Below are 114,656 nucleotides of genomic sequence, written 5' to 3'. Positions count from 1 at the left end.
AGGAACCGGGCATCTCCACGAACTCCAACGTCTACCTCGCCCGCATGGGCGCGAACCCGTGGACCATCACCGGCACGGTGACCAGGCTGGTGGTGCCGACACTCGCCTGGGAGACCCGCGGGTTCAAGGTGGCCGAAGGGCCGGCGGTCCTGCAGCGCAACGGAAGGGTCTTCCTGACGTACTCGGCCAGCGCCACCGACGCGAACTACTGCCTGGGCCTGCTGACCGCCTCGGCGACCGCGGACCTGCTCAACCCGGCGTCGTGGAGCAAGAGCGCCAACCCCGTCTTCGCCGCCAACGCCGCCACCGGCCAGTACGGCCCGGGCCACAACTCGTTCACCGCGTCCGAGGACGGCACCAGCGACGTCATGGTCTACCACGACCGCAACTACCGCGACATCAGCGGCGATCCGCTCAACGACCCGAACCGCCGCACACGCGTGCAGAAGGTCTACTTCAAGGCCGACGGCACACCGGACTTCGGCATCCCGGTCCCCGACGGCGCCACCCCGGTCCGGCTCCGGTCCTACGCCGCCACCGACCGCTTCGTCCGGCACTGGGAATACCGCGCGCGGATGGAGGCGAACGTGTCTCCGCTGGCCGACTCGCAGTTCAGGATCGTCACCGGGCTGGCGGGCTCCGGCGCCGTTTCGCTCGAGTCGACCAACTTCCCCGGCTACTACCTGCGGCACCGCAACAACGAGGTGTGGGTCGAGCGCAACGACGGCAGCACCCTGTTCCGCAACGACGCCAGCTTCATGCAGCGCGCGGGCCTCGCGGCGAGTTCGGCGGTGTCGTTCGAGTCGGTGAACTTCCCCGGCCGCCACCTCCGCGCCGGCAACGGACTGCTCGCCCTGCAGGCCGTGACCGACGCGCAAGGAAGGGCGGACGCGACGTTCGTCCTGGAGTGACAAGAGTTCCGCCGCCGCGACGACTCCGTCCAAGAGATCGAGGTGTCTCATGGCCGCTCCGAGGAAGACAGCACTGGGAAGAGCAGCACTGGCCGTGGCGGTGGTCCTGGCATCTGGTGCCGCCACGGCGCCACCCGCGTCTGGTGCCGCAACGGCACGGCTTGCGCCTGGCGTCGTGGCGGCACAGCCCGCGTCAGGCGTCGCAACGGCACAGCTTGCGTCAGGCGTCGCAACGGCACAGCCCGCGCCTGGCGTCGTGGCGGCACCACCCGCGATCGGCATCACGACACCACCACCTGCGTCCGGCATCACGACACCACCGTCCACCTACGCCTATCCCCTGCCGGGCCGAGTCACCGGTGACATCAGCGTGCACGACCCGAGCGCGGTCCGGCGCGCCGACGGAAGCTACCTCGTGGCGCACACCGGCAACGGCATCGCGCTCAAGACCTCCACCGACCGGATCACCTTCCGCAACGCGGGTGCGGCGTTCCCCGGCGGCGCGTCGTGGACCACCCCCTACACCGGCGGCAGCGCCAACCTCTGGGCTCCGGACCTGTCCTATCGCAACGGCCAGCACTGGCTCTACTACTCGGCTTCGACGTTCGGCTCGAACCGGTCGGCGATCTTCCTCGCCACGAGTCCCAGCGGCAACGCCGGCACGTGGACCCACCGCGGGCTGGTCGTCGAGTCGCGGACGTCGGACAACTACAACGCCATCGATCCGGATCTCGTCGTGGACGACCAGGGCCGCTGGTGGCTGAGCTTCGGCTCGTTCTGGTCCGGCATCAAGATGATCGCGCTCAACCCGTCGACCGGCCTGCGGTCCGACTCGACCCTCCGCTCCCTCGCGGGCCGGAACGGTGGTCCGATCGAAGCCCCGAACATCGTCAAACGCGGCGCCTACTACTACCTCTTCGTCTCGTTCGACTACTGCTGCCGGGGCGCGTCCAGCACGTACCGGGTGATGGTGGGCCGCTCCTCCAGCGTCACCGGCCCGTACGTCGACCGCAACGGCACCGCCCTGACGTCCGGCGGCGGCACGGAGATCCTCGCCGGTCAGGGCAGCGTGCACGGGCCCGGGCACCAGGACGTGCTCGCCGATGTCGACGGCGACGTCCTCGTCTACCACTACTACACCGACAGCGGCGCGTCGCGGCTCGGCATCAACCTGCTGGCCTACGACTCGGCCGGCTGGCCGGTCCTGCGCTGAGGAGAAGACCATGACCTCGATCGGCAAGCTGGCTGCCGCGGTCGTCCTGCTGTGCGGCTTGACCGTGCCGGCGGTGGCGTCCGCCGCCGTCGTGGACACCAGCGCGTCGTACGCGTTGGTCAACCGCCACAGCGGCAAGGCGTTGGACGTCTACGACCTGTCCACGGCGGACGGCGCCCGGATCTCGCAGTACGCGCGCAACGACGGCGCCTGGCAGCAGTGGCAGTTCGTCGACTCCGGCGGCGGCTTCCACCGGGTGAAGTCCCGGCACAGCGGCAAGGTCCTGGACTTCGCGTCGACCGCCGACCGGGCAGGGCTCGTGCAGACGACGGACGCCGGCCGCACCGGTCAGCAGTTCCGGCTGGCCGACTCACCGGACGGGCACGTCCGGCTGGTCAACCGGGCGAGCGGCAAGGCGGTCGACGTCCTCGACTTCTCCGCCGCCAACGGCGCTCAGGTGATCCAGTGGCCCGACACCGGCGCCGCGAACCAGCAGTGGCAGCTGGTGAAGATCGGCGCCGCCGGCAACGTCACCAACCCGATCAAGCGCAACGGCCCCGACCCGTGGCTGCAGTTCCACAACGGCTACTACTACCTGGCCACCACGACGTGGAACTCCACGATCACCCTGCGCCGGTCCCGCACGCTGGCGGGCCTGTCGAGCGCGGCGGACACCGTGGTGTTCAGCCTGTCCGGCCGCCCCAACGGGTGCTGCAACATGTGGGCACCGGAGTTCCACCTGCTCAACGGCCGCTGGTACCTCTACTACGTAGCCGGGCAGAACGTGCAGGACTACAACCCCACCCAGCGCCTGCACGTGCTGGAGAGCGCGGGCTCCGACCCGATGGGCCCGTACACGTTCAAGGCGGACCTGGGGAACACCTGGGAGCTCGACCCGAGCATCCTGCAGCACAACGGGAAGCTGTACCTGATGGGCAGCGCGATGGACGGCACGCAGAGCCTCACCATCACCCCGCTGTCCAACCCGTACACGATCAGCGGCGCACGACGCACCATCTCGCAGCCCACCCTGGCGTGGGAACGGCAGACCGCGCCGGTCAACGAGGGCGCGGAACCGTTGTACCGCAACGGTCGCACCATGATCGTGTACTCGGCCAGCGCCTGCTGGGGTCCCGACTACAAGCTCGGCCTGCTCACCCTCACCGGGTCCGACCCGCTCAACCGCGCGCACTGGACGAAGTCGCCCAGCCCGGTGTTCCAGCGCAACGACGAGCACGGGGTCTTCGGCCCTGCCCACAACGGGTTCTTCAAGTCGCCGGACGGCACCGAGGACTGGATCGTCTACCACGGCAACACCAGCGCCTCGGGCGGTTGCGGCATGGAACGGTCCACCCGCGCGCAGAAGTTCACCTGGAACGCCGACGGCACACCGAACTTCGGCACCCCGGTCCCGCTCGGCGTCCAGCTCCCCGCACCGTCGGGCGAGTGACGCGGTGGGTGGCCGTCGCGGACAGTCGTCCTCACGCTGATCGAAGGGAAGTCCATGCTCCTCAAGCGCACCCCCGTCGTCCTCGCCGCGGCCCTGTCCCTCCTGGCCACGGCGGGGCCCGTCGCGGCGGCGCCCCCGGTCACCGTCCACGTCGCAGGAGACTCCACGGCCTCCACCTACGCCTCGGCGCTGGCTCCGCGGGCCGGGTGGGGCCAGGCGCTACCGGTGTTCTTCACCGGCGGTGTGGTCACGGCGAACGAGGCGCTGTCCGGGGCCAGCTCGAAGAGCTTCGTCGACCTGGGCCGTCTCGACCGCATCCTGGCCAAGATCAAACGAGGCGACTACTTGCTCATCTCGTTCGGGCACAACGACCAGAAGAAGGAGGACCCGGCCCGCTACACCGAGCCGTCGACGACCTACAAGTCCTACCTCTCCCAGTACATCGACAAGAGCCGGGCCAAGGGAGCGAAGCCGGTGCTCGTCACGTCCGTCGAGCGGCGGCGCTTCACCAGCACCGGTGCCGCCGCACCCTCCCACGGCGCGTACCCGGCCGCGATGCGCGAACTGGCGGCCGCCAAGGGTGTGCCGCTGATCGACCTGACCGCGTCGAGTCTCGTGCTCTGGAACCGCGCGGGCGTCGAGGGGACGAAGAAGTACTTCCTGCACCTGCCGGCCGGGCCCTACCCCAACTACCCGGACGGGGTCGAGGACAACACGCACTTCCAGGCCGCCGGGGCGATCGAGGTGGCCCGGCTCGTCGCCACCGCGCTGCGAGACCAGCGCGTCCTGCCGCCCGGCTCGTTGCGGCGACTCACCGCACCGGTTCCGGCGAACGAGATCGTCTGGCCCTGAAACACCCTGGAGATCCCTGTGAAGAAGCACTTCCTGGCCCTGGCCGCACTCGTCGTGCTGCCGCTGCTCACCGCCACCGGCCCTGCGTCGGCCGGCGAACCCACGTGCGCCCCTGCCGACGCGGCGACGACCCAGGCCGCGGCCGTCAAGGTCTGGCTCGCCGGCGACTCGACGATGGCGGATCCGAGGACGGCCTGCCCGGTGGGCTGGGGCAACCGGTTCGGCCGGCTCTTCACCGGTGACGTCACCGTGGTGAACAGCGCGATGGCCGGGCGGAGCATCCAGACGTGGCTGTACGAGTCCAACGTGCAGAGCACCAAGGACGCGGCGGGCGAGTGCGTGGTCAGCCCGAGGACGTTCCACCAGCGCTGGCTCGCCATGCTGGATCCCGCGTCGGGGATGAAGGCCGGTGACTACCTGATGGTCCAGTTCGGCATCAACGACGGCAGCCGCGACTGCCCGCGTCACGTCGGCAGCGCGCGGTACCGGGAGCTTCTCGCGCTGATGGCCAAGGCGGCGAAGGACAGGGGCGTCACGCCGATCTTCCTGACCCCGGTCTCCGCGATCAGGTGCAGCGGCAGCACGGCCGTCGCCACCCGCGGTTTCCTCACCGAGACGTTCGACGCGGGCAGGACCGCCGGCGTGACGGTCATCGACCTGCACAAGCTGAGTTACGCGCTCTACAACACGCTCAAGCTCTGCCCCAACGACGGCGACTACACCAAGGGCCCGGTCGGCGCCTTCTTCTGCGACGACCACACGCACTTCGAGGCGTCCGGCGCCGGGCAGATCGCCGGGGTCGTGGCCAAGGCCCTGCGAGACCAGCGCATCCCGCTGTCGAACCACCTCAGGTGAGACGGCCCGCCGCCGCACACACCGAAGAGGAGATCTGGCATGTTCTCAACCAGGTGGCGCGTCGGCGCGGCCGTGACCGCGGCGGTCGTGCTCGGCGGTCTCACCCCCGCGACCGCGGCGCCACAGATACTGGCGTGCGGTGACCGGTCGTTCAACGCCGAAGCGGTGCTCAACGGCAGCACGTGGACGTCCCGCAACGGCAGCCGGACCGTCTACACGGGCACCGACATGCGGTCGGCCGTCCAGGCCGCCCTCGACAGCCTGACCGCGGGACGGACGTCGAAGCAGTGGGTCCTGGTGCGCGGCAGCGGGTCGGTGAGCGCGGGCTCCCGGATCTCGTTGCCCAGCTACACCGGCATCGACGTCTGCGGCACGATCAACGTCACCGGCACCGGTTCCGGCGACCAGGCCCCGATCTACTCCCGGGGCACTCGTGACGTCGAGGTGCGCTACCTCAGCGTCACGGGCCGCCCGTTGTACGGCATCTTCCTGCGCAACGTCGACAACGTCGTGCTCGGGCAGATCGACATGCGGCTGTCCGGTGGCCTGGGCGTGCGCATCGACAACCGCGGCAACACCAGCGTGCGCAGCCGGAACGTCAGGATCGACAACGCGTTCGTGTCCGGTGCGAGCAGTCACGCCGTCGAGACCTACGGCTTGGACGGCCTCACGATCGGCACGGTGACCGCGCGCAACGTCGGCGAGTCCGGGCTGCTGCTCAACGACACGATCAACGCCACCGTCGGCACGGTGGACGCGGAGAACGCGGGCGCGGGCACCGGATACGCGGCCTTCCGCACCGCCAACCGCAACGGGCGCATCGGCAGCGGTTATCCCACGAACGTCCGGGTCGGCACGGTGCGGGCGCGTGGCGGCGGCCGCGGTGTCTTCTGCGTGTCGGAGAGCGGCGGACTGAGCATCGACCGCCTCGACCTCGCGAACACCGGCAACAACGCGGTGCTCGTCGAGAACTGCGCCAACGTCACCCTCGCGACGCAGAGCGGCACGGTGACCGGTGGTGGTGAGATCCGGCTGGCCGCGCGCTCGGAGTTCCCGAACAACCGCGACATCATCGTCCAGAACCTGACGGTGACCAACTCGTCGGTGCGCGAGAACCCTTGTGGCACCAACACGACGTTCCGCAACCTCACCTTGAACAACAGTTCGTCGAACGTGTGTCCGTGAAGCCGATTGCGCGAGGGTGAATCATCCCTTGCCGAGAACGCACTTGTAGTCACGTCGAACCCTGCCTAGGTTCGAAAGGGAGCTCACGGCGATCGCCAATTCCGAACGGCGACAGTAAAGCGAGATTCCCTTGTACCACCACACATTCACGCGCAAGACCCTGCTCCCGTGGTGACGAACGGGGGCAGGGTGCGGGAACTGTTCGTCCATCCCGTGAAAGGGCTCAGCGCACAACCGCTGGACCAGGTGACACTCCGTCCGGGCGAAGGTCTTCCCCACGACCGGGTGCTCGCACTGGCCCGGCCGGACGGCCGATATCACCACGGCACGCGGGCAGGGCTTTCCAAACAGGAGTTCTTCGCGCTCGTCTCGGATCACCGCCTTTCCGGTGTGGACACCCATTTCGACGCTGAGACCGATGTCCTGGTCGCGAGAGTGGCCGGAAACGAAGTGCTGAAAGCCGATCTGAGCACGGACGAAGGTGTTGCCGCGACGATGCGGTTCTTCGCCCGCGTGCTCGACCTGCCGGCGGGGGTCGTTCCCCTGCTCGCGCGGGAACCGGGCAGGCGCTTCACCGACGCGACCGTCGCCGGGGACGGGCCGATGAACTGGGTCTCGGTGATCAACCTGGCCTCGGTCCGCGACCTGGAGTCGCGGACGGGCGCCACGGTCGACCCGGTGCGGTTCCGTGCCAACGTCCTGGTCGACGGCCTGCCCGCGTGGTCCGAAGTGGACCTGATCGGCACGGAGTTCGACCTCGACGGTGTGCGCGTCCGGGCCGTGCGCCAGACCAGGCGCTGCGCCGCGACCGAGGTCGGCCCTGGAACGGGCAGGCGCGACCTGCCGGTGGTGCGCCTGCTCCAGCAGGCCTACGGGCACCAGTTCATGGGGATCTACCTGGAGGTCCTGACCGCCGGAGTCGTGCGCAGGGGCGGTGAGGTCGTTGTCTGAGCTGCGCCTGCGGGTCAGTGAGACGACCGACCTCACGCCGACGGTCCGCCGTTTCGTCCTGCGCGACCCCTGGGGAGCCTCGCTGCCGGACCACGAACCCGGTGCGCACGTCGTGATCAGCACGCCCGCCGGGCACAAGCGCGCTTACAGCCTCGTCGATCCGGGCACGCGGGAGTACGTCGTGTGCGTGCGCCGCCACAGCGACGGCCGGGGTGGTTCCGCGAGCATGCACGACGACGTGACCGTGGGCACCGAACTGCTGGTGTCCCAGCCGGCCAACAGGTTTCCGCTGCACCCGTCGCCGAAGTACCTGTTCATCGCGGGCGGCATCGGCATCACACCGATCCGGGCCATGGTGCGCAAGTTGCGCGCCCAGGGCCACACCGGTGTGCGGCTGCTGTACCTGACGCAGTCCGCCGAGGAAACCCCGTTCCTGCAGGAGTTCCCCAGCTCAGCGCATCACAGCGACGAGCGCGGACTGCTCGACCTGTGGCCGTACCTGGCCGATCCGGACGACGACGTCCGGGTCTACTGCTGCGGTCCCGCTCCGCTCATGCACACCGTCCGCACACTCACCGCTCATTGGCGCGCGAGCCGGATCCACACGGAGCAGTTCGCGGCCGAACCCGGCGGCTTCTCGCCGTTCACGGCCGTCTGGGCTCCCACCGGCCTGCGGGTCGAGGTTCCCGCTCATCTCTCGCTGCTCGAGGCCCTGCGCCGCAACGGTGTTCCCGTCGAGTCGTCCTGCGAGGCCGGCGTCTGCGGTACCTGCCGTCTCGCGGTCCTCGACGGCGAGGCGGAGCACGACTCCGTGCTCGCCTGCGTGTCGCGCCCCGCGTCGCCCGAGATCGTCGTCGGGCCCCACGACCACTCCCGAAAGGACCCCTCGTGATCGACTGGCTGCGGCTCGCCGAATCGCTCATCTCCTCGCCCTGGCTCTACGCCGTGCTGATCGCGGTGTCCTTCCTGGACTCGTTCCTGCCCCTGATCCCGAGCGAACCCGTCGTGATCATCGCGGGCGTCTACGCCGCGACCGGGCAGACCGACATCGTGCTCGTCATCGCCGCCACCACGCTCGGCGCCTTCCTCGGCGACCTGGTCCCCTACACGGCAGGCAGGTTGTTCGACGCACGCCTGCTCAAACGGCTCCCGCCCGGCAGTAAACGCCGCGCGGCGCACGACTGGTTCGCCCGCGAGCTCGACGCCCGCGGCGGCTTCATCCTGGTGACGACGCGGTTCATCCCGGTCGGGCGGTACCTGGCCACCCTGTCCACCGGGCTCGTCGGCTTCCCCCTGCGCAAGTACGTGCTGTTCGTCGCGTTCGCCACCGCGTCCTGGAGCGCCTACACCGCGCTCACCGGCTATCTCGGAGGCGTGCTGTTCCAGGAGAACACCCTGCTCGCGATCGCCGTCGGCATCGGGCTCGCGCTCGTCGTGACGGGGTTCATCGAGTTCGTGCGCCGCTTGCGCCACCGCGGGAACGCCGTCACCGAGCAGCCGCGGCCATGATGTGACGGGCGCGCTCGCGCAGCAGCTGGTGCGTGCGGTCGTGGTGGTTGCGCGGATGCCACGCCATGCCGGCCGTCACGGACGGCAGCGCGACCGGGATCGGGAACGTGCGCAGCCCGAGCGTGTCCAGCATCCTCCGCGCCAGCCTGGCCGGGGCGACGCAGACGACGTCGGTCTCGGAGGCGATGAAGAGCGCGCTCGCGAACGTGGGCACCACGGCCGCGACCCGCCGGGTCAGGCCCAGCTCCGCCAGTTGCTCGTCGATCGGGCCCTCGGCCCGGCCGCGCCGGGACACGACGATGTGGTCGGCGTCAGCGAACCGTTGCGGTGTCACGACTTTGACCTTGGCGAGGGGGTGACTCCGCCGCACCGCGCCGATCAGCGTCTCGGTGACCAGCTCTTCCGAGTGGATCTCCGAGTCGCCGGGGCGGATGTTGCCGATCTCCAGGTCCACCAGGCCTTCCCGCAGCGCGGGGACGTCCTCCAGGGTTTCCGGCCGCAGGCGCAGCGAGATCCCTGGGGCCTGCTCCCTCAGATCGTCGATCAGCGACGGGATGAACGTCGTGGACAGCATGTCCGTGACCTGCAGGTCGAACACGCGCACCGCGGTCCGCGGATCGGCCGTCGTGGACGGCGCGAACAACGCCCGTGCCCGTGACGCGATCGCGTGCACCTCGCCGCGCAGTTCCAGAGCACGTGGGGTGGGCACGAGATCACGCCCTGCGCGCACGAGCAACGGGTCGTCGAAGGCCCGTCGCAGCCGGGCCAGCGCCCGGCTCATGGCGGGGGCCGAGGTGTGCAGCCGGGCCGCGGCCTTGGTGACGCTGTTCTCCGCGAGCAACGCGTCCAACGCCTCGATCAGGTTCAGATCGATGTAGTCCACTCGCGGATTATCACATCCGCAATCCTCAAGTACCAGAGTTGCACTGGAGTTAATCGACCCTCGCTCCTAGGGTCGAGGTCGAGAGAAGAAATCGTTGGAGGACAAGGACATGACTGTGACTCGGGCCGTGGTGATCGGCGCCGGAATCGTGGGGCTGACGACGGGACTCGCCCTGCGCCGGGCCGGGATCGACGTGGTGGTCTGCGAGCAGGCACCGGAGATCCGCGCCGCCGGAGCCGGGCTGGGGCTCTGGGCCAACGCGCTGGCGGTGTTCGACGACCTCGGCGTCGGCGAGCAGGTGCGCGCCATCGGCAAACCCAGCGAGATGTACTTCCACGACCCCGCCGGGACGTTGCTGAAGAGTCCCGAGTTCGGCGTCGAGGACCACCGGTATCTCCTGGTCCACCGCGCCAAACTGCTCGACCTGCTCGCCGACGCCGTGGGACGCGAGAACATCCGGCTCGACACCGGGTTCGGCGCGTACGAGGAACACGCGGACGGCGTCACCGTCCGGCTGAGCGACGGCAGCACCGAGAAGGCCGATCTGCTCGTCGGGGCGGACGGGGCGTACTCCGCCGTGCGCGCACAACTGGTGCCCGGCACGCCTGCACAGGAACACCCCGGCCACCACGTGTGGCGCGCGGTCGTCCCGGCCGACGGCATCGAGGTGCCCGGCAACCGCCTGATCCTGGGCACCAACGGGTGCCGGGGCGGGTACGTGCGCACCCACGACGGCAACGTCTACTGGCTGGTGAACCAGTTCAAGTCACCGCCGCTGACCGGCACCCGCAGGGACCAGTCGCTGGAACGCGCCCACCACCTCGAAGAGGGCGAGGGCGGAGTGCTGGCCCAGTTGATCGCGGCGACGCCGGAGGAACTGATCCTGCACAACCAGATCATGCTCGTGCCCCCGTTGCCGCACTGGGTCTCCGCCCGCGTCGCGCTGGCCGGGGACTCGGCGCACGCCATGTCGCCGCACATCACCGCGGGCGCGACGCTGGGCATCGAGGACGCCGCCCTGCTCGGCCACCTGATCGGCTCCGCGAGCGACGTGGCCGCCGCACTGGAGAACTACCAGGCCGACCGAATCCCGCGGTACACCCGCGTCGCGGAGCTGTCCGCGGCGGTCGAGCACTCTCCCACGCCGAAGGACTTCGCGCGGCACTACGCCGCGTTCAGCCACTGGATGCTCACGTCCCAGAACGACCAGGTGCGGGCATGAGTTTCATCGTGAACGTGGATGTCGCCGTGCCGATGCGCGACGGCATCTCCCTGGCCACCAACGTGTGGCGTCCCGATGGCCCCGGGCCGTTCCCGGCGCTGCTGCTCCGCACCCCGTACGGCAAGGACGACGCCGGCACGTTCGGCAACCCGAAGCTGCCGGACGTGTTCGCGTTCGTGGGGGCCGGTTATGCGGTCGTGGCCCAGGACGTGCGCGGCACCTCCCGATCACCCGGGACGTTCGTGCCGGGCACCCACGAGGGTCGTGACGGCGCGGACACCCTGACGTGGCTGAGTGAACAGCCCTGGTGCGACGGCAGAATCGGCATGTGGGGCGGGTCCTACATGGGCTTCACGCAATGGCTTGCGGCCGTGGACGCGCCACCGGCGTTGCGCGCGATCGCGCCCGCGATGAGCTCCGCCGACCTGTACCGCGCACCGTGGTACTCCCCCGGCGGCGCGCTTTCCGAGGACACGGTGCTCACGTGGAGCACGCTGTCGGCTCTGCGCAATCTGCGCAGGGCAGGCGGTAACGGCGACGCGGCGGCACTTCTGTCCACTTTGGAAGATCCCGGTCCACTGCTCACCGGGCGGGACGCCATCACACGCTCCCTGCCGTGGTTCGGCGACGTGCTCGGCCATCCCGAACGGGACGCGTTCTGGCAGGAGGTCGCCGCGATCGACCGCTGCGGCGACATCACGGTTCCAGCGCTCCAGATCGGTGGCTGGTACGACGTGTTCATCGGCGAGACCGTGCGGTCCTACCGGACCATGCGAGACCACGGCGGCAGCGAGGCGGCGAGGGACGGCCAGCGGCTCGTCATCGGTCCCTGGGCCCATCCCGACGGCATGGACCTCGGCACGTTCCCGGACCGGTCCTTCGGGCTCGGCGGCAGCATCAAGGCCGCCGACGTCACCGGGGAGCACCTGCGCTTCTTCGACCGCTGGGTGCACGGCCGGGCCGGCGACACCCACCGCGTGCGGATCTTCGTGATGGGCATCGACCGGTGGCGCGACGAGGAGGACTGGCCCTTGCCGGACACCAGCTACACCGACGTCTTCCTGGGCGGGGACGGCCGCGCCAACACGGTCGCGGGCGACGGGGTCCTGACGCGCGACGCCGTGCCGGCCGACGCCGCGGACACGTTCCTCTACGACCCCGACCGTCCGGTGCCGACCCTGGGCGGCACGGTGCTGACCGGCTACCCCGGTCCTGCCGACCAGGCGGCGGTCGAGACGCGGGACGACGTGCTGTGCTTCACCAGCGCCGTCCTCGACGCCCCGGTCGAGGTGACCGGTCACGTCACCCTCGTGCTGCACGCCTCGTCGTCCGCACCGGACACCGACTTCACCGGCAAGCTCGTCGACGTGCACCCCGACGGCAGGGCGATCCTGCTCTGCGAGGGCATCCAGCGCGCCCGCTACCGCGACTCGCTCACCGCCCCGGCGTTCCTCGAGCCCGGCACCGTGTACGAGCTGACCGTCGACATGGGCGTCACGTCGAACGTCTTCCTGCCGGGACACCGCATCCGGCTCGAGGTCTCCAGCAGCAACTTCCCCCGCTACGACCGCAACACCAACACCGGCGGAACGATCACCACCGACACCCCGGCCGTCGCGGTGAACCGGGTCCACCACGGGCCCGCACACCCGAGCCGGCTGGTGCTGCCGTTGATCGAACGCACGGAGGCGCACACGTGAGCACACTCCAGGAACTGACCGACCGGGCGGCCGTCACCGACGTCGTCACCGGCCTCGCCCACGCCCAGGACGACCGGGACTGGGACGCACTGCGGCTGCTGCTCGCCGACGAGGTGCTGCTGGACCTGTCGACCCACCACTTCGGCAGGCCACCGGCCACGATGGCGGCCGCCGACCTGACCGCTTTGGCGAGCAGCACACTCGACGGCTTCGACAGCACCCACCACTCGACCTCGAACCTGAAGTTGCGACTGTCGGGCGACGACGCCGAATGCCGTGCGCACGTGGTCGCCTACCACCACGTCCTCGCAGATCCCGGCGTCGTCGACCACTGCACGATGCGCGGGTACTGGCAGCTGAGGCTGAGCAGGACCGGCGGACGCTGGCTGATCACCCACTGGGCCGTGCAGCGCACCTGGCCGTGGGAAGGGTCTCCGGACGTCTACGCACTCGCCGCCGCACGCACGTCCTGACCGCCGAGGAGGAAACTCGATGTTCTACGAGATCCGCACCGAACACGCACGCACCGGCCTCGGCCCCGAACTGGCGCTCTACATGGACGAGACCGTGATCCCATTGCACCGGGAAGGGGGCATGACCGTGGTCGGTTCGTTCACCGTGCCCGGCCGCGACGACTTCGTCTGGATCCGGCGTTTCGAGGACGACGCCGACCGCGAACGGGTCCTGGAGGCCGTGCACGGCCATCCCCGGTGCGGGACCGTCGCCGACACCGTGGCGGCCATGGTGGACGGATCCGAGTCCACGATCCGGCTGGCACCCACGCCTCGATCCGGCCTTCGCTGACACGGCCGTGAACCCGATCGGGGCGTTCTGCGGAGAACAGGGCGAAGACCCTTCGCTCGAAAGGCCACCATGACAGCAACCGACGCGGAGCTCATCGAGGCGTCGTTGCACGTGCCGGAGAAGTTCGCCCTGATCTTCGACCGGCACGCGCCGCACATCCAGCGCTACCTCGCCCGGCGCCTCGGCCAGCAGGCCGCGGACGACCTCCTCGCCGAGGCGTTCCTCGTGGCGTTCTCGAAACGGGAGCGCTACGACCGGTCCCGGCCGGACGCCCGGCCGTGGCTGTACGGCATCGCCACCAACCTCGTCGGTCAGCACCGGCGGGAGGAGGTGCGCCGGCACCAGGTGCCCGCGGTCGTGCCCCACGTCGGTGATCACGCCGACCGGGTGGCGGCCGACGTCACCGCCCAGGCCATGCGGTCGGTGCTGCGCGGCTCGCTGGCGGTGTTGTCCGCCGAGGACCGCGACGTGCTGCTGCTGGTCGCGTGGGAGCAGCTCAGCTATCTCGAGGTCGCCGACGCACTGGCGATCCCGGTGGGAACCGTGCGTTCCCGGCTGAACCGCGCCCGCCGCAAGGTCCGGGAGGCGTTGGGAACCGGCAACCACACCGAGGTCGAGGAGCTGCTCAACAATGGATGACCTCCAGCTCGTCCGGGAACTGGACGACACTCCGCTCAAGTCCGCGGACCACCTGGCCGCCGCACGTGCCCAGCTCGTCGCGGGCATGAAACCGCCGAGGCGCAACCGCACCGGCGTGATCGCCGTCGCCACGCTCGCCGCGGCAGCGACGATCACCGCCGTGGTGATGGTCCTGCCGTCCGGCTCACCGGACGCGCCGAAGCACGACGCCGCACCCACCGGGTCCACGGCTCCGCAGGTGGACACCGCCGTGCAACTGCTGGCGCACGCTGCTGCGGCAGCCCGTTCGAAGCCCGACGAGGTGCCCAGGCCGGACCAGTTCTACTACGTGCGCAACGGTGGGTGGGAAGGCTGGTTCTCCGTCGACGGCACCCGTGACGGCCGGATCATCAGCGAGGCGGGCGGCGACCCGAGCACCACCGCCGGCTGCGTCAACGGCACCAGGAGGGTGTTCGACAAGTACGACAAGCCGACCGGCGCCACCGAGAAGTGCGTGCCGCTCCGCTCGTACCGGGACGACCTGCCCACCACGGCCGAAGACATGCTGCGGCTGCTCAAGGGCGAGGACAAGGACCGGCCGGTCAACTCGTACGGCAAGGACGTGCTGAGCATGGTCAACCACTCGTACCTGCCCGGACCGCAGCGGGCCGCGTTGTTCGAGGCGGCGATCCAGGTGCCGGGGCTGACGGTGGTGAAGGACGTCTCGTCCGGCCGTCCCGGCATCGGGATCAGCTGGCCGGTGCCGGAGGGTTCCGCGCCGTGGGCCGAGCCGGTGGTCATGGTGTTCGACAAGGACACCTACGAGTACCTCGGCACGAAGAACAACCCGCAGGACGCGGCCGGGTTCGTCGACCAGGTCGGGGACCAGCTCTGACCCGGCAGGGGCCCGGTTCCGCCTGGAACCGGGCCCCTGCTTTGTTACCCTGCCACTTTCCTCGACCTGGCGGGACGGACCGTGTTCGACGCTGACGACCTGCCGGACTTCGCGCCGCCGGAGTTCGAGCACCAGGACGGGGACGACGCGGAGCGGCCGCCGTTGCGCGGCACCACCGCACCGCCCGCCGGAGTGCACGACGTGGACTGGGCGGCCCTCGAAGACGCGTACGGCACCGCCGACGAGACACCGTGGTTCATCGAGGCGCTCACGAGCGACGACGACGGTGACAGGAACTTCGGTGTGTACGGCCTCTATTCGGCCACCACGCACCAGGGTTCGGTCTACTCGGCGTCCGAGGCCGCGATCCCGTTCCTGGCCGAACTGGTGCGGCGGGACAACACGCTGGCGTTGCTGTTCCTGGCCCGGATCGCGGTCGGCGAGACGCACTTCGTGGCGCGGCCCGACGACGTCCGCAAGGCCACGAGCGAGTACGCGGGAGCGGTCGCGGAGTTCGCCGCCGACGTCGAGGCGATGTGGACCCGCACCGGCGACGACGAGGCGTTGCGGTTGCTGGTGTTGCTGGGCCGGGAACCGAAGGCGCTGCCCGCCCTCACCCCGGACGCGACCGCCGGACTGTGCCTGGCCCACGGTTTCCTCGCCGCGCGCGACAACGGCGTCACTCCCGGCGGTGCGAAACGGGCCGGCGCGAGAGTGGAACACGGTGCCGCGGCGCGGGATCTGATGGCGAACAGCCCGTCGCTGCACGTGCGGGGCGCGGCCGCCGCGTGCCTGGTCTACTCCGGATTCGCCGACGACCACTCGCTGGCGTTGCTCCACCACCTCGCGCAGGGCGAGTACCCGGTGCACGACGTGTGGACGGGCGACCTCGCCGAACTGGCCGCCTCGGCGTGGACCTTCGGCACGGACGACGACGGACTGCTCACCGCGTCCGAGAAGCAGCCGCCCCTGCACACCCGCCTGCTCGAACGGATGGCGCGGCAGTTCCGCTCCAGCGGCGAGACCTACCGGCCGTTGGCACCGGAGGAACTGACGGAGGCCCAGCGCACGACCCTCGACGCCGCCCTGCGCGCCTCCCCCGAGACGATCACCGGCGCGGACGTCGACTACCTGTGGGTCGACGTCCCGGGAACGGTGGCGGCGGCGGAGCGGTTGCTCGGCACCTCGACCGGCGAACTGAGCCGGCGCACGTCCCGGGGCCTGCTGTGGTTCGTGCTGGAAGACGCTCTGCTCGCCCAGGACGACCGGGAATCCGCGCTCGCCGCGCTGGCCGAGGTGGACGCCTGGGCCGCGCTCGGTGAGGTGTTCGCCGCCCGGCGACCGAACGGCACGGAGGAGTCGATCACCTTGACCGTGCGGCACCTCGGCGGCGAGGACGCCGCGACGCTCACCCTGTGCTCGGCCTTCGCCGACGCGCTCGCCCCGTACCGCCGCCCAGTGGAGGCGTTCCTCGACAGGTGGCTGCCTGCGGTGTCCGAAGTGGACGGATACGACCTGGCGTTCGCGGTGCCCGCTCAGCGCATCGGCACGGCCCTGGCGGCACTGGCCCGGTCGGGCGGGCTGCCGGCGCGCTTCCACCCGATGGTCAAGCCGTACCACCGCTTCCCGGAGTACTCCAAGGTTCCACTGCCGCTGCTGCGCGAACTGGAGGACGCCCGCTGACGAGCGTCACGGGCGGTGGCGCATCGCCATCACCGCGATGTCGTCGGTCGCCTGCTGGTCGCCGACCATCGTCGCCATCACCAGCGCGCCCAGCGGCACCTCGAAACGGGTGACCCGGCGGCCGGTGCCGCGCCGGCCCAGGTCGTTCTGGGCCGAGTGCCCGGCACGATCACCGGTGAACCTCCGACGCGAAACGCGTTTCGACCGGCGCGTACGGGGTACTTCGCCCCAAACCGACAGGAGGAAATTCGCTTGGCCATCGGCGACGACCCTCCCGATCGAACGCGCGTGCTGGGCCTGGACCGCGACGTGGCCGACATCGCCGCGGTGCGGCACTGGGCGCGTTCCGCTCTGCCCGGCGTGGACGAAGACGATCTCGGTGACGTGCTCCTGGTCATCACCGAGCTGGTCTCGAACGTCCACGACCACGCGGCGTTCCCGGCCCAGGTGGAGCTGCGCTGGTCGCCTCGGCCCCGGCTGGTGCGGATCGCGGTCCAGGACGCCTCCCCGGCCCTGCCCCAGCTGCGGCGGTTCTCGGCCGACGCGGCGCGCGGGCGCGGTCTGATGCTCGTCGACCAGCTGAGCAAGCGGTGGGGCGTCACCGAGCTCGTGGACGGCAAGACCGTGTGGGCCGTTCTGCACTGCACCGAGACGCCCTGACGCCGCCTAGATCCTCACCCCGTCGACCACGGCATCCGGCACGTCCCGGTCCCCCGATCCCGTTCAGATGTCCGCGAGCGCACGACCTGAAACACTCGACGGCGTGGACCCCGACGCCGCCCGCTACCAGGCACTGCTCATCGGTGCGTCGCCGGGCGGCGCCGAGGCCTGGCAGGTACTGCTCTGGTCGAGGACGTGGCCACCCGTTTCCCCGGCCTCGTGTCCGGAAGGCGGGCGCAGCCACCGCACTCGGCGGTCGTCCTGCCCGTCACCCCGGTCCGCGACGGCGTGCCCGCGGCCCTGCTCGTGCTCGGCGTCAACTCCCCCGCTCGACGACGGTTACCGGCAGTTCTTCGACCTCATCGCCGAGCGGATGTCGGCCACCCCGACGAGGTCAAGATGACCGCGCTGAACCGGCGCGGGCGTGAGGTCGTCATCCGCGTGGTGTGCAGTTCGTTGCGCGGCAACGGCGGCGAACCCGGTGGGGCGGTCCTGGTCGTGGAGCGGCAGAACGACTGAGCCGTGTCACCGATGAGTTCTCGGCGTCTCGGCGGTCCACACCTCACCAACGGAAGGAATGCGCCATGCGGAAACTCGTCTACGGGATGAACCTGAGCCTCGACGGCTACATCGCCGCGCCGGACGGCGACATCAACTGGGGCGCGTCGAGTGACGAGCTGTTCCAGTGGTGGCTCGAACAGGAGCAGGCGATCGAGGTGTTCCTGTACGGGCGCGGGCTGTGGGAGACGATGAGCTCCCACTGGCCGACGGGTGACCAGCAGCCGGGTGCCACCGCGGCACACGTCGCGTTCGCGCGGAACTGGCGTGACACGCCGAAGGTGGTGTTCTCCTCCACGGCGATCGACGAGACCCGCTGGAACACCCGCGTGGTGACCGGGGACGCGATCGCCGAGATCACCCGGCTCAAGGCCGAGGACGGCGGACCGATGAGGGTCGGTGGTGCGGCATTGGCCGGCGCGGCGATGCGGGCCGGGCTGGTCGACGAGTACGAGGTCGTCACCCACCCCGTTCTGGTGGGCGGCGGCAAGCCGTTCTTCACCGCGCTCGACAGCGCGGTGGAGCTGACCCTGGTGGAGACGAGGGCGTTCCCCGGCGGGGCGGTCCTGGCCAGGTACGAGAGGCGTTGAGCACGGAACGGTCACGGTCGTCGTTTCGTCAGCTACAGTCGAGGTGAGCAGTTCAGCGTGCAGCTGCGTCCTCACATCCCATGCCGGATGGCGAGAGACGAGGAGTCTCCGCTGTGCTTGAAACCTTCCGCCTCGCTCTGCAGGTGCACCGCGAGGTCCATGCGCTCTCCGTGGTCGTGCGAGCTGTCGGCGAGATCGACCAGGACACCGTGGCCGCGCTCCGGCGCGAACTGCGCGTCGCCCTGGCGATCGCCACACCGCCGTTCCCCGTGGTCGTCGACCTCTCCGGGGTCACCTTCCTCGGATCCAGCGGCCTCAACGAGCTGCTGGCGCACCAGCGCCGAGCCCATGCCGCCCGGATCCCGTTGCGGGTCGTGGCCTCGCACAGGGCCGTGCTGCGCCCCATCACGGCGTCCGGGCTCGACCAGGTGTTGGAGGTGCTTCCGGACGTCGAACGCGCTCTGCGTGCGAACCAGGGCGGCAGAACGGCCGGCTGATCGAATTCGCCGGAAGTTTCGCCCCGATGTCGTGGGGTACGTTCACCACGACGAAGGGTGCACCATTTTGACGAACGGCGAAAAGCCTCCGGACATCTCCCGTGTCCTGGAACTCGACGGCGCTGTTCCCGACATCGCCGAAATTCGCCGATGGGTGATTTCGACCCTGTCCGCACTGCACGACGACGATGCCGGCGACGTGTTGCTGGTGATCACCGAACTGGTGACGAACGTCTACGACCACGGTCGTTTTCCCGCACAGCTCCACCTGCACGAGTGGTCGAAGCCGCGCGTCGTCGGGATCGAGGTCGACGACTCGTCGTCGAAGCGGCCGGTGCTCAAGGCCTGGTCGGCCGATTCGGTGCGGGGCCGCGGCCTGATCCTCGTCGACGGGCTCGCGCAGCGGTGGGGCGTCGTGCGGCGGGCCCTCGGGAAGTCCGTCTGGGCGCTGGTTCCCTGCCCCGGCACGCCCTGACTACGGCCTGCGCCTCCTGGCGGGCAGCGCGTGAAGTGCGAGGAGGGCGTCGGACCGGTTCGTGAACATCGCGAGCTGCCGGTCGACCATGGTCATCGCCAGCGGCCGCAGCACGGCGGACTGGTTCGCGACGACTCCGACGGGAATGCCGTCGATCTCGGCCCGTTCCTGCACGGTCAGCAGCAGGTTGATGCCGGAGGAACCGAAGAGGCTCACCGCGCGCAGGTCCACCGCGAGCCCGGCCGGAGCCTGGTCGAGGACCTCGAGCGTCCTGGTGAGCGGCTGTTCCGCGCTCAGCATGTCGATCTCGCCGGTCAGTTCGACCACCACGACACCGCCGAGGGTGACGATTCTGGTGTTGAGCACTTCCGGTGGCTCGTCGAAATGGTGATTCATCGTGACGCTCCCGTCGGCCCACCGCGAAAAGCGCCGACGCGAGCCGCTGCCCCACCCGGAAAACCCGTGATTTTACCTCGCCTGAATGATCGAAGTTTCCGAAATCCCCACCCACGCTATGCCCATTTGCCGTGAGGTACAACCGCAGCCACGTCACCAGGCAGGAGTTCACCCCAGCGTCACAAAACCCGAAGCGCGCTCACGTCCGCCGGGGGTCGACTTGTCTTTGCCTAGGTCTGCCGGCGCTCGATTCGGGGTACCCCACTTCCCATGGTCGACAACACCGCAGGCGAGTCCACCCCCGGCACGTCCGCCGGCGGCGACCTGGCCACTCAGCTGACCGACATCGCGCGCGCCCTCCAGCGGCAGCGAGGTGAGCAGCAGACGCTGGACGCGATCGTGCACGCGGCGGTCGGCACCATCCCGGGGGCCGGGCACGCCGGCATCATGACGGTGCGGGACAAGAAGGAGATCCTCACCGTGGCCACGACCGGAGCCCTGCCGTGCGACGTGGACCAGGCGCAGTACGACTCCAGCGAGGGCCCCTGCCTGACCGCCCTGTTCGACCAGGTGATCGTCTCCGTGCCCGACGTCGTCCACGACGACCGGTGGCCCGAGTTCGGGCGGCGCGTGGCGGAACTGGACGTCGGCAGCATGTTGTCGTTCCAGCTGTACGTGCAGAACGAGGACCTGGGCGCCCTCAACCTGTACTCGCACGAGACCGCGGGGTTCGACGAGGAGTCGCAACACGTCGGCAGCCTGTTCGCGGGCCACGCGGCGATCGCGCTGGCCGCCGCCCAGGAACGCGATCAGCTCGCGGCGGCGGTGCACACCCGCGACCTGATCGGTCAGGCCAAGGGAATCCTGATGGAGCGCCACAAGCTGAGCGCCGACCAGGCGTTCGCCGTGCTCACCCGCACGAGCCAGCACACCAACGTCAAGCTGCGCGACATCGCCGAGCAGCTCACGAGGACCGGCAAGCTGCCGAACCCAGGCCGCTGACACGGAATCCGTTGCCCGCCAAGGACACGGGCGCCGGGCAGGTCGCGCGTGTTGCGACTGCCGGCCGCCGCGCTCGAGACCCACCACGACTGGCAGGAGGAGTGGCGATGACCAAGCCGGAACCCGACCGCGTGACCGCCGAGAGCGAGCTGGAGGACGCCGACATCGGTGGTGAGCACACGCGCCCCACCGTGGCCGACGAGAACCCCGGTGGACCGCACCGGGGCCGCGACGAGGCCGAGCCCGAAGGCCGGGGTGGTGACGGCGGAATGGATCCCGCGTGACGACCGAGTCCGACACCGGGCCGCTGGCGGAAAGACCGGACCCCGCGTCACGACCAAGTCCGACACCGGGCCGCCGGCGGAAAGACCGGACCCCGCTTCACGACCAAGTCCGACACCGGGCCGCTGACCGAAGACGGACCCCGCGTCACGAACGAGTCCCACAACCGGGCTGACTGGACCTCGCACAGCAATCGGTTCTCCAACGTCGGGAGGCGAGCCTCAGCTCGCCCCCCGACGTCGTCTCAGGCGCCCGTCGCCTCGCCGGACACCCGCTGCCCGGACTCACGGGCATGTCCGCCGACGTCCCGCGCCGCGTCCTTCGCCTCTCCCGCGCTGGTCTGCGCGGCGTCCGCGGCGACCTGCTTCACCTCGCCCGCCGCCTCGGTCACGGAGGACTTCACGTCCTCCTGGAGGTGCCGCGCCGACTCCGTCAGGGCTTCCTTCGCGGGTTCCACCACGTCGCTGAAGCTGTCGGAGAGTTGGTGCACCGCCTGCTTCTCGGCGTCGGTGCGGGGCAGCACCGCCGCGAGCAGCAGACCGCTGCCGAACGCGATGAGCCCTGCGGCGAGCGGACTTCCCTGCGTCTGCCGGGCTACCTGGCGCGGTGCGTCCTGCACCGCCTGCACGGCCTGGTCCGCCCGTTCGGCGACGGCGTGCCCGGTGTCGTGTCCCTGCTCCCGCACCGTCGACGCGGCGTCCGAGGCAGTGCCCATCACTCGCTCCTTCATCGACACAAGTCCTTGCCGCACACCGCGGACGCGCCGCTGGGCGATGCTCTTGGGACTGGCGTGGTCGACGAGCCGGTTGGCGTCGGCCCGCAGCTCCGCGCGCGTCACCTCGATGTCACGCCTTATCTGGTCGGGTGTTTCGCCCATTCCGCGTCCTCCTTCAGCGTTTCGACGGTGCGTTCGGGTTTCGGGTTCACGGTGCGGAGCTTGGCGCGCCCGGTGGAGTAGAGGACTCCGCCGGCGATGCCCCAGATCGCCGCGACGATCATCGCGGCCCACCCGAGCGGTATGACCGCACCGAGCGCGAACACCAGCGCGAGGCTGACCAGCACGGTGGTCATGTAGCCGGCGAACCCCGCGGCCGCGAGCATCCCGGTCGCCTTGCCCGCCTTGGCGGCCTCCTGGCGCACCTCGGCCTTGGCGAGTTCCAGCTCCTGCCGCATCAGCTTGGACAGGTCACCGGTGAGCTCGCTGACGAGATCACCCAGCGACTCCCCCGCACCGTCCACTCGCGACGGTGGTGGCATCTCAGGGACCGACATGCGGCACCCCCGCCGGCGGGATCGCGGGCGCCGGAGGGATCGCAGGCGTCGTGGGTGCCGGACCCGCCGTCAGCGGTGCGCCGTAATCCCTTGCCGCGGCCGGGTTCTCCGCCGCGACGGGCACCACACCACCTTGGTTCTGCGGCTGCTGCCGCGGGCTGTCGTCACCGCCCCCGGTCGCACTCTTGGCCACCCGGCCGACCAGGAACCCGGCCACCACGGCTCCCAGCAGGAACGTGCCGGGCTTGCGCCGGGCGTAGTCCTTGGCCGAGTCGAGCAGGCCCTGCGCACCCCGTTCGTCGAGGAACCGCGCGGCCTGCCTGCTCGTGTCCGCGGCGCCCTGGATCGCACCGGCGGACATCGAGTCACCCGGCGCGTTGCCGGCCATCTCACCCAGCTCGTCCGCGATGCGGCCGAGCTGCTTCGAGACGCGGAGCGCCTGCTCCTCCGCTTCTGCCGCAACGCGTTCGCGCACGTCGCGGACGACGTGGCGCGCCTGGGCCGCAGTCTCCTGGGTCACGTGCGATGCCTGGTCACGGACAGTGCTTCCCACCTGTCCGGCGGCTTCCTTGGCGTGCTGCGCGACCTCGGAGCCCTCGTCCCGGGCCGCCGTGCGCACTCCACCCATCTGATTCTCAGTCACGGCTGACTCCTCAGCTCATCGTCGTGTCCTGGCTTACGAGCTACCCTGCGGATTCCGCCGCAAACGAGGTCAGTTCGAGAAAGTTCCCGCAGCGACGAATGCACGACGAGGGTGAAGACGTCCCACGTAGTACCTGGCGCGCAACGACTTCCGCGACGTGAGCGCGACTCAGTCCGCGGACTCCACCTTCACGACGAGCCCGCGCACCGCGAGCACCGTCGCTTCCGGGCTCTCCAGCAGCGCGAAGTCCGCGTCGACCGGCCCCGCACCCCACCGGATCGGCCTGTGCGCGGTCAGCCGCACCTCGCCGTCCGGCTGCGTCACGACGGCGCCGTCCTGCTCCAGCACGATGGTGCCGCCGTCCTCGGGTCCGCCGGAGTCGGGAAGCTCGGCGGTCAACCGGATCTCGGACAACGAGTCCCCGTCGCACTCACCCGTGAACTCCAGGAGCATCGTCTTGGAGCGCAGCGTCACCTCGGCGCGCTCGGCATGACAACGAGTTTTGGTCATGGGCCTGCGTACCCGTGTCGTGCCGTAAAAAACTTCACGTTTGGCGGGCTTGCTCGCGGCAACCCTTCGGACATCCAGACGAAGGCGGGGGAGGCACGCGGATGAACGCGTTGCGATCGTTGCGTTCCATCGCCCGTGAACACGCGGTGACGGCGAAGCTCGGGTTCCGGCTGCTCGCGGACCCGGTGTGGCGCGAGGCGGATCCTGACGAGGGCGGCGGGCTGGGAGTGCTGCTCGTCCCCGGTTTCGGCGCGGCCGACGTGTCGCTGAGCTTCGTCAGCACGTGGCTCGGCCACCGCGGCTACCGTCCCGGAGGCGCCCGCATCGGGTTCAACCTGGGCTGCACCACCGAGTTGGTCGACCGGATCGAGCAGCGGCTCGAGGAACACGCGGACGCCACCGGCGGACCGGTCGTGCTCGTCGGGCACAGCCGCGGCGGTGGCCTCGCCCGGCTCGCCGCCGCGCGCAGGCCCGACCTGGTCCGCGGCCTGGTCATGCTGGGCAGCCCCGTGGTCGACCCGTTGGCCGCGAATCCGCACGTCATGCTCGCGGCCAGGACGCTCGCCCGGCTGGCCGCGGTCGGAGTGCCCGGCCTGATGAACCACGAGTGCTTCAACGGCATCTGCCACGACGACAGCGTCCGGTCCCTGGCCGTGCCGCTGACGATCCCGGCGGTGTCGATGTTCTCGAAGTCGGACGAGGTCGTGCCGTGGCGGTTGAGCCAGGACCCGTCGGCCGAATGCGTCGAGGTGGACAGCACCCACATCGGCATGGGCCTCGCACCCGACGTTTACCGCGTTCTGCGCGAGCGGCTCGCGGCCTGGACGCCGGCGTACGCGGCGGCCTCACGCGCCGGCTGACCCTCGATCGACTGCTCCGGACCCCATCACTCCTACGCCGATCGGCCGTCGCCGGGAAACGACCGGGAGTTCTAGGTTTGCTGGTGTGACCGGGCAGGGGGAACCTCACTCACGGCGCATGTTCGCGCCCGGTGTCACCGTGGTGGCGGGCTTCGTGCTGCTGGTCGGCAACCCCTGGCTGAACCTGGAGATCGCCGGCGCGACGGTCGGCGCGGACTCGATCTCCCGCTTGGTCAGCTTGGTGGTGGCGTATCCGGTCTGGCACGTGGACGTCGATCGGGCCGGGCCGTTCCTGTTCTGGTTCGCGAACTTGCGGACGGCGCTGTTCTTGCTGCTGGCCGTCGCGGGGCTGTCCAGGGTGCGGCGCTGGGTCGCCGAGACCGCGGGCGGCATCGGTCTGTTCGTCACCACCGTCGGGCTCACGACGCTGAGCGCCGTGTCCGCCGGGCTGAGCTCCGGCCTGGTGACGGTCGCGCTGTTCGACGCGCGCACAACCGCCTCCTACGTCGGCGATTCCGAGGAGTTCTTCCTGACCCAGCTCGGCTCGTCGGCCGTGTTCGGCGTGCTGTTCGGGTCGGTGATCGGCGCCGTCGTGGCCGTGCAGCGCAGGAGACCGGCGCACCGCGAGCCTCGCACCAAAGCACCGAAGTCGTTGTGGTGAAGGGGAAACGATGAGCCAGCCGACCGCCTTCTCCCCCGACGACACGACCCGGTACCTGTGCGTCGCGGCCAGGACGGACGAGGGCTTCGCCGAGCGGATGACCAGGGCCCTGGTCATCGACGACCTGCACGCGGTGGCGCCGTCGGTCGGGTTCTCGCTGCGCCCGGTGCTGCTGCACGCGCTGGCCGGGATCCGCCAGCGCCGCGTGCGTGACTGGAGCCTGCTCGCGGCGACGGCGCTGGCACTGGTCCTCTCTCCACTGTGGACGATCCTGGCGCTGGCGCTGGTCCTCCCCGTCGCCGGCGCCCTCGCCAGGCGTGCCTCCGAGTCCCGCAGACTGCGCGACGCCGTCACGGCGCTCGGCGTGCTGGCGGTCCTGCTGCTGGTGACCGTGTCGATCGTGTCCGCTCTCGGCACCGCCCCGGCGGCAACGCGGTCCCGGCCACGCCCGGAGCCCCCGGTCGACGACTGGCTGGTCGGCCTGCCCTGGCTCGCCCTGCTGACGGGCCTCGGCATGTACGCGCTGGTCGTCTGGAGCGAGTGGCAGACTCGCCGGACGCTGCTGAGCGAACTCACCTGGACCGCGTTCCGCCCGGAGTCGGCGCCCGCGCTGCCGGCGAGCCAGGCCTGGCTGACGGACCGGCTGGCGGCGATCGACGAGACCGAACGCGGCAACGTGACGGTCTACGACGGCTTCGACCCGTTCCTCGGCCACGGTCCGCTCGTGTCGACGTGGTCGTTCGCCCTGCCGTCCCTGCGACCGGACTCCGAGCCCGGCACCGAGAGCGTGGTGCCGCTCGACACCGTCGAACTGGTCGCCCACGTGCGAGACCGCTTGGCGGGCATCGGGGTGGAGCCCGACGAACTGCCCGGCCTGTTCCTCACCGAGCGCGCGTTCGTCAGCGGCAACGCCCTCACCATGCACCCGGCCCTCCTCCCGGAACGTGACCGGCCACCGTTGCCGCACCTGTCCGGCGAGGACCTCGACCGGCTCGCCGCACGTCCCCACGGTTCGGCGAGGCACTACCTCTGCGCGCAGGTCCCGTCGTGGGGCAGTGAGGTCGTCGCGAGCACGTTCCTGCACTTCTCCACCGACGGCAGGCTGCTCTACCTGCAGTGCGACCGGACCGTGCTGGGCCCGTTGTGGCAGCAGTACCACGACGTCGACCGGATCAGCCCGGTCCTCACCGCGGGCGCGATCGGCCGCATGCTGGCCAGAGCGGCGAGCGGGCTGTCCGGCGCCGTGCCGCGTGCCCCGTTCCGGGTGGTGCGCGACCTGACCTTCCACTGGCGCTGGTCACGACACCGAACCGTGGAACGCGCGATCGCCCAGCAGGACCTCGGCTACAGCTACGGCGCCCGGTTCAGCGTCCGCGAGGAGGCCACCGACACCAACTACCACAACTACTTCCAGAAGACCGACGCCGCGAAACACCTCAAGCTGATCGAACGGCACGTGCTGGCCGCGCTGCTCGACTTCCTCGACGAACGCGGTGTGGACACCACCGAGTTCCGCAACCGCCAGATGACGATCCTCAACCAGGGCGTCATCCAGACCGGCGGCATCAGCAACGTGGGCAACCAGGCCATCGGCAGCGAGGCCACCGCGACGACCCACTTCCCCGCCCCCGAACCCGCCGCGGGCAAACCGACGTGACAGAAGGAATCCCCATGCCGGACAACTCCCCGAACTACGGCATCCAGCAGTCCGGCGGGGTGAGCAACGTCGGCAACCAGGCAGTCGGCCAGCACGCCCGCGCGATCAGCCACGGCCTGCGGTTCACCGCCGCACCGGCGACGAACGAACTGGTGACCCAGCTGATGACGTTGCTGGAACGCCACCGCGAGGAACTCCCGGACGCGGTCGACGAGACCGCCGCCGAACTGCAGGACGAACTGGAGTCACCCGAACCCGACCGCGGTGTGATCGCACGAGTCCTCGAGCGGCTCAACGGAATGGTGAAGCCGGTGGCGCCGCTGGTCGAGACCGTCGGCGAACTGACGAAGGCGGTCGACACGGCGTTCGGCGGCTGACACCCACTCGACTCAGCCGGCGCCGGCGGCTCTCCGCGCGTCGTGGTGGGCCGCCATCCGCACGGGCGCGTTGACCACACCGAACCCGCCGTAGCCACCGATCCGTTGCACCACCTCGAAGAACACCCTCGCGCCGACGAGTTCGGTGTAGAAGTGCAGGTACTCGCCACGCTCGTCGCGGTCGTACAGCACGGACTGCCCGCGCAACTCGTCGATGCGAGCGGCGGCCATGCCCGTCCGTGCCGCGAGGTCGTCGTAGTAGTTGTCCGGGATGTCGAGCAGACGCGCACCCGACTCACGAAGTGCCTTCGCGCAGGCGACCGCGTCAGTGCAGGCGAACGCGATGTGCTGGGGCGCTTCGACGGCGGGCGCCCACCCTCCGCGCCGCACCAGCGCGGCGTCCAGGGTGAGCCGCACTCCGCCGCCGCTCACACCGCGGCCGCGCACCAGCCCGAACGGGGCCGCGAACTCCGCAGTGGCACCGGGTTCCAGGCCCAGCACCGAGCGGTAGAAGAGCGTCGCCTCGTCGAAGTTGTCGAACGGCTGGGTGAGCGCGACGTGGTCGATCCCGGTGATCCCCGCACCCGGCGCGGACTCCCCCGTCGGCAGGAAGTCGCCGATCCAGTCGTCGTCCGCGCACAGGAAGATCTGCGTTCCGTCTGGGGTGGCGATCGCGGTCAGCGGCGCCTCGCCGGGCCCGGCCGTCCGCGCCAGAGGTGGTGCGAGCAAAGCCTTCGCGCGCTGTGCCGCCGCTGCCGGGTCCGGTACCGAGAGGCCGAGCGCCCCGATGGCGCCGGGCTCGCCCTCCGCGTTCACCAGGACCCGTGCGTCACCCTGGGTCCACAGCTCCACCGGTTTCGAGCGGTGCAGGCCGGTCCGCGCGAACCCCAGCGCGGCGAGGTCCGACTCCCCCACGACCTCGGCGAAGGCGTAGCCGCTGGAGACGGGTGCGGCCGGAACGTCCAGCAGCCCCAAGGAGTCCCGCAGGCTGACCAGGGACCGCATCGCGTCGACCGCGGCCCGGTACGGGTCGGACTGGCGGAAGACGTCGTTGAACACCTCCAGCGAGAGCGGGCCGCGGTAGCCGGCGTCGAGCACGTTGCGGGTGAACGTCTTCAGGTCGAAGTCACCCTGGCCGGGGAACAGCCGGTGGTGACGGCTCCACTGCAGGACGTCCATCGGCAACGTCGGCGCGTCGGCCAGTTGCAGGAAGAAGATCTTCTCGCCGGGGATGGCGCGGATCGCCCGTGGATCGTCCCCTTTGGACAGGATGTGGAAGCTGTCGAGGCAGACGCCGAGTGCGGGGTGGGCGGCGCGGCGCACGATCCGCCACGCGTGCTCGTAGCCGTTGACGAACCTCCCCCACGCCAACGCCTCGTAGGCGACGCGCAGACCGCGTTCACCGGCACGGGTGGCGAGCAGGTGCAGTTGCTCCGCAGCGAGATCGTCGTCGTCGATGGCGTCCGGTGACACGGACGAGCACACCAGCACGGTGTCCACACCCAGTTCGGCCATCACGTCGAACTTGTGCCCGGCACGGCGCAGGTTGGCGGCGAGCACGTCCGGCGGTACGGCCTCGAAGTCGCGGAAGGGCTGGTACAGGTCGATGGTCAGGCCCAGGTCGGCGCAGTGGCGCCGGATCTCCGCCGGGCTGCGGCGCGACCCGAGCAGGTCGTTCTCGAACAGCTCGACGCCGTCGAAGCCCGCCTCGGCGGCCGCGGCGAGCTTGTCGTCGAGCGTGCCGGACAGGCACACGGTGGCGACGGCGGTACGCGGGTCAGGACGCATGCGCGGGTTCCCCCTCCAGCTCCTCGAAGTGCGCGAGCATGCGGTCGGCGTCCGGTTCGGCGCCGGTGAACAGCCGCAGCGACTCGGCGGCCTGCAGCACGACCATCCCGCCGCCGTGCAGCACGCGGCAGCCCTTCGCACGAGCGGCCGCGAGCAGCGCGGTCTCCAGTGGCCGGTAGACGATGTCCGCGACCCAGAGCCCTTGGCGCAGCAGCGACTCGTCGATCGGCAGCCCGGGATGCGCGGCCATGCCGGTGGGTGTCGCGTGGACCAGTCCGTCGGCGGTCCGCACGGCCTCGGGACCGCAGGTGACGGCCCGGCCGGCGCCGAACCGGCGTTCCAGCGCCGCCACCAGCCGTTCGGCGCGTTCGGAGTCGACGTCGTGCACGCCCAGGCGACCGGTGCCGAGCGACAACAGCGCGTGTCCCACCGCGGCACCCGCCCCGCCCGCGCCGAGCAGGACGACGTCGTCCCTGCGCGCGTCCGGGAGGCTCCTGGTGAGGCTTCGGGCGAAGCCGGTGGCGTCGGTGTTGTGGCCGATCGCCCTGCCGTCCTCGAAGACCACGGTGTTGACCGCGCCCAGTGCCTCGGCCTCGGGGACCAGTTCGTCCAGGTGCGGGAGGACCGCCTGCTTGCCCGGATGGGTGATGTTCAGGCCGTCGAACCCCTCCGTCCGGGCCGCGGCGAGCACCTCGGCGACCGGTGACCCGAGCTCGTCGAGGTCCAGCAGGCGGTAGGTGTAGGCCAGTCCGAGCTCACCGGCCTCGCGTTCGTGCAGCGCCGGACTCAGCGACGGGCCGATGCCGGAGCCGACGAGCCCGATCAGGTAGTGGGTCACCCGGCCTCCCCAGTAATGTACGAACTAGTGAGTTCACGGTAGCGCACCCGGCCCGCCGGCGGGAAGGGCCTAGAATTGGCTGGTCATCCGCAGATCGAAGGGGGCCTGGTGGCCGCACCGTCGTCGTCCGATGCCGAGCGCCAGCGGGACAAGGACCGCACCCGCGCCGACATCCTGGACGTGGCCACCCGGGAGTTCGCCGACAAGGGCTACACGGGCGCGCGCGTCGACGAGATCGCCGAGCGCACCAGCACGACGAAGCGGATGATCTACTACTACTTCGGCGGCAAGGAACAGCTCTACATCGCCGTCCTGGAACGCGCCTACTCGGCCATCCGCGCCCTCGAGGCCGAGCTCGACGTCGAGCACCTCGCCCCGGAGGACGCCATCCGCCGGCTCGCGGAGCTGACCTTCGACCACCACGAGGCGCATCCCGACTTCATCCGGCTCGTCAGCATCGAGAACATCCACCGCGCCGAGCACATCGCGCGCTCGGAGGTGCTGGCCGGCCTCGCCAACCCGGCGCTCGACGGGCTGACGCAGATCCTCGAACGCGGCCGCGCCGAAGGCCGGTTCCGCGACGACGTCGACCCGCTCGACGTGCACATGGTGATCAGCGCGTTCTGCGTCTTCCGGCTCGCGAACCGACACACGTTCGCCGCCATCTTCGGCCGGGACATGCTCGACCCGTCCCGGCGCGAGCACCACCGACGCATGCTCGGTGACATGCTGGTCGACTACCTGACCAGCTGAAATCTGACCCTTGACACACGGGGGTGGTGTATCCGACCTTGTATTAACTAACTAGGTCGTACATGGGAGTACGCCGTGACCACATCGATGGCCCGCAAGACTGCGCTGGCAGCCTGGATCGGCAGCGCCCTCGAGTACTACGACTTCTTCATCTACGGCACAGCCGCCGCGCTGGTCTTCAACAAGGTCTTCTTCCCCGCCACCTCGCCGGCCACGGGCACCCTGCTCGCGCTCGCCACGTTCGGCGTCGGCTACCTCGCCAGGCCCCTCGGCGCGTTCGTCCTCGGCCACGTCGGGGACCGCTTCGGCCGCAAGAAGGTCCTCGTGTTCACGCTGCTGCTCATGGGCGTGGCGACCTTCGCGGTCGGCTGCCTGCCGACCTACGCCACGGCCGGGGTGCTGGCGCCGATCCTGCTCGTCGTCCTCCGGCTGCTGCAGGGACTTTCGGCGTCGGGTGAACAGGCCGGCGCGAACTCGATGTCGCTGGAGCACGCGCCGGAGCACCGCCGGGCGTACTTCACCAGCTTCACGCTGAGCGGCACGCAGGCCGGGCAGATCCTCGCCACGGCGATCTTCCTGCCCGTGGCCGCGCTCCCCGAGCAGGACCTCCTGACGTGGGGCTGGCGCGTGCCGTTCTGGTGCAGCGCGGTCGTCGTGGTGGTCGGGCTCGTGATCCGCAGCAAGATCGACGAGACCCCGGAGTTCAAGCGCACCAAGGCGGCCAAGCTGCCCGTCGCCACGTTGTTCCGCACGCACTGGGCCGACGTCCTGCGCGTCGTCGTCGCGGCCACCATCGCCTCGGTCAGCACGATCTTCACCGTCTACGCCCTGAGCTACGCGGTGAACACGATCGGGCTGGCACGCACGCCCATGCTGTGGGTCGGCGTCCTCGCCAACGTCGTCGCGCTGGCCGCGATCCCTTTGCTCGCAAGCCTTTCCGACCGGATCGGCCGCAAACCGGTCTTCCTCGCCGGCTGCGGGGCGTGCGCGATCCTGATCTTCCCCTACCTGTGGTCGATCTCCATCGGCTCGTACGGGCTGGTGTTCGCGCTCGGCATCGTGCTGTTCGGAGTCGCGTACTCCGCCATCAACGGCATCTGGCCCTCGCTGTACGGCGAGATGTTCAGCACCGAGGTCAGGCTGTCCGGCATGGCGATCGGCACGCAGATCGGGTTCGCCATCGCGGGCCTCGCCCCCAGCGTGGTGGCGGCGATCGGCTCCGGTCGTGACGACTGGATCGGCGTCGCCGTCTTCACCGCGGTGGTGTGTGCGGTGAGCGCCGCGGCGATCGCCACCGGCCGTGAGACGTTCAAGCGCCCCACGGCGGAACTCGGTCGCACGGCACAAGAATCACACGTGCCCGCAACGGCCTGAAGCGTGGCCGTGCGCACCCCCTGTGCGCACGGCTCACTTCGCCAGCACGGTGAGCAGCCTGGCGACCTCGTCGCGGACCGCGTCCCGGCCCGGTGCCAGGTAGCGGCGCGGGTCGGTGAGCTGCTCGCGTGCCCCGAGCACCGCGCGGACCGCCTCCGTCAGCACCTGGTTCAGCCGCGTCCCGATGTTGACCTTGACGATGCCGGCGGCGACCGCTCCCCGCAGTCCGTCGTCGTTCACGCCGGACGAACCGTGCAGCACCAGCGGCACGGGGACCGCGAGCGCCAGAGCGGCGATCAGGTCCTCGTCCAGCACCGCGCTGCGGTCCGTCATGGCGTGGGACGAGCCGACGGCGACGGCGAGCGAGTCGACGCCGGTCGCCGCGACGAACGCCGCCGCCTCACCGGGGTCGGTGCGCACGCCGGGCGCGTGGGCACCGTCCTTGCCGCCGACCTCACCCAGTTCTGCCTCGACGAGACATCCGTTGGCGTGGCAGCGTTCCACGACCGCGCGAGTCCTCGCCACGTTGTCCGCGTAGCCGAGCTTGGCGGCGTCGAACATGACCGAGGTGATGCCCAGGTCGAGTCCCTCGTGGATCAGGTCCTCGTCCTCGACGTGGTCGAGGTGGACGAGCACGGGCACGGTCGCGTCGGAGGCGAGCTGGAGGCACGCGCGGGCGAACGGCGCGAGCGTTCCGTGGTAGCGCACGGCGTTCTGGGAGATCTGCAGGATCACCGGGAGGCCGCTCAGTTCGGCACCGGCGACGATCGCCTCGGCGTGCTCGATCATGATCGCGTTGAACGCGCCCACCGCACGGTGCTCGGTCCGCAGACCGCCGAGCAACGTGGTCCATTCCGCGGTCATCGCGACTCCTTCACGGTCGTCAGGGGAATCCAGCGGGCCCTCGCCTCGCGGTCGATCTCTCCGGCCACGGGTCTCAGCACGGCCGCCGCGGAGGTCGCCACCACGTCGGCCAGGGCGGCGGGCCAGTCGACCTCCCTGCCCGCCCGGGCCAGGTGCAGTGCGAGCGCGGCGGCGGCCGCGTCACCCGCGCCCGTTGGGTTGCCGGTGACCACCTCGGCCGGGCGGGCGTGCCACGTGCCCCGGGCGGTCACCGCGGTCGCGCCGTCCGGGCCGGCGGTGGCGACCACGGCCGCCGCTCCTCCGGTCACCAGATCCTCGGGACGTGCGGCGAGTTCCGCCAGTTCGTCCTCGTTCGGCATCAGCACCGCCCCGCTGGACGCGGCCGCGCGCAGTGCCGCACCGGACACGTCCGCGATGACCGGCACCCGGTACTCACCGCACAGCCGTGCGAGCTGGGCGGGCACGTCCGGGTCCATCGAGGCCGGCACGCTGCCCGAGATCACGACGGCACCCGCACCTGCTTCGAGTTCTTCCCGCAGCGCCGCGAGAATCTTCACAGCAGCCTCTGCGAGAGCCGGAAAACCGTTCTCCTGCAACATCGTCGTGCTGCCGTCGTCGGCGACGACCGCGATGGTCCGGCGCACCGACGCGAGGGCGGGCACGAGCCGATGGGCGATTCCCAGTTCCTGCAGGCCTTTGCGGAACTCGTCCGGCTCCGCGGTCGTGGTCAGCGCCAGCACGAGACTGTCCTCGCCCAGTGCGCCGACCACGGCCGCGACGTTCACGCCCTTCCCGCCCGCCCGCGACCGCACCTCCGGCACGCGGACGGTCTCCCCCACACGGAGGGCCCGCACGCGGTAGGTCACGTCGATGGCGGGGTTGAGCGTGACGGTGACGATCCGGCCCGTCACGTCGTCGTCCCGGCGGCCGGAACCGCCTCGCTGCTCTTCTCCGCGCGGTAGACCATCAACGTCGACCCGGCGAGGGCCAGCACGATGCCCGTGACCTGGAAGGCGCTGGGCTGGGCGCCGAACACCAGCAGCGACAGCACGATCGTCAGCACGGGGGCCAGTGCGTTCGTCACCGGTGCGACGATCGAGGCCTTGCCGCGGCTCATGGCCATGACGAGGAACAGGGCGCCGACGGCGTTGAGCAGCTGGGTGCCCGCGGTGAGCGCCGGGGCCTGCCACGGGAAGTCCAGCGGCAGCCCGCCCATCATCAGCAACGCCACCGGGATCAGCACCAGGCCGCTGATGGTCATCCAGCCGAACGTCGTCGGGTCGTCGACACCGGCGACCGCCGCCTTGCGCATGAAGAACGCCTGCACACCCCACGCCACGCAGACGAGGACCGCGAGCAGCAGGTAGAGCCAGCCGCTCTCGGCCGAGTCCCCGGTGGACACCGAGAACAGCACCACGGCGACGAGTGCGAGGACCACGCCCGTCCACGACAGGACTCCGAGCCGTTCACGCAGCAGTCCGAACGCCATCAGCACGGTAATCGCGGGTGACAGCGCGACGATCGGGAAGATCACGTACGCGGGCCCGATGGTCAGTGCCTTGAACAGCAACAACTGTCCGCCCGCACCGGTGAGCCCGATCAGCAGCCCGTACCCGGCGGCCGTGCGACTGCGGTCGAACTTCTTGCCGCGCAACGAGACCCACGCGGGAATGAGCATCGTCAACGACCACACGACGTACACCATCGGGTCGGGGTACGCGTAGAGCTTCGTGGGCAGCGCGGAGAACGCTCCCCACACGCCCCAGAACAACACCAGCAGTCCCGCGTAGGGGACCCAGCTGTTCGCGCGGAAGAACGAGGTGGACACGCCGGATGTGGCCATTTTCGGCTCCTCAGAGGGAGAGCGTCGCGGGTGAGATCTGCTCTGCCCGCAACGGGTGTCCGTGCAGGCGTGCCGCGTGGAGTGCGGCGCCGATGTGCGGTTCCAGCAGGGGTTCGCGCAGGTCGAAGTCGCGGCCGAGCGACTCGCGGAAGGACGCCAGCACGTGCGCCGAGCCGAACATGCCGCCGGAGTACGACACCGGTACCTGCTGGGAGGCGGGGAACTCCAGCGCCTCGCGGCCGATGTTCACGAGCAGCGCGAGCTCCTGGCCCGCCTGGCGCAGGATCCCGGCGGCGACCGCGTCACCGGCGTCGGCCGCCGCGACCACGATCTTGCTCAGGCTCGCGATCCGGCCCCGGTCACCGTTCCAGCGCATCATCACGACGTCGATGGCGTCGAAGTCCGCGGCCAGGCCGAGAGCCGTGCGCATCTCGCCGACCAGTGGCCCGACGGGCAGTCGTCCGTCGACCATGCGGCTGAACGCGTTGAGGCCGTTGATCGCGACCCAGTAGCCGGACCCCTCGTCCCCGAACAGCTCGCCCCAGCCGCCCCCGCGCCATTGCCTGCCGAGGTGTTCGCCGTAGGCGATGGAACCGGTGCCCGCGACGACGTTGATGCCGTCGATCGCGCCGAGTGAACCGGCCCAGCCGCAGATCATGTCGTTGCCGCAGCGGTAGTGGTCGCCGCCGAGGATCCGCGCGGGCAACGCGTCGAGGAGCGGGACGTCGCCGCTGATCTCGCCGTAGGCGGGCAGGCCGAAGAACGCGTAGGTGATGTCCTCGACGGAGATGCCCGCGGTGCCGCAGACCTCGTCGATTCCCCGGCGCAGCAGGGGTTCGACGATCGGGAACCCGTCGTTGAGGTAGTACACGCTCGCGGTGCGGGCCTCCGCGACCACGCGGCCGTCCAGGTCCACCAGGCAGAACGCGGTCTTGGTGCCTCCGCCGTCGACTCCGAGGAACATCTCAGCTCACTCCTTCCGGGAAGTCGTGGATGACCACGCCCTGCACCACGCGGTTGACCTCGCCGCCGGGGAACGGGTTGTCCGGCGTCAGGTCCAGCGCGAGCGAGCACGCGAGCGCCGTGGCCTGGGCCGTGATCACGGCGACCAGAGCCCACGCGGACGGCGAGGAGACCTCACCGCCGACCGGCCACACCCGCGCGCCACCGCAGTCGGCGGAGTCCGCCTCGCCCACCACGACCACCCGATCGGCGCCGAGCGACCGCACGAGCTCCCGTGCGATGTCGACGTCGTAGGAACGCGAGTACGGATCCGTGGAGAGGAAGACGATCGCGATCGTGCGGTCGTCGAGCACGGACTTGGGGCCGTGCCGGAATCCCAGCGACGACTCGGCGATGCCGACGACCTCACCGCGGGTCAGTTCCAGGCACTTGAGCGCGGCCTCCCGCGCCAGTCCCCGCAACGGTCCCGACCCCAGGTACACCAGGCGGGACGGCTTGGCCCCGGCGATCGCCGACGCCCGTTCCGCGGCTCCGTCGAGCACCGCGGATCCCTGCCGTGCCAACGCGTCGACGTCGACATCGAGGTTGAAGGCCAGCAGCGCCGCCAACGCCATCCCGGTGAACGACGACGTCATCGCGAAGCCGCGGTCGTTCGTCTCCTCCGGCAGCGCGACCACCACGGCGTCTTCCGCGCCGGACCACCGTCGAGCCAGCTGCCCCCGCGGGTCGCACGTGATCACCAGGTGTCGCAGTCCGGGTGCGAGCCGGTGCAGGAGTTCCGCCGCCGCAAGGGATTCGGGGCTGTTGCCGCTCCTCGCGAAGGACACCAGCAGCACCGGCCGGTCGTCCACGACCGCTGCCTGCGGGTCGGCGACGATCTCCGTGGTGGCGATCGCCTCCACCGGCCTGCCCAGGTGCCGCGCGATGGCCGGCGCGACGACCTCACCGATGAACGCCGACGTGCCCGCACCGGTCAGGACGACCCGTGTCCTCGCGTCGGCCAGTGCCGCGCCGACCAGGCCGTCGACCGGCGAGCGGGCCTGTTCCACCGCCTCTGCCACGCGCGGCCAGGTGGCGGGCTGCTGACGGATCTCCGCGGCGGTCCAGCTGGTGCCGAGCCCACGTTCACCCATGGTGTCGCCTTCCGATCCCCAAAGCACTTCCCCGGCGCATTCGGACGATTTCTTCGAATGCCGTTGAGCGGTGCATTCGTACGTCCGGCGCTGCGCGAGCAGCAAGGTTCGCCGCCCAAATGAGCATTTCGAATGAGCGTTTGGCCGTGTCAGCCCAGCTCAGAAGACCGCCGGAGCGAGCAGGGCGTGAGCGATCGCTCACGGGAAAGAGTTGTCGTAGGCTCCGCGCATGGCCGAGCGGAAAAGGCGGACGACGCGCGCCGAACGGATGTCCGAAATACTGCAAGTGCTCCGGGAAAGCGGTTCCCTGCAGGTCGGTGACCTCTGCGCGCGCCTGGGCGTCTCCTCCGCGACGCTGCGGCGTGATCTGGCGCAACTCGAGGAACAGCGGCTGCTGACGAGGACGCACGGCGGCGCGAAACCGCAGGGCGGCGTGAACGAGGTGCCGGTGCGGTACCGCGGCGGCCGTTCCCGGGACGCGAAGCGGGCGATCGTGCGTCAGGCGGTCCGCATGCTGCCGTCGGGGTCACACGTCATCGCGCTGACCGGAGGGTCGACCACGAGCGAACTCGCGAAGCAGCTACCCGGCCGCGCCGACCTGACCGTGGTGACGAACGCGCTGAACATCGCGATGGAGATGGCGTTGCACCCACGACACAAGCTCGTGGTCGTCGGCGGCGTCGCCAGACCCCGTTCCTACGAGCTCGTGGGCCCGTGGGCGGAGCACGTGCTGGCGTCGATCAGCATCGGCACGGCGTTCATCGGCGTCGACGGCATCGACGCCGCCGCGGGCATCACGACGCACGACGAGAACGAGGCGCGCACCAACCACGCGATGCTCAGCCGTGCCGCGCGGGTCGTCGTGATGGCCGACGGCAGCAAGCTCGGCAAGGCCACGCTCGCCCGCATCGCCGACATCCACGACGTCCACGAGGTCGTCACGGACATGTCCGCCGATCCCGTTGCGGTGGCGGCGATCCGGGCGGCCGGGGTCCACGTCACGGTCGTCGAGGTGGCGTCGGCGAAGAACGGCTGACGCCGCCGGTGCACCGGGTCCTCCTGGTGCACCGGCGAGGTGAGTCACTTGGTCAGGGGCACACGGGTGAAGTCGACCGGCACGTCGAGCGCCACGTTGATGTAGTTGGTGAACACGTTGAGGGCCACGTGCGCCACCGTCTCGACGATCTCCTCCTGGCTCAGCCCGGCGTCCCGCGCGGCCTGGACGTCGGTGTCGGCGATCTGCCCGCGCTTCTGGACCAATGCGGTGGCCAGCGTCAGCACGGCCGAGGTGCGCGGGTCGTCGGACTTGCCGCCCTGGGCGCTCGCCATCTCCTCGGCGGTGGCGCCGGCCTTCCTGCCGAGCATGGTGTGCGCGGAAAGGCAGTAGTCACAACGGTTCTGGTCGGCGACGGCCACAGCGACCATCTCACCGATCTTGGCGCCGAGCGTGCCGCCGCCCAGGGCGCCGAACTGCGCCCACATGCTGTTCAGGGCGGCGGGCGAGTGCGCGACGGCCTTGAACATGTTGGGCACCACGCCGAAAGCGCCCTTGATCTGGGCGAGGGTCTCGGCGCGCTCGTCGGTGATCTGGTCGGGGTTGGTGAGCTCGATGCGGGACATGGTGTTTCTCCTTCTCGGGTGGGTGTGTCAGGTGCAGGTGCCGTCGATGGCGCAGACGGCGGGCGGAACGGCGCCGTCGAGCAGCCGGGTGACGGCCGAGGCCAGCGACATGTCGTCGACGGGGCCGAGTTTCTGGCCGCGCAGCATGCCGTCGCGGTCGATGAGGACCGTGGTGGGCGTGCCCTGCATGCGGTAGCGGCTGAACGTGACCGGTGCGGGGTGCGCGCTGCGGAGCGCGTCGACGCCGACCGGGAAGGGGATGCGGTACTCGTGCAGGAACGCCTTGAGACTCGTCGGGGTCATCGCCTGGTGGTGTTCGAACACGGTGTGCAGGCCGACGACGACGAGATCGTCACCGAACGCCCTCGACAGCCGGACGGCCTGCGGCAGGGCGTGGCTCACGCAGCTGGGACACAGCATCTGGAACGCCTCGAGCACCACGACGCGGCCGTGCAACTGGGCCAGGTTCAGCGGGTCGCTGTTGAACCATTCGGTCGTCTCCCAGGGCATCGCGGGCGCCAGGAGTCCGCTCGACGGGGACAGGAGCAGGCTCACGACGTCACCACGCCTTGCCCGCGTAGGGCTGCGACCACAGCGCGACCTGGAGCGTGACGGCCTTGAACCAGGCCTGGTGCATCGCGTCGACCTGATCGTCGTCGTGCCCGCCGGCGGCCAGGAACGGCCGGATCGTCGCGGTGATCGGATAGATGAACGCGATGATGTGGCGCAACGGGATGTGCGGCACCGAGTCGGCGTGGTCCGTCTGGTTCTTCTTCAGATCGGTGTGCCGCAGCGCGATCTCGTGCTGGTAGGCGAGCCAGCGCTCGTCGTACGGCCGCAGGCAGGTGTCCATGATCCAGCGGCCGAACCGCGCCCGCACCCGTGCCAGGTAGTCGCCGATCGGTTCGCCCTGCGGGGTGGAGAAGTAGGCCACCAGGTGCGGATGTGCTCCGACGAAGCCGTACCAGACGTCCAGCACCTGCTCGATCTGTCCACTGAGGACTTCACCGGCGACCCGCAGCGCCTCCTGGTCCGCGGGTCCGAAGAGGACGCTCGCGAGCAACCCCTCCAGGTCGGCCGCCGTGACCGGGGACGGCGGAAGACCCGGGTCGTCGTGGGTGTAGCCGGGTACGGGTTCGGGGAACGTCATGTCGCTTCCTTCACGGAGTCGAAGAAGCCGGGCGAGCGGTACTCTGTCACAAAGTAAGTAGGAGTCCTACCTACTTTGTTCCCGAGGTGATCCAGGTCTCACCACGAACGGCACGTACCATCGACGCGGAAAGCACTACGGGCGAGGCGGATCGCATGACTGACACCGACGGCACGGCCGGGCTCGACCGGCGGCTGGCCGACGCGCTGGAGCGGCTCGGGCACGGCATGCGGTCCCTGGCGCAGCGCACGGCACGGGAGCACGGGCTCTCGCCGTTGCAGCAGCAGGCCGTGCTCGCACTCGCACAGCACCCGCGCAACCGTCACGAGGTGGCGGCGCTCGCAGCGGAGTTCGACGTCACCACGCCGACGATGTCCGACGCCGTGGCCGCGTTGGAGCGCAAGGAGATCGTCACGCGCTCACCCGGGACGGACGGCCGCCGGCGCTCGCTCACGCTGACCGCCACCGGCGAGGAGGTCGCGCGTGGACTGTCCTCCTGGGACGATCCACTGACCTCGGCACTGGCGGGGATCTCCGAGCACGACAAGGCGACCACCCTGCACACCCTGCTGCGGGTGATCGGCGGCCTGCACCGCGCGGGCGTCATCAGCGTGACGCACACGTGCACGACGTGCCGCTTCTTCGGCCGCGACGAGCACCCCGACCCCGCCGTGCCGCACCACTGCCACCTGCTGCGCATGCCGCTGCCACTGGCGGGCTTGCGCACCGACTGCCCGGAGCACGAACCGGCGGACGCGCCGGCGTCGAAGCGGAAGCAGCGCGCCACCCCGCAGTGAGGTGCGTCAGCCGTGCAGGCGAGCGGCCTGGTCCTCGAGAAGCCCTTCCCGGCGCCGGTGCAGCAGCCTCACCCACGACTCGGGCAGCACGCCGTCGTGGGCGAGCAGGTGCCGGGCGGCGGCCACGTCGCCCCGGTCCACGTTGATCACCCGATGCACCTCGGCTGCCGTGATCCCGTGCGAGGGTGCGCTTTCCAGGCGCATCGCGTCACCCGCCCCGAGGTGTCCCTCTCGCAGCACCCGGCAGTAGAAGCCGGTGCGGCCCGTGCGCTGGGTCCGCACGGCCATGTCCCCGACGTCGTGCCGTGCGGCGAGCTTGAAGCAGGGTCTGCGGGGCTGGCTCACCTGCAGCAGCACCGACCCCACGGCGTAGACAGCGCCGATCACGGCGTCGCTCTCCAGCAACCCGGACGTGGTGAGGTTCTCCCCGAAACCGGGGATGGCGAGCGTTCCGACCTCCTCCGCCCAGGCCGCGTAGTGCTCACTCGGGTAGAGCAGGACCGCCTTGTCCGGTCCGCCGTGGTTGACCTGGTCCCCCTGCTCGTCACCGGCCGGCCCGAGGACACCGACGTCGACCCGGCCCGACACCGGCGACTTCGCGATCGCGGTGCTCACCTCCCGGCCTCGCCAGGGAAGTCGCCGCACCACACCGGTCGACACGACGACCACGTGCGCGCTCATCAGGACCCCACCACCGCGGCCGCGAACGCGGCCCACCGTGCGAGCACCCGCTGCCCCACCGCGGACACCGCGTCGACCTCGGCGAGGGAGATCTTCCGGCCCGCCGGCAGGTACGGCGTGATCTCCCACAGCTCCGCGGAACCGATCTCGACGTGGAACTGCAGACCGTAGGCCGTACCCACCCGGAAAGCCTGGTGCGCGTACAGGTCCGACCGCGCGAGCAGTTCCGCGCCGTCGGGCAGGTCGAACGTGTCCTCGTGCCAGTGCACGACCGGCAGCCGTGACCCGGACGGCGACAGCACGGGGTCGTCGACGGAGGTGAGCTCGACCTCGCCGGCCCCGATCTCCGCCACCGGCCCGCGATGAACAGACGCCCCGAGCGCCGCAGCGAGCAGTTGCGCGCCGAGACAAACACCGAGGACGGGTTTGCCGAGTCGGACGCACTCAGCGACCAACGCCCGTTCCTCTGCCAGATGCGGATGCTTGAGATCGTCGAACGCCCCCATCGGGCCGCCCATCACCACGAGCACGTCGAGCTGCGCGGCGGACGGCAGCACGTCCCCGAGGTCCGCGCGGACCACGGAGACCTCGCTCCCCACGGCGAACAACGCCGGAGCGATGAGACCCGGCCCTTCGAACGGAACGTGCTGGATGACGACCGAGCGCACGGAAGACCTCGTTTTCTTGAACCGGTCCGGACTACTTGCCCCGAGCGCGTCCAGCATGCCACAGTCTAGCTAGGAGTCCTAACTATCTGCGCCGCTCGACGAGGAGACCGACTTGCCCGCAGAAGACCCGGTCGCCGCCCTGCGCAGCGTCTCGCTGAGAGTCACCAAACAACGGATCGCCGTGCTGATCGCCCTGGAGCACCACCCGCACGCCGACGTCGACCAGCTGGGCCGGATCGTCCGCGAGGACATCGGTTCCGTGTCCACGCAGGCGCTCTACGACGTGCTGGCGGCGCTGTCGGACGCACGGCTGGTGCGTCGGCTCGAGACCGGCCAGCGGGCGCGATTCGAACTGCGCGACCACGCCCACGACCACGTCGTCTGCCGCGGCTGCGGCGCGGTGGCGGACGTCGAGCACGCTCCCCTGGAGTTCCCGCGGACGCACGGTTTCCGCGTCGAAGAGTCCGAGGTCCTGCACTGGGGGCTGTGTCCCTCCTGCGACCCCGGCGACCACTGATCGGAGAAGTTCACCAGATGGCGTTCGAAGACAACACCGACCCGCTGACCACGGCCGCCGGCGCCCCGGTCGCCGACAACCAGAACAGCCTCACCGCGGGCAGGCGCGGTCCCGTGCTGCTGCAGGACCTGTGGCTGCTGGAGAAGCTCGCCCACTTCGACCGCGAGGTCATCCCCGAGCGGCGGATGCACGCGAAGGGCTCCGGCGCGTTCGGCCGGTTCACCGTCACCGGGGACCTCACCGCCTACACGAGTGCGGCGCTGTTCGGCCAGATCGGCAACGAGTGCGAGATGTTCGTGCGGTTCTCGACGGTCGCGGGCGAGCGCGGCGCGGCGGACGCCGAACGGGACATCCGCGGCTTCGCGACCCGCTTCTACACCAGCGAGGGCAACTGGGACGTCGTCGGCAACAACACGCCGGTCTTCTTCTTCCGCGATCCGCTGAAGTTCCCCGACCTCGCCCGCGCCGTGAAGCGCGATCCGCGGACCAACCTGCGCGACCCCGAGAACAACTGGGGCTTCTGGACGAACCTGCCCGAGGCGCTGCACCAGGTGACGATCGTGATGAGCGACCGGGGCATCCCCCGCTCGTACCGGCACATGCACGGGTTCGGGTCGCACACCTACAGCATGATCAACGCCGACGGCGTCCGGCACTGGGTGAAGTTCCACTTCCGCACGCAGCAGGGAATCGAGACCCTCACCGACGAGCAGGCCGGTCAGGTGATCGGCCGCGACCGCGAGTCGCACCAGCGCGACCTGTACGAGTCCATCGAGAACGGCGACTTCCCGGCCTGGAAGCTCTACGTGCAGGTCATGCCGGAGGCCGACGCCGACGGGTACCGCTTCCACCCGTTCGACCTCACCAAGGTGTGGAGCAAGAAGGACTACCCGCTGATCGAGGCGGGCGAGATGTGCCTGGACCGCAACCCGGGCAACTACTTCGCCGACGTCGAGCAGGCCGCCTTCACCCCGGCCAACGTCGTCCCGGGCATCTCGCTGAGCCCGGACCGGATGCTGCAGGGACGGCTGTTCTCCTACGGCGACGCCGCGCGGTACCGGCTCGGCGTCAACCACCACCAGATCCCGGTCAACCACCCGAACGGCGCGCGGCTCGTGAACACCTACCACCGCGACGGCGCGATGAGGGTCGACGGCAACCAGGGTGGCGTCCCCGGGATCCAGCCGAACAACTTCGGCCGCTGGGCCGAGCAGCCCGCGTACGCCGAACCGTCCCTGTCCGCCGGTGACACCGCGGACCGGTTCGACTTCCGCGAGGACGACGACAACTACTACCAGCAGCCCGGAGACCTCTTCCGGCTGATGACGGGCGAGCAGCAGCAGGTGCTGTTCGAGAACACCGCGCGCGCGATCAAGGGTGCGCGCAAGGAGACCGTCGAGCGGCACATCTCCCACTGCGGCAAGGCCGATCCCGCTTACGGCGAGGGCGTGCGCAAGGCCTGCGAGGCCAACGGGGCGTTGTGACCGCAGGTGTTCAGGGGCTGGTGAGCGCCGGCAGGAGCTTCGCGGTGATCTCGCCCAGGCGGGCGACGTCCTCGTCCGACAGGTGGTCGAAGACGAGCCTGCGCACCTCGGCGAGGTGACCCGGCGCGGCGGCGCGCAGGAAGGCGTGGCCCCCGTCGGTGAGCGCGGCAACTTGGCCGCGCTTGTCCGTCGGGCACGCCCGGCGCGCTACCCAGCCGCGTTCCTCCAGAGCGGACACGGCGTGCGAGAGCCTCGTCGTGGTGGTGCCGGCCTTGCGGGCGAGTTGCGTCATGCGCATGCTGCCGTCCGGTTCGGCGCTGAGCATCGTGAGGATCCGGTAGTGCGCGTGCGTGAGGTCGGCGTCGTCGCGCAACTGCCGGTCGAGCGCGGTCGGCAGCAGCATCATGAGCTGCGTGATGTTCAGCCAGGTGGACATCTCGGCGCCGGTGAGCCACCGGGGCTCGGCGGGTGCGGGGCGAACGTCGGTCACCACGCCATCCTCCCCTCTCGCGGGCCTGCCGGGTACTGGAGCGTCACACCTGGACCGGGAGCAGGAGCTCGTCGATCGGCAGGCGCACGCGTGCGGCGGTCTCCCGTTCGGCGAAGGACCCGGTCAGCCGGGTGGGCTCGTCGCGCAGGCCGATGGCGACGACCACCAGTGGTGTCACGCCTTCCGCCGCGAGGACCGACGTGAGGCGGTCACGGTCGAAGCCGCCCATCTGGTGCACCGCGAGACCTTCGGCCTGAGCCTGCACCGACAGGTGAGCCGCGGCCTGGCCAGCGTCGTAGACGGCCCACGGCTGCGCGGCACCGTCGGCGGCCGTGGTCCGGGCCGCGACGACGATCAGCGCGGACGCGTCCCGCGCCCAGGTCTGGTTGCCGGCGGCCAGGGTCGCGAGCACCGCCTCGTGCTCGGCGGTGCCGCGATGCGCCACGGCGAACCGCCACGGCTGGGTGTTCGAGGCGCTCGGCGCCCACCGGGCCGCCTCCAGCAGTGCCGTCACCTGCTCGTCCGCGAGCTCGTGGGCCGGGTCGAACGCGCGGGAGCTCCACCGCCGTGACAGCAGCGGGTGCACCGGGACGTCCGTCGCGGCGTTCTTGTGATCGATCACGTCGAGCGTCATGGTGTGCGCAGTCCTTTGTGGAGTCAGGCGGCCGGGAGGGCGAGGGTGTGGTGGGTGCGGGTCACCTTGGCGGACAGGTAGGCGGCGTTGGCGCCGGTCAGGTGCACGCCGGTCGGCACCTGCTCGACGACCCGCACGCCGAGGGCGTCGAGCTGCAACGCCTTGTCGGGGTTGTTGCTGAGCAACCGGATCCGGTCGGCCCCGAGCGCCCGCAGCATCTGCGCTGCCGCCGAGTAGTCGCGCTCGTCCTCGCCGCGGCCGAGCGCGAGGTTCGCCTCGTAGGTGTCCAGCCCGGAGTCCTGCAACGCGTAGGCGTCGAGCTTGGCGTACAGGCCGATCCCGCGCCCCTCCTGCCGCAGGTACAGCAGGAAGCCGCCCGCCTCGGAGATGCGTTCGACCGCCTCCCGCAGCTGGGGACCGCAGTCGCACCGTTGCGAGCCGAACACGTCACCGGTCAGGCATTCGCTGTGCGGCCGCACGAGCGGCGCGGCGCCGGTGGCGAGCACGGACCGCCACTCCCCCAGCGCCAGCGCCAGGTGTTCGCGGCCGTCACCGAGCCCGGTGAACGTGAACACCTCAGCGGTGGTGGTGTACCCGTCGGAGAACTCGAGAGGCACGGTCACCTGCGTGCGGACTGTCGCAGCGGATACCGCCGACTTCACCGCGATGCCCATGCCAGCCTCCAGGTTGTTGAAGTTTCACATGCGAGTCTGCAGGCTTTATATTGAAACTTCAATAAGATGCGGCGTGGGCTACGTCACCGGAGTGCTCACGGCGTCGTTCGTGGACACGTTCTTGCGCACGATCGGCCCGACGCCCGGCGCTCACCGGGCTGCCAAAGGCGGCTGACCCGCGTCAGGACAGCTCGGCGATGATCTTCTCGATGCGCCGCGCGCGGGTCTCGGGCTGCTTCGCCGACGCCACGGCCTCGGCGCGTTGACGTTGGTTGCTGTAGGACAGCGCGGTGAACGCGGCACGGGCCGCGGGAGTCGCGTCGAGCGCCGCCGCGAGATCGCCGGGCACCTCGACGGTGCGTTCCGCGAGGTCGGGTTCCAGCGTCACCTCGACGGTCTGCCCGGCGGCGACGCCCGCGGCCTCCCGGTTGGCGGCGCTCACGCCCAGCATGAAGTCACCGCCGTACACCGCCACCGTGCTGCGGTAGGTGTGGGCTCCGATGGTCACCAGCACCTTGGGCTTCTTGCCCTGCCCCAGTGCCTCGACGACGTCCGCCGGGACGCGGAACCCGGTCGCGGTCTTGCCGTTGAGCTCGATCAGGGTGGTGAACGTGTGGCGCGTCAAGGTCCGTCCTCCCGCAGAGCGACCGTCCACCTCGGATGGTAGGTCGAAAATGGATGGTGACGGGCCTGGAACGGCCTGCAGGATGGGCGCCGTGCAGTCACCCGGAACGACCGTGATCCGCGAAGCGAGAGACGACGACTGGCCGCAGATCTGGCCGATCGTCCAGGAGGTCATCACCGAACAGCGGACCATTCCCTACGACCCCGGCATGAACGAGGACGAGGCCCGGCGGATGTGGCTGCTGGCCGCACCGGCGAGGGTCGTCGTGGCCGCCGACGGCGACCGGGTGCTCGGCACCGCGAACATGTACGCCAACCGGCCGGGGCCCGGGAGCCACGTCGCGTCCGGCACGCTGATGGTCGCGGAGAAGGCGCGGGGCACCGGTGTGGGGCGCGCCCTGACCACCGACCTGGTCGGCTGGGCGCGGCGGAGCGGGTTCGCGGCCGTCCAGTTCAACGCGGTCGTCGACACGAACACGGCCGCCGTCCGCCTCTACGAGAAGCTCGGCTTCGTCACGCTCGGCATCGCCCCAGGGGCGTTTCGCCACCCCGACCAGGGAGATGTCGGCCTGCGCATCATGTGGCTGGACCTGGCAGACCGGTGAGCCGTGCGGGGACGTCCGTTTCGCCCCTGCGAACGGGCCGATGACCCGTACTCGGACGTCCCCACCACGGCGACTACGGACTACACGCGCTCGGACTCGACCGTCGTCGTCGCGGGCTGGCTGGTGGGCTGCTGGCGGTTCTCGAGCTTGATCCCGCACTTGCCGACCAGCGCGACACCGGCACCGATGGTCGTGGCCACCGGCGCGGCGAACGCCGCGACCACACCCAGGGCGATCGGCACCTCCAGCACGACGTCGTCCTTGCTGTCACGCACGACGACGCGACGGTTGAACCCCTCGCTGACCAGCCCGCGAACGGCGTCGACCACCGAGTCGACGGCGGTACGGGTGGACTCGGGCTTGGATTCGCTCATTGCTCTCCTCGAACAGCGGATTTCCCCTTGCGAACTCCAGCCTGCCCGTCTCCGGGCCCGCTGCCATCAGGGTTCCCCCTGACCTCCTCCTGATCTGCCCTCGGGGGCAACGAGGGGACGCGGCCCACCGCGAAGGCGACGACGACCTGCACGGCGCCGAGCACGCCGACCAGCACGAGCGACGCCGTCCACGAGCCGGTGTGCTCGGCGAGGTACCCGGCCAGGACCGGGCCCACCGCGGCGAGCAGGTAACCGAGGGACTGGGCCATTCCGGACAGTCGTGTCGTGCCGTGCTGGCCGTGGCCCCGCAGGCTGATCAGCGTGAGCGCGACGACCAGCGACGCGCCCGTGCCGAGGCCGGCGATCACCGCCCACACGACGCTCCACGCCGGCAGGAGCACGAGCCCGATCACGCCGACGACCATCGGGACGCTGGCGGTGACGGCTGCCGCCACCTGGTCGTCGCCGCGCTTGAGCAGGCGCGGGATCGCGAGGCCCGAGGCGACACCGACCATCTGGTAGACGAAGAGGTGGACACCGGCCTGCTCGGCGGGCACTCCCGCGGCGATCTCGACCGTCGGGAACCAGGTGACCATGACGTAGAACGTCGTGGACTGGAGTCCCATGAACGCCGTCACCAGCCACGCGGTCGGCTGCCGCCACACGCTCACCGCCGCGTGCGGGTGCGCCGGCGCGGGTTCGGCGACCGGGCCGCCGTGCCAGGCGCGCGGCAGCCACAGCACCACGACGACCAGCGCGGGGATCGCCCAGAACGCCAGCGCGCCGCGCCAGCCCCAGGCGTGCGAGAGCGGCACCGCGACGGCGGACGCGATCGACGCCCCGACGGTGATGCAGGCGGAGTAGACGCCGGTCGCCAGCGACACGTGGTCCCGGTAGTCCCGTTTGACGACCGTCGGCACCAGCACGTTGCCGATCGCGATCGCGCACCCCGCGACGGCCGTGCCGATCCAGAGGCCGGCGGCGCCCGAGCCGGAGCGCAACGCCGTGCCGATCGCGAGCACGACCAGAGCCGCCAGCAGCGTGCGCTCCACGCCGAACCGCCGTGCCGGGTGCTGGACCAGCGGGGAGATCGCCGCGAACGCCAGCAGCGGCAGCGCGCCCAGGAGTCCCTGCGTTCCCTCGGTCAGTCCCTCTTCCGCCCCGATCTGGGGCAGCAGCGGACCGACCGAGGTCAGCGCCGGCCGGAGGTTGAGCGCGACCAGGAACACCGACGCGACCAGCACCGGCGCCCATGTGCGCACGTTCATCGTTCGACCTCCAGGAGCGCGGATGTCGAACATTTACACGTTTCACCGCCGGTGCGTTAGGACCCACGCAACGCAGGTCAGGCCACGGGCACCAGCACGATCGCGTTGACCTGCGGCTGGTCGGCCTTGCCGCGCACGAAGTCGATCCGCACCCCGCCATTCTCGTCGGCCGTCACCGGGAAGTCCTTCTCCACGCCGAACGCGGTGAGCGGGGCGTCCGCACCGGCCTCCACCGCCGTGCCGACGATGTCGAAGTCGTGCAGCACGCGGGTGCCGTTCACGTCGACGTCGAAGATCCGCTGTCCCGGCCTGGTGAAGTACCAGTCGAGGAAGTAGAGCCGCAGTTCGTACGCGCCGCCGGCGGTGAGCCCGGTGAGCTCGTAGGCCGACTCCAGGTGCCGGGCGGTGTACCAGACCTCGTTCGGGATGCGGTTCGTGACGGTGCGACTGAAGACGGTGTGCGCCCGCTTGTCCGCGGGTTTCGTGCTGGTGATGCCACCGGTGCCGAACGAGTCGGGCAGGAAGGTCGCGTCGCCCGCGCCTCCCACGTCCACTTGAACCGGGTCCGCGGCCAGTGACACCGGGGCCGAGCCGAGGAGCAGGGCGGCCGCCGCCGCGCTCGCCGCGATGAACCTGGTCAGAGTTCGCATGTCCGCACGCTTTCTGGAGGGATGCAGGAGGAGAGCGCTCTCACAACCCTGCCCAGCACCGTACGACCAGACGTCCTCAGGTGTCAAAGAACCGGTCTTGACACCTCGCACGGGGTGGCGGGAACCTGTTTGGGAGAGCGCTCTCCAAGCCGGTTCCCCACTCGGCAGGAGGACAAAGGTGTCCCGAAAACTCAGCGCGTTGACGATGACGGCTGCCCTGGTGGCAGCGGTGGTCGTGACCCAGTCGGCGCAGGCCGACGACCTGGTCACGCACCACGAGTTCCAGGCGAACTGCTCGGTCACGACCCACCTCCCGGACGACCCGATCGTCTTCCCGGGACTACCGGGCGCGTCCCACATGCACACGTTCCTCGGCAACCCCTCGACCAACGCCCGCAGCACCAACGACTCGCTCAAGGGAGCCCAGACCAACTGCAGGACGCCGGACGACAAGTCCGCGTACTGGTTCCCGTCGGTCTACAACGGCGACCAGATCGTGCCGCCGAACTTCCCGCAGGTGATCTACTACAAGTCCGGCATCCTGCGGTACCAGGACGTCGTGCCGTTCCCGCAGGGCATCCGGTTCGTGGTCGGCAGTCCCACGGCGACGCAGGAGCAGTTCCGCACCGCGCCCGGCGCGGTCGAGGGCTGGGAGTGCGGCGACAGCTTCCACAACTGGGACTTCCCGGCGTACTGCCCGCCCGGCACGCAGCTCAACGTCCGTTACCAGGCACCGAGTTGCTGGAACGGCCGTGACCTCGACTCGGCGGACCACAAGTCGCACATGGCCTACCCGGACCGCGCGACGCTGGTCTGCCCGCCGAGCCACCCGGTCGCGGTGCCGATGATCGAGTTCAAGATGGCGTTCCCGGTCTCCGGCGACATGTCCCGCGTGCGGCTCGCCAGCGGTCGCGGGTACACGTGGCACTACGACTTCATGAACGCCTGGGACGCACCCACCCAGGCCGCGCTGGTACGCCACTGCGTCAACGGCGGCCTGCAGTGCGACCCGCGCGGTTTCGACCTGTACAAGCCGAATCGAGGTGCCGCCCTCGGACCGGACTACCGGTTGCCGCGGTGAGGTTCCTCGCCTCACGCACCCCAGGGCGGCGCGTGCCCTGGGGTGTTCCCGCGTTGCTGCTGCTGGCGGGGTGCGCCGCGCCCACTCCCCCGCCGGCGCCGGTGTCCCCGTTCAACGCCACGGACACGGCGTGGGTCCAGCTGATGATCCCGATGAACGAACAGCTCCTGCCCGCTCTCGACGCGGCCCCACCGGCGTTGTCCGAGTTCGCCGCTGCGCTCAGGGCGTCGCACACGGCCGAGCTGGTCCACTTGCGACGGTTGCGCGACCGGGCCGGGCTGCCGGACACCAACCTGCACGCAGGCCACCAGATGCCGGGCCTGGTCTCCGAGGCCGACCTGCTGGCCATCCGCACGGATCCGTCGTCACTCGCGAAGAAGCTCCACGAGCACCTCGACCAGACCGCGAAACTCGCCCGCAGTGAACAGGAAAGCGGAACGGACGCCGCGACCAAGGAGTTCGCGGCGTCCGTCGAGTCATCCCGCAGGGATCAGCTCAGCAGGCTCGGTCAGGGGTAGTTGACGACGTAGCGGACCTGGTTCGCCAGGTCCGCCTGACCGCCCGTGCCGTTGATGACGTTGGCGATCGTGCCCACGCCGCCGAGCGACACCGCCACGAGATGCGTGAACCGGACACCGGACCGGTTCGGCGCCTCGAAGGCGTTGTCGGTGACCACGCTCGGATTGGCCTGGTTGAAGCAGTAGACGCCGACACCGAACGCCTGGTGCGTGGTCACGTTGTCCGCGACCTTGTACCCCGCCCAGCCGCGCTGGGACCCGTTCATCCACGCGGCCTGGTTCGGCGGGTCGTAGGGCAGCTCGTTCTGGTAGAGGTAGACGCGGCCGCCGTTGCCGTTCCAGATCAGGTTGTGCTGCTGGTAGTGCTCGACGAACAACCCGTACGCGATGACGTCGTCGCCGTTGACGATCACGCCGTTCTGGCCGGGGTTCGCGGTCCAGCTGACACCCTCACCGTGGTCCGCGCGCCACACCCAGGTGTGGTCGATGATGGTGTTGCGGCTGTTGACGCGCATGCTGACCGTCGCCTTGCCGGCCTGAGAGCCGCCGACGCGCAGGTACACGTCGTGCAGCGACGTCGGGTTGGCCGCGTGCGAGGTCGCGCTGGAGTCACCGATCTCCACCAGTACCGGGGAGTTCTGCACGCCCGCGTCGACCAGGAACCCGGCGAGCTTCACACCGTCCACATCGGACGTCGTCAGCGCCGCCTTGCCCGTGGTGGGCGTCAGCGTCGCGAGCCCCAGGCCGAGCACGACGGTGTTCGGGCGAGTGATGCGGATCGTGTCGTCGAGCTGGTGGATGCCGGGGGTGAGCAGGAGGTGTTTGCCCTGTTGCAACGCCGCGTTGATGGTCGCGGCCGGGGTGCCGGGCTTGACGATGAAGAAGTCCGCGAGTGACACCGACGTGCCGGGGTTGCCGTTCTCCCAGCTCGTGCCGCGCGAGTTCTGGCGCAGCGCGGGCAGGAAGACGCGGTACTCACCACCGCTGGTGAAGTACAGGTACGGCTTCTCACGCGTGACCGGCGAGGTGTCGACCGTGGTGTGCGACGGGTTCGGGAAGTTGTTGGGCGGCGCGCCCTGCGTCCCGGCGAACACCATGTTCCACACCGACCCGGACCAGCCACCGGCCAGGTTGCTGTTGCGGGTGAGGAACTGCTGCTGCGAACCGGAGACGGTCACGCCGTCGATCTTGCTGTCCACGATCAGACCACCACTGGCCCAGCCGTCGTAACCGTTCCACAGGTGCGCCTGGCCGCGCAGGTGCATCCGCCGGTACGCGGTGGCCTGCGAAACCGCCCAGCGCTCGATCTGGTTGGGAGGCAACGTGACCGAGAGGTTCTCGGTGCCGCGCCAGAAGTTCTGCGTGGCGTTGCCGAGGTTGTTCGGGTCGTCGCCCTGTTGCAGCCAGTCGGCCTCGACGCGGATGTGCCCGTTGATGTTCACGTCGTCCGGCATGAGACCGAGACCGGCGATCTGCGTGTAGAAGCGCAGGTTCACATCGGCGTTGTAGGTGCCCGGCTTGAACAACACCGCGTGGCGCTGCGGGCCGAACTGGTTCGTCTTCATCTGCGCGGAGATCGTGTCTAGCCGGGACTGCATCTCCGCCTGCGACGAGCCCGGTCCGTAGACGTGCACGTTCGGGCCGAAGTCGGGGTTGCGCGGGTCGGTCGGCGTGACACCCGGTGTGTCCGGGGTACCGGTGTAGACCCCCAGCTCCCACAACGAGTAGCCGTAGCCGGTGCCGCGCTGGGTGCCGAGCACGCGCAGGTAGCGACCCGAGCCCGCGACGTCGAGCGACTGGTTGCCGCCCGTGCTCGTGGTCGTGGAGTAGACGTCACGCCACGAGTTCGCGGCCGCAGTGTCGGACACCTGGATCTGGAAGGCCTTGCCGTACGCGCCCTCCCAGCTCAGGGCCACGCGGCAGACCTGCTGGGTGGAGCCGAGGTCGACCTGCAGCCACTGCGGGTCGGAGAACTGGGAGGACCAGCGGGTTCCCGCGTTGCCGTCGACGGCGGCGGACGCGGGGGTGCCGCCGTTCTCCGTCGAGGACGCGGTGGCGGGGCGGTGGAGAGCGACGTTGCCGGTGCCGCACGCGGCGGCTCCGGCCTGGGACGTGGCGCTGACGGTGGTCACCAAACACAGGGCGGCAGCGGCGAACGCGGCGGCCCTGGACAGGGTCGATCCCATGATCCTGCCTGACGGGAAAGGGCTGAAAGCCTTGGACAGGGGCGTGAGAGCGCTCTCCCAAGGGACGTTAACGCCGGGTGTCGGGCAGGTCAATCAGGCGGAGGCCCGGACGACGAGTTCCGGTTCGAAGATGACGGATCTCGGCCGTTGTCCCGGTTTTTCCAGGTCAGCGAGCAGCAGGTCGGCCATCTGCGCGGCCATCCGCTCGACGGGCTGGCGGACGGTGGTGAGCTGCGGCCGGCACGCGAGGGCCGGGGCGCTGTCGTCGAACCCGACCACGGCGACGGCGTCGGGCACGCGCAGTCCGTGCTCCAGCAGCACGTCCACGGCCGCCTGGGCCATCAGGTCGTTCGCGGCGAACACGGCGTCGAGGTCGGGGCACTCGGCGAGGAGCTGGTGCATCGCCGCCGCTCCGCTCTCGGACGTGAAACCGCCCTCGACCGTCGGGACGTACGGGAAGCCGTGGCGGGCCATGGCGTCGCGGAAGCCGGCGTGCCGGTCCTGGCTCGCCAGGACGTCCATCGGGCCGGAGATGGCCGCGATGTTGTACCTGCCCGTGGCCACCAGGTGGTCGGCGGCGAGCCTGCCGCCCGCGCGGTGGTCCATGTCGACGTAGCTGACGGGCATCGGGCTGCCGGGCCGCGCGTAGAGCACCGCGGGAACGCCGGCGTCGAGCAGGCGGGCGGGCAGCGGGTCGGCGGGGTGGGTGGACACCAGCAGCGCGCCGTCGGCGCTGCCCTGTCTGAGGAACTCGACGACCTCGGTCCGCGCGTGGTCGGAGTCGGCGAGCATGAGGACCGGGTGGACGCTGTGGCCGCGCAGGAAGTCGACCACGCCGGCCGTCACGCGGCCGAAGAACGGGTCGGTGAAGACGTCCGACCCGCCACCCGCGCCGGAGATCACCAGCGCGACCGTGCCGGTGCGGCGCGTGACGAGAGACCGGGCCACGCGGTTGGGCGTGTACCCGGTCTGCTCGATCGCGTTGCGCACCGTCTCCTGGATGTCAGGATCGACGTTCCGCGTGCCGTTGACGACACGCGAGACCGTCGCGCGGGACACTCCCGCGACCTTGGCGACGTCCTCCAGCGTGGGTGCGACCTTGCTCATGCACCGGTTGTACCACGACCGGAGAGCGTTCTCCCAACATCAAGAGGTGACGCGGACGTCCTTGATCGCACCGGGCCAGAAATCGACGTTCTGGCCGTTGTACTTCGCACGTCCCACGGTGAACGCGCCGGTGCTCACGATCGCCGGTCCCGCCGGGGCGGTCGCGACTAGCGCGCCGTCCACGTAGAGCCGGATCTCGTTGCCCTTGCGCTCTCCCTTGAGCTCGTACCAGCGGCCGATCTCGGGCGTGGTCTCGAACCGGGCGCGGTTACCACCCGGCGTGCTGAACGCGAACGCGCCCTGGCCGTACTGCAGGTAGAAGGGGTTCTCGCGCTCCCTGCCGTCCTGGCTCACCGCCGAGGCGTAGTTGCCGGGCACCTCGTCGAGACGCACCTTCGCGGACACGGTGTAGTCCTTGGTCGTGTCGACGACCGGGCCGTAGGTGTCCGCCGAGCCGTTCTTGAAGTTCAGGGCGCCGTCCTTCCAGGTGGCACCGGACGGGCTGAGCGTCAACGGGTTCTTGCCGGTCGAGTCCTTGGCGGTGGCGCCCTTGGTCTCGTTCAGCTTCCACTCGCCGCTGCCCGCGTACGGGTACGGCTTGCCCGCGTTCGCCCCGGCCTCGATGACGCGCCGGTTGATCTCGCGGACGGGACCGGGGTCGACCTTGATGCGCTTGCGGTCGTAGGTCCAGAGCCCGTTGAGCTCCCCTTCGAGGTCGGTGACCTGCGTGTAGACCGACGCGGACATCTCCTGCCGCGCCTGGCCCAGGTAGAACGTGCGGGTGTTGTCGACGTACTTCGCCGTCAGCGCCGCCTTGTCCGCCACGCCGCTGTAGATCGCGATCGGCGCGCCCGGCCACTGGTGTCCCGGCGTGCGCAGCGTGAAGCCGCCGTGCTCGCCGTCCATCACGACGCGCTTGCCGTCCGGACGGGCCGGGTCGGTGTTGTTGTAGTCGTGGTGGTCGATGACGTCGCCCTTGCCGCTGTCACCCTTGGAGGCGCAGCAGTTCACGCCGCTGTGCGCGCTGACGACCCGGCTCGGGTCGATGGCCTTGACCTCGTCGGTGATCTGACCGGTGACGTTCTTGTCCCACTCGCCCCAGCCCTCGTTGAACACGATCCAGGCGTAGATGGACGGGTAGTTCTGGAGCTGGTGCATCAGCTCCTTGCCCTCCTTGACGAACCGCTCCTGCGAGAGGGGGTTGTTGCCGTCCTCGAGGGCCACGAAGTCCTGCCACACCAGCAGTCCGAGCCGGTCCGCGTGGTAGTACCACCGGGCGGGTTCGGCCTTGATGTGCTTGCGGACGGAGTTGAAACCGAGGTCCTTCTGCGCCTGCAGGTCGAACACCAGAGCCTCGTCGCTCGGCGCGGTGTTCAGGCCGTCCGGGTAGAAGCCCTGGTCGAGCTGCATCAGGTTGAAGATCGGCTGGCCGTTGAGCGTCAGCTTCGGGGTGCCGCCGACGTTCGCGATGCCGGTGGAGCGCATGCCGAAGTAGCTCTTGACCTTGTCCTTGCCGAGCGTGATGTCGAGCTTGTAGAGGTACGGGTCGTCCGGCGTCCACAGGTGCGCGTTCGGCACCGGCAGCGTGAGGTTCGAGTTCGCCGGTCCGGTGACCGTGCCGACCTGCCTGCCCCTGGCGTCGCGCGCGACCGCGGTGACGGTGGCGTTGCCGGCGGACTTGACGTTCAGCGACAGCGAGCTCGTGGTGAGGTCCGGGGTCGTCTTGATCTCGTCGATGCCCTTGTCCGCGACCGGCTCCAGCCACACGGTCTGCCAGATGCCCGACGACGGCGTGTAGAAGATGCCACTGGGGTTGGGCGACTGCTTGCCCTTGGGCTGGTTCGGGCCGGTGGTGTCGGTGACGGCGACGACGATCTCCTGCTGACCGCGCTTGAGGGCGTCGGTGATGTCCGCGCTGAACGCCGTGTAGCCACCGGTGTGCTCGGCGACCAGCTTGCCGTTCACCCAGACCTTGGCCTCGTAGTCGACCGCGCCGAAGTGGAGCTTCAGCCGCTGCCCGGAGCCGATCCGCCAGTCGTTCGGGACGGTCACCGTCCTGCGGTAGAACATGTGGTCCTCGTGCCGTTCGAGGCCGGAGAGCTGCGACTCGACCGGGTACGGCACGATGATCTTCTCGGGGAGCTTCTTGCCGAACTGCGGCTGCTCGCCGGCCTTGGCGCCCGCGAACTCCCACGGTCCGTTGAGGTTGAGCCACTTGTCACGTTCGAGCTGCGGCCTCGGGTACTCCGGCAACGGGTTGCGCGTGTCGACCTTCTCGCCCCACGGCGTGCGGAGCCGTTCCGTGGAGACGTTGCCGGTCGTGCGCGCGGTCTTCTCGATCTTCTTTCCGTCGACCGCGAGCGCGCCCGCGCCGTCGTAGTAGATGCGGACCCGCTGGCCCTTCAGCACCCGTTCGCCCAGCCGGATCGTGGCCTTGTTCCGGTTCGTGGTGATGACCGAGATCGGGAACGGGGTGGCGTCGACCTCGACGCGCAGGTGTTCCTTCAGGTCGTTGACGCCCGTGACGCGGCCACCGAAGTCCGCGGTGAGGGTGCGCCCGTCCTTGGAGATCTCGGCCGTGCGCGGCACGACCTGGAAGTCGGCGGGCGGCGTGAACGCCGACTCCGGCACGAGCTGCTTGGGCGTGTTCGCGCTCGACCAGCGCAGGAACATGTTGGCGCCGCCGACGTCCTGGAACATCTCCATCTTGAACGCGTACTGCCGCCCGGCGGTGAGCGTGACCGGGGCGCTGGTCTGCTCGCGGTCCCAGTCGGGCACCCAGTGGTCGATCACGGACTTGTCGTCGATCAGCAGCCGGAACCCGTTGTCCCCGATGGCGTGGAACGTGTAGTCGCCGGTCTGCGGCACCGCGATCTGCCCGGTCCAGCGGGCCGTCGTGTGTTCGGTGCGGCCGGCCAGGAACCCGAACACACCGGTCAGGTCACCTTGGTTCATGTCGGCGTCGAGCACGGTGCCGGCCAGGTTCGCGAAGTCCCGCGCGCCCGGTGCCGACATGGTGAAGTACTCGCCCTTCAGGCCGTGCACGGGCTCGGCGGCACCTGCGGACGCTGTGCCGGGCGCTACGCCCAGCGCCAGCAGCAGAGCGACGAGTACGGGGGCGGCTTTCTTCATCGGCGAAGATCCCCTTCGTTTTTACAACGTTGTAAGAGCGCTCCCACACATCAACGCACACGATTCAACATCGGGGCTACGGCCGTTCGGAGGTATCGGGCATGTCAAACCGGACAAGTTTCCGGGAAATGACGCTGGTGAGTCGTGGGGTCTGGAACGGGTCCAGACCTCACGCGGGCCGGCGGAGTTCTCCGGACACCTCGAGGCCGTCGCCGCTCCACCGGACCGAACGCAGGTCCCGCACGACGATCGGCGCGGGTGTGTGCAGCGCGCCCTCGCCGACGCCGACCACGGCGGCGGCCTCGGCGGCGAGCCCCGCGGCGATCCCGTTGCCGCTGTCCTCGAAGATCACGCACTCCCCGATCGACAGCCCGAGCTTGCCCGCGGCCTTGAGATAACCCTCGGGATCAGGCTTGCCGTGCGTGACGTCGTCGCCGTTGATGACCACCGACGGCAACGGGATGCCCACCGCGGCAAGCCGGACCGTGAGCAGTTCCGGCGGGGCGGAGGTGACCAGTGCCCAGTTGCCCGGCAACGAGTCGACCAGGTCGCGGGCGCCGGGGATCGGGTCGGTCGAGCCGGCGTCGGCGACCTCGATCTCGTTGATCCGCGCCAGCGCCTCCGCGTGCGCGGATTCGGGCACGTGGAGGCGGACGGTGTCCGTGGCGCGACGGCCGTGCAGTCCACGCAGGACTTCTTCGGGGTCGACGCCGTACTCGTGCGCCCACTGCGTCCACGCGTGTTCGGCGGAGACCGTCGAGTCGGTCAGCACGCCGTCCATGTCGAACAGCACCGCCTGGCAGGCCAGGTCCATCGTTCTCCTCAAGGCAGCGGGATCTCCAGGCTCACCGTGCCGCGCAGGTCGAGCCACGCGCGGTCGCGTCCGCGCACCAGCCGCAGCACGACCTCCTCGCAGTGCGGGCAGCGCGCCACGACGCCGGGCGCGTTCTGGTAGACGCGCAGGCTCGCCACAGATCCTTTGTACCCGCAGCCCGAGCACTGCCCGGTGGCGGCCGTCAGGTCGACCGCGAAGATCTCGCGCAGGTCGCCTGCCAGCGCGTTGCCGTCCACGTGCGTCATCGGTGCTCTCCTGTCAGCCGAAGCGTTCCGTGCGGACGCGGCGGGGGTCGTGGCCCAGCGCCACGAAGATGTCGGACACCGTCTCCACGAACCCGGTCGGTCCGCACACGAAGACGTTGGGCGTGAAGTCGGCCGGCCAGGCGTGGGTGTTGAGGGTCGCGAGACCGAGACGCTTCGGTTCGGGCGCGCCCTCCGGGGCCTGTCGGGTGTAGACCACGTGGACGTCGAGCCCGCCGTCTTCACGCGCGCGGCGCCGCAGTTCGTCGGCGTAGTAGACGTCGTCGGGCGTGCGCACCGAGTAGATCAGCCGGAACGGCACCCTGCTGCCCTCCGCGGCCCGCGTGCGGATCATCGCCATCAACGGCGCGATGCCCGATCCACCCGCCACGAGCGTGACCGGTGCCTGGTCGGTCGCCCGCCACACGAACCAGCCGCCGACCGGGCCGCGCAGCTCGATCTGATCACCCGGCGAGAGCACGTCGCACAGGTACGGCGACACCTCGCCGTCCTCGACGCGCTGCACGCTCAGCTCGAACCGCTCCCCGTCCGGCGCGGAGGAGATCGAGTAGCTGCGCTGCACCGAGTAACCGTCCTCGGCGGTCAGTCGCACGTCGACGTGCTGGCCGGGCAGGTGACCGGGCCAGCCGGGCACGTCGAACACCAGGCTCCGCGCGCTCTCGGTGATGTCGGTGACCTCGGCCAGTTCGGCCACGCGCCAGGTCAGTCGCCCTGATACCGCTGCTCGCGCCATGGGTCTCCGTAGTCGTGGTAGCCCGCGCTTTCCCAGAAGCCGGGTTCGTCCTCGAGCAGCAACTGGATCCCGCGGACCCACTTCGCCGACTTCCAGAAGTACAGGTGCGGCACCAGCAACCGCGCAGGTCCGCCGTGCTCGGGCGTGAGCTCGTCATCGTCGTACCGGTACGCGATCCACGCCTGGCCGTCGATCAGGTCCTCAAGAGGCAGGTTCGTGGTGTAGCCGCCGTAGGACTGGACGAGCGCGAAGTCCGCGGCCGTCTCGACGTCCTCCAGCAGCACGTCGAGCGAGACGCCCTTCCAGCGCGTGCCGAGCTTGGACCACTTGGTGACGCAGTGGATGTCCGTCGTGATCTTCTCCGCGGGCAGCTCGATCAGCTGCTGCCACGACCAGTCGTAACGCTGACCGGCCTCGGTGTTGACCGTGAACTGCCACCGGTCGGTCGTCACGCGCGGGGTCGGCCCCGCCGTGAGGACCGGGAAGTCCTCTGCCAGGTACTGACCGGGCGGCAGTTCCACGTCCGGTGACTGGCGTCGCCCGGTGAAACCGGGAGAGACGATTGGCATCGTGCCAGTAGACGCCAGCGGCGGTCCGAACGCCACTGCTGATCACGGAGGTCACATGGACGTCGAGGTCGAGATCACCGGGACGACGACGGTGATCAGGATGAACCGCCCGGACCGGCGCAACGCGGTCGACGGGCCGATGGCCGCCGCGCTGCGCGAGGCCTTCCTGGCGTTCGAGGCGGACTCGTCGCAACGGGTGGCGGTGCTCGCCGGTGAGGGCGGGACGTTCTGCGCCGGAGCGGACCTGAGCGCGGTCGGGGATCCCGGCCGGCGCAACGAGCTGGACCCTTCCGGGGGTGGGGCCGGGCCGATGGGGCCGACCCGGCTGCGGCTGAGCAAGCCGTTGATCGCCGCGGTCAGCGGGTACGCGGTGGCCGGCGGGCTGGAACTGGCGCTGCTCGCCGATCTGCGGGTGGTGGAGAGCGACGCGGTGTTCGGGGTGTTCTGCCGGCGGTGGGGGGTGCCGTTGATCGACGGCGGGACCGTGCGGTTGCCTCGGATCGTGGGGCTGGGGCGAGCGCTGGACCTGATCCTGACCGGACGGCCGGTGGACGCCGCCGAGGCGTTGGCGATCGGGCTGGCGAACCGGGTGGTCGAGCCCGGACGGGCGGTGGAGGTGGCGGTGGAACTGGCCGGGCAGATCGCCGGGTTCCCGTTCGAGTGCCTGCTGGCCGATCGGGCGTCGACCTACGGCGGGCTGGACCTGCCGTTGGCGGAGGCGTTGCGGGCGGAGGGGGTGGCCGGGGTACCGATCGTGGCCCGGGAAGGGGTGGCCGGCGCCGCTCGGTTCGCGAGCGGCGCCGGACGGCACGGGAGGTTCGGCGCGGACGGTTGAGACCGGGAGCCAGTGGTGTGGCCCGGAACGTTGCCGCGATGCGCCCTGCTGAGCGTGGATCACCTCGCCGACGTTCCGGGACGCGCCACTAGCGCAGACGCCGGACGCTCAGGTCGGCGTTGCGCGCGATCTCCCGTTCGGTGAACTCCCCCTTCACCCACTGCTTCTTCGCGTACAGCCGCGCCTGGTCGGTGTGGTGCGGCGAGGCCGGGTCCGCGGACTGCCCGTAGACCAGCATCGAACTCATCCGCGGCCCGTTCCCGGTCAGCTCCACCGCCATCACGAAGCTGGTGCCGTGCGGGATCTCGGGGGTCTCACCCGGCCGGGGCGGACCGGACACCGAGATCACGTTGAAGCACCCCTCCGGACCTCGGCACCCCTGGACCGGGAGGCCCTCGTACCGCTGCACGGCGTCGAGCGGCACGTCCACCGCGACTCCGGCGGCCGCGAACATCCGGACCGCCTCGGCGAACGCCAGCCGGACACCGGGGTCGTCCGCGTTGATGCCGCGCGGGGTGTGGACGGGGTCGGCCGGGTCGAACGGCACCTGCCACAGCTTCGTGCCCGGACGGCCGGTCAGGGTGATGAACGAACGCCAGAAGTACGCGCCACGGCTGGTTTCCCCGGTGTCACCGGTGCCCGGCCAGGAGGCCAGCGCCGAGCAGGCCGCGCGGACGTCGACGGGCCGGCCGTCGTTGCCGGGCAGTGTCGGGTTGGCCTGGCACATCGCCACCACCGCGGAACGGCCCTGCTCGGCGGTGAGGTTGCGGTTGCCGAGCATCGCGGATTCCAGAGTGGACAGTGAGAAGTCGTTGGTGCCGATCATGTCCAGGCCCAGGCGGGTCCGAGGTGAGCGTTCCGTGCCGACGTCGCCGACGAGCGACGGGTAACCGGTCAGCGGGGCGGCCGGGTTGGTGAGCCACGGGCTGTCGTTCATGTTGCTGACGTGGTCGCGGCGGATCAGCGCGGGCAGGCGGCTCGGGCCGAACCTGCCCGGCGTCACGGCGTCGGGGTCGCTGCCCCAGCCGCAGTCCGACCGGCTGCCGTCGAGGACCACCAGGCCGATGGGCGCGTCGGCGGCGCAGCGGGCGCGCTGGTCGTCGGTGACGTGCGGGACGACCTGGACGTCGCTGTAGTAGGCGGTGCCGCTGGCGTCCGAGGCGAGCGTGTTGACCCAGGGCAGGGCCTGGTGGCGGACGAGCGCCTGGTGCAGGTCCGGCACGCTGCGGGCGCGGGCCATGGCGAGCCACTGGTCGACGACCCGCAGGTTGCCCTGGTTGGCGTCGCGCAGCACGAACGCGCTGGTGTCCGTCCACTGCAACGCGCGGTCGTCCTCGACCACCGGCCCGTCCGGGGTGCGGTAGAGGGTTCTCGTGGTGCCGCCGACGGTGACCTGGTCGGCGATCATGCGGTGGGTCTTGCCGTCCACGACGTAACTGGTCGGGTCGCCGGGCACGAGCGTGAGCTTCGAGAGCGTCATCGTCTGCGCCTCGGACGCCGTGTGGGTCCAGCCGAGCCTGTCGTTGTGGCCGATGAGGACGAGCGGCAGACCGTACAGGCCGGCGCCGCTGACGTTGAGCTCACCGGGGATCGTGAGGTGGTGCTGGTAGAAGCGCCAGGTGTCGTCCCAGTAGAAGTGCGGGTTTCCCAGTACCATGCCACTTCCGCTCACCGTGGACTCACGACCGAGCGCGATGCCGTTGCTGCCGGGGCGTTCCCGCTCGGCCCGTGCCGGTGCGGCGAGCGCGGTGCCCGGCGGCTGGGCCGAGACGAGCTGCTCCTGGAACCCCTCGCTGCCGGTCAGGCCCGCCACCTGGTGCACGCGCCGCCAGACGTCGATCTCGGTGATGGGCCGGGAGTACCGAGCGCAGGCCGCGGGCAGGCCTTTCTCGGTCAGGAACCGGTTGAACCCGGTCACGTACCCACGCACCAGGTCGCGGGCCTGCTTCGACGGGCCGTGCGCCAGCGTCCGTTCGACCACTCCGGACTGGTTGAGCCGTTGGTAGTACAGGTCGCTCGCCAAGTTCTCCTGCCCGAACCAGCGGGACCGCTCGGCCGCGAGCGTCACGACGATCTCGGCCATGGTGCAGGCGTTGTCCTCGGCGAACGCGTACCCGAGTCCTTGGCCGACACCCCGGTAGTCGTTCGCGAGCACGTGCGGGATGCCGTACGAGGTCCGTCTGATCACCGTGCCGCTTCCGGCGACGGCGGGTGGGCTGGTGGCCAGAACCCCTGCGACCACAAGCGACAACGCCAGTAATCGGCGCATGAAAATCCCCCTATTCGTTGTGCAAAACGGTGGCGATCGAGAGACGCGCCGCTCCCCTGGCCGGCACGACGGCGCCCAGCACGGCGATGGCGACGCCGGCGAGGCCCAGGAGCGCGAGCAACGGCGCGTGGTAGACGTTCATGAGGATGTCGACGGCGTCGGCCTGGCCCGCCGCCGCCATCAACGGCACGACGAGTTGGTGCGCGGCAACACCCACCGGCACACCGATCAGGCCGCCGAGCACGCCGAGCCCGCCCATGGACGTCACGAGCAGCACGGTGACCTGGCGGGGGGTCATGCCGATCGACTTGAGCATGCCCAGGTCACGGCGGCGTTCACGGGCGTTCAGCACCACGGTGTTGAACACGCCGAGTGCCGCCACCGCGCCCAGCACCAGCGTCAGCACCGCGGACGCGCCGACGATGATCACGGCGGTGGACGACGTGCCGTCGCGCGACGGCAGGATGCGCAGTCCCGGATCGGCGGCCTCCACCGCGGCGGTGAAGGCGTCGCGGTCGGCGGACGTCTGCACGACGTAGGAACTGGCGCGTGCGCCGGGGGCGAGAACATCCACTGTGGACCAGTCGGCGAAGATCTGGTCGGCGTTGTTGGTCAGCACGACGCCGACGATCCTCATCTGCGTCCGGTGTCCCCTGGCCTGCACGGTGATCGTGTCGTTCAGGGCGAACCCGCGCTGGTTCAGGAACCTGGACGGCACCGCGACCTGGCCCGGCTCGTCCGGCCAGTGCCCGCTCAGCACGCGTGGCCGGAACAGCGGGTCGCCGCGCTGGAGGTGGATCGTGGTCTCCTGGGTGCCGCCCGCGACCTCGGCGTCGACCCTGGTGGCCGCGAGCACCGCCTCGACACCGGGCAGTGCGCGCAGCATCGCCTCGGTCTCGGCATCACCCAGCTTCGGCTCCGGGTGGTCCGCCCGAGGCAGCCGCACCGGCGGAGCACCGGCGGGAGGCCCGGCCAGCAGCTCGAAGTTGCCGGGTGTCGCGTAGTCGGGGCGGACGGCGTCGTTGTAGGCGGTGACGGACGTGGTCAGGCCCGTCGCGAGCGTCACGACCAGGACGCCGAGCACGACCGAGGCCAGGGTCAGCGCGCTGCGGCCGACGCGGGCGAACGGCATTCCGAGGCCGAGGCTGACCGAGCGCGGCAACCGGGTGCCGCTCAGCCACCGCTGGATCCGCAACGCCCGCCCGGTGTGCGTGGTGGTGCCCGCGCTGATCGCCCGCGCCGCCGGCAGTCCTCGCGCCCGCAGGGCCGGGACGAGGGCGGCCGACGCCACCAGCACCGGCATTCCCAGTGCCGCGACGAGGTTCACCCACGGCGCGAAGCTCAGCTCGTCGACGCCGAAGCCCTCGACGGCGTCCTGCACGATCGGCTTGGCGAAGAGGTTGCCGGCCACCGTGCCGAGCAGGCAGCCGGCGACAGCCGGGATCGAGACCATCACCAGGTACACGGCCATCACCTGGTTCGGTGTGAAGCCGATGGCCTTGAGCATCCCGATGTGCCGCAGTCCCGCGACGACCGCGCCGCTCACGACGTTGGCGACGATCAGGACGGCGACGACCAGGCCGAGGACACCGAAGATCATCAGGAACGGGATGAACACGCCCAGCTCGGACGTCGCCTTGTCCTTGACCGTGAGGTGCGAGAGCGTGCCGAGCAGACCGTCGCGCGGCAGGGTCGCGGTGAACGCCGCCACGCCCGCCGCGCCGGTGTCGTCCAGCCGGTAGAGCATCTGCAGCGCGTTCGGGTGCAGGGCGTCGATCTGCGAGGGCGCGACCCAGGCGTCGGCGGTTCCCGTGACCGAGCGGGCGAACCCGACGACGGTCAGCGCCGGCAGGCCCGGGAGCTCCAGGCGGAAGCCCACGTCGATGCGGCCTTCGGCGTCCGGCGTGCGGTTGAGCACGATCTCCCCGGGCCCGGTGGCCCAGGTCCCCTTCCAGACCGAGAGGCGGTCGACCCGGCCGCCGGGCTCGGCCCGTCCGACGACGTTGAGCGTGCCCAGGAAGACGTCGGCGTCCGCAGTGTCCACAGTGGCCTGACGGAACGGACCGGCGGACACCCCGCGCTCCAGTTCGGCCGCGTTCACCTTCTCCGGGTCGAACTCGGCGGCCAGGTGCGCGCCCTGTTGCGTCGCGAAGGCCCGGTCGAACGGCGCGGCCGCCGCGTCCAGCAGGCCCAGCCCCATCACGAGCGTCGCACTCGCCACGCAGACGACGACACCGATCACGACCGTCTGCAGCTTCCGGCGGCGCACCGCGGCCCACGCCGCGGACCACACCGCGTTCATGCCCGCTCCAGGCTGTTCTCGCGGGCGATCCGGCCGTCGGCGACCTCGATCAGCCGGGTCGCGCAGCGGGTGGCGAGCCGTTCGTCGTGGGTCACGAGCAGCAACGTCTGGCCGATCTGGTTGAGGTCGAGCAACAGGTCCATGACCTGTTCGCCGGACTTGCTGTCGAGAGCGCCGGTCGGTTCGTCGGCGAGCAGCAGGGCGGGCCGGTTCATCAACGCCCGCGCCACCGCGACGCGCTGCCGTTCACCACCGCTGAGCTGCGCGGGGTAGATGTTCTTGCGGCTGGAGATGCCGAGCTCGCCGAACAGTTCGAGGGCGCGTGTGCGGGCCTGACCGGCTTTCGTGCCGGTGAGCTGCGCCGCGAGGGCGACGTTGTCGAGCGCCGAGAGGTCGTCCAGCAGGTTGAAGAACTGGAAGATCATGCCGATGCCCCGGCGGCGGAACAACGCCAGACCGGTCTCGCTCAGCTCCCCCAGGTTCGTGCCGTGCACGACGACCTCGCCCGACGACGGGCGGTCGAGGCCCGAGATCATGTTGAGCAGCGTGGACTTGCCGCTGCCGGACGGTCCCATCACCGCGACCGCCTCTCCGGCGCGGACGGTGAGCGACACCCCGTCCAGCGCGGTCGAGTCGCTGTACTCCTTGCGCACGTTCGTCAGCTCGACGACGGCGTCTGCGTTCTGCATGGCGGTCATCCTGCTGATCCGGGGCTGCGGGAGCGTCAGTCTGCGGAGGTAACTCGCCGCCGGGGTCATCCCGGGGATGTACGGACTGCACCTGGGGTTTGACGCGCGGACGATCGGCGTTCTGGGACAGTGACGGGGTGTGGGAGCTGGTGGTGGCCGTCGTCGCCTGCCTGGCCGCCGCGTACTTCGCGGTGCGACTGGTGGCGGCAAGGCGCGCGTACACCCGTGCGATGGAGGAACGTGGCTGGCTGCTGGAGCGGGAACGGGAGTCCGCGGCCCGTGGCGCCGTCGACGCCGAACGTGCCCGGATCGCGCGGGAGCTGCACGACATCGTGAGCCACAACGTGAGCGTGATGGTCGTGCAGGCCGGGGCGGCGCGGCGGGTGCTCTCGACCGGCACGGACGAGGTGACCGACGCGTTGCTGGCCGTGGAGAGCGCGGGCCGCGACACGATGACCGAGCTGCGGCACATGCTGGGCCTGCTCGCGCCGTCGGGTGACAGCGACGACCTGCTGGCGCCGCAACCGGGTCTGAGCCGGCTGAGCTCGCTCGTCGACCGGATGTGCTTCGCCGGGCTGCCGGTGGAGGTGCGGATCTCCGGTGAGCCGCGGCCGTTGCCGTCCGGGGTCGACCTGACGGCGTACCGGATCGTGCAGGAGGCGCTGACGAACGCGTTGAAGCACGGCGACGGGCGGCAGGCGGAGGTGACGGTGCGGTACGCCGAGCACCACCTGCGCGTCGAGGTGCTCAACTCCGGGCCGAGCGCGCTGGCCGGCGAACGAGTGTCCTTCGAGGACGGACAGGGGCGGGGGTTGCTCGGGTTGCGCGAGCGGGTGGCGGCTCTGGGCGGGGATCTGGACGCGCGGCGGCGACTCGGTGGCGGGTTCCGCGTCCGGGCCAAGATCCCGGTCGAGCGGCCGTGAGCGGGCCGCGGGTGGTGATCGCGGACGACCAAGCGTTCGTGCGCATCGGGTTCCGGATGATCCTGAAGTCCGGTGGCGTCGAGGTCGTCGGCGAGGCGGCGGACGGAGCCGAGGCGGTCACGGCGGTGCGGGACCTGAAGCCGGACGTCGTGCTGATGGACATCCGCATGCCCGGCATGGACGGGCTGGAGGCGTGCCGGCGGATCGTGCGCGAGCCGGGCGACTGCCGGGTGCTGATGCTGACGACGTTCGACCTCGACCGGTACGTCTACGAGGCGCTCGCGGCGGGTGCGAGCGGGTTCCTGTTGAAGGACGTCACGCCGGAGCACCTCGTCGCGGCCGTGCGGCTGATCGAGACCGGGGACGCCCTGCTGGCGCCGTCGATCACCCGCAGGCTCGTGGAACGGTTCGCGTCCGGCGTCTCCGCTCCCGCCGTGCACCGGGACCTGGCGGCGTTGACACCGCGGGAACGCGAGGTGCTCACGCTGGTCGGGAGTGGGCGGTCGAACTCCGAGATCGCCGGCCATCTGACGTTGAGCGAGGCGACCGTGAAGACGCACGTGGCGCGGATCTTCGCGAAGCTGGCGCTGCGGGACCGCGCGCAGGCCGTCGTCCTCGCCTACGAGACGGGACTGGTCACGCCCGGCGCGTGAGCTCCCACGCGGTGATCTCGGTCCTGCTGCGCAGGCCGAGCTTGTTGAGGACGCTGCGGACGTGGGTCTCGACGGTGCGTTCGCTCAGGTGCAGGCGGGCCGCGATCTGGCGGTTGGTCAGCGCTTGCGCGACCAGGTCCACGACCTCGGATTCGCGCGGGGACAACGGGTCCTGCGCCTGAGCCTCTGCCTGGAGCCGCTGGAGGAACCGATCCGCTTCGGCGAGCCGGATCGGCATGTCCAGCGCGCGGAACTCGGCCGCCGCCTCGGTCGCGAGCGTCCTGGCCGCTGCCGGGTCGGCCGACGCGCGGGCGAGCCCGAGCCTGCTCAGCGCGGCGAACGGGCGGGCGCCGATGCGGGCGTTCATCTCCAGCGCCAGCCGGTAGTGCTCGGCCGCGACCTCCGTGCGGCCGCACGTCATCGCGAGGTCACCCAGCAACTGCGGCGAGGCGGCGCTGGAGAACACCGCGCCGGACCCGTCCGCGCCGAAGTGCGGCTCCAGAGTGGACAGCACCGCGTAGACGCCCTCCGCCGCCTCGGCGTCGTCCAGCAGGCAGGCCACCACACCGATCTGCGAGACGAGCGGAGCCCACGTGGGCGCGACCTCGAGCGTGGCCGGCATCGCCCGGAACTCCGCGAACGTGGCCCGTGCCTGCTCGGTCTCGCCCAGCACCGCGTGCAGGAACGGCACGTACACCCGTGCCAGCGGGATGTCGCCGACGCGTTCGATCACACCGAGGGCGTCGCGGGCCATCGCCTCGTCGATCCCGCCGACCACCTGCGCCAGGCCCTGCTGGAACGCGTAGTACATGCCCTTCGTCGCCATGGCCCCCATCCGCTCGGCCACGGCCCGAGCCGTCTCGTTGCACTCCCGCGCGCGCCGCAACTGCCCGACCAGCGCCGCCTTCATGGCCCGCAACCGGTGCAGGTGCCACCACGCCACCCCGTGCTGCCGGGACGCCGCGAACTGCTCGATCAGGTCGAGCTGCCGGTCCACCTCGGCCAGGTCCCCCACCTGCACCGCCGCGTCGACCAGCCACACGTGCCCCCACAGCTCGGCGTGCGGCTGCCGTGCGGTCGCGGCGAGTTCGACGGCCCGGTTCGCCAGCGCGACCCGTTCGTCGCGGAACTGCGGCGCGCACAACGCCAGGTGCCGCGCGTGGATCCCGTCCAGTTCCGCGTCGGGGTCGCCGCTGCGCACCGCGAGTTCCAGCGCCTTCGCGGACAACTCGCGTGCCCGCCCGCCGGCGCCGGTCGTGGTGGCCGCCATCGCTCTCCTGGCGAGCAGCCTCGACGCGGTGGCTTCGCCTGTGGGGTGCCGGAGCGCCGTGACGCAGAGCTGGTCGACGGCGGCCAGCAGCGAGCGGTCGCCCATGCCGGTGATGACGAGGGCGGCTTCGGCGATCAGGTCAGGGGCGCCGGCCTGCTCGGCCAGGCGGGCCGCGGTGCGGCAGTGGTCCAGGCTGGCCTCGGTGTCACCGGCGAGGAACTCGGCGCGGGCGAGGTCGAGGGTGAGCTCGGCGGTCTTCTCGGCGGTCTTCTCGGCGGCCGACGCCAGCGCCAGCGCCGCGAACCCGACTGCCTCGTCGTAGGCGAGTTCCGCGATGGCCGCCCGCGCGGCCTCCGACGCCCACCGCGTGCACTCCGCCGCGGCGTCCGCGCCGGTGGCACGCCTCCACTGCGCGGCGATCCGCCCCGGCGCACCACCTCCGTCGGCCAGCGCCAAGGCACACCGCCGATGCAGCTCCGCTCGTGCCGATGGCGCGAGGTCCTCGTACACCGCGTCCCGGACGAGAGCGTGTTCGAACGCCAGCACCCCGTCGTGCACCCGCAACACCCCCGCGGCCACGGCGTCGTCGAGCGGACCACCGGGGTCCTCCCCGGTGACGGCCGCGAGCAGCTCCGGTTCGATCCGCTCCCCCAGCACACCGGCCACGCCGAGCACCTCCCGGGCGCGTGCGCTCAGCCGCTCCAGCCGCGACAACACCAGCCGGTGCAGCTGCCCCGCCACCTCACCGCTGTCGAGGAGCATCCGCACGTACAACGGGTTGCCGCCGGTGCCGTCCACCAGCCGTCCGGCCAGTTCCTCCGGGTCTTTCGCGGTCGTCGCCGAACGCACCCAGCCGGCCACGTCACCGCGGGTCAGCCCAGCCAGGTGCACGGTGCGGGTGGCCGGGGCGCGCACCAGCTCGGACATCTCCGCCTCGCGGTGGGTCCCGACGACGAGAATCCGGGCGGCGGGCAGTTCGGTGGTGAGGTGGGCCAGCAGCCGCAACGACGTGCGGTCGGCCCAGTGCAGGTCTTCGAGCACGAGCAGCAACCCGCTGGGCGCGGCTTCCGCCACCAGGGCGTCCGCGGCGTCGGCGAACATGGCGAACCGGGCCGAGTCAGCCGGGTCGTGCGCCTCGGACAGCACGCGGTGCAGCGCGGGCAACGACCGTGCGAGACGGCGCCACGGCCACAACGGAGGCATGCCGGGGTCGTCGACGGCATGCCCACGCGCGACCGGAACGCCGTACGCCCCGGCCATCGCGACGACCTCCGCGGCCAGCCGCGTCTTGCCCATGCCCGCCTCACCGCCGACCAGCACGAGACGGCCCGCACCACCCGCCGCCGCGACGAGACCCGCCCGCAACGAGGCCAGTTCGCGGTCACGGCCGAAGATCGGGAGCTCCTTCACACCGGGAGTATCGCCGACCGGTGGCGGTTCAGTACCGGACTCCGTACTGGCACGGATCCGCGTCGCCCCGAACGAGCAGAGACTCGGTGCACCAACCAAGGAGGCGACCATGTACGCGCAGCTCACCTACTTCGACGGCCCCCGCGGCCCCGAACAGCTGGCCGCCGCGGACTTCGCGGCCAGGGAGCGCATCGCACCCGCGGCCATGGCGGTGCCGGGCAACATCAGGACCTACCTGCTGCGCCGCGAGGACGGCTCGGAGGTCGTGCTGACGATCGCCGAGTCCGAGCAGGTGCTGATCGACACGCAGAAGGCGATCATGAGCACCCAGCTCCTCCCCGGCGAGGACCCGGCGCTGCTGCGAGGAGCGGACCGCGTCGAGATCTACCCCGTGCTCCAGGTCTTCGAGTACGACGGAGTGCGGTCATGACCGCCACCCGAGCACTCGTGGCCGGCGTGTGGCAGGCCGACGTCAGCCGCAGCACCGCGACGTTCCAGGTCGGCAACCTGGGCCGCAGGACCCACGGCACCGTGCCGATCACCGAGGGCACTGTGGAGATCGGCGCGGACGGCACGCTCCTGGCCGCGCACGGCGTCCTGGACCTCGGCGCCATCGGCACCGGCAACGCCAAGCGCGACCAGGACCTGCGCAAACCAGGCCTGCTCGACCTCGACCGGCATCCCACGATGACGTTCACCGCGACGTCGTCGCAGGGTGTCGGCGACGGCTGGCACGTCACCGGCACGCTCGCCGCGCGCGGCACCGAGACCGTGCTCGACGGCACCGTCGCACTGTCCTCGGCGGACGGTCGGGTGGTGATGACCGCGACCGCCCGGCTCGACCGCAGGACGCTGGGCATCCGCGCGCCGAGGTTCCTGATCGGCAGGTACGTCGACATCACCGTGACCGCGGTGATCGTTCACCCGGCCTGAAGGACGAGGAACAGGAAGTTGGGTGCGCCCGCGTAGTGGGCGAACTCCGCCGGGAACAGCTCGCGGGCCTGCGGCAACGGCTGCGGCTCACTGATCCGGGAGATCCCGAACCCGGCCGCGGTGAACGCGTCGGTCATCGCGTGCAACGGCCGGTTCCAGAAGGTCACCTCGACCATCCGGTCCCCGACCGGCCACCGCGCGGGACTCGGCCAGGTCGAGAAGTAGTCGGGGCGGCGTCCGGCCAGACGTTCGTCGCAGTACGCGGCGGTGGGGTGGTTGACCGACACGATCAGCCGCCCACCGGGCCGCAGCACCCGCCGCACCTCGGCGAGCGTCGGCCCCCAGTCCTCCAGGTAGTGCAACACCAGGGACGCGACGACGTCGTCGAACTCGGCGTCGGCGAACGGCAGCGGGCCCGCCAGGTCGGCGATCCGCAGATCCGCGTCGGAGCCGAGCCGCCGCCGCGCCTGCTCCAGCATCCCGGCGCTCACGTCGATGCCGCTGACGACCGCGCCCCTCTCCCGCAACGCCGCGAACAACGGTCCCGCGCCGCACCCGGCGTCGAGGATCCGTCGTCCGGCCACGTCCCCGGCCAACGCCAACGTCGCCGGACGCTCGTACAAAGCGTTGGCGTAGCTCGTCTCGTTGTCGGCGGCGTAGGCCTCGGCCACGAGGTCGTAGTCGCTCATGAATCGATCTTGCCCGACCACCGCGGTCACCGAAGTGGACCAAGGCACCACCAGAAACCGGCCCACCCGTTGTACCGGTCTTTTACACGCACAGAACCGGGAAGCCCCACCCGAAGCCCCGTTCTCCCTGGCCAAGCCACATGACTCGATTCCGAGCCGATGACATCGATGTCGTCGCCGTGAATTCCTGTCTCGTCTGTCTTGTTGACCAGCACCCCTCCGCGACCGAAGCTTCCTGGCAACGTTGTCAGGACAGGGATCGGAGCTCGCACATGGCGGAGGACTTCGGCAGTGCCGTCTCGCGCAGACAGGCGCTGACCATGGGAGGCGGACTGCTCGCCGGCTTCGGCCTGGGCTCCGCGCTGTCGGGGTCCGCGTCGGCCGCCCCGGAGCAGGCCGCGGCCCAGCAGAAGGCCGTCGATCTCGCGTTGTTCCGGCCGGTCTCGGTGTCCTCCACGGACTACGCGGCGACCCCGGCGAAGTTCGCCGTGGACGGTCTCGCACAGGTCGGCGTGCAGGGGTCCGGCTGGCGAGCCGGGCAGGGTGACGGGCAGTGGATGATCGTCGACCTGCAGGGCCGGTGCGAGGTCGGCTCGATCGTCCTGACGTTCGAGGCCAAGCCCGGTGATCAGGCGTTCGACGCCAACGGGTCGCGTGCCGACACCATCGGCACCGAGATCCAGTCCAGTTACGCGACGGTCTTCGACCTCGACGTGTCCGACGACGGCAAGGTCTGGCGGACGGTCCACGCGACCGAGGCCGGTGCCGGCGGTGTGATCACCGTGCCGTTCTCGCCCGCCGTGAAAGCGCGCTGGGTCCGGTTCTCCGCCTCGCGCCGATCGACCTCGAACCCGTTGGGGCTCAACGGGCTCCAGGTCTACGGCACCAGCCGTGACAACCGGCCCGCGGTGAAGGGCTGGACCAACTGGCCGGTGCGCAACCACGAGAGCCCCGCTCTCACCGTGGCTCCGGACGGTTCCGTGCCGCTCGAGTCGGGCTGGGTGCTGACCATGCAGGACTTCGCGCCCGCCAAGGACGGTGGCGCGCTGTCCGGCCCGAACGTCGACACCCGTGGCTGGGTGCCCGCGACCGTGCCCGGCACGGTGCTCGCGTCGCTGGTCGAGCAGGGGCACCTGCCCGACCCGGTGTACGGGATGAACAACCTGGAGATCCCGGAGGCGTTGTCGCGGCACGTGTGGTGGTACCGGCGCACGTTCGGGCTGCCGCGCGGACTCGACACGGGCGCGGGCCGGCACGTGTGGCTGGAGTTCGACGGCATCAACCACGACGCCGAGTTCTGGCTCAACGGAGCCAGGATCGGCGCCATCAGCAACCCGTTCGGCCGGGCCGCGCTGGACATCACCGCCACGCTGCGCAAGAGCGGTGACCAGAACCTCGCGGTGAAGATCGCGCCGATGCCGTTCCCCGGCAGTCCCGGTGACAAGGGGCCGCGCGGTGAGGCGTGGGTCGGCGCGAACAGCACGATGTTCAAGAACTCCCCCACTTATCTCGCGGTGTCGGGCTGGGACTGGATGCCCGCCGTCCGCGACCGCGCCTCGGGCATCTGGAACCACGTCCGGTTGCGCTCGACCGGTGCTGTGGTCGTCGGCGACCCGCGCATCGACACCGTGCTGCCGGACGCCACGACCGCCGAGGTCACGTTCACCGTGCCGGTCCGCAACGTCGAGTCGAGCGCGAAGACCGTCACCGTCACGGCCGAGTTCGACGGCATCAAGGTCAGCAGCAGCGTCACCGTGCCCGCGAACTCCGAGGCGAACGCGGTGTTCAAGCCGGCCACGCACCCCCAGTTGCGGATCAAGAACCCGAAGCTGTGGTGGCCCAACGGGTACGGCGACCCGACCCTGCACGACCTGACGCTCACCGCGTCCGTCGGCAACGCCGTCAGCGACCGCAAGAAGCTCAAGTTCGGCATCCGGCAGGTGACGTACTCCTACGACCTGCCGATCACGATCGTCGACGGCGCCGCCGAGCAGACCGTCGACGTCGGCGCCCAGCAGGCCCGCTACGTCCGGATGCAGGGTGGCAGGCGTGCCACCAACTGGGGCTTCTCCGTGTTCACGATGTCCGTCGTGGACAGCGGGTCCCCGGACGTCGACCTGGCGCGGGGCAAGACCGCCACGGCGTCGTCGGCCGCCGACTGGACCTCCCCTGGCGCCGTGACCGACGGCGACCCGAAGTCCCGGTGGACCTCGAACTACAACGACAACGAGTACGTCCAGGTCGACCTGGGCGCCGCGACCGCGTTCGACCGGGTGGTCCTGCGCTGGGAGACGGCCTACGCGGCCACCTTCAAGATCCAGGTCTCCCAGGACGGCCAGACCTGGACCGACGTCGCGTCGAAGGACAACTCCCCCAAGCCGCTGATCATCCACGTCAACGGCGTCAAGATCTTCGCCCGCGGCGGCAGCTGGGGCTGGGACGAGTTGTTGCGCCGCATGCCCGGCTCGCGCGCGGACGCCGCGGTGGCGCTGCACAAGGACATGAACTTCACGGTGATCCGCAACTGGGTCGGCTCGTCGTACCGCGAAGAGTTGTTCGAGGCGTGCGACAAGTACGGCATCCTGCTGTGGAACGAGTTCTGGCTCGGCTGGTCCGCCGACCCCGCCAACCACGAGCAGTTCTTCGCGCAGGCCAAGGACACCGTGCTGCGCTACCGCTCGCACGCCTGCTGCGTGGTGTGGTTCGGCTGCAACGAGGGCAGCCCGCCGTACGCGGTGGACAAGGTGCTCCGGGAGATCGTGCACACCAACACCGACCTGATGTACCAGCCGAACTCGGCCGGCGGCGTGATCACCGGCGACGGCACGTACCGGTGGGTGGACCCGCGCACGTACGGCACCGGTGAGGCCACCGGCGGGAAGTTCGGGTTCTGGAGCGAGATCGGCCTGCCGACCGTGTCCGTGGTCGAGAGCATGCGCAACCTCGTCGGGCAGGGCAACGCGGGCTGGCCGATCGGTGACGCCTGGTACATGCACGACTGGTCGGAGAACAGCAACCAGCAGCCCAAGGGTTACCAGGCCGCGATCGATGCCCGCCTCGCGCCGTCGAGCAGCATGGAGGAGTTCTGCCGCAAGGCGCAGTTCGTCAACTACGAGAGCATGCGCGCGATCTTCGAGGCGTGGAACGCCAGGCTGTGGAACGACGCGACCGGCGTGCTGCTGTGGATGTCGCACCCGGCGTGGCACAGCACGGTGTGGCAGACCTACGACTACGACATGGACGTCAACGGCAGCTACTACGGCTCTCGCAAGGGCTGCGAGCAACGGCACGTGCAGGCGAACCTGACCACCTGGCAGGTCACGGCCGTCAACCACACGGCGTCCGCGCTCACCGGCGTGACGGTCAAGGCCCAGTTGCACGCGTTGGACGGCAAGGCGATCGGGCAGGCGCAGGAGCAGAAGCTCGACGTCGCCGCGACCTCGGCCGCGAACCTGTTCACGGTGCCGTTCGACGCCGCGCTGCCCGCGTTCCACCTGCTGCGCCTCACGCTGATCGACGCCCAGGGCAAGCAGCTGTCCGAGAACACCTACTGGCGTTACCGGACCGAGGCGTCGATGCACGCTCTCAACCAGTTGGCGTACACGCAGCTCGCGACCACGTTGACGGCCAACAAGAACGGCTACACCGCGATCGTCCGCAACACGGGCAAGACGGTGGCCGCGATGGTCCGGCTGTCGCTGCGGGAGCGCAACGGGACCGACCGCGTGCTGCCGACCCTGTACAGCGACAACTACTTCTGGTTGCTGCCGGGTGAGAGCCGGACGGTCACGATCGATCCTCAGCGGTCCGTCCGGACGCCGCGTCTGCTGGCGGAGGCGTACAACTCGGCGCCGAAGCTGAGCTGAGGTCCTCTCGACCTGGATGCCGCCGCGCCGACCACAGAGTCAGCGCGGCGGCACCCAGCCCCATGAGCAGCGAGGTCCAGATGTTGAGGCGCAGGCCCAGGATCGTGTTCGCCTCGTCGATCCGAAGCGCCTCGATCCACAGCCTGCCCGTCGTGTAGAGCACGACGTAGAGCCCGAACGCACGGCCGTGCCCGAGCCGGAACCGGCGGTCCACCCAGATCACGACGGCCGCCGCGGCGAAGGTCCAGAGCAGTTCGTAGAGGAACGCCGGGTGGAACGTCCCCAGCACCACCGGTTGTCCGTCCGCACCGATCACGGCACGTCCGGCGTCCTGGTCCCACTCGTGGATCGTGAGTGCCCACGGCAGGTCGGTCGGACCGCCGTAGACCTCGTTGTTGAACCAGTTGCCGAGCCGGCCGATCCCTTGCGCCAGCAGGATTCCCGGCGCGGCGGCGTCCGCGAGCGGCGGCAGCGCCACACCCGCGCGTTTCGCACCGATCCACGCTCCGAGCGCGCCGAACGCGATGGCGCCCCAGACGCCCATCCCGCCCTCCCAGATGTAGAGGGCCTTGATCGGACTGCCGCCGGGGCCGAAGTACGGCTGCCACGACGTCGCCACGTGGTAGAGCCGGGCGCCGACGATGCCGAACGGGACGCCCCAGGTCGCGATCTGGTTGATGACACCGGGCCTGCCGCCGCGCTGGACGTAGCGACGTTCGGTGAGCCACGCGGCCACCAGGATGCCGGCGATGATGCAGAAGGCGTACGCGCGGATCGGCACCGGACCGAGGTGCCAGACACCCTGGGTCGGGCTGGGCAATGCGGCCAGAAGCATCGCGCCAGGCTAGTGAGACCGGGGCCTGCGCACTGTGAAGTCCGCGGGCCCCGGCCGTCATGTCACTTGTTCAGCGCACCGCCGACGATCGGCAGCACCACCTTGCTGACGCCCAGCGAGACGTTCAGCGACACACCGCTCGCCGCCGTGTCCGTGGCGAGGTAGGCGTTGTGGTTGGTGACGAGCACGATGCCGATCCGGTGCCCGGCCGGGATCAGCGCGTCCCTGGCGTGCAGCTTCCAGGTCACGTCCGCGGTGGTCCCGTTGGTGGGCAACGGGGTCGCGGTCTCGAGCGACGACCGGTTCTTGGCGTCGACGGCACCCTTGGTCAGCATCGTCGCCGTGACCGCCTGGATCGACACGTCCGGCGGGCGCGCGCAGCCGGTCTTGTCGCGCAGGTCGTTCCGGCCGCAGACCTCCGTGGACAGCTGCAGCGGGCTGCGTTCGGACAGCACCGCCTGCGTGCTCGGGCCGTAGTCCACCAGCACCGCCGTGAGCGGCGTCGACGCCCGGTTCGAGGCGATCCGGACGGTCACGCTGACCTCGCCGGACAGCCGTGCGTCCTTCGTCAGCGGTGCCGTCACGTAGGCGAGCCGGCGCGTGTTCGCGGTCTCCGGGTTCGCCATCATGGTCGCCTCGCTGATGTTCGCGTTCGCGACCAGGTTCTGCGTGCCGCTGGGAGTCGGCGCGGTGGTGAGCGAACCGGACATGCCCCCGGCCGCCGGGCCGAAGTACAGCGTCGTGTCCTGGGTGTCCGGCCGCGGCCACGCCGCCGCCTGCTCCCAGCTCCCGTCCGGCTTCTGCACGTCGGCCATGGGCTCGTTCATGATCCCGTTGTCCGCGCCCTTGAGCCAGTGGTCCATCCACAGCCCCATGACGCGCTGCCACTCGGTCTGGCGGAACGAGATCGGGTCGAGGTGCCCGCCGCGGTGCAGCCAGATCTTGCGCGGCACGCCGTTGTCCGCCAGTTCCTTCCACCAGCGGCCGAACTGCGACGGCTTGACGTTCCAGTCCGCCTGGCCGTGCACGACGAACACCGACGCGGTCGTGTTCTTCGCGCCCGGCCGATAGTCGCGGGCCTTCCAGAACGACGTGTAGTCCCAGGACTCGTCACCGTCGTCCGCGGTCAGCTTGTCGAACACCGGCTTGCACTTGGCCTTCTGCGACGAGCTCACGACGTAGTTGGCGAGGTAGGTCGGGTAGTTGGACTCCCAGCCCTTGTACCCGATGCCCTGGTCACGGGCGTACTCGTACCAGCTGGAGATCGCCGCGATCGGCACGATCGTCTTCACACCGGGGATGTTCGCCGCGGCCGCCGCGTTGGGCAGCGTGCCGTTGTAGGAGACGCCGAGCATGCCGACGTTGCCGGTGCTCCAGCTCGCGACCGCAGCGCGGCCGTCCGCGTAGAACGCCTTCGCACGGCCGTTGAGCCAGTCCACGACCGCACGGACGCTCGCCGTGTCCTCGGGACCGCCCGTCGTCGGGCAGCCGGTCGAGCGGGAGGTGCCTTGCATCTCCATCTCGACGACGGCGTACCCGCGCGGCACGAAGTACTCGTCGTACCAGCGGCCGAAGCCGCGCGGCACGGTCATGGACGACGCGGCCGCCGCGCCCAGCCCGTAGTAGGGGCTGGCCTCCATGACGATCGGCACCCGTTCGGCCGTGTCCGGCCGCATGACGTCGGCGGCGATGCGGTCGAGCTTGCCGTCGGAATCACTGTCGATTGTGGACTCGACGTAGACGGTCTCGGTGATCGCCGCCGCGGCGGCGGGTGCCGCGTTCGAGGCAGGCGTGTAGATCGTCGCGGCCAGGAGCAGGGTGGCCGTGACGAGGTAGACCCTTCGCATAGGTTCCTCCGTCGGAGGGCCCGATCGAGCAGCAGGGGTACAGCGATTCGGGCCCTGCGAAGGAATCTCACCGGTTCCGGTGGTGTCACCGGTACGGCCGAAAGATCTAAACCATTACCTGTCTCAGGCGGCGACCAGTTCCTTGTCCCGGTCCGAGGCCTTGACCTTGGGCTTCTTGTTCGGCAGCGACAGGCGGATCACCTTGCGCCACGCCGAGAAGACCTGCTTGGGCAGCGGGCCGGTCACGTACTCCAGTTCGTACTTCTCGAACAGTGCGCGCACCTTCACCGCGACCTCGGCGTACCGGTTGCTCGGCAGGTCCGGGAACAGGTGGTGCTCGATCTGGTGCGACAGGTTGCCGGTCATGAAGTGCATGGCCTTGCTGCCGCTGATGTTCGCGGAGCCCATCATCTGGCGCAGGTACCACTGACCGCGCGTCTCACCCTTGATCGAACGGCGCTCGAAGACCTGCACGCCCTCGGGGAAGTGCCCGCACATGATCACCGAGTGCGACCAGATGTTGCGGACCAGGTTCGCGGTGAACGTCGCGGCGAGCGTCGTGAGGAACGACGGGCCCGACAGCAGCGGGTGGATCACGTAGTCCTTGAGCACCTGCTTGCGGATCTTGCGCCCCACGGCCGCGGCCCGCGCGCGGAACTCCGGGCGGTTGCGGCGGCGCTTGTGGAGGTTCTTGCCGAGCTCCAGGTCGTACGCGGCGATGCCGTACTCGAAGAAGCACGCGTTGATGAAGTTCCACAGCGGCTGGCCCAGGTGCATCGGGTGCCACTTCTGGTCCTCGTCCACGCGCATGATGCCGTAGCCGAGGTCGTTGTCCTTGCCGATCACGTTGGTGTACGTGTGGTGCAGTTCGTTGTGCGAGTGCTTCCACTGCTCGGCGGGCGAGACGTGGTCCCACTCCCAGGTGGTGGAGTGGATCTTCGGGTCGCGCATCCAGTCCCACTGGCCGTGCAGGATGTTGTGCCCGATCTCCATGTTGTCCATGATCTTCGCGACGGACAGACCGGCGGTGCCGATGATCCACGCCGGCGGGAAGAGCGAGAACAGCAGGATGCCGCGGCTGGTCAGCTCCAGCTTGCGCTGCACCGAGATGACCTTGCGGATGTAGGCGGCGTCCTTCTCACCACGGCTCGCGATGATCTCGTCGCGGATCGCGTCGAGCTCACGGCCGAGCTCCTCGATCTGCTCGGCGGTGAGGTGGGCGGTGGGATCGATGGCGGTCATGGAGCCTGCTTTCCGGGGAACAGTGGCTGGGGGGTTGCCACTTCACGGGGGGAGAAACGTCAGTGGTGGGCGCTGGTCAGCGTTCGAGTTCGCAGGGCCCGGCGGCGGCGGACACGCAGGTCTGGACGAGCACGTGGGCGGTGGGGCTGTCCGAGGCCTCGGTGATCTCGCCGGTGCGCAGGTCTCGCACGGCGCCCGACTTCAGCGGCGTGACGCAGCCGAAGCAGATGCCCATGCGGCAACCGGACGGCATCAGCACGCCGGCTTCCTCGCCGACGTTCAGCAACGGCGTGGCACCGTCCGCCTCGGCGGTCTTGCCGGTCTTGCCGAACGTGACCACGCCACCCTCGCCGGCGACGACGACCGTGGGGCGGAACCGTTCGGTGTGGAGCTTCTCGGCGACACCGTGCTCGGCCCAGTGCGCCTCGGCGGCGTCGAGCAGGCCGGCCGGGCCGCAGGCCCAGGTCTCGCGCTCGGCCCAGTCGGGCACCAGTTCGTGGAGCTTCGCGACGTCGAGCATGCCGTCGGCGTCGGTGTGCAGCTCTTTGAGCGTGAGGGCCTTGTCCGCGACCAGGTCGTGCAGGTCGTTGCGGAAGATCACGTCTTCCTTGCGGGGCGCGGAGTGCACCATCACGACGTCGGCGAACTTCGTGTCGCGCAGCATGCCCATCGCGGGCGTGATGCCACTGCCGGCCGTCAGGTAGAGCACCTTGGCGGGCTGGGCGGCGGGCAGGACGAACTCGCCGGTGGCCTGGTCGAGCTGGATGATCGTGCCGGGCTTCGCCTTGCGGACCAGGTGGTTGCTCACCTTGCCGTCGGGGATGGCCTTCACGGTGATCGTGATGCAGCCGTCGGCGCGGCTCGTCGGCGACGTCACCGAGTACGCACGCCACAGGCGCACGCCGTCGACGTCGATCCCGATCCGGATGTACTGACCGGCGACGTGACCGCGCCAGCCCTTGCCGGGCTTGATCACGATGGTGGCGGCATCGTCTGTCTCGCGGTGCACGGCCACGATGCGGCCGCGCAGGTCAGCGCCCGCTCTGAGGGGGCTGACCAGGTCGAGGTAGTCGGACGGCAGCAGTGGCGTCGTGACCAACTCAAGCAGTTTCCACGCCCTGCTGCGAAGGGCGGCACTCGTCATGACTCCAGCTTGATGCGCCCCAGGGCGTAAAGTCCTGTCCGTAGGACGTGAATCTGAACCGCTGGATTGTTCGCAGGGAACAAATCGTGACACACGCAATGAGGAGAGCCACCGAACTGGCCCTCGATGAGAAGACCGTGACCGCACTGCGGGCGGTTCTGAGGCCGACGGCCGACGAGGTCGTCCGCGCCATCATCACCGAGGTGCCTTCGTACGCGAACGCACTTTCCGGCCGCATGGGCGGCACGATCCGCCGTGCCGTTCGCACGGCGCTCGGACTGTACTTGGACCTCGCCAGCGGCACAGGAGGAGGCGGCGACGCGAGCGACGCGGCCTACGAACTGGGCCGAGGCGAGGTGCGCGACGGCCGCTCGATGGACGCCCTGCTCAGCGCCTACCGGGTAGGCGCCCGCGTGGCGTGGCGAGGCCTGGCGGCAGGCGCCGTACCAGCGGGTCTGCCCGCCGCGGAGGTCGCGAAGTTCGCCGAACTGACCTTCGCCTACATCGACGAACTGTCCGCCGCCTCGGCCGCCGGCCACGCCGACGAACTGGCCGCCCGAGGCCTGGCCCACGAACGCCACCTCGAACAACTGGCCCGCGACCTGCTGGCCGGCGCGAGCACCGAGGTGCTCCTGGCGTCCGCCCAGCGAGCGGCCTGGCAACCACCCACCACGCTGACCGCCGTCCTGCTCCCCGCGTTCCAGGCCCGCCCCGCCAACCGCCTGCTGGACCCCGGCACCCTGGTGCTGGACGACCTGCCGGACTCCACGGGCGTGCTGCTCGTGCCCGATGCCGACCGCACACACCTCTTGCGGCAGCTCATCGGCCGTAACGCCGTCGTAGGCCCAGCCCGCCCGTGGATGCGAGCCTCTGCCTCGTACGCACGAGCGGAACGCGCGCGCTCGCTCTCCCCGGACATCCGTGACACCGAGGAACACCTCGCAGCCCTGGTCCTGAGCGCAGACCCCGACGCCTACGCCGACCTGCGTGCGCGCGCGCTCGCTCCGTTGCAGACCCTGTCCGCCACGTCTGCTCGGCGCCTGGAGGAGACGTTGCGTGCGTGGTTGCTGCATCACGGACGGCGTGAGGAGGTCGCGGCGGCGCTGTTCGTGCACCCGCAGACCGTTCGGTACCGGATGCAGCAGCTTCGTGACCTGTTCCCGGACCTGGGGTCTCCGCAGCGGGTTCTGGAACTGACTCTGGCGGTGGGGCTGCCTGCGGCTTCGGCCTAGTTTTGGTCAACACTGAAGCCATCGAGGCTGTCGAGCGCAGTGGCGCACGCCACACCGGCGCGAGAACCTGGCGCACGATCTCGACGTCTTGCGGAGTGTGAGAGCCATCCGGGGTGAGCCGGCCGACCTCGACGAGGAACAGCTCGTGCGCCGAGTCGCACGGGGTGATCGCCGCGCGTTCGAGGAGCTGTACCGCCGCACGTCACCGTGGCTGGCCGGGCGGCTGCGCCGGCGTTGTTCGGACGAGCAGATCGTCGCCGAGGTGCTCCAGGAGACCTACCTGGCGGTGTGGCGGGCGGCCGACGCCTTCGCCGGGGCCGCGGCGGGTGGCAGCGCGGTCGGCTGGCTGTGGACCATCGCGGCGCGGCGGCTGATAGACGCGTTCCGCCGGCGTGCCCACCACGCGACGCCTCCCACCGCCGCCGCGCCCTCGGTGGCCGCCGGTGCCGACGAGGAGGTGCTCGACGGGGTGGTCGGGGACGAGGTGGGGGACGCGCTGCGCCGGTTGGCGCCGGAGTTGCGGCAGGTGTTGCAGGCGATGGTGCTCGACGGGTTGTCGGTGCGGGAGACGTCGGTGCTGCTCGGGGTACCGGAGGGGACCGTCAAGACCCGTGCCCGGCGGGCGCGGATCGCGATGAGGGAGGCGCTGGCATGACGGCATACCGATCTGTGCGCGCGACCACGACGGCCACCACCTCACGACCACCCGACGCGACGAAGGAGGCGCGACCATGACGACCCACCACCCCGGCGACCACCTGCTGCGCCGCTACTCCGAGGGCGGCACCATCCCGGCCGACGAACTCTGGGCCGTCGAGTCGCACCTCGAGACCTGCGCTCCCTGCCGCGCCCGGCTCGCCCCGGACCCGACCGCCGAGGCCGTCTGGGCCGGCCTCTCCCCCCTGCTCGACCACACCCCGCAGATGCCGCGAGCAAAGCCGTGGCGGCGCGCGTACGGCTGGGTCTCGCCCGCGGCGGGACCGTGGCTCGCGATGATCCTGCTGGTCACCGCGGCGGCCGTGGCCCTGGACCGCGCCGGGTTCGTGGTCGGCGACCGGGTGTCGCTGGTGCTGCTGATCGCGCCTGTCCTCCCGGTCCTCGGTGTCGCCGCGTCCTGGGGGCGGGCGCTGGACCCGGCGTACGAGCTGACCGCCGCCACGCCCCGCGCCGGGTTGCCGCTGGTGTTCCGGCGGACCGCGGCGGTGCTGGCCGTGGTGGTGCCGGGGCTCGCGATCGCGAGCCTGCTGACCGGTGCCGGGTTCGCCCGGTGGCTCCTCCCCTGCCTGGCGTTCACCGTCGGCACGCTCGCGCTGGGCACCTTCGTCGGCGTCACGCGTGCCGCGATCGGGCTCGTGTCGGTGTGGGCCGTGGCGATCGTGGCGCCGACGATCGCGTTCAGCCGCACCGCCGTCGCGCTCGGCCCCGAGGCCGCACCGGCGTGGGTCGCGGCGCTCGGCGCCGGGGTGGTCGTGCTCGTGGTGCGCAGGATGGCGTTCACCCGGCTGGAGGGGCACCGATGACCGCGCCCACCACGTACGCGTGGGAGATCGAGGCTCGCGATCTGCGGATCAAGGCCGGGCGGCGGATGGCGGTCGACGGGGTCACGCTCACGATGGGGCGTGGTGTGCACGGATTGCTGGGGCCCAACGGCGCCGGCAAGACGACGCTCATCCGCACGCTGGCGACCGTCCTGAAACCCCGGAGCGGGGAGCTGACTCTCCTGGGCGGCATGGACTTGCGGCACCTCCGCAGACAGGTCGGGTACCTGCCGCAGGAGTTCGGGCACTACCGGCGGTTCACCGTGCGGGAGTTCGTCGCGTACGTGGCGTGGCTCAAGGAGATGCGGGACATCCCGGCGGCCGTGCAGCGCGCGATCGAACGAGTCGGGCTCGCGGACAGGGCCGACGACAGGATGAAGACGTTGTCCGGCGGGATGATCAGGAGGGTCGGCATCGCGCAGGCGATCGTGAACGACCCCGAGATCCTCCTGCTCGACGAACCCACGGCGGGCCTGGATCCCACCCAGCGCCTTCGATTCCGCGAGTTGCTCACCGAACTCGGCACCGACGCGTGCGTGGTCGTCTCGACACACCTCGTGGAGGACGTTGCCGCCGCGTGCACCGACGTCGTCCTGCTCTCCCGAGGAAAACTCGTCTTCCAGGGCACGCCGGGCCAGCTGGCGGCCCAGGGCACGGAACAGCACGCGGGCGACAGCCCTCTCGAACGCGGCTACAGCGCGCTGCTCGGCATCCCCGACCGCCCCGGGTCGTGGTGACCGTCGTCACAACGAGAACCTCGTGAGCCCCGTCGCCGTCTTGCCCGTCAAGAACGGAAAACACTTGAGGGAGAACAGGATGCAGGCGATCGAAGCCGACAGCCTGGTGGTGCGCATGGGCAAGCGCAACGCGGTGAACGGGCTCAGCCTCCGGCTCGGCCGGGGTGTCCACGGACTGCTCGGCCCGAACGGCGCGGGCAAGACGACGTTGATCCGCACGCTGGCGACGGTGCAGACACCGACCGCGGGAACGTTGTCACTGCTGGGCAACGGCAAGCTGAAGGACGTCCGGCGGAAGCTCGGCTACCTGCCGCAGCACTTCGGCTATTACAAGCGGTTCAAGGTGCGGGAGTTCGTCGAGTACCTGGCATGGCTCAAGGAGATGCCGCAGAAGCAGATCCCGGACGCCGTGAAGGACGCGCTGGAACGGGTCGGGCTCTCCGACCGCGCCGAGGACAGGATGAAGTCGTTGTCCGGCGGCATGGTCCGCCGGGTCGGCATCGCGCAGGCCATCGTCAACAGGCCCGAGCTCCTGCTCCTGGACGAGCCGACGGTCGGCCTGGATCCCGCGCAACGCCTCAGGTTCCGCGAACTGGTGGCCGAACTGGGCCAGCAGGCCTGCGTGCTGATCTCCACGCACCTGGTCGAGGACGTCGCGGCGGCATGCACCGACGTGGTGCTCGTGAACGAAGGATCCCTTGTCTTCCAAGGAACTCCGGCTGATCTCGCCACCGCAGGCACGGCGACGCACGTCGGCGACAGCCCCATCGAACGCGGCTACACGGCGCTGATCAGCGCGAAGTCCGCCGGGGGTGCCTGGTGACCGGGCTGCGCATCGAACTGCGGCGTTCCACCGCGCTCTGGGCCGGACTGCTCGTGCTGGTCTCCGGCACGGGAATGCTGCTGCTGATCACGTCGGCGAGCCCGTGGTGGGAGCGCAACTCGACGTCGGCGGTGCTCGTGCTCCGGCTCCCCCTGGCCTACGTGTGGGCGCTCGTCGTCGGATTCGCTGTCTTCCAAGGCATGCGCGACAGCCGGGCGGGAGTGACCGAGCTGTTCGGCGCCACGTCCCGTCCCGGCTGGGTCAGGCTCGGCACGCTCGCCGTCGCGGTGGCGGGCACGGTCGCGGTGGCGGTCGCGTTGTTGTGCGCGGGGCTGGTGGCCAAAGTCGTTCTCGGCGGCGGGTTCGTGTCGGTCGGGTTCGTCCCGCTCATGCTGACCGTGGTGCTCGCCCTGGCGTCGAGCGTCCTGCTGGGACTCGCGGTGGGCCGGCTGCTGCCGCACCCGCTGACCGCGCCGGTGGCACTGGTGGCCACGTTCATGCTCGCGACCACGGCGGGCAGGGCGCTCGAAGCGCTTGCTCCCGGCGACGAGATCTCCCGGCTGGCCCTGCTCACGCCCGTCCTCGACCCGCCCAACTCCGACCTCGTCACGACGTCGGCGTCGGTCGACCTGGGCCAGATCGTGTGGTTCACCGGCCTGGGCGTGACGGCGTTCCTCCTGCTCGTCGCACGAACCCACCTCGGACGCCTCACCGCGCTCGTCCCGGCCGGGCTGGCCGTCGCGCTCGCCCTCGCGGTCATGCCCGCCAAGTACTCCGACATGCTGGTCACCGACTCCATCGCGGGCAAGCTCGTGTGCGAGGACAGGATCTGCGTGAGCCAGGTGCACGCGGACGGACTGCCCACCGTCGCCGCAGCCGGGCGGGACGCGCTGGCGAAGCTCGCTGTGCTGCCCGGCGCGCCCACCGAGATCCGCGAGGACACGTCGGCGATGGCGCATCTCACCGTGCCCCGGCGGGATCAGCGGATCGTCTACCTCCCGTCGCAGGGCCGTCCCGCGGTGACGGCCATGACCAAGGACCAGGTGCGGCTCGAACTGCTCGCCGGTGCGGGCGTTCCGACCTGCGCGACCCCGAACACGTTCAACACCTACGGAGCCATCGTCCGCTACGTGACCGCCGGCTACTTCCACGGCGAACTGGCCGAACTCGCGTCCGACTCCTTCATGTGGGGGAACGCCCGGATGCGCGCCGAGATCGACCAGGCGTGGCAGCAGTTCCGCGGCCACTCCCCGGACGACCAGCTGAAGCGGGTCGCCCAGGCCCGGCAGATGTTGCTGACGTGCGAGGACTCCGAGCGCGTGCTCGACGTGCTGAAGGCGGGCCGATGAGGCCGCTCGCGCTGTACGCGCAGTCACGCGGAGTCCCCGCGGCACTGGTGGTTCTCCCGGTGGTGGTGCTGATCGCCTGGTCGGCGCTGCACTCACCGTGGACGGCGCTCAGCGCGTCGCTGACCACGCTGGCCGCCGTGCTGGTGACCACGACCGGTCTCGCGGGCCAGGACCCGGAACTCGACTCCTCGACCGCCGTCCCCTGGCCGTTGTGGCGCCTCGGCCACCTCCTGCTCGCCACGGCGGTGGCCGCCGCGAGCGTGCTGCTGGTGCAGAAGCTCGGCTACGAACCGTTCGACGCGGCGTTCGTCGTCCGCGACACGGCAGGCATGATCGGCCTGGCTGGGCTCGCCGCCGCGGTGGCCGGGGCCAGGCTCGCCGCCTCCGCACCGGTGCTGTGGTGGGCGGTGGCGGCGATCATGCCGCCGGCGGAGTCGACGCTCGGCCGGATCGTCACGTGGCCGGTCGGCGACCCGGCCGACACCGTGACGCGCTGGACGGCGGGAGTGCTGTTCGTGAGCGGGATCGCCGCCTACAGCCTCCGCGGCGGTCGGCGTTAGCCGAGGTCCTCCACCGCGATGTAGTCCGCGATCGCCTGCTGCCCCTGGATGTTCGCGTGCACGCCGTCACCGGTGTCGTAGCGGGTGTTGACGCTGTTCGGCCTGATCGGGTCCTCCAGCACCTGGTCGAAGTCCTGCACCGAGGCGCAGGTGTCCGAGCAGTCGCCACCGCGCTTCACGACGTCGTTGACGGCGTGGCGGACCAGGTTCTGCTGGTCGCTGTAGCCGGGCCGGGGCGTGATGGGCGTGACGTGCACGGCGATCCCGGCCTGGCGCAACCGCTGGAACACGGCGCGGTAGCTGGTGACGATGTCGTTGGCGGAGCAGCCGTTCGCCACGTCGTTCGTGCCGTAGTAGTAGATGACGTCGGTGACGCCGTGCAGTGCGAGAACGTCCCTTTCCAGCCGCGCCAACGCATCCAGGCCGACGAAGGGCGCCGAGGTGTTCGGGCAGACCGCGCTGGTGGTGCCGCTGATGCCGGCGTTGGCGACGGCGTGCTGCGGACCGGGTGAGGCGACGATCCGGCGGGCCAGCACGTCGGTCCAGCGCTTGTTGGTCCCGAGTTCGGTGCAGCCGGGGCCGCAGTTCGTGCTGCCCACACCGTCGACGACGGAGCTGCCGAACGGCACGACCGTCCCCTTCAGTCGTGGGTTGAACACGTCGACCGCGCTGACCACGTACGTCGACTGGACAGTTTGCGTGAACTCGGTGCCCTGACCGGCGGTGTGGTCACCGGAACCGGGCGGGGTCAGGTAGTTGTCGCGGAACGCGGACTCGTGCCGGCCTGGCACGGCGTCACCCGAGACGTACAGGCTGACCGCGAGATCCGTGTCCGGCGCGGTCTTCAAGGACGTGCGGTCGCTCCACAGCTCGCCGCCCGCCGGGATCGTCACCGCGCGACCGCCTCCGAACGTCACGTCGCGCGTACCCTCCACCGCCGCTCCACCAGCGCTCACAGCGACCGTCGCGTGGTCGATCGTCAACGGCTGCTTGCCGAACGTGTTCTGCACCCGGATCCGGACCGCACCGCCACCCTGGCTGAGGTGCGTGATCATCCGCATCGACTGGTCGTGCAGCGTGACGGGAGCGAGGTGCTGCTGCGACTGGGCCCACGAGGTGAACCAGAGGGGCCGGTCCGCCGCAGCCGACGGCGACAAGAGCGCTCCCACGGACAGGACGACTGACGTGATCACAAGGCTTCTCATGCCAGGGTTCTTACCGCTTCGTGACCGATCAGTCACGTCTTGTGATCGCGCGGTCAGGGTCAGGTCACCAGGCCGCGGCGGTACGCGTAGACGACGGCCTGCACCCGATCCCGCAGGTCGAGCTTGGTCAGGATGCGCGACACGTACGTCTTCACCGTCTCCTGGCTGATCACCAGGGCCGCCGCGATCTCGCTGTTCGACAGGCCCTCGGCGATGAGCCGCAGCACTTCCAGTTCCCGCGGCGCCAGCTGGGTTTCCGCGACCTCCCCGGCGGGCCGGATGCGCGCCGCGAACCGGCCGACGAGCTGGCGCGTCACCTCCGGCGCGAGCAGCGCGGCACCGCTCGCGACGGTCCGGATGCCGTGCAGCAGCTGGGCCGGCGGCGCGTCCTTCAGGAGAAAGCCGCTCGCCCCTGCCCGCAACGCCTCGTAGACGTACTCGTCGAGGTTGAACGTCGTCACCACGAGCACCTTGACGGGATCGGGGACACCGGCGCCCGCCAGCAGCCGGGTCGCCCCGATGCCGTCGAGCACCGGCATCCGCACGTCCATCACCACGACGTCCGGGGTCAGCCGCCCGGCGAGGTCGACCGCCGCGCGCCCGTCGCCGCACTCCCCCACGACCTCGAGGTCCGGCTGGGCGTCGATGATCGTGGCGAACCCCGTGCGGATGAGCGCCTGGTCGTCGCACACCAGCACGCGCACCGGTGCGGTCACGCCGGGTTCCCCGCGGGGATGCGCGCCCGGACCACGAACCCGCCGTCCCGCCTGCCCGCCGAGAACTCGCCGCCCAGCACGTCGACGCGTTCACGAAGCCCGGCCAGGCCGCGCCCGCTGCCTCCGACCGGCGTGGACGAGTTCGCGCCCTCGGTGCCGACCTCCACGGTGATTTCCCTTTCGCCGTAACGCACGTGCACGTTCGTCGGGTTGCCGTGCGCGTACTTCAGCGCGTTCGTCAACGCCTCCTGCACGACCCGGTACGCGACGGCTTCGGCGCTGCCCGCGTCCCGCGTCGCCTCGCCTTCCTCCGCGAACTCCACGGGCTGCCCGGCGAGGCGGGTCTGCTCGACGAGCGTGCGCAGGTCGCCCAGGGATTCCGTGCTGTGGTCCGGGTTCAGCAGGTCGAGCAGGTGCCGCAGGTCGGTCAGCGAACGCCTGCCCGTGTCGGTGATCGCCTGGAGCGTCTGGTCCAGCCGCTCCGGGGCCGCCGTCAGGTACCGCGCGGCCTCGGCCTGCACCACCATCGCCGTCACGTGGTGGGTCACCACGTCGTGCAGCTCGCGGGCGATCAACGTCCGTTCCGCGACACGGGTGGCCGCGGCGACGTGCACACGGCGTTCGGCCTCGGCGCTGCGGGAGAGCCGCAGCCACGCGCCGATCGCCCACGCGGCGGCCAGCGCCAGGTAGAACGTGACGAACCCGGCGACGCCCTCGGTCGCCCCGTTCAGGTCCAGCGCGACGGCCAGACCGGCGTACCCGGCGGAGAGCGCGATCACGGTGCCGCGGCGGTGGCGCGAGAGGTGCAGCCCGGCGCTGATCAACGCGATCGGCAGGGCCGTGCCGGCCACGGTGTGGTAGCCGCGCAACTGATCCACGGCGAACGCGATCGACACGAGCACAAGGCAGACCAGGGGCCATTTGCGGCGCACGACCAGTGGCAGGCACTCGCCCGCGATGACCGCGATCGCGAGCCAGTCGAACGGCCGGTTCGGCAGCCCGCCGAGCTGGGTCCCCTTGTCGTGCAACGCGGGCACCAGCGAGCCCAGCACGAGGAACAGCGCGAGTGGCGCGTCCTGGACGCGGACGTCCCAGCCGCGCCACCGCTGGAGGCTGATCACGCGCCGAGCGTAGCGGCCGGGGTGGTGCGGCCACGGCGGGGCACGATGTTCCCGCGCCGCCGGGCCAGCCACAGGAACGCCGCCGTGACCACCACACCGGCCACCACCGAGTAGACGCTCGCCTCAGGCCCGAAGTCGCCACCGGTGAGGATCGCCGGGCCGGACGTGACGCCGTCCAGCAGGCCCTGCGGGGCGTTCTGGCCGGAGACGCTGGTGCTGAAGATGCCGCCCTGGGCGAAGTTCCACGCGAAGTGCACGCCGATCGGCACCCAGAGGTTGCGCGTGGCCACGAAGGCCGCGCCGAGCATCAGCCCCGCCTCGATCGCGATGGCGAGCGAACTCCACACCGAGGCACCGGGGTTGGGGAAGTGCGCGAAGCCGAACACCAGCCCGCTCAGGACCAGGGCCAGCCACGTGCCGATCTTCTCCTCGATGATCCGGAACAGCACGCCCCGGAACAACAGCTCCTCCATGACCGCGACCGCCACCATGAACCCGAGGATCGCGAGCGCGCCGGTCAGCGAACCCCACCCGCGCACCTCGTACCCGCCGAGGAACGCGATGTTCGCGATCACCGCGGCGAACATCGCGAGTCCGATGAGGACACCGCGCCCGAGTGCGGCCGGAGCGGTCTTCGGCGAGACCTCGGAAGGCTCGCGGTGTTCGGTCTTCCGCACGACCCAGGCGTACGCGGCCAGTGCCAGCGCCGCCGACAGGAACCCGGCGACCAGGGTGAGCGGCCAGTTCCACCCCAGCGCCTGCATGCCTTGCCCACCGGCCAGCGACACGACCGCCACGACGACCAACTGCTTCAGAAATCGCATGACCGGAACGCTAGGGACTTGCCGCGTCGCGAACGTTCCCCCGCAGTGGACATTCGCGTGTAGCTCGCTAGGGGGACACGGATGCCTTCAGTGCCGCGGACAGCCAGGCGAACGGCATGAAATCGGCGGCCTGCTGCGCCGACCCGTCGATGATCGCCACCAGCGACTGGTACCGGATGTACGGATCGGCCGACGTCTTGTACTCCTCGAGCGACTCCAGGTGCCACCGCTCGATGTCCAGCACGTCGGCGGCCAGCTTCTCGCGGAACTCGGGACTGTCCGGGGTCTCGGCGAGCTCCCCGAGGTACGCCGTGTAGTCCGCCGCGATCTCGCGCCCCAGCGGCGAGTCCGCGGGTTCACCGGCCTGCTGCGCCTCCTGTGCCCGCACCATGATCTCGCCTCCCACCTTGAACGCGTCCACCATCGTCGCCGACGTCATCATCGCGGCGCCGGGTGCGGAGAAGGTGCTGTGCAGTGCCTCGCGCACCTCGCGGCGGAAGCCCGCGTCCCGCAGGAGGTCGGCCAGTTCGATCCACGCCTCCAGCTGTTCGGTGGACGGCTCGTCCGGCAGCACCAGCGGCCCGTTGCGCATGAGGTCGACGAACTCGGAACTGATCTGGAGGCCTTCGCTGATCTCGGCCCAGAAGTCGTCCATCAGGCGGTCGCGGTCCTCGTCGGACATCCCGGCGAGCTTGTGCAGGAGGACCACCTGTTCCGCCTCGGTGTGCTGCTTGGCGATCGTGCGCAGCACGGCCCTCCGGGAGCGGATGCGCCGCGCCTGGTCGTCCAGGCGCGCCAGGTGGGCGGTCGCGAGGTCGGTCAGCGTCACGCTGCCGTCGAGCAGCCGCCGGATGTCGTCGAGACCCGCGTCGAGGTCGCGCAACGTGCTCACGAACTCCAGGCGGGCGATGGCGCGCACGTCGTAGTGACGGTGCCCGGCGTCGGTGACGCGGGTGGGCGCCACCACACCTTCGTCGGAGTAGAAGCGGATGGCGCTGACGCTCAGCCCGGTGCGGCGCGCCACCTCACCGATCGAGTACAGCCTGTTGTCGTCCATGGCACCTACCATCGAACCTCGAGCCGCTTGAGATGCAAGCCACGAACGGCTTACTTGAGCATTACCATCTCTTTACCTATGCTGTCCGGCGAGGGGGTACTTCCCAAGCGTCTGCCCGGTCAGTACGGACATCCGTAAGGTGTCCTCGGGAGGCCACCCGCAGAGGGTGAAGGAGACCTCGAACGATCCCGTTCGAGGAGGTCCTGTGCCCGTGGCATCCGTGGCATCGCCCGCACTGTGGTTCATCAGCATCGCGGTGCTGCTCGGTCTGCTGGTCGTCGACTTCCTGGTCACACGGCGCCCGCACGAGGTGTCGATCAAGGAAGCGGCCGGTTGGTCCGTCTTCTACCTGACGCTGCCGCTCGTGTTCGGCCTCTGGCTGTGGTTCGAGTTCGGCAGCGGTCAGTCGTTGGAGTTCATCACCGGGTTCGTGGTGGAGAAGTCCCTCTCGGTGGACAACCTGTTCGTCTTCATGCTTCTTCTCGCGGCGTTCAGCGTCCCGTCGGAGATCCAGCAACGCGTGCTGCTCTACGGCATCATCGGCGCACTGGTGCTGCGCGGCATCTTCATCGCGGCCGGTGCCGCGATGCTGTCGGCCGGCACGTGGGCGTTCCTGGTGTTCGGGCTGGTCCTGTTCGCGTCGGCGGTGAAGATCCTGCAGTCGGCCCTGTCCGGCGAGCCCGCCGAGAAGGACACCTCGAAGATGCGGTCGGTGCGGCTGCTGCGCAGGCTGATGCCGGTCACCGACGACTACCGCGGCACGAAGATGCTCGTCCGCGAGAACGGGCGGCGCGCGCTCACCCCGCTCGCGATCGTGGTGGTGGCGATCTTCGCGACCGACGTGGTGTTCGCGATCGACTCCGTGCCCGCGGTGTACGGCATCACCGAGGACCCGTACCTCGTGTTCACCACCAACGCGTTCGCGCTGCTGGGCCTGCGCGCGCTGTACTTCGTGCTCCAGTCCGTCCTGGCCAAGCTCGTGCACCTCAACCACGGTCTCGCGATCATCCTCGCGTTCATCGGGGTGAAACTGGTGCTGCACTGGGCGCACGGCGTGTGGCCAGCCGTGCCGACGATCCCGACGCCGCTCTCGCTGGCCGTCATCATCGGCACGCTCGGCGTGGTCACCCTGACCAGCCTCCGTGCCAACCGCGCGGAACCAGCCAGCGTGGACTGATCACCATGGCCACCGCGCGCCTGATCGAGTTCCTCGTGGACGTCAGCGTGACGCTGCTCGTGCTGACCGCTCTGCTGATCGCGTGCGCGGTGCTGGCCTCCAGACCGTAGGTTCGACGAACTCGGCACCCTTGGAACCTGGCTCGTCCGGAGCCCGCCTCGGCGAGCCAGGTTTCTGGACGCTGCAAGGGGCGATCGCCGGCACGTCCACTCATCTGTCCAGAACGATCACACGCTGCATTTTTCACGTCGACATGGAATCCTTCCGATTAGGCCGTTAGAGGGACAATCTTTCGTCGTACCTGCCACACACCATCGACTGTGTAATGGTTCGGCCCGCAGAGGCGATACGCGGCGTAGTTGAGGTTCCCCAATGCCGCAACCCAGCCCGTCGACCTCGCACCAACAGAAGCCGCAGCGATACCGGTGAGCCCAGCTCCGCTATCGCCGTATGACCCTACCGAACCCACATGGCGACTCTCCTTCGAGCCGCCGAGTTTCGCCTGACCTCCTGAAGGTGTCAGAAAATGACGAATGTTCGACCGGACTGGTCTCAGGACAGCAGCCTCGCGGAGGAAGTGCGTGGGCTGTTCGACAACGCGATATCCGCCTACCGCTCGAACTCCCACCTGATCTCCGAACACGCCAACCACGAAGAGTCGATTCGAGTCGGAGGTTACGCCAAGCGCACACTGCTCGAACTCGTACAGAACTCCGCCGACGCAATGGCGGGCACGAACAACGACGGAGAGAATACAGGCAGAGTCGAGATAGTTCTTGACCTCGAGCACAACGCGCTCTACTGTGCGAACTCTGGACGTCCGTTCTCGAAGAGCGGACTAACCTCGATTTCTCACGCACACCTCAGCGTCAAACGCGGGGATGAAATCGGCCGCTTCGGACTCGGCTTCAAGTCGGTTCTGGCTGTTTCCAGCTCCCCCCAGATCTACAGCCGATCCGTCTCGTTCGAATTCAACTCGGCGGAGTCGAGGGCCGCGCTGACGGACATCGGATCGGGAGCGCGCCGATACCCGGTGCTGCGCACCGCGACCGTGATCGATCCGCTGATCGCGTTCGAGAACGATCCCCTGCTCGCCGAGCTCTCCGAATGGGCAAGCACCATCGTCAAGTTGCCGGAGGCGACCAACCTCGAGCGGCTCCGCACCGAGATCGAGACGTTCCCGTCCGAGTTCCTGCTGTTCGTCGGCGCCGTGAGGCAGGTCAAGCTGCGGGTTCTGGGTGATCGCGGGTTCAAGACGAGTCACACCTCGCGTGACTTCGGCAACGGGCACTTCAAGATAGAAGGCTCAGACGGTTCGGGTGACGAGTGGTTCGTACAGGACCGCATGCACAAGCCGACCATGCAGGCTCGCCGGGAGGTCGGCGAGGCGGTGTCGAGAGCGGAGGTCAAGGTGACCATCGCGATGCCGTTGCGACGTTCCAAGCTGCGTATGGGCCGACTTTGGTCGTATTTCCCACTTCAGGATGAGACCTCTGCGTCAGCTCTCTTCAACGCCCCATGGAGCGTCAACGACGACCGCACCACGTTGCTGCACAACAAGTACAACCGCGAGATCCTCGAAACCATGGCGGAGATGTTCGTCCAGATGCTGCCGAGGGTCACCAGCGAAGCGGATCCCGCAGCTCACTTCGACTACATGCCCGCCCGAGGAAGAGAAGCCACGGCGTTCGGTGACAAGTTGTTGTGTGCATTGGTTCCGACAGCAGCCGCTTCGGTCGATCTCGTACCCGATGGCGCGGGAACGATGAGACGCGCTGCAGACCTGCGTCCGTTGGACTTCTTCTCCGGCGTGGACAGCAGCCCTACGCACCAGTCGTGGATCGAGTCTCCGAACACCGGCAACGATGTTCCGCATTGGCGCTGTTACAGCAACAATCAGCGGCTCACCCGGCTCCGTGATCTGTTCGCGGCGGACGCGAACGACGACCTGACCTCCGTGGACAGGGACCAGAAAAAGCGGCTGGAGAGCATCCCGAAACGCGGACTTCGCTCCTGGCTCCAGGAGTGGGCCGACGGACCAGATCTACCCTCCGCTGCAGCCGCGACCAGGTTCGCGATCGAGCACCAGCACAAACTCTCCGACGCTGCCCAGGCGAGAGTGATCCCGACGACGAACGGGTTGCGTGGACTGAAAGAGCGGAACTTCATCTTCCTCCACCAGGAGGACGATGTGGAGATCGAGAACGCGGTCTTCGTCGCCCCGCGTTTCCTTTCGCTGCCTGGTATCGAGAACCTGCTTCGACAGAACAACTTCCGCGACCTGGATCCCGTTGCGGTGCTCAACGCACGCGCGGCGCGTCTGAGCGCAACTTCTTCGCCAGAGGAATTCGAGAAGATCTGGGACGCCGTCATGGGTGTCCCAGCGAGCAAAGCCGTCCAGACGTTGGCGAGCAACCAGCATCTGAAGGTGCCTACGCGCGATGGCGGTTGGGCCTTCCCCTACCAGGTGTTCGATCTCGACACCCCGTTGGACGAGAGTTTCGCATCCTTGACGCTGGCTCCCGACCGCTGCCTAGCACAAGTCGCACACCAGCTCGGCGTCGTCCGCGACGTGGTGAAGAACTTCCTCCTGGAGAACGAGGTCTGGTTCAAGAAGTATCAGGCTTCGATTCTCGACACGGTCAACGAGGCCCGTGGGCCGGGTGAGCGCCCCGTCGAGAACGCCGAGATCTACCCTGGCGAAGGACCCGGACCGTTCTCGGTGCTCTTCATGTTGCCAGACGACGCGTCAAGCCAGAAACTTCGCGCTCGCTGGACGACGAGGCTACTCGAAGCGGACGACGCCGACTGGACGTGCGACGATGCCGACACGGGCACCACGTATTCCGTCCAGTCGCCTGTTAGGTGGGCAGTGGAACGAGAGGGGTTGCTGGAGTCGACGCAGGGCTACCGCACGCCACGGGATGTGGTGGCGCCATCACTCCTGAGGTACAGAGACTTTCTGCCACTGCTCGGCGGACACCAAGCAGGTCGAATAGCAGCCGCTTTGGATCTTCCAAACATCCTCGAAGACGTTCCGGTCGAGCTGATGGAAGAGGCACTCGCAGCGGAGCAGTTCCAGCCAGGTGTCGATGACGTGGTGTTGGTCGAGTTCGTCCTTGCCGCCGCCCGTGCCGTTTCGCACCGAGGAAGGCCGCGGCAGATTCCAGCACGGGTGGGACGCGCGATCGAAAGCCACGTTCCCAGTTCGGTGTTCATCGCCACGTCAGAGGAGCAGGTTGCGTACCTGGCAGCACATAAGCGCCCGTACCTCGAAGCGTCCGAGGACCAGAGTGTCGATCTTGTCGAGGCGGTCGGCTGCCGTCGCTTCGAAGACAACTTCAGTTTCACGATGATCATCGAAGGACAGCAGGAAAGCGAGCGCATCCTCGACATCTTCGCCGGGCTCCGCAACACCTTCGCCGCAGACCGTCTGGACAAGGCGACCATCGCCAGGTCGATCCAGGTCACCAAACGGACGACGACCGATGACGGCAAGAAGGAACAATCACTTGAGTCATATCTCGACGGACTCGATCTGATCGTGCGCAGCGACGTTGACGATCACCGCCTTCTGGAACTGGTCAACAAGCAATACGACCTGAAATTGTCCAACGCACAACTCGAAGAGATTCGGCAGACGAAACTGGCCAACCACCTGGAGTCTCTGCGCCAGCAGGGCCTTGCGGCGGCCACCGACGCCGAGCGGTTGGAGCTGTACCTGGGCTCTGACGACATGCGAGAGGTACTTCCGAACGGCCTGTGGCAAGCCCTGGAGGCGCAGCAGCACGTCGACTCCAACACTTCGGTCGCCGAACTCCTCCTCACCGTGTGGGGAAACGATTCGATCAAGGAGGTCAGGGAACTCTTTCTGCGAGAAGGGTTCACTGACATCCCGAACGAATGGGCAGGACGCCCTGCGACCGTCGGCTGGCTGCGAAGGATGGGCTTCGGATCCGAGTACGCAGGTCGGCGCAACCAACGACAGGTGCCCGAGTTCGTAGTTCCAGGCGCGATCAAGCTCAGCGATCTTCACCCGTTCCAGAAGAAGATCAGCGGCAAGCTGAAGGACGTGCTGACGCACCGCGAGGCGAATGGGCGGCACCTCAAGGCGATGGTCGAACTGCCTACCGGTGCCGGCAAGACACGTGTCGCGACGCAAACGGTGCTGCAGCTTTTCATCGAGGGGCGGCTGGAAGGGCCCGTCCTGTGGATCGCGCAGTCTCAGGAGCTGTGCGAACAGGCGGTCCAGACCTGGAGCATGGTCTGGCGCGGGCTGGGCGACGAGCGTCCGCTGACACTCGGACGCCTCTGGGAGAGCAACACGGTCAACGAGCCCGACACCGCGTTCAGTGTCATCGTGGCGACCGATGCAAAGCTCGACACCATCCTGGACGCGCCTGAATACCAGTGGCTGCGGACTCCCTCTGCGGTGATCGTGGACGAGGGTCACCGAGCAGGAGGTTCCGAGCGGTACACCAGGATCCTGAACTGGTTGGGGGTCGCCGGCCGCGGCTTCGACCGACCCCTAGTGGGGCTCTCGGCGACCCCGTTCAAAGGCAAGTCGCTGACTGCGACCGAAGCGTTGGCGAGTCGGTTCGGAAGGTTGAAGCTCGTTGCGTTCGAGGCCGACACCGCTTACACGCAGCTCGCCGAGCTGGGTGTGCTGGCCCAGGTCGATCACGAGGTGCTGAAAGGTGTCGACGTCGAACTCAGCCCGGAGGAACGCGCTGAGGCCAAGAGCCAGCGCAAGCTCAGTCCGAGCGTTCTCGACCGTGTGGGACAAGACCAACGTCGAATGGCGATCCTGGTGGACCACATTCGACAGTTGGATCCGTCTTGGCCGGTACTGGTGTTCACGCCGAGCGTGCTTTCCGCGCAGGTGCTCGCCGCAACGCTTCGATTTCACGACGTCGAGGCACATGCGGTGAGCGGGCAGACCGGTCGGCAGGAGCGGCGCGACATCATCGACCGGTTCAAGGACGGCAAGATCCGTGTCCTCGCGAACTGCGACCTCCTCATCCAGGGATTCGACGCCCCCGGAGTCCGAGCCCTGTACATCGCACGGCCGACCTTCAGTCCCAACGCCTACATCCAGATGGCAGGTCGCGGTCTTCGAGGACCGGCCAACGGCGGAGAGGACAAGTGCCTCATCGTCGACATGGCCGACAACTTCGGTGACGTCAACAGCCTTCTTGGATACCACGACTACGAAGACCTCTGGCTGGAGCAGCGCTCATGATCATCGTCCCGGACCTGGCGGATATCGAGAAGAGATCCGCCAGCGAGGCGGAGCGCAGGGTCGCGCGGCTTCTGCGTGACATCGAAGCTGATGCTCGCGATGTCGCCTTTCACTCCGTGAATCTGCGTTCGCACGCATACAAGCAGCAGGCCGAGACGGACTTCGTCCTGCTGTGGAAGGGCGTCGTGCTCGTAATCGAGGTCAAAGGCGGCGGTGTCCGGAAGTTCGAAGGCAGCTGGTACAGCGTTGACCGTCGTGGGGACTGGCACAAGCTGGCGAGCTCGCCGATGGCGCAATCGCAGTCTGCCATGCATGCATTGAAGGAGATCCTGAGCGAGGAAGGCATAGGCTGGTTCGCTCACGAAGCTGTGGTCATCACACCCGACATCGACGCGCCACCACACTCCGTCGAGTGGAAGGCAGATCATTGGCTGTCGAGATCCCACATGGACGCCACGTCTCTAGCAGCCGCGTTCGACGCCATCGCTGCGGGAGCGAGAAAGCCACCGTCCGGCCGCAAACTCGCACGGAAGGATGATCTGAGGACACACCTCTTCGGCGAGTTCACGAGGATGCCGGTCGTCGACGCGCAGCGCGGAGCGGTGATCGAAGAACAGAACAGGGCCACACAAGGCCAAGCACGTGTACTCGCAGCACTGGCGCGCAACCAGCGGGTGATGGTCTACGGCGGTGCTGGAACCGGCAAGTCATTGGTGCTCGTCGAGGCGGCGAAGCAGGAGACCGATCAAGGAAAGACTGTGTTGATCACTTTCCGATCCCCGGGTCTTGCCTCGTTCTTCGCGCCCTTCGTCGACGGCCGAAAGATCGACGTTGTGCCCTTCGAACAGTTGACTCCGTCCAAGATCTACGACGTCGTGTTCCTCGACGAGGCCCAAGACCTGATGAACGCCGAGGGCATGGACAAGCTGGACGCCGTCATCGCCGGCGGTCGAGGCTCAGGTAGGTGGCGCATGGCGCTCGACCCCAACAATCAAGCGCATGTGGACGGAGCATTCGACAAAGAAGTCTTCGAGTTGGTCGCGTCGGAGGCGTTGCAGCTGGACCTGAATCTCAACGTCCGGAACACCCGGGCCATGGTGCACGTGGTCAACGAGTACCTCGGTGCGGACGTCGGAGATCCGGGCATCGTCCACGGCGAGAAGGTCAGATGGCACGCCCTGGATGGTCCGGCCGATGTCACCGCTGCAAGGGTCATCGCCGCCGAGTTGATCGAGGACGGCATCCACAAGGATCAGATCTGGATCATCAGCACCGCCTCTGCGGACGAACCAGTCCTCACAGAACAGGGGGTTGCGCTCACCAGCCCCAAGTACGCCAAGGGGCTGGAGATCGAGCACGTGGTCATGTGCGACCTGCCTGCGGACTTCGACGAGGCGGGAACATCCGCGTTCTACGTTGCGGCGACCCGGGCACGTGTGTCTCTGCACATCATCGCCTCCAGGGAAGACCAGAAACGTCTGCAGCAACTCGCCCGGAAGCGGATGGTGACGACGTGACCTTGACCCACCCGCAGCAGGTCGCTCTCCACCACTTGCGGACGACATATGTCGGTCCAGGCGAAGACCAGGAGGTCGTGCTCAACCAACCCCACCTTCAGTACTCGGTCGGGATGTTGTTCCCTCAAGAGGCCACGAACACGCCGGTGGGATCCACCGGAAAAGGTGATCTCGAGCCGGACGTCGTGTCAGGCGATCTGCAGGAAGACGCTGCGGCCGTTCCCCTAGCCGAGAACTGGCGGCCCTCGTCCGTCGCCATGTCCTTCGTCACGACCCAGGCCGATGTGCTGTGCGACATCTCAGGAGGAACCTACGCACCGATCTCTGACGACGGTCCGCCGCGGTGGCAACGCAGTGGCTTCAGGTTCGGTGGACTTCGCCTTTCGGAGAACAGCCCGCTGCACCAGCTCAAGGCAGGCAGGGTGGTGTTCGAAGTAGGGTCTCGTTGGAGGTCCTATGGCCACGCCTACCTGGTGACGGTGCACGCACGGGTGCAGTCGAAGTCGAGTGGCAACGACAAGCTCGACATCGAGCACATGCTGTTCCAGGTCGCTCTGAGCGTCACTCCGGCTGCGGGTGGCGAGTTCCTCGAATACGACACGTCAAGGGCATTCGAGATCGATGACGAGTCCGCCGAGCTAAGGCTGCGTTTCCGTGAGAGGACGGTCTACGCGGTCGGCCACGGCATGGCCGCAGACTGGGAGTTCAACGACGGGAGGTGCAGTCGGCTGCTCCTCGACCCGATCCCCGCATTCGTCGTGCCGGGCGTGGAGACCACCGGATTCCAGGCCGGCACGCGCGAGGCCGAGGCACTTGCGCTGGAGCACCTTGCGAAGATCGATACTGATCCTGACAAGGTGCTCCAGTCGCTCGACGCGTTCGTGGTGGCCTTTTCCTCCTGGGTTGGAGGACAGGAGGCCCGAGTCGACGGATTCGCGGAGGACGCGCGAACTGCTCGCCGCATAGTCGCGCGTGCGCGGACAGCCGTGCTCAGGATGCAAGCCGGCGTCGACTTGCTCAGAGAACCGGGCCAGGCCGAGCTGCGGACCGCGGTCGCCCTCGGCATGGCGGCGATGAGGCTTCAGATGCGCCAGGCCGCGATCACGCGAGCCAGCGCGTCCGAGATCGTCGAGGAACCTCGCTGGCGCCCGTTCCAGCTTGGGTTCCTGCTGGTTTCCCTCGAATCCACGGTCAACGAGACGCACGAGGACCGAGAACTCGTCGATCTGATCTGGTTTCCCACTGGCGGAGGCAAGACGGAGGCCTATCTAGGTCTTGCCGCGATCGAAGGCTTCCGACGACGACTTGTGCACGGCGTCGCAGGTGCAGGCACCGCCGTGATCACCAGGTACACCTTGCGCCTGTTGACCGCCCAGCAGTTCCAGCGCGCCGCTTCGTTGATCTGTGCGATGGAACTGCTCCGCCTTGAAGATCCTCGCGCAAAAGGGATGACTCGATTCTCCATCGGCCTGTGGGTCGGCAACGACGTCACACCTGCCACTAGAGCCGACGCCAAAGTCGCGCTCAAGCGTCTGCACAAGGCCGCTCGCCCGGAAGAGGCGAACGAGTTCCAGATCGAAAGTTGTCCGTGGTGTCGAGGCTCTCTGCTGCCGCCGAAGTGGACTGCGGATCAGGACCGTTACGGAATGCGCTTGGCAGGCCACGATGTCATCGTCCACTGCGTTGACGAGGCCTGTGACTTCCACAAGGAACTGCCGGTAGCTGTCGTCGACGAGGTCCTGTACGCCGAACCACCGACGATCCTCCTGGCGACCGTCGACAAGTTCGCGCGTCTGCAGTTCAAGCCGGAGGCCGGAAAGCTCCTGGGTCTCGGTACGCCGTTCCGACAGCCGTCCCTGATCATTCAGGACGAGTTGCACCTGCTGTCCGGGCCGCTGGGCACGACCGTCGCTGTGTTCGACGCCGTCATCCAGATGCTGCTGAGCCGCAGAGGTACCGTCCCCAAGATCGTCGCCTCGACTGCCACCATCCGAGCATCGGATGAGCAGGTCCGAGGGCTGTACGGTCGGAAGGTCGCGCTGTACCCACCTGCCGGTCTGGACGACGACAGGACATTCTTCTCCCGCCCGGTCGAGAACGGCGAAGGGCGTCTGTACGTCGGCCTGATGCCTCAGGCCCTCTCCCAAGTCTCGGCGGTCATCGCCGCGTCCACACCTCTGATAGAACTTCCCGAAGTGCTGACGGCCAACGCAGAACAGGGTGTTGCCAGAGACTCGTACTGGACGGCGGTTCTCTATCACAACAGTCTGCGTGAACTCGGCCGCTCAGGAACGCTCGTTGTCGACGACGTGAACGGCAGGCTGGAAGCCCGTGCCGTGCGACTTGGGCTTCCGTTCAGGAAGGTGCACGCGGACCGGGTTCTGGAGCTCACCAGCCGACGTGGGCCAGAGGAGCTCCCTGGCGATCTACGTGCTCTCGGCCGTAGCGTCGACGGTTCCGAGGCCGCTGTCGATGTCGTGCTGTCGTCGAACATGCTCTCCGTGGGAATCGACATCCCTCGTCTGGCATTGATGTTGATGGTCGGACAACCCAAGACGACCTCGGAGTACATCCAGGCGACAAGCCGCGTGGGACGCGGTGAAACCAAAGGCATCGTCGTAACTCTCTTCAGGTCGAACCGAGCACGTGACCGTTCGCATTTCGAGACGTTCCGGGGATATCACGAAGCCTTGTACCGCAGCGTCGAGCCCACCAGCGTCACGCCCTGGTCCTTGGCCTCTCGGGACCGCTCGTTGGCGGGCGCACTGGTCGCTCTGTTGCGGCACAGCGTCAGCCCGCTCGCGTTGGACGCCTCCCAGATGGACCTGGACAACGCCGAGATGCGTGGCGTGCTCGAAAGGCTGATGGCCAGGTTCGTCGAGCTCGTAGCTCGTTCCGAGGACTTCGAAGAAGAAGACACACGAGCAGAGATATGGCGACGCCTGCGTGAGTGGAACCTGCGTGCGCGGCTCGCGCGCGACTCGGGGTCGCCGCTGAGGTATGAGCGACAGCGCACAAGCGATGAATCGCTTCTGAAGCGCTACGGCCAACCTGGTGAGGGCTGGCTGGTAGCCGACTCGATGAGATCCGTGGACCCGAACGTCGCAGTGCAGGTGCGTGAGCCTTTGGAAGGAGGCGGTAATGGACCGAATCACACATGATCTACGTCTGTCCGAGACGATCACACCGTTCGGAGTGGGCGCTATTGTCGATGTGCGCGGCCAATCGCTTATCGCACCTGACACTTCATGGTGGGACGCGCGATACGCACCGACGATCCACTGCGACCGGCTCGTCACCAGGCTTCCGGCCGGTGGCTCGCTTCGCCAGGCACCCTCTCACTCGGGGCGAGCGGCCAAGGACACCAAGGGCCTGCTCTACTGGAGATTTCCAGAGTGGAGGTTCTGTGAGAGATGCAGCAGGCTTTCGCGTTCCACGGGAAAGAAGAACGGCAAGTGGCTGAACGAGTGTGAGTGCAACGGCTCGCTCGTTCCCATGCGCTACGTGGCGGTCTGCACAGGGGGTAGCCACATCCAGGACATTCCCTGGTTCAAGTGGACGCACCGAGGTGGCGATAGCGGAGTCACCGAAGCCGTACGGTTCTGCCGAGCGTACAAGGAGTTGAAGTTCTACCGCTCGGCGAAGCACGGCGAGGGTCTGGCATCGATCCAGGTCCTGTGCAACGGATGCGGTCGGACCAGATCCATGGTCGACCTGGTGACGAGCGACGCGTTGAAGCGGGACGGGATCCCTTGTCGCGGAGCCCAACCGTGGGAACCGGACGGTACTTGCGAGCACTCTCTCGTAGCCGTACAGCGAGGTGCGACAGGTAACTACATCGCCGAACGCATCTCGGCTCTGCAGATTCCCGAAGAGCAAATGGCTTCTCAGGAGAAACTGGAGCAGATCCGCAGTCACGTCTACTTCAGCAAGGTCGTAGCCGACAACGGTGGTCCGCAGTCGGACATGGTCGCGGGTTGGATCGCGGACGAGTTGGGTGTCGCCAAGGAAGAGATCCTTACCCTGGCAGGCGGCGAAGGCACGGTGCGCGAGTCGGTACTTCAGGAGTTGAAGGACGGTGAGTGGGCGGCGTTCCTCAAGAAACTCAACGCCGGCAAGGACCACAGCGAAGGCGACTTCATCGTCGACGGGGTGCAGGTACCCGCAGACCCGAGATGGCCTGAAGCCCTGACAAGCATGCTCGAGGGCGTGGGGCAGGTGCACAGAGTCCGTGAGGTAAGGGCTTTGAAGAGCTTCCAACGGCACAGCGCCTCGGCGGACACGATGCCGGTCGACTTCGGGACGGACAAGAGCGGACAGAAGATCTACCCGGCGATCGAGCTGTTCGGCGAGGGCATCTTCCTGCGCTTCGAAGAAGCGCAGCTGCGAGCATGGGAGGAACGTTCCGATGTCCGGGCACGAGCGGACATCCTGATGCAACTCCGCAACGACAGCGAGTGGGCACATAGACTCGATGTGCCTGAGCCCCGTTTCATCGCATTGCACACGCTGTCTCATCTGTTGATCCGACGGCTCGCGTTCGCGAGCGGTTATGCGTCCGCTTCCCTGCAGGAGCGCATTTACGCCCGTTCTGACCGACCTGACCGCACCGCCGGAGTTCTCATCTACACCGCTGCAGGCGACGCGCAGGGCACACTAGGCGGTCTTGTCCGGCTCGGCAGGCCGGAAAAGATCATGCCATTGCTTCTCGCGGCCCTAGACGACGCGGATGTGTGCTCGAACGACCCCGTGTGCATCGAGTGTGATCGCCAACGGGCAGCTCAGCTCAACCTGTCGGCTTGTCATGGTTGTGCACTCATCAGCGAGACCTCCTGCGAGACCGGAAACAGGTTCCTGGACCGTCAGCTGGTCTTGGGAGGCAGCGACGTGACAGGGCTCCTGGACGAGGTGCTCGCTCAGATTCGCCGATGATTTAAACCGTCAGGGCGAGCCGCGTAGGTCGAACCCACGGCGGCGGACATCTGTCCGTTATCGTGGGCTCATGCCTGCTCGCCCTGACACCGGCCCCGACTTCATCGAGGCGCTCGCCCGCGGTCTGGACGTGATCCGCGCGTTCCGGCCGCTGCGTCCGGTGATGACGCTCAGCGAGGTCGCGGCAGCCACGGACCTCGCGCGGCCGACGACGCGCCGGATCCTGCTGACCCTGGTCGAACTCGGCTACGCGCGGCAGGGCGAGACCGGGTTCGCGCTCACGCCGCGGGTGCTCGACCTGGGCGTCGCGTACGTGCGGTCGATGGGCCTGTGGGACGTCGCGCGCCCGCACATGGAACGGTTGTGCGCCCGCACCAACGAGTCTGTGTCGATCGCCCAGCTCGACGGGCCGGACATCGTCTACGTCGCCCGCGTCGCCGTGCCGAAGATCGTCACGCTGTCCGTGCAGATCGGCACGCGGTTCCCGGCGTTGCCGACCTCGCTGGGGAAGGTGCAGCTGGCGGCGTTGTCGCCGGCCGAGCTGGAGGCCGTGCTCGCGCAGCCGACGCGGTCCGGGCTGACGTCGCGGTGGCAGCCGGACGCGGCCGAGCGCGACGCCGTGCTGCGCGACGTCCGGGCGCGCGGGTGGGCGATGACCGACGAGCAGCTCGCGCTGGGCATCCGGTCCGTCGCGGCACCGCTGCGGGACGGGAACGGCAAGGTCGTCGCCGGGATCAACGTCAACTGCCACGCGTCGGAGACGTCGGTCGAGCACATGGTCGATCATCACCTGCCCCTCCTGCTGCAGGTCGCGGGCGAGATCAGCGCGGACTTCGCCCGGCTGGGCACGGTGCCGCACGAGGTCGTCGCGTCCTGAGGGGTTGACCTGGGGCCGTCGAAGGTTGACGATTCAACGGACACCTGTCCGCCAGACGGTCAAGGAGTTCTCCGATGAGTTCCGTCGTCCTGAGAAACGGCACTGTCCTCACCATGGACGGCCGTCCGCCGCTCGTCGACCACGACGTCCTCGTCGCCGGCGACCGGATCGCCGCGATCGGGCCGCGGCTGGAGGTGCCGGAGGGGACCGAGGAGATCGACGCCACGAACGGCATCGTCATGCCGGGCATGATCGACACGCACCGGCACATGTGGCAGACCGCGATGCGCGGCTACGGCGCCGACTGGACGCTCACCCAGTACTTCGTCTGGTACTACCTGGAGTGGGGCAAGGTCTTCCGGCCGGAGGACATCCACGCGGGCAACCTGCTCGGCGCGGCCGAGGCGCTCGACGCCGGTGTCACCACGACCGTCGACTGGTCGCACGGCCTGCAGACCACCGACCACGCGGACGCCGCCGTCGACGCGTTGCAGGCGGTGCCGGGCCGGTTCGTGCTGGCGTACGGCAACATCCAGGACAGCCCGGCCTCGTGGACCGCCAAGCCCGAGTTCCGCGACTTCGTCTCCCGCCGGATGACCGGTGACGACATGCTGGGCTTCCAGCTCGCGTTCGACGTGACCGGCGACCCGTCGTTCCCCGAGAAGCCCGCCTTCGAGGTCGCGCGTGAGCTCGGCGTCCCCGTCACGACGCACGCGGGCGTGTGGGGCGCGACGAACGACGACGGCATCAGGCTCATGTACGAGAACGGGTTCATGACGCCGCAGTCGATCTACGTGCACGCGGCGACGCTGTCCGCCGACTCCTACCACCGCATCGCGGCGACCGGCGGCTCGATCTCCGTGTCGACCGAGAGCGAGCAGAGCGCGGGCCAGGGTTACCCGCCCACCTGGGCGATCCGCGAGCACGGCATCCCGGTGTCGCTGTCGATGGACACCTCGGTGTGGTGGAGCGGTGATCTGTTCTCCGCGATGCGCACGACGCTGGGCGCCGACAGGTCACGTGAGCACATGGCTGCTCACAGCAAGAACGACACGGTCACGCACTCGTCGTTGCGGGCCGAGCAGGTCGTGCAGTGGGCGACGATGGGCGGCGCGCGGGCGTTGGGACGCGACGCGGACCTGGGCAGCCTCGAAGTGGGCAAGAAGGCCGACATCGTGTTGCTGCGCAACGAGAACTCCCCCGCGATGTTCCCGATCCTCAACCCGTACGGGCACGTGGCGTTCCAGGCGCAACGGTCCGATGTGGACACCGTGCTCGTCGACGGCCGGATCGTGAAGCGCGACCACAAGCTCGTCGGCGTCGACCTCGGCACGATCCGCTCGGAAGTCCTGAACACCGTCGACCACCTGCGCGCCCAGCTGGGCGAGGAAGCGTGGCACAAGGGCATGAACCCGGACGTCCCGGAGTCCAAGGTGCTGGACAACCCCTACACCTACACCGAGTACCGCGGCGACACCCGGACGTCCGTCTGATGGGTGGTCCACTCGAAGGCCTGCTGGTAGCCGACTTCTCGCGCGTGCTGGCAGGCCCGTACGCGACCATGCTGCTGGCCGACATGGGCGCCTCCGTCGTCAAGGTCGAGGGCCCGGCCGGGGACGAGACGCGCACCTGGACGCCGCCGGTGCGGGAGGACGTCTCGACCTACTACCTCGGGATCAACCGGGGCAAGCGGTCGATCGCCCTGGACTTCCGCGATCCGGACGACGCCGCGCTGGGCCGGGAGCTCGCCCGGCGCGCGGACGTGGTGATCGAGAACTTCAAGCCGGGTGGCCTGGCCAAGTTCGGGCTCGACCACGCCTCGGTCAGCGCGGACAACCCGCGCGTGGTCTACGCGTCGATCACGGGTTTCGGCTCTGGCGAGGGAAAGCACGTGCCGGGCTACGACCTGATGGTGCAGGCGATCTCCGGGCTGATGAGCCTCACCGGTGACCCGGACGGGCCGCCGTACCGCGCGGGCATCTCGGTGTTCGACGTGATGGCGGGCAACCACGCCGTGATCGGCATCCTCGCCGCGTTGCGCCACCGCGACGCCACCGGGCAAGGTCAGCTCGTCGAGGTGAACCTGCTGTCGTCGGCGTTGACAGGGCTGGTGAACCACAGTTCGGCGTTCGTCGCGGGCGATGTCGTGCCGTTCCGGATGGGCAACGCCCACCCCAGCGTGTTCCCGTACGAACCGCTGCCGACCGCCGACAACGACCTGATCGTCGCGGCCGCCAACGACGGTCAGTTCCGGCGGCTGTGCGAGGTGCTGGGACTGTCCGAGGTGCCGGACGACCCGCGGTTCGCCCGCAACGCCGACCGCACCCGCAACCGCGAGGAGCTGCGGCCCGTGCTGGAGGAACGGCTGCGGACCCGCGGCGCCGTCGAGTGGTTCGACCTGCTCGTGGCGGCGGGGGTGCCGTGCGGCCCGATCAACACGATCGACGGCGGGTTCGCGATGGCCGAACGGTTCGGGCTCGACCCGGTCGTGGTGGTCGGGGACGTGCCGACCACCCGGCACCCGATCCGCTTCTCGGAGACACCGGCGGTCTACCGGCTGCCGCCCCCGGCGCTCGACGAGCACGGAGAAGAGCTGCGCACGTGGTTGAAGGAGGACCGTGACGGTCTATGAAACGGCGCTCGGCGCGTCCACACCCGACACGATCACGTTGCTGGGCAAGGACCTCGCGCGTGACGTGATGGGCACCGTCGGCTTCGGCGAGCTGGCGTTCTGGCTCGCCACCCAGCGCCGGCCGAGTCCTGGCGAGACGCGGTTGTTCGAGGCCGTGCTGGCCGCCCTGGCCGACCACGGGTTCACACCGACCGCGATCGTCAGCCGCCTGACCTTCCTGTCCGCGCCCGACTCCGTGCAGGGCGCGCTGGCCGCCGGGCTGCTGGGCGGCGGTTCGCGGTTCCTCGGGGTCACCGAGGACGCCGGCCGGTTCCTCAACGACGTCGTGCGCGCCAACCCGTCGCCGGACTGGGACGCACTGGCGCTGGAAACCGTTCGAGCGCAAGGCAAAGCCCGCATCCCCGGACTTGGCCACCACGTGCACAAGAACGGCGACCCCCGCACCGCCCGGCTCTACGAGATCGCCGAGGAGGAAGGCCTGGTCGGGCCGCACCTCTCGCTGTTCGCCGCGATCGGGCGGGTGCACCCGCAGGTCCTCGGCAAGACGCTGCCGCTCAACGGTGCCGGCACGTGCGGCGCGGTGCTCGCCGACCTCGGCCTGCCGCTGGAGTTGTTGCGAGGCTTCGCGTTGCTGGCCCGCACCGCCGGGCTGATCGGGCAGCTCGCCGAAGAGTTGCGCAACCCCGTCGCCAACGAGATCTTCCTTTCAGTCGACACGAACACCAGGTCCGTCGCACCTGTCGAGGAGTGAGCAATGCAGCTCGTCACCGAGGACAACATCACCGCGCTCGCGGAGCAGCGCTGGGCCACCGCGAAGGACCCGCGGACCGCGGTGCTGATGACCGCGCTGGTCCGGCACCTGCACGAGTTCGCGCGCGAGGTGCGGCTCACGGAGGCCGAGTGGATGGCGGCGATCGGGTGGCTCACCGCGACCGGGCAGATCAGCGACGAGAAGCGCGAGGAGTTCATCCTGGCCTCGGACGTGCTCGGGCTGAGCATGCTCGTCGTCCAGATGAACCATCAGTTCGAGGAGGGCGCGACCCCGGCGACCGTGCTCGGGCCGTTCCACATCGACGGCTCCCCCGAACTCGGGTTCGGCGGTGACATGTCCGACGACGTCGACGGAACTCCGCTCTACCTCACCGGGACCGTGCGCTCGCTGGACGGCTCACCGGTGGCCGGCGCCGTGCTGGACGTCTGGCAGGCCGACGCCGAGGGCGCCTACGAGGCCCAGCTCGACGTGGACGAGGCGCGGTTGCGGGCGAAGTACCACGCCGAACCGGACGGCACCTACTGCGTCCGCACGATCACGCCCAAGGGCTACTCGATCCCGATGGACGGGCCGGTCGGCGCGTTGATCGGGCAGACCGAGATCAGCCACTTCCGGCCCGCGCACGTGCACTTCCTGGTCACCGCGGAGGGTTTCGAGCCGCTGATCACGCACCTGTTCGAGGAGGGTGCCGAGTACCTCGACAGCGACGTCGTGTTCGGCACCAAGCAGGAGCTGGTGGTCAGCTTCGAGCAGCACGCGCCCGGTCCGACGCCGGACGGTGGCGACTCCGCCGTGCCTTGGGTTCTGGCCGTGTACGACTTCGTCTTGCAGCCGTGCGCGCCGCAGTAGTCGTTCGTCCCGGTCAGCCTCCGTCGCTCGTTGACCGGGACGAGCCTTCCGGCGAGGTCGTCGTGGACGTCCTCGCCGCGCCCATCACGCCGTTGGACCGCTTGTGCGCCAGCGGCACGTCGTACTTCGGCGTGCCCGACACGCCCTATGTGCCTGGTGTGCAGGGGATCGGCACCGTCGACGGTCGTGTCGTGTGGTTCCCGACCAGCGCCGGGATGTCCCCCGGCGACGGGAGCATGGCCGCGAAAGCCCTGACGCGTCCGGAGGATCTCGTGTTCCTGCCGGACGTCGACCCGGTCGTGATGGCCGCTCTCGGGTTGTCGGCCGTGGCCGCGCACAGGGCGTTGGACTCGCTCACACCGGGCGAGTCCGTGGTCGTGCTCGGCTGCGGCGCGGTCGGTCAGTCCGCGATCCAGCTCGCCCGTCTCGCCGGTGCCGGACGGGTGGTGGCCGCCGTGCGTTCGGCGGAGGGCCGTGACCGCGCGGCACGGGCGGGAGCCGACGTCGTGGTCGCGCTGGAGGACGTCGCCCAGGCAGCCCGGGGCGCCGACCTGCTGGTCGACCCGTTGTTCGGACCTCCCGCCGCCGCGGCCGCCCAGGCGTTGCGGCCGGGCGGCCGGTGGGTGAACCTCGGCGGGTCGGCGGGCGAGACGAGCCCGATCACCTCGTCCACGTTGCGCAGCAGGTCTTTGCGGTTGACCGGTTACACGAACAACGAGCTGACCGCGCAGCAGCGCGCCGACGCCATCTCCGTGGTCGCCCGGCACGCGGCGGCGGGTGCGCTCACCGTCGACCACGAGGTCGTGCCGCTCGCCGACGTCACGGATGCCTGGCACCGCAACGCTCACGGCCGGGTCGTGCTGGCCATGTAGTCCCGCACCTTCCGCAGCGTCACCGGGTCGTCCATGCCGCCGCCGTGCCCGACCTGATCGGTGACGACGTGGATCGCCTTGCGCCCCAACTGCTCCTGCACCGCGTCCGCCCAGGCCTTCGGTGTCGCCGGGTCGAGCGTGTTGCTCAGCAGCAACGTGGGGTTCGGGCTGCGCGAGGACACCGGCTTCGGCCGTCCGGTCCTCGGGCCGCCCACGCAGATCGACGAGTAGTTGCTGGAGTTCGTCGAGAACCCGACGACCGGCGCCGCCTTCCTCGTGGACCTCAGGTCCTCGCGGGCCTCGTGCACGTCCGGCACGGCGAACGGCCAGTCCGAGCAGGTGTTCGGGTCCGCGTACTCGAACCGCTCCGGTGGTTCCTCACCGCCGGGCTCGCCGGGGAACGGGTTGCGCCCGTCCGCCAGGTCGCGCAGCCCCTTCGCCACCCCGGCGAAGTCGCGTGGCGCGAAGATCTCGAAGTAGCGCGTGATCATGGCTTCGGACCACGGGAAACCGTGGAAGGTGCCGGGGAGCCTGCCGGCGTTCTGCCGCGCCTTGCGGAACACGTCGGCCGGGTTCTGGCCGTGCAAAGCGCTCTCCGGGGTTGTGGCCGACCATTCCGTGAACTTCGTGAAGATCGCCTCGACCCCCGCGGCGGCCGTGGTCATGAACTCCCGGCGGCCCTGGTCCGGGTTCATCACTCCCTCGATGATCGAGCCGTCGACGTGCCGGCCGAACTTCTCCAGGTAGCGCTCGGCGAGCAACGTGCCGTAGGAGAGCCCGTACACGCTGATCCGCTCGGCGCCCACGGCCTTCCTCAACGCGTCCGCGTCCTTCGCGGTGCTGTAGGCGTCGAGGTGGTCGTCGAGGCCCGGCACACCGGTCGTGCACGTGGACCAGAACGCCTTCTGGTCCTGCTTCAGGGTCTCGAACGCCGCCGCGTCCGTCGGCGGGACGTACGGGATCTTGAGGATCTTGTCGAAGTCGCAGGTCATCGGGTGGCTCTCCCCGACACCGCGAGGGTCGAGCGCGATCAGGTCGTAACCGGGCAGGGCGCCTCGCAGGGTGCCGAAGGTGAAGTCGCCGGGCTGTCCGGGGCCGGAGGGGAAGCCCAGGATCGTGCCCTTGCTGTGCTCGGCCTTCCACCGGTAGACGCGCAGACCTGTTGTGCCCTTGGCGGGTTTCGCCCAGTCGACCGGCACCGTGAGGGTGCCGCATTCAACTCCTTGCGCGACGGGTTTGTCGCACGCGCCCCAGCCGAGGTCCGGGGTCGCGTGGGCCTGGGGTGCGAGCGGAACCAGTCCCAGGACGGCCACGAGTGCTGTTGTTCGAAGTAGTGCCACCGTTGCAGCGTGGATCTTCGGCTCGTCACCCCGCATCACGCTGTGGGCTGGTGCGAAGTCCACCTGAGGTAGCACGGAATGCGGAGCTGATCATGACGTGCCAGCATGGGAGAGGTGGATCGACGCAGGTTTCTGAAGGTCGCTGGGCTCGCCGGTGCCGGTGCGGCACTCGCGGCCTGCTCCTCCCCCGCTCCCCCGGTCCCGCCACCGTCCAGTTCGTCCGTTCCGAGTGGACCGCCCGACTGGACCGCGTTGCGCTCCAAGCTGTCCGGCCGGCTCGTGCTCGCCGGGGACGACGGGTTCGCCTACCAGGGCTTCAACCCGGTGTGGGACGGCCAGAAACCCGCCGCCGTCGCCAAGGTCACCTCGGCCGCGGACGTGCAGGCGTGCGTCGAGGCCGTTCGCGGGCGCGTGGCCATCGCGGCCCGCAGCGGCGGGCACAGCTACGCCGGGTACTCGTCGCCCGCCGGGGGCCTGCAGGTCGACGTGCGCGGGATCGCCGGCGTCGAGGTCCTGCCGGGTGACCAGGTGCGCATCGGGTCCGGTGCCGCTCTGGGCGACGTGTCCCGGGCGCTGCTGGCCTCGGGCCGTTGCCTGCCGACCGGCACGTGCCCGTCCGTCGGCGTCGCGGGCCTGACGCTGGGCGGCGGAATCGGCGTGCTGTCGCGCAAGTACGGGCTCACGTGCGACCACCTGGTGTCGGCGACCGTGGTGACGGCCTCCGGCCAGGTGGTCACCGCGTCCGCGCAGCAGGAGCCGGACCTGTTCTGGGCGTTGCGCGGCGGGGGCGGCGGCAACTTCGGGATCGTCACCGAGTTCGTGTTCTCGACCGTGCCCGCGCCGGACGTCACCGTGTTCTCGCTGTCGTACCCGGACGCGGCGGACGCGCTCGGCGCGTGGCAGGGGTGGATCGCGGAGGCGCCCGACGAGCTGTGGTCGAACGTGGTGGTGCGCGGTGGACCCCAGCCGAGCTGCAAGATCGGCGGCTACTTCGCAGGATCGGTCGGCGAGCTCGCCGCGCTGGTGAACCGGTTGCCGGCACCGGCGCAGCGGTTCATCCAGCCGCAGACCTACGCCGAGGCCACCCGGTACTTCGCGGGCGGCCCGATCACCCGCGAGTCCGCCGTGGCGTCGTCGCGCATCGTGCGCGAGCCGATGGCGGACCCCGCGAAGGCCGTGGCACTGCTGGCGGGCCAGTCCGACGAGACCTACCTGATCTTCGACGGCCTGGGCGGCGCGGTGGCCGCCGTGGCGCCGGACGCGACCGCGTTCCCGCACCGCAAGGCACTCGCGAACGTGCAGATCTACCTCAAGACACCGCCCGAGGCCGCCGAGCAGGCGCGGGTACAGCTCGCCACGATCCGCGACGGGCTCGGCGCGCTGGTCGGCGACGGCGGGTACGTCAACTACATCGACCCGCAGATGCCGCGGTGGGCTGAGGCGTACTACGGCGGCAACCTCGCCCGGCTGGAGGAGGTCGCCGCCCGGTACGACCCGGACCACGTGTTCGCCTTCGCGCAGGCCGTGTCCCGGTGACGCCGGACAGGTGATCTCGTGACCGGTCCGGCGTGACCCGTCCACTGGTCGGCCGGGAGCGCGGAGAAGTTCCCGGTCTCACCCCTTCGAGGGAACCGGAGGCGCTTCCCCGCCGACCTGTGAGCCATGGAACGCCGAACCTTCTTGCGCGCCTCCGCGCTGTCACTGGGACTCACCACGACCGCCACCGCGACCGCCGCGAGTCCGTTGCGGGTGCAGGTGCTGATGTTCGACGGGATCGAGGAGCAGGACTTCATCGCCCCCGTCGAGGTGCTCGGCCTGGCCGGCAAGCTCAGCGGAGCCCTGCGCACCACCCTCGTCTCGACAGATCGCCCGCGCACCGTGACCTGCACGTACGGCACGCAGGTGAAGGTGCCGAACGCCTGGTCGCCGTCCGATGCGGACGTCCTGGTGGTGCCGGGCGGCGGGTACGCCAACCGCACCGGACCGGGGGTGCACCACCTGATCGGCGACAAGGCCTTCCTGCGCAGGCTGACCGAGTCGAAGGCGCTGCCGGTCGGCATCTGCACCGGCACGATGGTCCTGTCCGGGGCGGGGATCACCAGGGGCCGCAACGCGACCACGCACACCGGCGCCAAGGCCGACCTCGCCGCCCAGGGCGCGACGGTGATCAACGCCCGTGTCGTCGACGACGGCGACCTGATCACCGGCGGTGGCATCACCTCGGGTCTGGAGGTGGCGCTGTGGCTGGTCGAACGGTTCGTCGGCGCGGAGGTGGCCCAGCGCGCCGAGACCGTCCTCGAGTACGAGCGCCGTGGCACGGTCTGGCGCCGCTGATCAACCGGACACCGTTGGCGCACAACGACACCGCACGCGACACCTCCCAGCGCGGTGGACCTTGCTGGACGGCATCGCGTGCGGCGCCGGATCAGGCTGCGTCCCGTGAGCAGGCGGGACGCCGCCTGAGTCAGGGGATGCGCGCGCCGACCGCGGCGAGCGCCCTGGTGACGGGCTGGAAGAACGTCACGCCGCCCTGGCGGCAGTCGCCACTTCCGCCCGAGGTGAGACCGATCGCGTTGCCGTTGGCGGTGAACATCGGCCCGCCGCTGTCGCCGCCCTCCGCGCAGACGGTCGTCTGGATGAGGCCGGTGACACGGCCCTCCGGGTAGTTCACGGTGGCGTTGAGGCCGGTGACACGGCCGTTGCGCAGGCCCGTCGTGCTGCCCATGCGCTGGACCTGCGTGCCGACCCGCGCCTCGGCCGCGCGCTGGATGCGCACCTTGCGGCCGTTGCCGGTGTCCACCTCGCTGGGCGCGGCGGTGTCGCGGTTGTTGTAGGTGAGCAGGGCGAAGTCGCCTGCGCCGGGGAAGGTCGACCGCGCGACGGTGGCGGCGGCCCGTCCGCCCTGGGTCAGGGAGAACTGCCTGCCCGCGGCCGTGCAGTGGCCGGCGGTGAGGATGGCGGGACGGTTGTCGTTCGTCACGACGTTGAAG

The 114,656-nt window shown here is 69.6% G+C and carries 110 protein-coding genes (2 of these 110 only partly in view); 62 read left to right on the top strand and 48 right to left on the bottom strand.

Annotated elements, in window-relative coordinates:
• The 9 genes from PV646_RS16765 to PV646_RS16725 form a co-directional block, all read left to right on the top strand.
• Positions 1-911, top strand: partial view of a family 43 glycosylhydrolase gene (locus PV646_RS16765; protein ID WP_500342807.1) — the 3' portion only. The gene continues 529 nt to the left of window position 1, outside the view; the window shows 911 of its 1,440 coding nt (coding positions 530-1,440); its start codon lies off the left edge, out of view; the stop codon is at positions 909-911.
• A 49-nt stretch (positions 912-960) separates the two neighbouring features.
• The gene (locus tag PV646_RS16760) at positions 961-2,124 is read left to right on the top strand and encodes an arabinan endo-1,5-alpha-L-arabinosidase (RefSeq protein WP_500342806.1); all 1,164 of its coding nucleotides are present in this window, start codon (positions 961-963) and stop codon (positions 2,122-2,124) included.
• A gap of 10 nt (positions 2,125-2,134) precedes the next feature.
• A complete protein-coding gene (locus tag PV646_RS16755; RefSeq protein WP_500342804.1) occupies positions 2,135-3,574 on the top strand; it encodes a family 43 glycosylhydrolase in 1,440 nt (479 codons plus the stop codon).
• Positions 3,575-3,628: 54 nt separating this feature from the next.
• On the top strand, positions 3,629-4,426 hold the full coding sequence (locus PV646_RS16750) for a rhamnogalacturonan acetylesterase (protein ID WP_500342802.1): 798 nt from the start codon (positions 3,629-3,631) through the stop codon (positions 4,424-4,426).
• Between the two features lie 18 nt (positions 4,427-4,444).
• Entirely contained in the window at positions 4,445-5,281 is an 837-nt protein-coding gene (locus tag PV646_RS16745; RefSeq protein ID WP_500342801.1) for an SGNH/GDSL hydrolase family protein, read from the top strand.
• Between the two features lie 39 nt (positions 5,282-5,320).
• Complete coding sequence (locus PV646_RS16740) at positions 5,321-6,466, top strand: hypothetical protein (RefSeq protein ID WP_500342799.1); 1,146 nt, start codon at positions 5,321-5,323, stop codon at positions 6,464-6,466.
• Between the two features lie 168 nt (positions 6,467-6,634).
• A complete protein-coding gene (locus PV646_RS16735) occupies positions 6,635-7,417 on the top strand; it encodes an MOSC domain-containing protein (protein WP_500342798.1) in 783 nt (260 codons plus the stop codon).
• Positions 7,410-8,309 (top strand): PDR/VanB family oxidoreductase, encoded by a 900-nt coding sequence (locus PV646_RS16730; RefSeq protein WP_500342797.1) that lies wholly within the window; start codon positions 7,410-7,412, stop codon positions 8,307-8,309. The genes PV646_RS16735 and PV646_RS16730 overlap by 8 nt, the downstream gene beginning before the upstream one ends.
• Positions 8,306-8,926 (top strand): DedA family protein, encoded by a 621-nt coding sequence (locus PV646_RS16725; protein WP_500342795.1) that lies wholly within the window; start codon positions 8,306-8,308, stop codon positions 8,924-8,926. Before PV646_RS16730 ends, PV646_RS16725 begins: the two co-directional genes overlap by 4 nt.
• Here PV646_RS16725 and PV646_RS16720 read toward each other — a convergent pair.
• Positions 8,904-9,809: a LysR family transcriptional regulator gene (locus PV646_RS16720; protein ID WP_500342793.1), complete on the bottom strand. Its 906-nt coding sequence runs from the start codon at positions 9,807-9,809 to the stop codon at positions 8,904-8,906. The two genes, PV646_RS16725 and PV646_RS16720, sit on opposite strands and share 23 nt — an antisense overlap.
• Before the next feature lie 109 nt (positions 9,810-9,918).
• On the opposite strand from PV646_RS16720, the gene PV646_RS16715 reads away from it, so the two are divergent.
• The 12 genes from PV646_RS16715 to PV646_RS16660 all read left to right on the top strand — a co-directional run bounded on the left by PV646_RS16715 (position 9,919) and on the right by PV646_RS16660 (position 19,511).
• Positions 9,919-11,031 carry an FAD-dependent oxidoreductase gene (locus PV646_RS16715; RefSeq protein WP_500342791.1) on the top strand — a complete coding sequence of 371 codons (1,113 nt, stop codon included), beginning with the start codon at positions 9,919-9,921 and terminating at the stop codon, positions 11,029-11,031.
• Complete coding sequence (locus PV646_RS16710) at positions 11,028-12,731, top strand: CocE/NonD family hydrolase (RefSeq protein ID WP_500342790.1); 1,704 nt, start codon at positions 11,028-11,030, stop codon at positions 12,729-12,731. Before PV646_RS16715 ends, PV646_RS16710 begins: the two co-directional genes overlap by 4 nt.
• Positions 12,728-13,204, top strand: coding sequence for a nuclear transport factor 2 family protein (locus tag PV646_RS16705; RefSeq protein WP_500342789.1), 477 nt, complete (start codon positions 12,728-12,730; stop codon positions 13,202-13,204). Before PV646_RS16710 ends, PV646_RS16705 begins: the two co-directional genes overlap by 4 nt.
• A gap of 19 nt (positions 13,205-13,223) precedes the next feature.
• Positions 13,224-13,535, top strand: a complete 312-nt coding sequence (locus tag PV646_RS16700) for an NIPSNAP family protein (protein ID WP_500342787.1) — start codon at positions 13,224-13,226, stop codon at positions 13,533-13,535.
• 69 nt (positions 13,536-13,604) lie between these two features.
• Entirely contained in the window at positions 13,605-14,174 is a 570-nt protein-coding gene (locus tag PV646_RS16695) for an RNA polymerase sigma factor (RefSeq protein ID WP_500342786.1), read from the top strand.
• Complete coding sequence (locus PV646_RS16690; RefSeq protein WP_500342784.1) at positions 14,167-15,048, top strand: CU044_5270 family protein; 882 nt, start codon at positions 14,167-14,169, stop codon at positions 15,046-15,048. Before PV646_RS16695 ends, PV646_RS16690 begins: the two co-directional genes overlap by 8 nt.
• Before the next feature lie 81 nt (positions 15,049-15,129).
• The gene (locus PV646_RS16685) at positions 15,130-16,731 is read left to right on the top strand and encodes a hypothetical protein (RefSeq protein WP_500342783.1); all 1,602 of its coding nucleotides are present in this window, start codon (positions 15,130-15,132) and stop codon (positions 16,729-16,731) included.
• Between the two features lie 252 nt (positions 16,732-16,983).
• Complete coding sequence (locus tag PV646_RS16680; protein WP_500342782.1) at positions 16,984-17,391, top strand: ATP-binding protein; 408 nt, start codon at positions 16,984-16,986, stop codon at positions 17,389-17,391.
• A 195-nt stretch (positions 17,392-17,586) separates the two neighbouring features.
• Positions 17,587-17,910: a hypothetical protein gene (locus PV646_RS16675; RefSeq protein WP_500342781.1), complete on the top strand. Its 324-nt coding sequence runs from the start codon at positions 17,587-17,589 to the stop codon at positions 17,908-17,910.
• 65 nt (positions 17,911-17,975) lie between these two features.
• Positions 17,976-18,539 (top strand): dihydrofolate reductase family protein, encoded by a 564-nt coding sequence (locus PV646_RS16670; RefSeq protein WP_500342779.1) that lies wholly within the window; start codon positions 17,976-17,978, stop codon positions 18,537-18,539.
• Positions 18,540-18,652: 113 nt separating this feature from the next.
• Entirely contained in the window at positions 18,653-19,036 is a 384-nt protein-coding gene (locus PV646_RS16665; RefSeq protein ID WP_500342777.1) for an STAS domain-containing protein, read from the top strand.
• Between the two features lie 67 nt (positions 19,037-19,103).
• Entirely contained in the window at positions 19,104-19,511 is a 408-nt protein-coding gene (locus PV646_RS16660) for an ATP-binding protein (protein ID WP_500342775.1), read from the top strand.
• On the opposite strand, the gene PV646_RS16655 is transcribed toward PV646_RS16660, so the two are convergent.
• Positions 19,512-19,907, bottom strand: a complete 396-nt coding sequence (locus PV646_RS16655) for an STAS domain-containing protein (RefSeq protein ID WP_500342772.1) — start codon at positions 19,905-19,907, stop codon at positions 19,512-19,514.
• A gap of 270 nt (positions 19,908-20,177) precedes the next feature.
• Here PV646_RS16655 and PV646_RS16650 point away from each other — a divergent pair, with 270 nt between their 5' ends.
• A complete protein-coding gene (locus PV646_RS16650; protein WP_500342770.1) occupies positions 20,178-20,909 on the top strand; it encodes a GAF and ANTAR domain-containing protein in 732 nt (243 codons plus the stop codon).
• Positions 20,910-21,016: 107 nt separating this feature from the next.
• Positions 21,017-21,193, top strand: coding sequence for a hypothetical protein (locus PV646_RS16645; RefSeq protein ID WP_500342767.1), 177 nt, complete (start codon positions 21,017-21,019; stop codon positions 21,191-21,193).
• 242 nt (positions 21,194-21,435) lie between these two features.
• Here PV646_RS16645 and PV646_RS16640 read toward each other — a convergent pair whose 3' ends face one another.
• The 4 genes from PV646_RS16640 to PV646_RS16625 form a co-directional block, all read right to left on the bottom strand.
• Complete coding sequence (locus PV646_RS16640; protein ID WP_500342765.1) at positions 21,436-22,068, bottom strand: DUF3618 domain-containing protein; 633 nt, start codon at positions 22,066-22,068, stop codon at positions 21,436-21,438.
• Positions 22,044-22,463: a phage holin family protein gene (locus tag PV646_RS16635; RefSeq protein ID WP_500342763.1), complete on the bottom strand. Its 420-nt coding sequence runs from the start codon at positions 22,461-22,463 to the stop codon at positions 22,044-22,046. Before PV646_RS16635 ends, PV646_RS16640 begins: the two co-directional genes overlap by 25 nt.
• Positions 22,450-23,106 carry a hypothetical protein gene (locus PV646_RS16630; protein WP_500342759.1) on the bottom strand — a complete coding sequence of 219 codons (657 nt, stop codon included), beginning with the start codon at positions 23,104-23,106 and terminating at the stop codon, positions 22,450-22,452. Before PV646_RS16630 ends, PV646_RS16635 begins: the two co-directional genes overlap by 14 nt.
• Positions 23,107-23,274: 168 nt before the next feature.
• Positions 23,275-23,616 (bottom strand): hypothetical protein, encoded by a 342-nt coding sequence (locus PV646_RS16625; RefSeq protein ID WP_500342757.1) that lies wholly within the window; start codon positions 23,614-23,616, stop codon positions 23,275-23,277.
• Between the two features lie 101 nt (positions 23,617-23,717).
• Between PV646_RS16625 and PV646_RS16620 the strand changes: the two genes are divergently transcribed.
• From PV646_RS16620 to PV646_RS16605, 4 genes are all read left to right on the top strand, one after another.
• Positions 23,718-24,476: an alpha/beta fold hydrolase gene (locus tag PV646_RS16620; RefSeq protein ID WP_500342754.1), complete on the top strand. Its 759-nt coding sequence runs from the start codon at positions 23,718-23,720 to the stop codon at positions 24,474-24,476.
• 118 nt (positions 24,477-24,594) lie between these two features.
• Positions 24,595-25,137 (top strand): hypothetical protein, encoded by a 543-nt coding sequence (locus PV646_RS16615; protein ID WP_500342751.1) that lies wholly within the window; start codon positions 24,595-24,597, stop codon positions 25,135-25,137.
• Positions 25,138-25,147: 10 nt separating this feature from the next.
• On the top strand, positions 25,148-26,794 hold the full coding sequence (locus PV646_RS16610) for an AbeC-like domain-containing protein (protein WP_500342749.1): 1,647 nt from the start codon (positions 25,148-25,150) through the stop codon (positions 26,792-26,794).
• 14 nt (positions 26,795-26,808) lie between these two features.
• Complete coding sequence (locus tag PV646_RS16605; protein ID WP_500342746.1) at positions 26,809-27,171, top strand: hypothetical protein; 363 nt, start codon at positions 26,809-26,811, stop codon at positions 27,169-27,171.
• A 12-nt stretch (positions 27,172-27,183) separates the two neighbouring features.
• Here PV646_RS16605 and PV646_RS16600 read toward each other — a convergent pair whose 3' ends face one another.
• Complete coding sequence (locus PV646_RS16600; RefSeq protein ID WP_500342744.1) at positions 27,184-28,959, bottom strand: sugar phosphate isomerase/epimerase and 4-hydroxyphenylpyruvate domain-containing protein; 1,776 nt, start codon at positions 28,957-28,959, stop codon at positions 27,184-27,186.
• Complete coding sequence (locus PV646_RS16595) at positions 28,949-29,797, bottom strand: shikimate dehydrogenase (protein WP_500342743.1); 849 nt, start codon at positions 29,795-29,797, stop codon at positions 28,949-28,951. The genes PV646_RS16600 and PV646_RS16595 overlap by 11 nt, the downstream gene beginning before the upstream one ends.
• A gap of 108 nt (positions 29,798-29,905) precedes the next feature.
• On the opposite strand from PV646_RS16595, the gene PV646_RS16590 reads away from it, so the two are divergent.
• A complete protein-coding gene (locus PV646_RS16590) occupies positions 29,906-30,550 on the top strand; it encodes a TetR/AcrR family transcriptional regulator (RefSeq protein ID WP_500342740.1) in 645 nt (214 codons plus the stop codon).
• An 87-nt stretch (positions 30,551-30,637) separates the two neighbouring features.
• A complete protein-coding gene (locus PV646_RS16585) occupies positions 30,638-31,924 on the top strand; it encodes an MFS transporter (RefSeq protein ID WP_500345019.1) in 1,287 nt (428 codons plus the stop codon).
• A gap of 33 nt (positions 31,925-31,957) precedes the next feature.
• Here the strand turns inward: PV646_RS16585 and PV646_RS16580 are convergent, their stop codons facing one another.
• The 5 genes from PV646_RS16580 to PV646_RS16560 are packed head-to-tail and all read right to left on the bottom strand — an operon-like array spanning position 31,958 to position 36,727.
• Positions 31,958-32,788 carry a class II fructose-bisphosphate aldolase gene (locus PV646_RS16580; RefSeq protein ID WP_500342738.1) on the bottom strand — a complete coding sequence of 277 codons (831 nt, stop codon included), beginning with the start codon at positions 32,786-32,788 and terminating at the stop codon, positions 31,958-31,960.
• Positions 32,785-33,699 (bottom strand): 1-phosphofructokinase family hexose kinase, encoded by a 915-nt coding sequence (locus tag PV646_RS16575; RefSeq protein ID WP_500342737.1) that lies wholly within the window; start codon positions 33,697-33,699, stop codon positions 32,785-32,787. The genes PV646_RS16580 and PV646_RS16575 overlap by 4 nt, the downstream gene beginning before the upstream one ends.
• The gene (locus PV646_RS16570) at positions 33,696-34,631 is read right to left on the bottom strand and encodes a DMT family transporter (protein ID WP_500342733.1); all 936 of its coding nucleotides are present in this window, start codon (positions 34,629-34,631) and stop codon (positions 33,696-33,698) included. The genes PV646_RS16575 and PV646_RS16570 overlap by 4 nt, the downstream gene beginning before the upstream one ends.
• Positions 34,632-34,641: 10 nt before the next feature.
• A complete protein-coding gene (locus tag PV646_RS16565; protein WP_500342730.1) occupies positions 34,642-35,595 on the bottom strand; it encodes an N-acetylglucosamine kinase in 954 nt (317 codons plus the stop codon).
• 1 nt (position 35,596) lies between these two features.
• On the bottom strand, positions 35,597-36,727 hold the full coding sequence (locus PV646_RS16560; RefSeq protein WP_500342727.1) for an SIS domain-containing protein: 1,131 nt from the start codon (positions 36,725-36,727) through the stop codon (positions 35,597-35,599).
• A gap of 229 nt (positions 36,728-36,956) precedes the next feature.
• Here PV646_RS16560 and PV646_RS16555 point away from each other — a divergent pair, with 229 nt between their 5' ends.
• Positions 36,957-37,763, top strand: a complete 807-nt coding sequence (locus PV646_RS16555; RefSeq protein ID WP_500342726.1) for a DeoR/GlpR family DNA-binding transcription regulator — start codon at positions 36,957-36,959, stop codon at positions 37,761-37,763.
• 44 nt (positions 37,764-37,807) lie between these two features.
• On the opposite strand, the gene PV646_RS16550 is transcribed toward PV646_RS16555, so the two are convergent.
• From PV646_RS16550 to PV646_RS16540, 3 genes are read right to left on the bottom strand one after another with little or no spacing between them, the layout of a single operon-like run.
• Positions 37,808-38,347: a carboxymuconolactone decarboxylase family protein gene (locus tag PV646_RS16550; RefSeq protein ID WP_500342725.1), complete on the bottom strand. Its 540-nt coding sequence runs from the start codon at positions 38,345-38,347 to the stop codon at positions 37,808-37,810.
• Positions 38,348-38,374: 27 nt separating this feature from the next.
• A complete protein-coding gene (locus PV646_RS16545) occupies positions 38,375-38,902 on the bottom strand; it encodes a redoxin domain-containing protein (protein WP_500342723.1) in 528 nt (175 codons plus the stop codon).
• Positions 38,903-38,906: 4 nt separating this feature from the next.
• Positions 38,907-39,497, bottom strand: coding sequence for a protoglobin domain-containing protein (locus PV646_RS16540; RefSeq protein WP_500342721.1), 591 nt, complete (start codon positions 39,495-39,497; stop codon positions 38,907-38,909).
• A 155-nt stretch (positions 39,498-39,652) separates the two neighbouring features.
• On the opposite strand from PV646_RS16540, the gene PV646_RS16535 reads away from it, so the two are divergent.
• Positions 39,653-40,294, top strand: a complete 642-nt coding sequence (locus PV646_RS16535; RefSeq protein WP_500342719.1) for a MarR family winged helix-turn-helix transcriptional regulator — start codon at positions 39,653-39,655, stop codon at positions 40,292-40,294.
• A 6-nt stretch (positions 40,295-40,300) separates the two neighbouring features.
• Here the strand turns inward: PV646_RS16535 and PV646_RS16530 are convergent, their stop codons facing one another.
• The gene (locus PV646_RS16530; RefSeq protein WP_500342717.1) at positions 40,301-40,975 is read right to left on the bottom strand and encodes an MOSC domain-containing protein; all 675 of its coding nucleotides are present in this window, start codon (positions 40,973-40,975) and stop codon (positions 40,301-40,303) included.
• Positions 40,975-41,643, bottom strand: coding sequence for a type 1 glutamine amidotransferase (locus tag PV646_RS16525; RefSeq protein WP_500342715.1), 669 nt, complete (start codon positions 41,641-41,643; stop codon positions 40,975-40,977). Before PV646_RS16525 ends, PV646_RS16530 begins: the two co-directional genes overlap by 1 nt.
• 112 nt (positions 41,644-41,755) lie before the next feature.
• On the opposite strand from PV646_RS16525, the gene PV646_RS16520 reads away from it, so the two are divergent.
• Together PV646_RS16520 and PV646_RS16515 are read left to right on the top strand one after the other, a co-directional pair.
• Complete coding sequence (locus tag PV646_RS16520) at positions 41,756-42,160, top strand: Fur family transcriptional regulator (protein WP_500342714.1); 405 nt, start codon at positions 41,756-41,758, stop codon at positions 42,158-42,160.
• A 17-nt stretch (positions 42,161-42,177) separates the two neighbouring features.
• Positions 42,178-43,644 carry a catalase gene (locus PV646_RS16515; RefSeq protein ID WP_500342713.1) on the top strand — a complete coding sequence of 489 codons (1,467 nt, stop codon included), beginning with the start codon at positions 42,178-42,180 and terminating at the stop codon, positions 43,642-43,644.
• Between the two features lie 10 nt (positions 43,645-43,654).
• Here PV646_RS16515 and PV646_RS16510 read toward each other — a convergent pair whose 3' ends face one another.
• The 4 genes from PV646_RS16510 to PV646_RS16495 form a co-directional block, all read right to left on the bottom strand.
• Positions 43,655-44,134, bottom strand: a complete 480-nt coding sequence (locus PV646_RS16510) for a MarR family winged helix-turn-helix transcriptional regulator (protein ID WP_500342712.1) — start codon at positions 44,132-44,134, stop codon at positions 43,655-43,657.
• A 43-nt stretch (positions 44,135-44,177) separates the two neighbouring features.
• On the bottom strand, positions 44,178-44,768 hold the full coding sequence (locus tag PV646_RS16505) for a nitroreductase family protein (RefSeq protein WP_500342711.1): 591 nt from the start codon (positions 44,766-44,768) through the stop codon (positions 44,178-44,180).
• Between the two features lie 23 nt (positions 44,769-44,791).
• Positions 44,792-45,442, bottom strand: a complete 651-nt coding sequence (locus PV646_RS16500) for a GTP cyclohydrolase II (protein ID WP_500342709.1) — start codon at positions 45,440-45,442, stop codon at positions 44,792-44,794.
• A 181-nt stretch (positions 45,443-45,623) separates the two neighbouring features.
• Positions 45,624-46,067, bottom strand: coding sequence for a YdeI/OmpD-associated family protein (locus PV646_RS16495; protein ID WP_500342708.1), 444 nt, complete (start codon positions 46,065-46,067; stop codon positions 45,624-45,626).
• Positions 46,068-46,158: 91 nt separating this feature from the next.
• On the opposite strand from PV646_RS16495, the gene PV646_RS16490 reads away from it, so the two are divergent.
• A complete protein-coding gene (locus PV646_RS16490) occupies positions 46,159-46,671 on the top strand; it encodes a GNAT family N-acetyltransferase (protein WP_500342706.1) in 513 nt (170 codons plus the stop codon).
• 80 nt (positions 46,672-46,751) lie between these two features.
• Here PV646_RS16490 and PV646_RS16485 read toward each other — a convergent pair whose 3' ends face one another.
• From PV646_RS16485 to PV646_RS16475, 3 genes are all read right to left on the bottom strand, one after another.
• Entirely contained in the window at positions 46,752-47,045 is a 294-nt protein-coding gene (locus PV646_RS16485; RefSeq protein ID WP_500342705.1) for a DUF4342 domain-containing protein, read from the bottom strand.
• Positions 47,042-48,313, bottom strand: coding sequence for a CynX/NimT family MFS transporter (locus tag PV646_RS16480; RefSeq protein ID WP_500342703.1), 1,272 nt, complete (start codon positions 48,311-48,313; stop codon positions 47,042-47,044). The genes PV646_RS16485 and PV646_RS16480 overlap by 4 nt, the downstream gene beginning before the upstream one ends.
• Positions 48,314-48,390: 77 nt before the next feature.
• Entirely contained in the window at positions 48,391-48,963 is a 573-nt protein-coding gene (locus tag PV646_RS16475) for a malectin domain-containing carbohydrate-binding protein (RefSeq protein ID WP_500342701.1), read from the bottom strand.
• Between the two features lie 205 nt (positions 48,964-49,168).
• On the opposite strand from PV646_RS16475, the gene PV646_RS16470 reads away from it, so the two are divergent.
• Entirely contained in the window at positions 49,169-50,044 is an 876-nt protein-coding gene (locus PV646_RS16470) for a DUF1996 domain-containing protein (protein WP_500345018.1), read from the top strand.
• A 32-nt stretch (positions 50,045-50,076) separates the two neighbouring features.
• Positions 50,077-50,562, top strand: a complete 486-nt coding sequence (locus tag PV646_RS16465; RefSeq protein ID WP_500342699.1) for a DUF305 domain-containing protein — start codon at positions 50,077-50,079, stop codon at positions 50,560-50,562.
• Here PV646_RS16465 and PV646_RS16460 read toward each other — a convergent pair.
• From PV646_RS16460 to PV646_RS16430, 7 genes are all read right to left on the bottom strand, one after another.
• Positions 50,553-52,748, bottom strand: a complete 2,196-nt coding sequence (locus PV646_RS16460; RefSeq protein ID WP_500342697.1) for a pectate lyase-like domain-containing protein — start codon at positions 52,746-52,748, stop codon at positions 50,553-50,555. The two genes, PV646_RS16465 and PV646_RS16460, sit on opposite strands and share 10 nt — an antisense overlap.
• Positions 52,749-52,841: 93 nt before the next feature.
• Positions 52,842-53,855: a LacI family DNA-binding transcriptional regulator gene (locus PV646_RS16455; RefSeq protein ID WP_500342695.1), complete on the bottom strand. Its 1,014-nt coding sequence runs from the start codon at positions 53,853-53,855 to the stop codon at positions 52,842-52,844.
• Positions 53,856-53,894: 39 nt separating this feature from the next.
• Positions 53,895-56,987 carry a PA14 domain-containing protein gene (locus tag PV646_RS16450; RefSeq protein WP_500342693.1) on the bottom strand — a complete coding sequence of 1,031 codons (3,093 nt, stop codon included), beginning with the start codon at positions 56,985-56,987 and terminating at the stop codon, positions 53,895-53,897.
• A gap of 169 nt (positions 56,988-57,156) precedes the next feature.
• The gene (locus tag PV646_RS16445; RefSeq protein WP_500342691.1) at positions 57,157-57,801 is read right to left on the bottom strand and encodes an HAD-IA family hydrolase; all 645 of its coding nucleotides are present in this window, start codon (positions 57,799-57,801) and stop codon (positions 57,157-57,159) included.
• An 8-nt stretch (positions 57,802-57,809) separates the two neighbouring features.
• Entirely contained in the window at positions 57,810-58,067 is a 258-nt protein-coding gene (locus PV646_RS16440) for a DUF6510 family protein (protein ID WP_500342689.1), read from the bottom strand.
• Positions 58,068-58,080: 13 nt separating this feature from the next.
• Positions 58,081-58,818 carry a ferredoxin reductase gene (locus tag PV646_RS16435; protein WP_500342687.1) on the bottom strand — a complete coding sequence of 246 codons (738 nt, stop codon included), beginning with the start codon at positions 58,816-58,818 and terminating at the stop codon, positions 58,081-58,083.
• Positions 58,788-59,387 (bottom strand): sulfite oxidase-like oxidoreductase, encoded by a 600-nt coding sequence (locus PV646_RS16430; protein ID WP_500342685.1) that lies wholly within the window; start codon positions 59,385-59,387, stop codon positions 58,788-58,790. The genes PV646_RS16435 and PV646_RS16430 overlap by 31 nt, the downstream gene beginning before the upstream one ends.
• Before the next feature lie 55 nt (positions 59,388-59,442).
• Between PV646_RS16430 and PV646_RS16425 the strand changes: the two genes are divergently transcribed.
• The gene (locus PV646_RS16425; RefSeq protein WP_500342683.1) at positions 59,443-60,222 is read left to right on the top strand and encodes a crotonase/enoyl-CoA hydratase family protein; all 780 of its coding nucleotides are present in this window, start codon (positions 59,443-59,445) and stop codon (positions 60,220-60,222) included.
• A gap of 88 nt (positions 60,223-60,310) precedes the next feature.
• Here the strand turns inward: PV646_RS16425 and PV646_RS16420 are convergent, their stop codons facing one another.
• Genes PV646_RS16420 through PV646_RS16410 form a run of 3 tightly spaced genes read right to left on the bottom strand, consistent with a single transcriptional unit; the run spans position 60,311 to position 65,491 of the window.
• Positions 60,311-62,491 carry a penicillin acylase family protein gene (locus PV646_RS16420; RefSeq protein WP_500342682.1) on the bottom strand — a complete coding sequence of 727 codons (2,181 nt, stop codon included), beginning with the start codon at positions 62,489-62,491 and terminating at the stop codon, positions 60,311-60,313.
• 10 nt (positions 62,492-62,501) lie between these two features.
• Positions 62,502-64,793 (bottom strand): ABC transporter permease, encoded by a 2,292-nt coding sequence (locus tag PV646_RS16415; protein WP_500342680.1) that lies wholly within the window; start codon positions 64,791-64,793, stop codon positions 62,502-62,504.
• The gene (locus PV646_RS16410) at positions 64,790-65,491 is read right to left on the bottom strand and encodes an ABC transporter ATP-binding protein (RefSeq protein ID WP_500342677.1); all 702 of its coding nucleotides are present in this window, start codon (positions 65,489-65,491) and stop codon (positions 64,790-64,792) included. The genes PV646_RS16415 and PV646_RS16410 overlap by 4 nt, the downstream gene beginning before the upstream one ends.
• Before the next feature lie 128 nt (positions 65,492-65,619).
• On the opposite strand from PV646_RS16410, the gene PV646_RS16405 reads away from it, so the two are divergent.
• Positions 65,620-66,405: a sensor histidine kinase gene (locus PV646_RS16405; protein ID WP_500342674.1), complete on the top strand. Its 786-nt coding sequence runs from the start codon at positions 65,620-65,622 to the stop codon at positions 66,403-66,405.
• Positions 66,402-67,058: a response regulator transcription factor gene (locus PV646_RS16400; RefSeq protein WP_500342672.1), complete on the top strand. Its 657-nt coding sequence runs from the start codon at positions 66,402-66,404 to the stop codon at positions 67,056-67,058. The genes PV646_RS16405 and PV646_RS16400 overlap by 4 nt, the downstream gene beginning before the upstream one ends.
• Here PV646_RS16400 and PV646_RS16395 read toward each other — a convergent pair.
• Positions 67,042-69,738 (bottom strand): ATP-binding protein, encoded by a 2,697-nt coding sequence (locus tag PV646_RS16395; RefSeq protein WP_500342670.1) that lies wholly within the window; start codon positions 69,736-69,738, stop codon positions 67,042-67,044. The genes PV646_RS16400 and PV646_RS16395 overlap by 17 nt on opposite strands.
• A 109-nt stretch (positions 69,739-69,847) precedes the next feature.
• Between PV646_RS16395 and PV646_RS16390 the strand changes: the two genes are divergently transcribed.
• Entirely contained in the window at positions 69,848-70,168 is a 321-nt protein-coding gene (locus tag PV646_RS16390; RefSeq protein ID WP_500342669.1) for a hypothetical protein, read from the top strand.
• Positions 70,165-70,671 (top strand): YceI family protein, encoded by a 507-nt coding sequence (locus PV646_RS16385; protein WP_500342668.1) that lies wholly within the window; start codon positions 70,165-70,167, stop codon positions 70,669-70,671. The genes PV646_RS16390 and PV646_RS16385 overlap by 4 nt, the downstream gene beginning before the upstream one ends.
• Here the strand turns inward: PV646_RS16385 and PV646_RS16380 are convergent.
• A complete protein-coding gene (locus PV646_RS16380) occupies positions 70,659-71,360 on the bottom strand; it encodes a class I SAM-dependent methyltransferase (RefSeq protein WP_500342667.1) in 702 nt (233 codons plus the stop codon). The genes PV646_RS16385 and PV646_RS16380 overlap by 13 nt on opposite strands.
• 272 nt (positions 71,361-71,632) lie before the next feature.
• Between PV646_RS16380 and PV646_RS16375 the strand changes: the two genes are divergently transcribed.
• Complete coding sequence (locus PV646_RS16375) at positions 71,633-75,226, top strand: discoidin domain-containing protein (RefSeq protein WP_500342664.1); 3,594 nt, start codon at positions 71,633-71,635, stop codon at positions 75,224-75,226.
• Here PV646_RS16375 and lgt read toward each other — a convergent pair.
• From lgt to PV646_RS16355, 4 genes are all read right to left on the bottom strand, one after another.
• A complete protein-coding gene (gene lgt, locus PV646_RS16370; protein WP_500342662.1) occupies positions 75,147-76,061 on the bottom strand; it encodes a prolipoprotein diacylglyceryl transferase in 915 nt (304 codons plus the stop codon). The genes PV646_RS16375 and lgt overlap by 80 nt on opposite strands.
• 62 nt (positions 76,062-76,123) lie before the next feature.
• A complete protein-coding gene (locus tag PV646_RS16365; protein ID WP_500342661.1) occupies positions 76,124-77,908 on the bottom strand; it encodes a CocE/NonD family hydrolase in 1,785 nt (594 codons plus the stop codon).
• A 123-nt stretch (positions 77,909-78,031) separates the two neighbouring features.
• Positions 78,032-79,150 (bottom strand): fatty acid desaturase family protein, encoded by a 1,119-nt coding sequence (locus tag PV646_RS16360; protein WP_500342659.1) that lies wholly within the window; start codon positions 79,148-79,150, stop codon positions 78,032-78,034.
• Between the two features lie 76 nt (positions 79,151-79,226).
• Positions 79,227-80,294 (bottom strand): ferredoxin reductase, encoded by a 1,068-nt coding sequence (locus tag PV646_RS16355; protein WP_500342656.1) that lies wholly within the window; start codon positions 80,292-80,294, stop codon positions 79,227-79,229.
• An 86-nt stretch (positions 80,295-80,380) separates the two neighbouring features.
• On the opposite strand from PV646_RS16355, the gene PV646_RS16350 reads away from it, so the two are divergent.
• The 7 genes from PV646_RS16350 (at position 80,381) to PV646_RS16320 (ending at position 86,533) form a co-directional block, all read left to right on the top strand.
• Entirely contained in the window at positions 80,381-81,526 is a 1,146-nt protein-coding gene (locus PV646_RS16350) for a PucR family transcriptional regulator (protein ID WP_500342654.1), read from the top strand.
• A 97-nt stretch (positions 81,527-81,623) separates the two neighbouring features.
• Complete coding sequence (locus tag PV646_RS16345) at positions 81,624-82,181, top strand: RNA polymerase sigma factor (protein WP_500342653.1); 558 nt, start codon at positions 81,624-81,626, stop codon at positions 82,179-82,181.
• Between the two features lie 76 nt (positions 82,182-82,257).
• Complete coding sequence (locus PV646_RS16340; RefSeq protein ID WP_500342649.1) at positions 82,258-83,046, top strand: zf-HC2 domain-containing protein; 789 nt, start codon at positions 82,258-82,260, stop codon at positions 83,044-83,046.
• A complete protein-coding gene (locus tag PV646_RS16335; protein WP_500342644.1) occupies positions 83,043-83,801 on the top strand; it encodes an ABC transporter ATP-binding protein in 759 nt (252 codons plus the stop codon). The genes PV646_RS16340 and PV646_RS16335 overlap by 4 nt, the downstream gene beginning before the upstream one ends.
• Positions 83,802-83,880: 79 nt before the next feature.
• Positions 83,881-84,624, top strand: a complete 744-nt coding sequence (locus PV646_RS16330) for an ABC transporter ATP-binding protein (RefSeq protein ID WP_500342642.1) — start codon at positions 83,881-83,883, stop codon at positions 84,622-84,624.
• Entirely contained in the window at positions 84,621-85,973 is a 1,353-nt protein-coding gene (locus PV646_RS16325; protein WP_500342639.1) for a hypothetical protein, read from the top strand. Before PV646_RS16330 ends, PV646_RS16325 begins: the two co-directional genes overlap by 4 nt.
• Complete coding sequence (locus PV646_RS16320) at positions 85,970-86,533, top strand: hypothetical protein (protein WP_500342637.1); 564 nt, start codon at positions 85,970-85,972, stop codon at positions 86,531-86,533. The genes PV646_RS16325 and PV646_RS16320 overlap by 4 nt, the downstream gene beginning before the upstream one ends.
• Here PV646_RS16320 and PV646_RS16315 read toward each other — a convergent pair.
• From PV646_RS16315 to PV646_RS16295, 5 genes are all read right to left on the bottom strand, one after another.
• Positions 86,530-87,738, bottom strand: a complete 1,209-nt coding sequence (locus PV646_RS16315) for a GDSL-type esterase/lipase family protein (protein ID WP_500342635.1) — start codon at positions 87,736-87,738, stop codon at positions 86,530-86,532. The two genes, PV646_RS16320 and PV646_RS16315, sit on opposite strands and share 4 nt — an antisense overlap.
• A 59-nt stretch (positions 87,739-87,797) precedes the next feature.
• Positions 87,798-88,454: a response regulator gene (locus tag PV646_RS16310; RefSeq protein ID WP_500342633.1), complete on the bottom strand. Its 657-nt coding sequence runs from the start codon at positions 88,452-88,454 to the stop codon at positions 87,798-87,800.
• The gene (locus PV646_RS16305) at positions 88,451-89,575 is read right to left on the bottom strand and encodes a sensor histidine kinase (protein ID WP_500342631.1); all 1,125 of its coding nucleotides are present in this window, start codon (positions 89,573-89,575) and stop codon (positions 88,451-88,453) included. Before PV646_RS16305 ends, PV646_RS16310 begins: the two co-directional genes overlap by 4 nt.
• Positions 89,572-90,399 (bottom strand): CPBP family intramembrane glutamic endopeptidase, encoded by an 828-nt coding sequence (locus tag PV646_RS16300; protein ID WP_500342629.1) that lies wholly within the window; start codon positions 90,397-90,399, stop codon positions 89,572-89,574. The genes PV646_RS16305 and PV646_RS16300 overlap by 4 nt, the downstream gene beginning before the upstream one ends.
• Positions 90,400-90,466: 67 nt before the next feature.
• Entirely contained in the window at positions 90,467-91,456 is a 990-nt protein-coding gene (locus PV646_RS16295) for a MerR family transcriptional regulator (RefSeq protein WP_500342628.1), read from the bottom strand.
• Positions 91,457-91,667: 211 nt separating this feature from the next.
• Between PV646_RS16295 and PV646_RS16290 the strand changes: the two genes are divergently transcribed.
• The 11 genes from PV646_RS16290 to PV646_RS16240 all read left to right on the top strand — a co-directional run bounded on the left by PV646_RS16290 (position 91,668) and on the right by PV646_RS16240 (position 110,326).
• On the top strand, positions 91,668-92,633 hold the full coding sequence (locus tag PV646_RS16290; RefSeq protein WP_500342627.1) for a TerC/Alx family metal homeostasis membrane protein: 966 nt from the start codon (positions 91,668-91,670) through the stop codon (positions 92,631-92,633).
• Between the two features lie 526 nt (positions 92,634-93,159).
• A complete protein-coding gene (locus tag PV646_RS16285; protein ID WP_500342626.1) occupies positions 93,160-97,875 on the top strand; it encodes a DEAD/DEAH box helicase in 4,716 nt (1,571 codons plus the stop codon).
• The gene (locus PV646_RS16280) at positions 97,872-99,392 is read left to right on the top strand and encodes a nuclease-related domain-containing DEAD/DEAH box helicase (protein ID WP_500342625.1); all 1,521 of its coding nucleotides are present in this window, start codon (positions 97,872-97,874) and stop codon (positions 99,390-99,392) included. The genes PV646_RS16285 and PV646_RS16280 overlap by 4 nt, the downstream gene beginning before the upstream one ends.
• Entirely contained in the window at positions 99,389-102,553 is a 3,165-nt protein-coding gene (locus tag PV646_RS16275) for a helicase-related protein (protein WP_500342623.1), read from the top strand. Before PV646_RS16280 ends, PV646_RS16275 begins: the two co-directional genes overlap by 4 nt.
• Positions 102,534-104,324 (top strand): DrmB family protein, encoded by a 1,791-nt coding sequence (drmB, locus tag PV646_RS16270; protein ID WP_500342622.1) that lies wholly within the window; start codon positions 102,534-102,536, stop codon positions 104,322-104,324. Before PV646_RS16275 ends, drmB begins: the two co-directional genes overlap by 20 nt.
• A 70-nt stretch (positions 104,325-104,394) precedes the next feature.
• Positions 104,395-105,201: an IclR family transcriptional regulator domain-containing protein gene (locus PV646_RS16265; protein ID WP_500342620.1), complete on the top strand. Its 807-nt coding sequence runs from the start codon at positions 104,395-104,397 to the stop codon at positions 105,199-105,201.
• 74 nt (positions 105,202-105,275) lie between these two features.
• Positions 105,276-106,694 carry an amidohydrolase family protein gene (locus tag PV646_RS16260; RefSeq protein ID WP_500342619.1) on the top strand — a complete coding sequence of 473 codons (1,419 nt, stop codon included), beginning with the start codon at positions 105,276-105,278 and terminating at the stop codon, positions 106,692-106,694.
• The gene (locus tag PV646_RS16255) at positions 106,694-107,833 is read left to right on the top strand and encodes a CaiB/BaiF CoA transferase family protein (RefSeq protein WP_500342617.1); all 1,140 of its coding nucleotides are present in this window, start codon (positions 106,694-106,696) and stop codon (positions 107,831-107,833) included. Before PV646_RS16260 ends, PV646_RS16255 begins: the two co-directional genes overlap by 1 nt.
• Positions 107,820-108,584: a citryl-CoA lyase gene (locus PV646_RS16250; RefSeq protein WP_500342615.1), complete on the top strand. Its 765-nt coding sequence runs from the start codon at positions 107,820-107,822 to the stop codon at positions 108,582-108,584. Before PV646_RS16255 ends, PV646_RS16250 begins: the two co-directional genes overlap by 14 nt.
• Before the next feature lie 3 nt (positions 108,585-108,587).
• Positions 108,588-109,454 carry a dioxygenase family protein gene (locus PV646_RS16245; RefSeq protein WP_500342613.1) on the top strand — a complete coding sequence of 289 codons (867 nt, stop codon included), beginning with the start codon at positions 108,588-108,590 and terminating at the stop codon, positions 109,452-109,454.
• On the top strand, positions 109,439-110,326 hold the full coding sequence (locus PV646_RS16240; RefSeq protein ID WP_500342611.1) for a quinone oxidoreductase family protein: 888 nt from the start codon (positions 109,439-109,441) through the stop codon (positions 110,324-110,326). Before PV646_RS16245 ends, PV646_RS16240 begins: the two co-directional genes overlap by 16 nt.
• On the opposite strand, the gene PV646_RS16235 is transcribed toward PV646_RS16240, so the two are convergent.
• Positions 110,299-111,666, bottom strand: a complete 1,368-nt coding sequence (locus PV646_RS16235; protein ID WP_500342609.1) for an alpha/beta fold hydrolase — start codon at positions 111,664-111,666, stop codon at positions 110,299-110,301. The genes PV646_RS16240 and PV646_RS16235 overlap by 28 nt on opposite strands.
• A 105-nt stretch (positions 111,667-111,771) precedes the next feature.
• Between PV646_RS16235 and PV646_RS16230 the strand changes: the two genes are divergently transcribed.
• Positions 111,772-113,202, top strand: a complete 1,431-nt coding sequence (locus tag PV646_RS16230) for an FAD-binding oxidoreductase (protein WP_500342607.1) — start codon at positions 111,772-111,774, stop codon at positions 113,200-113,202.
• Between the two features lie 126 nt (positions 113,203-113,328).
• The gene (locus tag PV646_RS16225; RefSeq protein ID WP_500342605.1) at positions 113,329-114,000 is read left to right on the top strand and encodes a DJ-1/PfpI family protein; all 672 of its coding nucleotides are present in this window, start codon (positions 113,329-113,331) and stop codon (positions 113,998-114,000) included.
• Positions 114,001-114,130: 130 nt separating this feature from the next.
• Here PV646_RS16225 and PV646_RS16220 read toward each other — a convergent pair whose 3' ends face one another.
• Positions 114,131-114,656 carry the 3' portion of a S1 family peptidase gene (locus PV646_RS16220; RefSeq protein ID WP_500342604.1) on the bottom strand. Its footprint extends 377 nt past the window's final position, so 526 of the gene's 903 nt are visible here — the last part of the coding sequence; its start codon lies beyond the right edge, outside the window; the stop codon is at positions 114,131-114,133.

The organism is Streptomyces sp. ID05-26A, from assembly GCF_033794685.1.
Taxonomy (GTDB): Bacteria; Actinomycetota; Actinomycetes; order Mycobacteriales; family Pseudonocardiaceae; genus Lentzea.
Note: the sequence above shows the minus strand (reverse complement) of the source record. Positions and strands in the feature narration are given on the sequence as shown.

Coding starts and splice junctions, on each gene's coding strand:
- PV646_RS16420 (WP_500342682.1), bottom strand. CDS start 62,491: ATGCGCCGATTACTGGCGTTGTCGCTTGTGGTCGCAGGGGTTCTGGCC.
- PV646_RS16655 (WP_500342772.1), bottom strand. CDS start 19,907: ATGAATCACCATTTCGACGAGCCACCGGAAGTGCTCAACACCAGAATC.
- PV646_RS16245 (WP_500342613.1), top strand. CDS start 108,588: ATGCAGCTCGTCACCGAGGACAACATCACCGCGCTCGCGGAGCAGCGC.
- PV646_RS16555 (WP_500342726.1), top strand. CDS start 36,957: ATGGCCGAGCGGAAAAGGCGGACGACGCGCGCCGAACGGATGTCCGAA.
- PV646_RS16670 (WP_500342779.1), top strand. CDS start 17,976: ATGCGGAAACTCGTCTACGGGATGAACCTGAGCCTCGACGGCTACATC.
- PV646_RS16340 (WP_500342649.1), top strand. CDS start 82,258: ATGACGACCCACCACCCCGGCGACCACCTGCTGCGCCGCTACTCCGAG.
- PV646_RS16335 (WP_500342644.1), top strand. CDS start 83,043: ATGACCGCGCCCACCACGTACGCGTGGGAGATCGAGGCTCGCGATCTG.
- PV646_RS16295 (WP_500342628.1), bottom strand. CDS start 91,456: ATGGACGACAACAGGCTGTACTCGATCGGTGAGGTGGCGCGCCGCACC.
- PV646_RS16535 (WP_500342719.1), top strand. CDS start 39,653: ATGACTGACACCGACGGCACGGCCGGGCTCGACCGGCGGCTGGCCGAC.
- PV646_RS16320 (WP_500342637.1), top strand. CDS start 85,970: ATGAGGCCGCTCGCGCTGTACGCGCAGTCACGCGGAGTCCCCGCGGCA.
- PV646_RS16375 (WP_500342664.1), top strand. CDS start 71,633: ATGGCGGAGGACTTCGGCAGTGCCGTCTCGCGCAGACAGGCGCTGACC.
- PV646_RS16690 (WP_500342784.1), top strand. CDS start 14,167: ATGGATGACCTCCAGCTCGTCCGGGAACTGGACGACACTCCGCTCAAG.
- PV646_RS16460 (WP_500342697.1), bottom strand. CDS start 52,748: ATGGGATCGACCCTGTCCAGGGCCGCCGCGTTCGCCGCTGCCGCCCTG.
- PV646_RS16695 (WP_500342786.1), top strand. CDS start 13,605: ATGACAGCAACCGACGCGGAGCTCATCGAGGCGTCGTTGCACGTGCCG.
- PV646_RS16740 (WP_500342799.1), top strand. CDS start 5,321: ATGTTCTCAACCAGGTGGCGCGTCGGCGCGGCCGTGACCGCGGCGGTC.
- PV646_RS16615 (WP_500342751.1), top strand. CDS start 24,595: ATGTTCGCGCCCGGTGTCACCGTGGTGGCGGGCTTCGTGCTGCTGGTC.
- PV646_RS16390 (WP_500342669.1), top strand. CDS start 69,848: ATGTACGCGCAGCTCACCTACTTCGACGGCCCCCGCGGCCCCGAACAG.
- PV646_RS16455 (WP_500342695.1), bottom strand. CDS start 53,855: ATGAGCAAGGTCGCACCCACGCTGGAGGACGTCGCCAAGGTCGCGGGA.
- PV646_RS16425 (WP_500342683.1), top strand. CDS start 59,443: ATGGACGTCGAGGTCGAGATCACCGGGACGACGACGGTGATCAGGATG.
- PV646_RS16385 (WP_500342668.1), top strand. CDS start 70,165: ATGACCGCCACCCGAGCACTCGTGGCCGGCGTGTGGCAGGCCGACGTC.
- PV646_RS16485 (WP_500342705.1), bottom strand. CDS start 47,045: ATGAGCGAATCCAAGCCCGAGTCCACCCGTACCGCCGTCGACTCGGTG.
- PV646_RS16230 (WP_500342607.1), top strand. CDS start 111,772: ATGGGAGAGGTGGATCGACGCAGGTTTCTGAAGGTCGCTGGGCTCGCC.
- PV646_RS16355 (WP_500342656.1), bottom strand. CDS start 80,294: ATGACGAGTGCCGCCCTTCGCAGCAGGGCGTGGAAACTGCTTGAGTTG.
- PV646_RS16260 (WP_500342619.1), top strand. CDS start 105,276: ATGAGTTCCGTCGTCCTGAGAAACGGCACTGTCCTCACCATGGACGGC.
- PV646_RS16505 (WP_500342711.1), bottom strand. CDS start 44,768: ATGACGCTCGACGTGATCGATCACAAGAACGCCGCGACGGACGTCCCG.
- PV646_RS16750 (WP_500342802.1), top strand. CDS start 3,629: ATGCTCCTCAAGCGCACCCCCGTCGTCCTCGCCGCGGCCCTGTCCCTC.
- PV646_RS16315 (WP_500342635.1), bottom strand. CDS start 87,738: ATGAGAAGCCTTGTGATCACGTCAGTCGTCCTGTCCGTGGGAGCGCTC.
- lgt (WP_500342662.1), bottom strand. CDS start 76,061: ATGCTTCTGGCCGCATTGCCCAGCCCGACCCAGGGTGTCTGGCACCTC.
- PV646_RS16530 (WP_500342717.1), bottom strand. CDS start 40,975: ATGAGCGCGCACGTGGTCGTCGTGTCGACCGGTGTGGTGCGGCGACTT.
- PV646_RS16415 (WP_500342680.1), bottom strand. CDS start 64,793: ATGAACGCGGTGTGGTCCGCGGCGTGGGCCGCGGTGCGCCGCCGGAAG.
- PV646_RS16635 (WP_500342763.1), bottom strand. CDS start 22,463: ATGTCGGTCCCTGAGATGCCACCACCGTCGCGAGTGGACGGTGCGGGG.
- PV646_RS16380 (WP_500342667.1), bottom strand. CDS start 71,360: ATGAGCGACTACGACCTCGTGGCCGAGGCCTACGCCGCCGACAACGAG.
- PV646_RS16755 (WP_500342804.1), top strand. CDS start 2,135: ATGACCTCGATCGGCAAGCTGGCTGCCGCGGTCGTCCTGCTGTGCGGC.
- PV646_RS16500 (WP_500342709.1), bottom strand. CDS start 45,442: ATGGGCATCGCGGTGAAGTCGGCGGTATCCGCTGCGACAGTCCGCACG.
- PV646_RS16605 (WP_500342746.1), top strand. CDS start 26,809: ATGCCGGACAACTCCCCGAACTACGGCATCCAGCAGTCCGGCGGGGTG.
- PV646_RS16430 (WP_500342685.1), bottom strand. CDS start 59,387: ATGCCAATCGTCTCTCCCGGTTTCACCGGGCGACGCCAGTCACCGGAC.
- PV646_RS16610 (WP_500342749.1), top strand. CDS start 25,148: ATGAGCCAGCCGACCGCCTTCTCCCCCGACGACACGACCCGGTACCTG.
- PV646_RS16365 (WP_500342661.1), bottom strand. CDS start 77,908: ATGCGAAGGGTCTACCTCGTCACGGCCACCCTGCTCCTGGCCGCGACG.
- PV646_RS16650 (WP_500342770.1), top strand. CDS start 20,178: ATGGTCGACAACACCGCAGGCGAGTCCACCCCCGGCACGTCCGCCGGC.
- PV646_RS16445 (WP_500342691.1), bottom strand. CDS start 57,801: ATGGACCTGGCCTGCCAGGCGGTGCTGTTCGACATGGACGGCGTGCTG.
- PV646_RS16570 (WP_500342733.1), bottom strand. CDS start 34,631: ATGGCCACATCCGGCGTGTCCACCTCGTTCTTCCGCGCGAACAGCTGG.
- PV646_RS16475 (WP_500342701.1), bottom strand. CDS start 48,963: ATGCGAACTCTGACCAGGTTCATCGCGGCGAGCGCGGCGGCGGCCGCC.
- PV646_RS16550 (WP_500342725.1), bottom strand. CDS start 38,347: ATGTCCCGCATCGAGCTCACCAACCCCGACCAGATCACCGACGAGCGC.
- PV646_RS16435 (WP_500342687.1), bottom strand. CDS start 58,818: ATGGCGCGAGCAGCGGTATCAGGGCGACTGACCTGGCGCGTGGCCGAA.
- PV646_RS16710 (WP_500342790.1), top strand. CDS start 11,028: ATGAGTTTCATCGTGAACGTGGATGTCGCCGTGCCGATGCGCGACGGC.
- PV646_RS16565 (WP_500342730.1), bottom strand. CDS start 35,595: ATGTTCCTCGGAGTCGACGGCGGAGGCACCAAGACCGCGTTCTGCCTG.
- PV646_RS16470 (WP_500345018.1), top strand. CDS start 49,169: ATGACGGCTGCCCTGGTGGCAGCGGTGGTCGTGACCCAGTCGGCGCAG.
- PV646_RS16515 (WP_500342713.1), top strand. CDS start 42,178: ATGGCGTTCGAAGACAACACCGACCCGCTGACCACGGCCGCCGGCGCC.
- PV646_RS16640 (WP_500342765.1), bottom strand. CDS start 22,068: ATGGGCGAAACACCCGACCAGATAAGGCGTGACATCGAGGTGACGCGC.
- PV646_RS16285 (WP_500342626.1), top strand. CDS start 93,160: ATGACGAATGTTCGACCGGACTGGTCTCAGGACAGCAGCCTCGCGGAG.
- PV646_RS16265 (WP_500342620.1), top strand. CDS start 104,395: ATGCCTGCTCGCCCTGACACCGGCCCCGACTTCATCGAGGCGCTCGCC.
- PV646_RS16450 (WP_500342693.1), bottom strand. CDS start 56,987: ATGAAGAAAGCCGCCCCCGTACTCGTCGCTCTGCTGCTGGCGCTGGGC.
- PV646_RS16560 (WP_500342727.1), bottom strand. CDS start 36,727: ATGGGTGAACGTGGGCTCGGCACCAGCTGGACCGCCGCGGAGATCCGT.
- PV646_RS16585 (WP_500345019.1), top strand. CDS start 30,638: ATGGCCCGCAAGACTGCGCTGGCAGCCTGGATCGGCAGCGCCCTCGAG.
- PV646_RS16645 (WP_500342767.1), top strand. CDS start 21,017: ATGACCAAGCCGGAACCCGACCGCGTGACCGCCGAGAGCGAGCTGGAG.
- PV646_RS16330 (WP_500342642.1), top strand. CDS start 83,881: ATGCAGGCGATCGAAGCCGACAGCCTGGTGGTGCGCATGGGCAAGCGC.
- PV646_RS16300 (WP_500342629.1), bottom strand. CDS start 90,399: ATGCGATTTCTGAAGCAGTTGGTCGTCGTGGCGGTCGTGTCGCTGGCC.
- PV646_RS16225 (WP_500342605.1), top strand. CDS start 113,329: ATGGAACGCCGAACCTTCTTGCGCGCCTCCGCGCTGTCACTGGGACTC.
- PV646_RS16715 (WP_500342791.1), top strand. CDS start 9,919: ATGACTGTGACTCGGGCCGTGGTGATCGGCGCCGGAATCGTGGGGCTG.
- PV646_RS16440 (WP_500342689.1), bottom strand. CDS start 58,067: ATGACGCACGTGGACGGCAACGCGCTGGCAGGCGACCTGCGCGAGATC.
- drmB (WP_500342622.1), top strand. CDS start 102,534: ATGGACCGAATCACACATGATCTACGTCTGTCCGAGACGATCACACCG.
- PV646_RS16580 (WP_500342738.1), bottom strand. CDS start 32,788: ATGACCGCGGAATGGACCACGTTGCTCGGCGGTCTGCGGACCGAGCAC.
- PV646_RS16625 (WP_500342757.1), bottom strand. CDS start 23,616: ATGACCAAAACTCGTTGTCATGCCGAGCGCGCCGAGGTGACGCTGCGC.
- PV646_RS16360 (WP_500342659.1), bottom strand. CDS start 79,150: ATGACCGCCATCGATCCCACCGCCCACCTCACCGCCGAGCAGATCGAG.
- PV646_RS16540 (WP_500342721.1), bottom strand. CDS start 39,497: ATGACGTTCCCCGAACCCGTACCCGGCTACACCCACGACGACCCGGGT.
- PV646_RS16760 (WP_500342806.1), top strand. CDS start 961: ATGGCCGCTCCGAGGAAGACAGCACTGGGAAGAGCAGCACTGGCCGTG.
- PV646_RS16480 (WP_500342703.1), bottom strand. CDS start 48,313: ATGAACGTGCGCACATGGGCGCCGGTGCTGGTCGCGTCGGTGTTCCTG.
- PV646_RS16700 (WP_500342787.1), top strand. CDS start 13,224: ATGTTCTACGAGATCCGCACCGAACACGCACGCACCGGCCTCGGCCCC.
- PV646_RS16280 (WP_500342625.1), top strand. CDS start 97,872: ATGATCATCGTCCCGGACCTGGCGGATATCGAGAAGAGATCCGCCAGC.
- PV646_RS16620 (WP_500342754.1), top strand. CDS start 23,718: ATGAACGCGTTGCGATCGTTGCGTTCCATCGCCCGTGAACACGCGGTG.
- PV646_RS16600 (WP_500342744.1), bottom strand. CDS start 28,959: ATGCGTCCTGACCCGCGTACCGCCGTCGCCACCGTGTGCCTGTCCGGC.
- PV646_RS16410 (WP_500342677.1), bottom strand. CDS start 65,491: ATGACCGCCATGCAGAACGCAGACGCCGTCGTCGAGCTGACGAACGTG.
- PV646_RS16255 (WP_500342617.1), top strand. CDS start 106,694: ATGGGTGGTCCACTCGAAGGCCTGCTGGTAGCCGACTTCTCGCGCGTG.